A 113,047-nucleotide genomic window follows, 5' to 3' on the forward strand; every position below is an offset into this window, starting at 1 on the left:
AAGCGGTTCCTCAGCAGTTCCACTTCACACCCGGAGGCCTTCACCTGTCTTCACCGCAAGCCATCACGTCCGGAACAACGTCCCTGGACATCACAGCTAGGCGCTGTCCTGCAAGTTCGTTCGGTGACAGGCGCGGGCGAGAGACCCGGAGGCGGTGCCGCCGCGATGACCTCATACCGGGCGTATTCGGGCGTTGCGGCGGTGCCGCCTCCGGGTCCCTCGGCCGCTACTGTCGCCCAACGAGACTTGCAGGACAGCGCCTAGTGCGCGTGCTGGTGCTCTTCCACGTGACCTGCGTCATGCACGTGCGCGTGTGAGTGCGTCTCGCCGTCGTGCGTATGGGTGTGCTCGTGCTCGACGTGGTCGTGCGCGTGATCCCCGTGGGGATGCGTATGAGTCGTTTCACCGTGGCTGTGCTCGTGGGAGTGCACTCCGTTGGTCATGCCGCTGATGCTGGCACGTCCGTGACCTGCGTGCAGTCGTGCAAGGTATTGCCTATTGCAAGTTCTTTGCTGTTAGCTGCACCCGGCAACACGGACCTCCTGGGAGGAAATGGATGCGCCGGACGGTTTCCGCGCTGGTGGCTGCGGCACTGGTGGCCTCGTGCTCCTCACCCGACGGCGCGACGACGGCGTCGGCGACGTCCATCGTCATCGGCGCGGGCAGTGAGCCGGAGAACCTCAACCCCGTGCTCGGCTACGCGCCCGACGGCGCCGCGAAGATTTTCGACGGACTGGTGGCGCGCGACGCCTCGCTGGCCCTGAAGCCGGCGCTGGCCTCGGAGCTGCCGACCGCGTCGGCGGACGGACTGACGTGGACCGCCAAGCTGCGCAAGGACGTCACGTTCTCCGACGGCACTCCCCTGACCGCCGACGACGTCGTCTTCACCTACAGGTCCGTGCTGGACAAGAAGGTGAACTCCACGATCGCCTCCCGGTTCGACGCGCTGACCGGCGTCGTGGCGAAGGACCCGGCCACGGTGGAGTTCACGCTCTCCTACGCCTACGCGCCTTTCGCACAGCAGCTCGCGCTCGGGATCGTGCCCGCCGCGAAGCTCGAGGGCTCGGACATCAACAGCGCGGCGTTCAACACCGCCCCGGTCGGCACGGGCCCGTACACGGTCGAGTCGTGGCGCAAGGGCGACCGGATGGTGTTGAAGGCCAACGAGAAGTACTGGGGCGGCGCGCCCGCGGTGAAGTCCGTGACCGTGGTCTTCGTGCCCGACGACAACGCCCGCGCGACCCGCATGGCCGCCGGCGAGTTCGACGGCACGGTGCTGCCGCCCAAGCTCGCCCGGACCTACCGCGACAAGTCCGGCTACAAGATCGTGCAGAACCCGTCGGCCGACTACCGCGGTCTCGGCATCCCGTCCGAGCTGCCGCTCACGTCGACTCCACAGGTGCGGCGCGCGATCAACCTCGGCATCAACCGCCAGGCCATGATCGACGCCGTGCTGGCCGGGTCCGGCAAGCCCGCGTCGACGCCCATCTCGCCGCACCTCGAGGACTGGTACGACGACAGCGCCTCGTTCGGCTACGACGTCGCCGAGGCGGAGAAGCTCCTCGACGAGGCAGGCTGGCGCAGGGGCGCGGACGGCAAGCGCGCCAAGGACGGTCAGCCCGCGAAGCTGCCGGTGCTCTACCCCGCGCCCGACGTGCTGCGCAAGGAGCTCGCCCTCGCCACCGCCTCGGACATCGCGAAGCTCGGCATCGACGCGCCCGTCGAGGCGACGACGTTCGAGGTCATGCTGCAGCGCCGCGAGGAAGCGGCCTCGATGTGGGGCGGCGGCGATCCATATGACCCGGACACGGCCGCGTACACGTTGCTGCACAGCAAGTACGCGGGCCAAGACGGGTACGTCAACATGACGCTCTACAGGAACTCCACCGTGGACACCGCGCTCGACACCGCCCGCCGCAGCCTCGACCCGGCCGCGCGCAAGAAGGCCTACGACGAGTTCCAGACGGCGTACGTGGCCGACCCGGGCTGGGCGTTCCTGGTGTTCCTCGACCACACCTACGTCGTGCGCGACAAGTGGAACGGCCAGGAGACCCAGGTCGAGCCGCACGACCACGGCCTCGTGCACGCGGTGTGGTGGAACCTCGAACGCTGGACCCCGAAGTCGTGACGCGGACCCGCGCCCGCGGCACGGCCCGGTCGATCGGCCTGTTCGCCCTGCGGCGCCTGGCCTTCGCGGTCCCGGTGCTGCTCGTCGTGAGCTTCGCCCTGTTCGTGCTCGCGAAGGCGAGCCCGTTCGACCCGGTCGAGCGCTACTTCGGCGTCCGGATCATCGGCGCCTCACCGGAACGCGTGGCGCAGCTCCGCGCGAACTGGGGCGTCGACGAACCCGTCGTCTCGCAGTACTGGGCGTGGCTGCGGCACGCGGTGGCGGGCGACCTCGGCGACTCGCTGTCGTTGCAGCAACCCGTGTCGGCCGTGATCGGCGACCGTCTCGGGTGGACGGTGCTGCTGGTGTCGGTCGGTTTCACGCTGGCGCTGGTGCTCGGGCTGCTGCTCGGCACGCTCGCGGCGTGGCGGCAGGGATCGTGGCTCGACCGCTCGATCACCGGCAGCTGCTACGCGCTGGAGGCCGCGCCGGTGTTCTGGCTCGGCCTCGCGGTGCTCTACGTGTTCGCGCTGCAGCTGCAATGGCTTCCCGGCGGCGGTGTGACCACGGGCTCCGAACCCGTGTCGGTGGGCGGGGTCGCGGTCCACATGGTGCTGCCGGTGGCGGTGCTGGCGATCTCGCAGGCGCCGTGGTTCGTGCTGTTCGTGCGGCAGAACCTGCTGGAGTCGTTCACGCAGGACCACGTGATCGGCGCGCGGGCCCGCGGGCTGCCGGACCACCTGGTGGTGTCGGGGCACGCGCTGCGCACCTCGCTGCTGCCGTTCCTGACCCTGCTCGGCGCCCGGTTGCCCGAGCTGATCACGGGGGCGTTGCTGGTGGAGACGGTGTTCTCGTGGCCGGGCATCGCGCGGGCGACGGTGGAGGCGGCGCTGAACGTCGACTTCGCGTTGCTCGGCGCGCTGACCGTGATGGCGACGGCAGTGGTGTTGCTCGGCAACCTGCTGGCCGACGTCCTGTACGCGCTCGCCGACCCGAGGGTGGCGCTCGATGGCTGACCTGCTCTGGCGTCCTGCCCCGCGCAGCCGCCTCACCGCCGCGTCGCCGCCGCGCTCGCCGAAGTGGCGGCTGCTGCCGTCCGCGGTCGTCCTGGGCCTGGTCGCGGTCACCGTGCTGGTCGTGCCGCTGGTCGTGGAGCTCAACGAGCAGTACGTCGACCTCGCGATCGCCAACCAGCCGCCGTCCGCCGCGCACCTGTTCGGCACCGACGAACTGGGCCGCGACGTGCTGCTGCGCTGCGTCTACGCGCTCAGGGTGTCGCTGACCGTCGGCGTGGTCGCCGCCGTGATCTCGGCGATCGCCGGCACCGCGGTGGGCGCGCTGGCCGGGTCGATCGGCGGCTGGTTCGACCGGATCGTGATGCGCGTGGTCGACGCGATCGCGTCGGTCCCGCACCTGTTGCTGGGCATCGTGATCGTCGCGATCCTGCGGCCCAGCCTGAGCGCCGTGATCATCTCGATCGCCCTGACGCACTGGCTCACCGCCGCCCGGATCGTGCGCTCGGAGGTGCTGTCGCTGCGGACCAGGCCGTTCATCGACGCGGCCATCGTCGGCGGAGCGTCGCGACTGCAGGTGATGACGCGGCACCTGCTGCCGAACGTCGCCCCGCAGGTCCTGCTCGCGACCACCCTGATGGTGCCCCACGCGGTGTGGCACGAGACGGCGTTGTCGTTCCTGGGCCTCGGACTGCCGCCGCACGCCGCCAGCATCGGCAACATGATCAACGACGCCCAGCGCTCGTTGCTGGTCGGCGGCTGGTGGATGTCGCTGGCACCCGGCCTGCTGCTGATCATCACGACGCTGGCGGTGTCCGGCATCAGCGGTGTGTGGCGGGACCGGCTCAACCCCAAGCGGCGCACGGAGCTGACGTGGTGAACCTGGAGATCGACCGGGTCTCGGTGCGGTTCGCGCTCAAGGGCGCGACGGTCGAGGCCGTGAACGACGTGTCCCTGACGCTGCGGCCCGGCGAGTGCGTGGCGCTGGTCGGCGAGAGCGGCTGCGGCAAGACCGTGCTGGCGTCGGCGTTGCTCGGGTTCCTGCCGGGCAACGCGGAGACGAGCGGCAGCGCCCGGCTCGGCGACGTGGACCTGCTCGCCGCGAGCGACCACGAGCTGGCGACCACCATCCGCGGCCGCAGGATCGGCCTCATCCCGCAGAGCCCGGCGAGCCACCTCACGCCCGTGCGCACCGCCCGTTCCCAGCTGGAGGAGGCCGCGCGCGTCCTCGGCGGCGACGCGGCGAAGGCCGCCGAACGGGCCGGGCTGCTGCCCGAGCACCTCGACCGCTACCCGCACGAGCTGTCCGGCGGCATGGCCCAGCGCGTCGCGAACGCCCTGGCGCTCGTCGGCGACCCGTCGTTGCTGATCGCCGACGAACCGACCACCGGCCTCGACCGCGACCTCGTGGACGGGCTGCTGGACGAGTTCCGCAGGCTGGTCGACGACGGCCACGCGGTCCTGCTGATCACGCACGACCTCGCGGCGGCGCACAAGGTCGCCGACCGGATCGCGGTGATGTACGCGGGCCGGATCGTCGAGGTCGGCCCGGCGCACGAGGTGCTCGACCGCGCGCGGCACCCGTACAGCCGGGGCCTCGCCAACGCGCTGCCGGAACGGGACTTCCTCCCGATCCCCGGCCAGCCTCCCCTGCTCACCGACCTGCCCGCGGGCTGCGCGTTCGCCCCGCGCTGCGAGCAGGCCACCGAGATCTGCGAGGACCGCCCCGTGCTGACCGACGACCCGCACGCCGTCGCGTGCCACCGCCCGTGCTGACCGCGCGGGGCGTCACCGCCGGCTACTCCGCCCCGGTGATCACCGACGTCAGCCTCACCGTCCACCCCGGACGGACCGTCGGCCTCGCCGGGCCCAGCGGGTCCGGGAAGTCCACTTTGGCCCGCGTGCTCGCGTTGCTGCACAAGCCGTTCGCGGGCACCGTGGAGATCGACGGCGAGACGGTCACCGGGTTCCGGTTCCGGGCCCGTCAGCGCACGAAGATCGGCGTGCTGTTCCAGCAGCCCAGGTTGTCGGTGGACCCGCGGTTCACCCTCCGCCAGGCGATCGCCGAACCGGGCGCCGACCGCGTCGACGAGCTCGCCGAGAAGGTGATGCTCACCGACGACCTGCTGGGCCGGCGGCCGCACGAGGTCAGCGACGGCCAGCTGCAACGCGCCTGCCTCGCCCGCGCGCTGGCGCTGAACCCGCGCTACCTGATCTGCGACGAGATGACGACGATGCTGGACGCCTCCACGACGGCGGCGCTGGTCGGCGTGATCCGGGCCTACCAGGAGACCTCCGGCGCGGGCGTGCTCGCGATCTCGCACGACGCCACGCTGCTCACGAGGTGGGCAGACGAGACCGTCAGGCTTTCAGCACCGCTTCCACGATGACGTTGTTCCGGTAGCTGCCCGCGACCCGGTCGAAGTCTCCGCCGCACGTCACGAGCCGCAGCTCGGACAGCGGCGTCGGCCCGTAGACCAGGGCCGTCGGGAACGCGGACTTCTCCATCGTCTGGGTGCTGTTCACGACGAACGTGAGCCTGCTGCCGTCGTCGCGCTCCACGAGCACCTCGGCGCCGGGCCGCAGCTCGGGCAGGCGGTAGAACACGCCGGGCCCGGTCTTCGAGTCGACGTGCCCCGCGATCACGGCCGGACCGGCGTCCCCCGGCGCGACGCCCTTGGCGAACCACCCGGCCTTGTCCGAGCGCGTCGGCGGCTCCAGCGTCCCGGCGGAGTCGACCTCCAACGCCTCGAGCGCGGTGTCGACGCCGATCGACGGGATCTGCACCGTGACCGGTCCCGGCACCTCGTCCGACCCCGGGCCCTTCACGACGTAGATCAGCGTGACCAGCACCGCCGCTCCCATCAGGAGCTTGCCCTTGGCCATCAGCCGAACCGGAACAACCGGCCGCGCACCGAGTACATCGCGACGCCGACGACGAGCGCGATCACCAGCGCGGTGAGCCAGTCCCAGCCTCCCGCCATGCCGCCGAACCCGGTCTCCTGACCGCCGCTCGGCACGACCTCGGAGCCCTTGGCGTCGGTCCGCAGCTCGATGCGCCGCGCGTTGACCAGCAACGAGTAGACGGCGCCGGGTTCGAGCGTCGCCTCCAGCGTCGTCGAGTCCTTCTCGCGCGGCAGCACCTTCAGCGCGTCCGATCCGGGCGCCACCAGGACGTACCCGGTCGTCGAGTTCGCCTGCACGCCGCGGTGCACGACCTCGGCGCCGCGCTGCAGGTCCATCTCGGCGTCGCCCGCGTTGATCACCCGCAGCCGCGCCTGGCCGTTCGCCGGCTGGCTGACGTCGTCCTCCAGCACCTTCATCGAGGACGCGACGTCGAGGACCGTGTAGGCCTGCCCGGCCCCGGCCCGCACCGTCACCGATCGCAGCAGCGGGCTCCCCGGCTCGGCCATGCGGAACTCGACGACGTGCTCGCCCGGCTCGACGCGGCGGTAGTCCCAGAGCTGGGCGTAGTCGAGGGTGCCGAGCTTGGTCCCGTCGAGCACCGCGTCGACGCGCGCCTGATCCTTCGAGAAGTGCCCGAGGCGCAGGTACGTGCCTGTCGCGGCGTGCACGGGCGTGGCGGAGAGCAGCAACAACAGCACTACGGCGAGCACTCGCACGCGATCCCCTCCCCTCGCCGGACACATCACTGATGAAACGATAACGCGACTGATCAGCGTGCAGTGAGGTTCGTTCGTCCTCCGGGATGCGTCACGGTGGCCCTGGAGGCGTCCATGGCGAGCCTGGCCGCCACCATTGGGCCATGAGGGCGAACGCCGGACCGGCCACGAGCGCGTCACCGCCGCCGGTCGTGTCGGCCACCTCGACGTCGCCGAGCGACAGCACCAGCTCTCCTCCGTCCCGGACGAACACGTCGTTCACGTCGCTGGACTACCCGGTGGCGGCCCGATCAACTCCGCGAGAACCGGTCCGTGACGTCGAGGCCGTCCGGCAGCACCGCGAACAGGTCGACGGGCGTCCGCTGCGACACCATCTCGCCGCGGTGCAGGCGCTTGAGCCGGTCGCGGGCCACGACGACCTGCGGGCTCGGCGCGGAGAGCACGAGGACCGGCACCGCGCCCTGCGTGACGTGCGCGCCGACCCTGTCCTCGGTGCCGCGCCCGAACTTGAGCACCTTCCCGTACCGCACGAGGTAGAGCAGGTTCTCCTCACCGCGCACGCGCTTGAGCTCGTGCACCTCTCCCGTCTCGTCGTCGCGGCCCCAGGTGCCGTGCGACTTGGTGAGCCAGCGGTACCCGGTCCACGGCAGCCCGTGCACGTCGGTCGCGAGCACGGTCCAGCCGGGCCGGAAGTACTTGGCCAGCCGCACCTTCACGGTCGTCGCGGCGAGGAACTCCGAGTTCTCCCGCCAGGTGCCGTCGAGCTCCAGCCGGTGCGCGATCCGCTGCACGGCCGGGTCCGGCACGGACCTGTCGTCCAGGCACACCAGGCACCTCGTGCGAAAGCCGGTGCCGCACGAGCGCGCGGCACCGCACCAGCCGCACTGCTGGATCTGCACGGGCGCGCCCGCGGGCCTGTCGTGCACCAGTTTCATCTGGTCCGCGACGACCTGCAGGCACGGCGCGCACAAGGCACACCACGCGACCTCGGTGACGTCCTTGCGCGGCAACCGGGTCATGCAGTTGATGCACTGCTTCACTTTTCGCCCTCCCCTTGCGGGAAAGCCTATTCCAGCGCCCTTCGCAGGCGCGAGGAGACAAGAGCGTGACGAGGGTCCGTGACCGGGAGCAGCAGGTGCAGGCGTTCGAGCACCTCGGCGTCCTCCCCGCTGTCCGCGAACGACAGCAGCGCGTCGAGATCTCCCCGCTCCAGCACGCCTTTGCGCACCGCGGCGGCGAGGTCGACCCTCTCGTCGCGGACCACGGGCGCGTCCGAACGGGGTAGCAGGTCACCGCTGTAGTGCCGGGTCGCCCCGACCGCGTCGCCGGACCGCAGAGCCGTCCGCACGTCCAGGAAGTCGCCGCGCACCACGGCATCGAGCCGGTACGGCCTCGTCAACAGGACACCACCGAGCTGCGCACGCAGCCTGTGCAGCTCCGCGCGGACCGTGGTCGGGTTCCCACGTTCACCATAGAGCAACAACGCGAGCTGTTCCGCCGTCAGTCCCTTGGGGTGCAGGGCGAGCGCCGTCAGGACCTCCGCGTTGCGCAGCGTCAGCGTCAGCGGCCGTCCGTCGAGGTCTGCGTGCGGCCCGCCGAGGAAGTTCAGCGACAGCACGTGCCGGCGCGGCGCGAACTGGCGCAGGTGGTGCGTGGCGAGCCGGGCGGCCGCGGACACGAGCTGCGCGACGGCCGGGTGCATGGTCTTGAGCGGTCCGCTGACGTCGACGACCCCCAGCAACACTCCCGTGTGGGGGTCGTGGATCGGGCTCGCCGCGCACGTCCAGCCGTGGTAGGTGCGCACGAGGTGTTCGCGCGAATGGACGGTGACGGGCCGGCCGGTCGCCAGCGCGGTACCCATCGCGTTCGTGCCGATGACGTCCTCGCTCCAGCGCGACCCTTCGGTGAGGTGGACGCGCTCCGCCCGGTGCCGGGTCTGGTTGTCGCCCTCGCACCAGAGGATGTGGCCGCGGGTGTCGGTGACGATCATGATCGTGTCGTCCATCGACAACGTGTCCGTGAGCAGCGGGACCGCGGCGGCCAGGGGGTGCGCGCCGCGCAGGTCAGCGACCTCGTCGCGCGCGTAGACCACCGGGGCCTCGTGCCGGTCCGGGTCGATGTGCGCGGCAAGGGAGCGCCGCCACGACTCGAAGATCACCGGACGCGCGGCACCCAGCTCGACTGGGTCCATTGGTCCAGGATGCAGGTCGGAATACCGCAGCGGCAAGCCCGCGGTTGCTCCGATCGGATGCAACGTCCGTGAAACGTCGCCGGTTCTACGTTCGCCGCCTGTTCGCAACGACGCGGGAGGCAGGGTCCATGGCGAGGTACGCGGCTCCAGGACAACCGGACAGCGTGGTCACTTTTCGCGACCGGTACGACCACTTCATCGGAGGCGAGTACGTGCCGCCCGCCAAGGGCCAGTACTTCGCCAACCCCACCCCGGTGACCGGGGAGGACTTCACCGAGATCGCCCGCGGCACCGCCGAGGACGTCGAACGCGCGCTGGACGCGGCCCACGGCGCCGCCCTCGCGTGGGGCAAGACGTCGGTCGCGGAGCGCGCCAACATCCTGAACAAGATCGCCGACCGCATCGAGGCGAACCTCGAGATGCTCGCGGTCGCGGAGACGTGGGACAACGGCAAGGCGGTCCGCGAGACCCTGGCCGCCGACCTGCCGCTCGCGGTCGACCACTTCCGGTACTTCGCGGGCGCGATCCGCGCCCAGGAGGGCGGCATCTCGCAGATCGACGAGGACCTCGTCGCCTACCACCTGCACGAGCCGCTCGGCGTCGTCGCGCAGATCATCCCGTGGAACTTCCCGATCCTGATGGCGGTCTGGAAGCTCGCGCCCGCCCTGGCCGCGGGCAACGCGGTCGTGCTCAAGCCCGCCGAGCAGACGCCGGCGTCGATCCACGTCCTGAACGAGCTGATCTCGGACCTGCTCCCGCCAGGCGTGCTGAACATCGTCAACGGGTTCGGCGTCGAGGCGGGCAAGCCGCTCGCGTCCTCGCGGCGCGTCGCGAAGGTGGCGTTCACCGGCGAGACGACCACCGGCCGGTTGATCATGCAGTACGCCAGCGAGAACATCATCCCCGTCACGCTGGAGCTCGGCGGCAAGTCGCCGAACGTGTTCTTCAACGACGTGGCCTCGCAGCGGGACGCCTTCTACGACAAGGCACTCGAGGGCTTCACGATGTTCGCGCTGAACCAGGGCGAGGTCTGCACCTGCCCGTCGCGCGCGTTGATCCAGAGCGACATCTACGACGGCTTCCTCGGCGACGCCGTGGAGCGGACCCGCGCGATCAAGCAGGGCCACCCGCTCGACACCGAGACCATGATCGGCGCGCAGGCGTCCAACGACCAGCTCGAGAAGATCCTGTCGTACATCGACATCGGCAAGCAGGAGGGCGCGAGGATCCTGACCGGCGGCGAGCGCGCGGACCTCGGCGGCGAGCTGTCCGGCGGCTACTACGTGACGCCGACGATCTTCGAGGGCGACAACAAGATGCGGATCTTCCAGGAGGAGATCTTCGGGCCGGTCGTCTCCGTCGCCCGGTTCTCCGACTACGACGACGCCATGAAGACCGCCAACGACACCCTGTACGGCCTCGGCGCGGGCGTGTGGTCGCGCGACGGTTCCGTCGCCTACCGCGCCGGCCGCGACATCCAGGCGGGCCGCGTGTGGGTGAACAACTACCACGCCTACCCGGCGCACGCGGCGTTCGGCGGCTACAAGCAGTCCGGCATCGGCCGCGAGAACCACCGCATGATGCTCGACCACTACCAGCAGACCAAGAACCTGCTCGTCAGCTACTCCCAGAACGCCCAGGGCTTCTTCTGATGCCCCGCGTCGCACTGACCCCTGAGGCCGCGGACGTGCTCCGCGGCCTCAGGGCCGACCACGGCGACCTGATGTTCCACCAGTCCGGCGGCTGCTGCGACGGCTCGGCCCCGATGTGCTACCTCGCCGGGGAGTTCCGCACCGGCGCGTCCGACGTGCACCTCGGTGATCTCGAGGTCGACGAGTTCGTCATTCCCGTGTGGATGTCCGCGGCCCAGTTCGAGTACTGGAGCCACACCCACCTCACGATCGACGTGGTACCCGGCCGTGGGAGCGGTTTCTCGCTGGAGGCACCGCTGGGAATACGTTTTCTGGTGCGCTCTCGACTGCTGACGGACGAGGAGCTCTAGCATCTGCGCATGACCGTCCAATGCGGATGCTGCGGAGCCGAGATCACCTCTACGGACCGCATCGACTACAGGTTGAACCGTCCGGAGCAACTGCTCGGGGTGCCCGGCGAGCAACTCGGCGCGCCCACGGGCGGGTTGCTCGTCGGACCGGGCGGTGACTCCTACATCCGTTGCCTGCTCCCGGTTCGGCTGACCGGCGGAACCGAGATCGTGTTCGGCGCGTGGACGCAGATCAGCAAGGTGGACGCGATGTACGCCCACGCCGTGTGGGACAACGACAGCGAGTACGCGAACCTGCGGATCGCGGGCACGTTCGCGAACGCGATCAAGCCCTGGGACGTACTCGGAGTGGCTGTCGAGGCCGCCGTGCTCAACACCGACGAGCTGCCCTACTTCACCTCGCACCCGTTGCTCGAACGGGAGTGGGACCGCGACGAGGTGCTGTGCCGCATCCGGCACCCGTTGCCCATCCCCGTGCGCGAGACCCTCGGCGAGGTCTGGAGCATCGAGCGCACCGAGGGCATGCGCTGCGCCGTCGACGGCCGCACCGTCCGGTTCACGAGCCCGGACCGCCGGGTCGCGCTGGACGTCTACGCCGACCTCACCGGCGGCAGCGTGAGCGACTTCCTGGGCGCCGTCCTCGACGGCTACCCCGCGAGCGCCGAACACTCCGTCTCGCACGAGGGCCCGGAGCTGCGTCACGCGTTCTGGCTCAGCGAGGTGATCGACGGCCACGAGGAACAGGTGTTCCACGCGCACGTCGTCCGCCCCGGCACGATGATCTCCGTGCGCTGCGTGTACCGCTATCCCGTGGACAGGGCGTGGGCGCAGCACGTGCTCAACAGCATCCGGTACGTCGGGTGACGGCCTGCGAGTGCTGCGGCGCCGAGATCGACGACGCGGGCGCGATCGACCTGGACCTCGGCCCGCCTCCCGGCGTGCGGAACCCGTCCTTCGCGGCCGGTGGCAACGTGCTGCTGACCGAGGACGCCGCGTACGTCCGGTGCGTGCTGCCCGTCGACCTGACCGGTGACCTGGAGCTGTGGTTCGGCGCCTGGATGCGGGTCTCCCCCGAGGCCGCCCGGCACGCCGCCGACGTGTGGGACGAACCCGGCTACGCCTCGCTGTCGTTCACCGGCACGTTCTCCCACGACATCAAGCCGTGGGACGGCCTGCGCGGCGCGGAGGTCGCCGCCGAGGTCCGCGAGCCCGACGGCCTGCCCGAGTACGTGAAGCACCCGCTGCTCGGCACCACCTGGGACCGCGACGAGGTGCTCAGCGGGTACCTGGTCGAGCTGCCGGTCCCGATCCAGCAGAAGCTGCCCGGCCGGTGGAGCATCGAGCGCACCGCGGGCCTCACCCCGCACGTGCTGGAGGAGGGTCTGCGGTTCGCCGGGCCAGGCCGCGCGGTGTTCGTCGACGTCCGCCGCGCCCAGGGCACCCCGGCGGAGCGGTTCCTCGAACTGGCGCTGGAGGGTGCCCCGGAGGTGCCGCCGGAGCAGAAGTTCCTCGTGCGGGACGGCGTCGAGCTGCGGCACGCCCTGTGGCTCACCGCCGCGTCGGGCCAGCACGAGTTCCACGGGCACGTGGCGCGGTTCGGCGAGATGCTCGTCGTGACGTGCGTGCACGACGACCCGGCCGACCACGCGTGGGCGAGGCACGTGCTCAACAGCGCCCGGTTCCGCCGCGTGACGCGCTCGTAACGTCAGGTAAATCCCAAGTTTGTGCGAGTGAACTGGACCACTAATCGAGCCGGGCTGACGATTCCCGCCATGAACGTCCTGCTGGCATTCGCACTCACCGCGAGTCTCACGTCGCCGGTGCACCTGCCTCCGACAGCGCCGTGCCCGGAGAACGTCCCCGCCGGCACCACCTGCTACGAGGGCCGGGACCCCAACGGCGCGTACTACACGATCGCCGTGCCGAAGAAGTGGAACAAGACGCTCGTCGTGCACTCGCACGGTGGTCCCGACCTCGGAGAGCCCACGCCGGAGCGCACGCGGGACGACCTGAACCGCTGGTCCGTCATGGTCAAGGAGGGCTACGCGTGGGCGGGCACCTCGTACCGGCGCGGCGGCTACGGCACGCGGATGGCAGCCGAGGACACCGACAACCTGCGCAGGATGGTCGTCGGCATGCTCAAGCCCTCGAAGGTCTACCTCCACGGCCAGTCGTGGGGCGGCAACGTCGCGGCGAAGACCATCGAGCTGTACAAGGGTTATGACGCCGCGCTCTTGACGAGTGGCGTGATGGCAGGAGGTTCGCGCGGCTACGACTACCGCGTCGACCTGCGCGTGGTCTACCAGTACTACTGCGGCAACCACCCGCGCCCGTCCGAGGTGCAGTACCCGCTGTGGCAGGGGCTGCGTCCCGGCTCGACGATGACGACCGCCGGCCTGCGGAGCCGGATCGAGGAATGCCTCGGCGTGGCGGGAAGTCGCACACCCGAGCAGCAGCAGAAGCTCACGGACATCCTCACCGTCACGAAGATTCCCGAGGAGACCCTGAACTCGCACCTGAACTTCGCGACGTTCACGTTCCGCGACATCGTGCACAACCGCCTGGGCGACCGGAACCCGTGGAGCAACAAGGGTGTGGTCTACAAGGGCTCGCACGATGACAAGGCCCTGAACGCCGGCGTCGAACGCTTCGCCGCCGACCCGGCCGCCCGCGCCGAGCTGGCCTACGACAGCGACCTCACCGGCAAGATCGAGATCCCGGTCCTGTCGGTCCACGCGATCGGCGACCCGACCGCGTTCGTCGAGCACGAGTCGGCCTACCGCACCGTCGTGACGAAGGCCGGCCGCTGGTACAACCTGGTGCAGACCTTCACGACCGAGGCCACGCACAGCGCGTTCAGCGACTCGGAGTACGCCGCGGCCATGCAGTCCCTGGCGGCCTGGGAGAAGTTCGGCGTCCGGTCGAACCCGTTCCTGATCTCCTACGCCTGCCCCGGCCACGACAGGAAGTACGGCACCGGCTGCTTCTACAACCCCTGGTACCAGCCGAAGTCCTACGAGTCCCGGGTCGCACCCCGCGAGTGACCCGCAGGGAAACGGCCGCGCGCACCGCCTCCACAACGCTGCGCGCGGCCGGGCCTTGACCTCCACCAAGATGGAGGTACGACGATCTTCGCCATGAGCGATCTTTCCGACATCGAGAACCTCGTCGCCACCGTCCAGCACTCGCAGCAGAACGAGCTCGCCGAGGAGTTCATCGGCCTCTTCCGCTCCGACGCCATCTGGACCACGGCCCACGGCAAGCGCCTCACCGGCCGGGACGAGATCGCCTCCTTCACCCGCCAGGTCCTGCCCGGCGCGACGAAGGAGGCGACCGCCACGTACGAGGTGGCGCACGTCCTGTTCATCCGCCCGGACGTGGCCGCCGTCAAGATCCGCCAGCGCCCGGTCCGCCCGGACGGCACGGTGATCACCGACCAGAACGAGGGCTCACCGCTCTACATCCTGTCCAAAGAGGACGGCCGCTGGCGCATCGCCGCCGGCCAGAACACCATCGTCCTCTAGCGCCCCTGCAACGACTTCACCTTGTCGCCGAAGGTCCAGCCCTTCGAGCCGTCCCAGTTGATGGACCAGGTCATGAGCCCCTTGAGCTGGCCGCCGAAGCTGTTCCAGGCCTGCCCCACCAGCGTGGGGTTCATGTACCCTCCACCGGCCCCCGGCTGCGCGGGCAACCCGGGAACCTGCTTGTCGTAGGGCACCTTGATCGTGGTGCCCTGCACGACCAGCCCCTTGTTCAGGCACTGCGTCTGCGCCACGAACCCCTGCACCGTCCCGGCCGAGTAGCTGTCACCGGCACACCCGTACATGGACCCGTTGTAGTACTGCATGTTCAGCCACCACAGACGCCCGTTGTCCGCGTACTTCTTGATGATCGGCAGATAAGCACCCCAGATCGACCCGTACACGACACTGCCACCGGTCACGTACGCGGTCTCCGGCGCCATGGTGAGCCCGAACCCGGCCGGCATGGCCGCCAGCACCCCGTCGATGATGCGGATGAGGTTCGCCTGCGACGCCGACAACTGGTTGATGTTGCCGCTACCCACCAGCCCGGTCTCGATGTCGATGTCGATCCCGTCGAAGTTGTACTTCTTGAGAATCGGCACCACCGTGGCCACGAACCGGTTCGCCACCGCGGCCGAACTCAGGTCGATGCCCGCCGCGGCACCCCCGATCGACAGCAGAATCGTGGCGCCGTCCGCCTTCGCCGCACACATCTCGGCGGGCGTGGCGACCTTGACCCCGGCATCCATGCCGTCCTCCCACAGCACGGTGCCGTCGGACCGGATGACGGGGAACGCCGCGTTGATGACGTTGTAGCCGTGCTGCTTGATGCGGGCATCGGTGATCGGGGTCCAGCCGAACGGCGGGTGCACCCCGTTGGACGCGCCGTCCCAGTTCTCCCAGTACCCGTGCAGGACCTTGCCGGCGGGACGGGGCTTGAGCGCGCACGTGTCGGCGGCCTGGGCGGTGGACGGGACGAGCAGGGTGCTCATGAGCAGCAGCAGGGCTGTCAGTGCCCTCGGGAACGAGCGGGCAGACATTCGCTCACCTTTCGCATACAGGCGGCGACCCACTGTCATTGAAGCACGAAATGGTCCAGACCTCTAGCGGGACGGTGGGCGAGGCAGGCCGGGGCTGGCGACACGGGACAGGCGCGACCAGGCGGGCCTGGGTGGGGCGGGCCTGGATGGGGCGAGCCTGCGCGGAGCGAGCCCGCATGGAGCGAGCCTGGGTGCGACGGAGCGAGTGCGGCGGGACAGGCGCGCCAGGACAGGCGCGGCGAAGCCGAGCCGGGCGAAGCCGAGCCGGGCCAGGCCGAGCGGAGCCGTGTCGGGCCGAGCGGAGCCAGCCTGCGGCGGGCATGCGGGGCGGCCGCTGGAACACGACTGTCAGCGTGTGACGCGACCGCTCCGCTGGAACAGGAACCAGCCGCCTCAACTCCACCCGCGCGGTGCCAACCGGATAGCCAGCAACGCTTGGTGGCCACGTACGAGGCCTGGCGTGGCGATGCGGAGCGAGCCGTCCGAACCTGCTGCCTGCACGTGAACCGGTAGACCCCTCGAACGGCGATTGGGGCTTTACCTCGAGGGGCGGGATGCCACCCTCGCGGGCACGGCCGGGCGCTTTTCAGCCCGGCCTTTTCCGGCCGTCCAGCATCCCGCCAGAGGCTCGAGGTCAAGCCCCAATCGCAGCCCTTGATTCGTCGAGACCTGCGGGACCACCCTCGCAAGGCGACCGACCCAACCGAACGCGACCAACCCCGCTGGAACAGAAATCATCGCGCTCAACCGGACCACAGCCTCTGGAGCGGGTGTCAGGCCGCCTTGAGAGACCACAAGGTCTCCTCGGACACCTTCCACAGCTGAGCCGCCGCCTCCGGGTCCTGGGCATAGGCGGCCACGCCGCGAAGGTGCGACTCACCGGCCACCGGTGCGGCCTCGGCGCAGTCCTCGAAGTACCGCCCCGAGATCCCGTCCAGCAGCGGAGAGGTGGCGACCACCAGGGTGGTGGCGGCGCCCTGTTCGGGCGTCTTCACACGGCGGGTGGCCGCGGCGCCGCTTTGGCGGATGCGCTCCTGCAGCTCCTCCGTCGTCAGGTGGCGTTGGAGGTTGGTGGCGATACTGCCCGGCATCAGGGCGTTCATCGTGATGCCCTCGGACGCCCAGCGGACGCCGGCCTCGACGCCGAAGAGGACGTTCGCCGTCTTCGACTGGCCGTAGGCCTGCCAGCGGTCGTACTCGCGGTGGGCGTAGTGGATGTCGTCGAAGACGACGTCGCTCATCAGGTGGGCCGAGGAGCTGACGTTCACCACTCGGGCGCCTTCGGCTCGCAGGGAGTTGAAGAGGCCCAGCGTCAACGAGAAGTGGCCGAAGTGGTTCGTGGCGAACTGGAGCTCCCAGCCCTCCGGCGTGCGGGTCAGCGGGGGCGCCATCACGCCCGCGTTGTTGACCAGGAGGTGCAGCGGGCCGTCCCAGGTGCGGGCGAAGGCCTTGACCGACGCCGGCGAGGCCAGGTCGAGGCGGGCCACCGAGATGGTCCTGTTGCCGGTGGACCTCGTCAGCGAACTCGCCACCCGCTGGGCCGCGTCGAGGTCCCGGGCCGCGATCGTCACCTCGGCGCCCGCGGTGGCGAGGGCGCGGACCGTCTCCACGCCGATGCCCGAGGCGCCGCCCGTGACGACGGCGCGGCGGCCGGTGAGGTCCACGCCTTCGACGACCTCCAGGGCCGTCGTGTCGAAGCCGAATCCTGTGGTGATCATGCCTGCACCTTCAACGTTTCCTCGGAGACCTTCCACAGCTGCGCTGCGGCTTCTGGATCGGCGGCGTAGGCCGCCAGGCCGTTGCTCATGCCCTCGGCGTGCGGGAGGGCCTCGTCGCAGTCTTCGAAGTAGAGGCCCGAGCGGCCCTCCACCAGCGGGGACACGGCGAGCACCAGCGTGGTGGCCGCACCCTGCTCCGGCGTCTTGAGCCGCAACGGGTTCGAGCCGCCGCGCAGCCGCCTGCGCTGTTCCAGCTCCTCCGGCGTGATGTAACGCTGCAGCGCCGTGAGGATGCCGCCCGGCATCAGCGCGTTCATCGTGATGCCCTCGGACGCCCAGCGGGCACCGGCCTCGACGCCGAAGAGGACGTTCGCCGTCTTGGACTGGCCGTACGCCTGCCAGCGGTCGTACTCGCGGCGCTCGTAGTGGATGTCGTCGAACACCACGGGGCTCGAGAGGTGGCCCGCGGAGCTGACGTTCACGACGCGGGCGCCCTCGGCGCGCAGCGCGCCGTACAGGCCCAGCGTCAGCGTGAAGTGGCCGAAGTGGTTCGTGGCGAACTGGAGCTCCCAGCCCTCCGGCGTGCGCGTCAGCGGGGGCGCCATGACGCCCGCGTTGTTGACCAGCAGGTGCAGCGGCCCGTCCCACGACGCGGCGAAGGCCTTCACCGACTCCTGCGACGTCAGCTCCAGCGGAGCAACGGAGACCGCGGCGTTGCCCGTGGTGGCGGTGACGTCGGCGGCCACCTTGCGGCCCGCCTCGACATCACGCGCCGCGATGGTGACCTCGGCTCCCGCGGCGGCCAGCGCCCGCACGGTCTCGACGCCGATGCCCGACGCCCCACCGGTGACCACGGCGCGACGGCCGGACAGGTCGACGCCCTCGACGACCTCGAGAGCCGTGCTCTCGAACCCGAACGGGGTGGTGATGCGCTCACTCATCAGATTTCCCCAACCTGTGTCGTACACTGAAACGGAGGTGCCTCCGTTTCGAGTTCCACACTAAGCGGAGGGTCCTCCGTTTAGCAAGTGACGTCCCCCATAGGAGTGGTGCAGTGCGCGCAGACGCGGTCCGGAACCGAGGGCTGCTGATCGAGGTGGCGCTCGACGCGTTCACCCACGAGAAGGACGTGACGCTCGGCGCCATCGCCAAGAAGGCGGGCGTCGGCATCGGCACGCTCTACCGCCACTTCCCCACCCGCGAGGCGCTGATCGAGGCGGTCTACCGCACCGAGCTGGAGAAGCTCTGCGACGCGGCGCCCGAGCTGCTGGAGACCCACGAGCCCGAAGCGGCACTACGCGAGTGGATGGACCGCTTCATCGCCTACGCCGCGACGAAACGCGACCTCAAGGAAGCGCTGCAGGCCGTGATCGCGCTGGGCATCAACCCGTTCGAGCACAGCCGCGCGAAGATGACCGAGGCCGTCCAGTCCCTGCTCACCCCGCTCGGCGCGACGACCGAGCCCATGGACCTGATGGCACTGCTGATCGGCGTCGCCCAGAACGGCGACCCGGATCAGGCGCGCAGGATGCTGGACCTGATCATGAACGGGGTTCTCCACGACGCTGCTGCTCGAAGCGCTCCACCAGCATCGGCGCCTCGTTGAGCAGGAACGTGTAGAAGTCGCGCATGTACTCCAGCCGGTCGTGCGCGTGGCCGGGCCCGACCGCGTCGACACCCTTCTCCACGGCGCGCAGCACCTCGTCGACCACGGAGTGCTGCCGCGAGTAGAGCGTCGTCCAGGCGTTGTCGCGCATCCGGAAGTGCTCACGCCGGCTGCCCGCGACGTGGATGCGCTCGATCAGGCCCATCTGCGCGACCATCTTGACCGCGCCGGACACCGATCCCGCGCTCACGCCGAGCTCCTCGGCCAGGTCCCCCGCGGTCAGCGTCTCCTTCTCGGAGAACAGGAACGCCGCCAGGGTCCGCGCACCCATACGCTGCATCCCGGCGCCGACCAGCGAGAGCGCCAGCTGCTCGGCGGCCTGCCTGCGCTCTGTCTCGCCCGTCACAGCCACCCTGTCTTCAGAAATTTCTGAACGTTCGCTAGCCTCAATCCTAGGGGAAGGGGCTGGTCATGGCCACCGCGTTCACGAGCACGACAGGCACCGCACTCGTCGTCGGCGCCGGGATCTCCGGCCTCGCCACCGCGCTCAGGCTCGCCCGCAGCCGGTGGGACGTGGTCGTGCTCGACCACGGCGTCCCCCGCGAACCCGTCCCGATCACCGGCCCGGACCGCCACGCCGCCAAACGCCTCGCCGCGCTGCCCCACGACCTGCACTACACCACCCGCCACAGCAAGGTCACGGCGCTGCACCCGGACCGCTTCGGCGTCACGGTCGAGTTCAACGACCACGAAGACGAGTGGTTCGACATCGTCGTGTGCGCCCACCCGTGCTGCGAGGCCGAGCGATTACCGGGTCTGTGCCTGGAAACCTGGTCCCGCGACCACGTCGCCCTGCTGTACCGCGCGGTCCGCGACACCGGCCTGCCGCTGTGCGCCGCCGAGCTGCTCGCCGACGCGTTCGACATCCACCGCGACGACTACGCGGCATTCGCCTGGTGGGAAACCACTCTGAAGCCACACGCAATTAGGCGGGCCTTTACCCGCGTTCGGTAAGTGTGCGGGCCATGACCACGTTACGGAGACGCACCTTCATCGTGGGCGGCCTCGCGGGAGCGAGCGCCGGGGTCCTGCTTCCCGCACTGGCCAACGCCATCGGCTACCCGTTCACCCTGGGAGTCGCGTCCGGCGAACCGGCGGCCGACGGGTTCGTGATCTGGACCCGCCTCGCCCCCAGCCCGCTGAACGCCGACGGACTCGGCGGGATGCCCAACACCAACACCGCCGTCGACTGGCAGGTCGCCACCGACGAGCACTTCACCGCCATCGCCCGCACCGGCACGTTCACCACCACCCAGGCGGGCGGTCACGCCGTCCACGTGACCCTCACCGGCCTGGAGCCGGGCCGCGAGTACTGGTACCGCTTCCGCACCGGCGGCCACCTCTCCCCCGTCGGCCGCGCGCTGACGGCACCGGCGGTGGGCACCCAGCCCGCGCTGACCATGCTCTTCGCCTCGTGCTCGCACTACGAGGAGGGCTACTTCACGGCCTACCGCCGGATGGCCGAGGAACACCCCGACCTGATCCTGCACCTCGGCGACTACATCTACGAAGGCGCCGCCACCACGACGAAGGTCCGCAAGTTCGCGCCCGCGAGCGAGATCAGCACGCTCGCGAACTACCGCGTCCGCCACGCCCAGTACAAGACCGATCCGGACCTGCAGGCCGCGCACGCCGCCGCGCCGTGGCTGGTCGTCTGGGACGACCACGAGGTCGAGAACAACTACGCCAACCTGGTCCGCAACGACAGCAGCCCGGCCGGTGACTTCGCGGCACGCCGCACGGCCGCCTACAAGGCCTACTACGAGCACATGCCGCTCCGCAGCGCCCAGGCACCGTCAGGCGCGAACATGCTGCTGCACCGCAGGGTCCGCTGGGGCAGCCTCGCCACGTTCCACATGCTCGACACCCGCCAGTACCGCAACGACCAGGCGTGCGGCGACGGCACGAAGGTCTGCCCGGCCGCCGACGACCCGGCCCGCACGCTCACCGGCACGTCGCAGGAGACGTGGCTGATCGACGGCCTGCGCCAGAAGCTCGGCACGTGGGACTTCCTGGGCCAGCAGGTGTTCTTCGCCCAGCGCCTCGCCGCCGCCGACGGCTCCAAGAGCATGGACGCGTGGGACGGCTACACCGCCAACCGCACGCGTCTGCAGAACGCGTGGGACACCAACGGCAACAAGGGAACCGTGGTGCTCACCGGCGACGTGCACCGCAGCTGGGGCGCGAACCTCATGCAGAACTACGGGACCCAGAACCGCATCATCGGCACCGAGCTCGTCACCACCTCCGTCACGTCCGGCGGTGACGGCAACGCGGCCGACAACAGTCTCAACCCGACGCTGAACCCGCACGTGAAGTACTTCAAGAACCTGCGCGGCTACGTCAAGACCCAGACCACCTCAGCCGAGATGCGCGTCGACTTCCGCGCCGTCGACAAGGTCACCGTCCGCGACTACCCGGTCAAGACCGTCGGCAGCTACGTCGTCGAGTCGGACAACCCAGGATTGCAGGCACCGTGAAGACACTGCTGATCGCGAGCCTCCTGCTGGCACCCGCCCCGATGACGTGGTCCACGGTCAACACCGACTCGACCGGCGACCAGGACAACGCGTCCGTCTCGTCCTCCCGCAACGGGTACACGGCCGTCGTGTGGGAGGACGACCGCGACACCACGGCCCCCGAGGACCCGGTCCACTCCGACGTCTGGATCCGCCTCTACAAGGAGGGGGCGGCGGTCTACGAGAAGAAGCTCTCCACCGGCGGCACCGGCACCTGGCGCCATTGGCAGCCGGACGTGTCGGTGCGCGAGGACGGCAGCGCGGTCGTCGTCTGGTCGGAGGACCCGGACGGCAACGGCTACTACAACATCGCGGTCCGTTCCGTGAGCGCGAGCGGGACGGTGTCGGGGTCGGGAACGGCCAACGCCAGCGCCGACGGCCAGCAGTACTTCCCCAGCGTCGCAGCGGATCCCGACTCCGGCGGCTTCGCGGTGACGTGGGAGGACAAGCAGGGCACCGCCGCTCCCACCACGCGCGTCAGCATGTTCGCGTCGATCAGCTCCAAGTCCTACGAGGCCCAGGTCAACAACGCCGGCGGCACCCACGCCAAGCCGCAGGTCGCGATGGGCGCGGCGGGCAACGCGATCGTCGTCTGGGAGGCGGACGCGAACGTCGCCCGCAAGATCGTCACCCCGTCCGGGGGCGTGAAGCAGGCGCAGACCACGACGGGGCAGGGCAAACGCCCCGCCGTGGCGGCCAACTTCAACGGCGACTTCGCCGTCGCCTGGGAGCAGTCAGGGGTCCGCGTCCAGTCCTTCACCGCGGCCGGGGTCTCCCGCGGCGCGGTCGCGCAGACCACCGGCGCCGACCCGCAGATCGGCCTCGACGACCAGCTCCGCGTCGCGGTGACCACGGCGGAGGCGCAGGACGTCCACACGAGCGTCTACAACGCCGACGGCACCACCACAGGCCGCCCCGAACGGCAGCTCACGGTCTCGAACGCCACGGGCAGGCAGGACGAGCCCGCCGTCGGCGTCGACCCGTGGGGCCGCGTCACCGTCGTCTACACCGACGACAACGACGGCAACTCCTACGACCAGGTCTACCTGGGCACCGGCCTGACCACCCAGCAGTGGTGACCAGTGGCGTGGCCCGGAACGCTGCCGTGCGAATTCGCGGTCGGACGGGTGCGTCGTGGTGCCGCCCCCACGTCCTCGTACTGGTTGTACGGGGCGTGGGGCGGTGCCGCGAGGCGGCCTGCTGAACGTGAATTCGCGTGCTGGCGGGCCGGGCCACGCCACTAGCGCTGATCGAGCGGCCGGCGTCGCTGGTGGAGATCCAGCAGCGCCGCCGGCTTCCAGCCACCGGACACGTCGTAGGTGTCCACGCCGGGCGGCACGATCTCGTCGATCCGGTCCAGCACGTCGTCGGTCAGCACCAGCGAGGCGCCCTCCAGCAACGACTCCAGCTGCTCCATCGTGCGCGGCCCGGTGATCGCCGACGTCACCCCCGGATGCGACGTCACGAACGCGATCGCCAGCGCCGGCAACGACACCCCCATCTCGTCGGCGAGCTTCGCGAACTGCTCCACCGCCTCGAACTTGGCCGCGTTGCCCGGCAGCGACTCGTCGAACCGCTCCGGGCTCAGCGTCGCCCGGAACGCCTCGGCCGACGCGCCCCGCCGGTGCCTGCCCGACAGGAACCCGCTGGCCAGCGGACTCCAGACCAGCACGCCCATCCCGAGGCGCTGGGCGGTCGGCAGCACCGAGCGTTCGACCCCGCGCGCCAGCATCGAGTACGGCGGCTGCTCGGTCCGGAACCGCATCAACCCCCGGTTCAGCGCCACGTGGTGCGCCTCGACGATCTCCTCGGCCGGGAACGTCGAGCACCCGAACGCCCGGATCTTCCCCTCCCGCACCAGGTCCGTCAGCACGGACAGCGTCTCCTCGACGTCGGTCCGGTAGTCCGGCCGGTGCACCTGGTAGACGTCGATCCAGTCGGTGCCGAGCCGCCGCAGGCTCGCCTCGACGGCCCGCACGACGTACCGGCGCGAGTTGCCGCTGTGGTTGCGGCCCTCCCCCAGCGGGAAGTGGAACTTCGTGGCCAGGACGACGTCGTCGCGGCGGTCCTTCAGAGCCTTCCCGACGATCTCCTCGGAGTCGCCGGCCGAGTACATGTCGGCGGTGTCGACGAAGTTGATCCCCGCGTCGAGGGCGCGGTGGATGATCCGCACACCCTCCTCGTGGTCGTTGTTGGCGACCGAGCCGAACATCATGGCGCCGAGGCAGTGGTGGCTGACCTCGATGCCGGTTCCCCCGAGAACGCGATAGCGCATGTTCATGCGGGGAACCTACGAAGTAGAGCCGACTCTAGGTCAAGCCTATGCTCGGGCACATGGGGCTGAGCATCGGACAGGTGGCCGAACGCACCGGGCTGAGCGTGCACGCGCTGCGGTTCTACGAGAAGGAGGGCATCCTCGCGCACCAGGTCCACAGAGGACCGGGAGGACGCCGGGTGTACACGCAGCAGGACGTCGACTGGCTGCGCATGTGCATCATGCTGCGCATGTCCGGGATGCCGGTGCCGGAGATCCGCCGCTACACCGACCTGGTCCGCCAGGGCGACGGCAACGAGCTGCAGCGCCTCGACATCCTCAAGGAGCACCAGGAACGCGTCCAGCAGCAGATGGTGCGGCTGCAGGAGTGCATGGACCTGATCACGTACAAGGTCGGCAAGTACGAGGACTACGTCAATTCGATCGCCGCCAGGGCGGTCGGCCAATAGTCTCGGGCCCATGCCCGTCGTGCTCTCGCTGAACGTCGCCCACAGGACGATGCCGGTCGACTACGCCCGCGCGGGCGCCACCGGCATCGACAAACGCCCGGTCGACGGGCCGTTGCGGCTCAGCGCTCCGGGCGCCAAGGGCTCGGCGGGCAGCGGCGTCGCCGGGGACACGATCGGCGACTGGACCGTGCACGGCGGCGACTACCAGGCCGTGTCCGGCTACGCGCGCGAGGACCTCGACTGGTGGCAGTCCGAGCTGGGCGCCGGCCTCGGCAACGGCCAGTTCGGCGAGAACCTGACCACGCAGGGCATCGACCACACGACCGCGCTGGTCGGCGAGCACTGGCGGATCGGCACGGCACTGCTGGAGATCACCGGGCCGCGCATCCCGTGCCGCACGTTCGCCGAGTTCCTCGGGCAACGCGGCTGGGTCAAGCGGTTCACTCAGCAGGCCCGGCCCGGCGCGTACTTCCGCGTGCTGGAAGAGGGTCTCGTCGCACCGGGCGACGAGATCACCGTCGTGCACCGGCCCGGCCACGACGTCACGGTCGAGCTGTTCTTCCGCGCCGTCACCACGGAGCCCGCGCTCCTGCCCCGGCTGCTCGCGGCCGGCGACTCGGTGCCGCCGGAGGTCGTCGAGCTGGTGCACCGGCGCTCAGCGGTGGAGCTGGACTCCTAGGCGGGGGGAGGGAAGTTCCTGACCCAGCGCTTCTGCCACGGCGTCTCGACGGCACGCCGGTGGTAGTTCGCGCGCGTCCACGCCACGGCCTCGCCGGCAGGAACGCCGGCGAGCACGGCGAGGCACGAGATCACCGTGCCGGTGCGCCCGATGCCCCCGCTGCACGCCACCTCGACCTGCTCGCCCGACAACGCCCGCGCGTGCAGGGAGCGGATCAGCCTGATGGCGGCGTCGTGGTCGCGCGGCAGGCGGAAGTCCGGCCAGTCGATCCAGTCGTGCGGCCACGGCACGTCGACCGGCTTGGGCTGCAGGTACACGCCGTACTGCGGATGCGGCTCCACGATCGTGCCGTCACGCAGGCCACGCCCCGTGATCACGGCACCATCGGGTAGTTCGATCGTCTTCAAGAACGTTCCCCCACGTCGTACTCGCCTCGAACACCCGATCCTAGGCGAACAGCAGCACGACCAGCGGCGGGATCCCTTCCGCCGCAACGCCTCCCCACGCCTGGTTGCGCGGACGGCTCAGCGCGAGCTGGTCGGCCACGGCCAGCACGAGGCTGCCCGCCAGCATGAACCACGACACGTAGAAGACCAGCGTGCGCCCGACCAGCTCCTGCCCGCCGTGCAGCGCGACCAGCCCGGCGACCAGGCCGCACGCCAGGAACAGGTTGTAGAACCCCACGCCGAACGCCCACAGCCGGATCGCCGGCACGTCCCGCGCGGGCTGCCCGAACATCGACTGGTGGACGCGCCCGATCAGGAACGCCTCGCACACCCACACCACCACGTGCACCAGTGCCGCGATCGCGGCCGCGACCTGGGCGACGACGCTCACTGAGTCACCCCGTGACGCGCCAACGCCTCCAAGCCGTTCGCGGACAGGTCGAGGAAGAACGCGCCCATGACCTCCCCGACGGCGAACGCCAGGAACTGCACGGACGGCGTGTGCACGGTGAACGTGTGGGATGCGTTGGGCGGGATCGTGACGGCGTCACCCGGTGACAGGTCGAACAGCTCGCCGTCGAGGAACACCGCCATGCGCCCGTGCAGCACGTAGTACGCCTTCGGCCACGGCGTCCGATGCGGCGGCGCCGCCTCCCCGCGGGGCGCGTCGACCTCGAACACCTCGTAGGCGCCTCCGGTGTCCTTCCCCGAGATCCGGACGGTGATGGTCGCGTCGGGCACGGTGATCTCGGCGCCCTCGCCGGCGGTGGTCAGCACGCCCCGAAGCCTCCGCGCACCGGACGACCTGCCGTATCCCGGAAAACTGGGATCCCGCGGCGCCGCGGGCGGGCGCATACTGCCAACCATGTGGGAGGGTCGGGCGCTCGGCGTGCGACGCGACGTCACCGCATTGGCGAGCGCGGGGCTCGACGTCGCGCAGCTGCACGCGGCGGCCATCGCCCTGGTCGCCCGGGTCGTGCCGTGCGAGCTCGCCTGCTGGGCGTCGATGGACCCGGACTCCGGCGTGATCAGCACCATGACCAGCGGCGCCAACCGCATCCCGCACCAGTACGAGCCGGTGCTCGCGACCTGCGAGTACACCCCCGGCGAACCGCACACGTTCGTGTCCCTGGCGCAGCGCGGCGACACGGTGGCGAGGCTCGAGGACGAGCGGTCGACCCGGCTCAACGAGGTCTGGCGGCCGCTCGGTCTCAGCCACGAGCTGCGGTCGTTGTTCCGCGCCGACAACACGTGCTGGGGTGGCGCGGGAATGGTGCGCACGAGCGACTTCAGCGACCGCGAGCTGGAGTTCATGACCTCGGTGGCGCCCGCGCTGGGTGCCGCCACCAGGGTCGCCGCGCGCACCGCGGCCCGCCGGACCGGCACTCCGGCCGTCGTCGTGGTCGCCGGCGACGGCACCGTCCGGGCCTCGACCGCGGCGAGCGCGCGGTGGCGCGACGAACTGGAGGACGTCGCGCCCGGCCGGTTCGCGGTGATGCTGCGGGCCGCGGCGGCGGGAGCGCGTTCGGGCACGTTCAGGGCGAGGGTCCGCGACGCGCACGGCGGCTGGATCCTGCTCGAGGCCAGCGCGCTCGTGAGCGACGGGGACGACAGCGGGGAGACCGCCGTGACGATCAGCCGGGCGTCGGCCGCGGACCTGCTCGGGCTGCTGGTCAGGGCCTACGGCGTGACCGGCCGCGAGGAGGACGTCTGCCACGAGGTGCTCGCCGGGCAGCCGACGTCGGAGATCGCGGCACGGCTCGCCATCTCGCCGTACACCGTGCAGGACCACCTCAAGTCGCTGTTCGCGAAGTTCGGGGTGCGCAGCCGGGCGGAGCTCGTCGCGAAGCTGTCGTGAAGCTGTCGAGATCAGGCCCGAACACAGGACTCTTGGCGGGTTCGCCGGGAGGAACGCTCTGCCAGCATGGCCGCCATGTACTCCGACCGCGCCCTGGTCATCGGCGCCGGCTTCGCGGGGTTGCTGGCGGCGCGGGTGCTGGCCGAGTCGTACGGCGACGTCGTGCTCGTCGACCGGGACACCGCCGGCCACCGCGCGCGCCTGTCCCGGACCCACCACCCGCACGCGCTGCAGGCACGCGGGGCCGAGGCGCTCGAAGCGCTGTTCCCGCGGCTCGGCGCGGAGCTGGAGGACGCGGGAGCGGTCCGCGCGGACCTCGGCAGCGACTTCCTGAGCCGCGTCCCGGCAGGCTGGGCACCGCGCGACCACCTCGGCCTGAGCGTGCTCTCGGTGACGCGGCCGACGCTCGACCGGATCCTGCGCCGCCGGGTGCTGCGGCTCGCGAACGTGTCCCTTGTGGACGGTGTGACGATCGACGGCCTGCTGCACGACCGCGGCACGGTCACCGGTGTGCACGGACGGCGCGGCGACAGGCCGTTCACCGACTACGCGGACCTGATCGTCGACGCCTCGGGCCGTGACAGCCCCCTCGTGTCGTGGCTCGCGGAGATCGGCGTGCACTGCCCCGCGCCGATGATCGTCAACGGCCACCTCACCTGCACCTCGCGCCTCTACGAGGTGAGCCAGGATCTGAAACCGGACTGGAAGACCGCCTGCGAGACCACCCACTCGCCCGGCACGAGGCGCGGCGGCATGGTGTCCTCAGTGGACGGTCATCGGTGGTTCGTGACGCTGTTCGGAGCGGACGGCGACGCGGCCCCGGCCGACGACGACGGTTTCCTCGACTACGCGACGAGCCTGCACTGCCAGGACATCGCGGAGGTCGTCAAGACCGCCACCCCGGCGTCCGACCTGCACCGCGCGGGCAACCTGCGCAGCCGCTGGAACCGCTTCCACCAGGTCGGGAACTGGCCGCGCGGCCTGCTCGCCCTCGGCGACTCGGTGGTCTCGCTCAACCCCGTCCACGGCCACGGCCTGACCGTCGCCGCCCTGAGCTGCACGGCCCTGCGGGCACTCCTGCAGGAACACGACCTCTCCACCGAACCGCTGGTCTTCCAGCGCGCCGTCGCCAGGACCGCGAAGATCCCGTGGACGTCCGTGACGACCGCAGATCTCGGCTGGGGCACGAGGAAACTCCCGCTGAGGACCCGCCTGCGACGGTGGTACTCCGGCCGCGTGCTCGGGGCGATCCCCGGCAACAGGCAGGTCTACCGCGCGTTCGTCCGCGTCTCGCACCTGCTCGACCACCCGGCGACCCTGCTCCGGCCGGCGGTGCTGCTCCGCGTGCTGCGGGGCAACTCCCTCAGCGGACGGCGCCCTCCGGCCACAGCACCGTGACCGGCACGCCCCGCGACCGCGCGTAGGCCACCACGTCGGCCGTCCCGCCAGGACCACGCCCCGGCAACCCGTCCCACACGGCGAGCAGCGCGTCGGCCTCGTCGACCATGCGCTTACCGGCCTCCATGTAGGCGTGCGGGTCCGGCGTGACGTACTCGAGCTGCACGACCTTGCCCGCCCTCGCGAGCAACGAGTCGTAGACGGGCTTGTAGGCATCGGGCAGCGTCTCGCGGTACCTCGACGCGGGCAGCACGGCGACGAGAGCATCGCCCGCGTCCAGCACGGCTTGGGCGAACACGGCGTCCGCCCCGTCCGCGAGGCACGACACCCCTGCCGCGGACCCGTTCTCCGCGACGGCGGCGCGGATCATCCGGTCGATCTCGGCTTCCAGGTCGGCGGAGAGTCCACGATGTCCGGTGATGGCGAGCCGCGTCGTCATGCCGGGAGGATATGCGGACCGCGGGCCAGGCCGGCAGGCGCGCCGGCCGGGATCGCCCGCGTCACTTCCCGCCGCGGGCGGCCTGGTTCTGCTCGGCGATGGCCAGATAGTGGGTGTTGGTCATGACGCCCAGGATGTTGCCGAACGGGTCGACCACCGACGCCGTCACGAACCCCTCGCCGCGCACCCGCGGTTCGTCGTGGGTCTTGGCGCCCAGCTCCAGCAGCCTCGCCAGCGTCGCGTCGAGGTCGTCCACGGCCCAGTAGAGGATCTGGCCCGACGGTCCGCCGGACGGCGTGACCTCGAACCGGCGGTGCACGATGCCGAGCTCGGCCTGGTAGTCGCCGAGGCGGAACTCGACGTAAGCGAGCATCCCGTCCGGGGTGCTCCGCTCGAAGTACGCGTCGACGCCGAGGAACGACGCGTACCAGTCGCGGGCCTCGGTCAGGTCGTCGGCGTAGTAGGACACGGTCGACATGCCTCGCAACACAACTGCCTCCGGAAAAGTTCTGGTCGATGTGTTTTCAGCTTCGGCCGTAAAGTGCTCATCCAGTGAGCACTTTTAGAGGAAATCTGGAGACATGCGCGCAGACCGTCTCGTCGCCACGTTGCTCCTCATGCAGGCCCGCGGCCGGGTGACCGCCGCCGAACTGGCCGAGGAGCTCGAAGTCTCCAACGCCACGGCCCGGCGCGACCTCGAAGCGCTGTCCGCGGCGGGGGTACCCGTGTACCCCCAACCGGGGAGAGGCGGAGGCTGGTCACTCGTGGGCGGCGCCCGCACGGACCTGAGCGGGCTGACCTCGGCGGAGGCACAGGCGCTGTTCCTGATCGCCGGACCGGCCGCGTCCGTCGCGCCGCAGGTCAAGTCGGCGCTGCGGAAGCTGGTGCGCGCGCTGCCGCAGACGTTCCGCGCCGAGGCCGAGGCCGCCGCGGACGCGACGATCATCGACACGGCGGCGTGGGGCGAGGACACCAAGGACCGGCCGGTCATCGCCACCACGCTGCAGCAGGCCGTCGTCAAACAGGTGCGGGTGCGGCTGACCTACCAGAAACGGGGCGAGGCGCCGAAAGGACGCGAGGTCGACCCGTGGGGACTCGTCGACAAGGACGGCGTCTGGTACTTCATCGCCGGCACCAGCGAGGGGCAGCGCACGTTCCGGCTCGATCGGATCCTGGGTGTCTCCCTCACCGGCACCCCGGCGAGCCGGCCCGCGAACTTCGAGCTCGCCGGCGCCTGGGACGAGGTCGTGACGGCCGTGGAGGCGAAGCGTTCGACCACGTCGGCGACCGTGCTCGTGCCCACGCGGTTCCTGGGCGTCTTCCAGCATCAGCACGGCCGCCACTGCACCGTCGTCGGAGAACAGGGCGAGCACACGAGGGTCGAGCTGACGGCGCCGCGGCCGCTCGACATCGCCCGCAACGTCGCCGGGTGGGGCGGTCTGGTCACGGTCGAGTCGCCGGAGGTGGAGGAGCACCTGGCACGCATCGGCGCGGAGCTCGTCAGCCGATACCCGCGTGCTGCTCCAGCCGAGCCAGCCGAGTCATGATCATCTCCAGCACCTTCGCCGGGTCCGGGGCGGCTTTCTGCTGCTTCTGGAGGTGGATGATGCCCGCGAGCGCCGTCTGGACCGCCCGGCGCGTGCCCTTGATCTCCGCGCCCAGCTCGCGCAGCTCCTCACCGCCGGGACCGTTCGGCTCGGCGATGATCCCGAGCAGCAGGTGTTCGCAGCCGACGTAGTTGTGGCCGAGCGCGATCGACTCGGTGACCGCGAGCTCCAGCGCGGCGGCGCCGTCGTCCGCGAATCCGGGTTTCTTCCCGATGTCCGCGGGAATGAAAGAAGGAAGGCCTTCCGGGGTGATGTCGATCGCGCGCAGCACGTCCAGCGCGAGGTTCCCGCCCTCGCGGACGATGCCGTTCAGGAGGTGGGACGTGCCGATCTTCGTGCCCCCGGAGCACTCGGCGGCGATCTGGAGCGCCTTCCACGCGCGGTCGGTGAACTGCGGGAAGTTGTCACGCTCGAGGTCCTGGACGGTGAGCGCCCTGATCGCGATGATCCGTTTGACCGAACCTTCGAGAGCTCTCTGGCAGATCGCCGAGACGGGAATGTTCATGTCTTTCACGGATTCCGCCAGCTCGTCGGGCAGGTACACGTTGATTTTAGGCATAACCCCATTCATACCCCCATATGGGGTTATGGTCAACGACGACCGCGGCAACCGTCACACTTGTGAGTGATCAGAGGGGACGGGAGCACCCGCGTGGAGGAGACCAGCCGGCTCATCGGAAGCCGCTACCAGTTGAAGCAGAAGGTCGGCCAGGGCGCGATGGGAGTCGTCTGGCAGGCCTACGACGAGCAACTGCACCGCGTGGTCGCGGCGAAGGAGCTGCTCGGGCTCGACGGTCTCGACGACGCCAGAGTGGACCGCGCGAAGGCCAGGGCGATGCGCGAGGCCCGCCTCGCCGCCCGGCTCGAGCACCCGAACGCCATCCGCGTCTACGACGTCGTGGAGGAGGACGGGCGTCCCTGGCTGATCATGGAGTACCTCCCGTCCCGCAGCCTCGCCGCCGTGATCACCGAGCAGGGCACCCTGCCACCCCGCGAGGTGGCCCGCATCGGGTGCTACACCGCCGCCGCACTGGCCGCCGCGCACCGCCACGGCATCCAGCACCGCGACGTGAAGCCCGGCAACGTCCTGATCGGCGACCAGGAAGTCAAGATCACCGACTTCGGCATCTCCCGCGCCACCGGCGAGGACGCCACCGCCACCGCGACGGGCACCGTCGGTACCCCGGCGTTCTTCTCCCCCGAGGTCGCGCGCGGCGAGGACGCGGGCCTGCCGTCCGACGTCTTCTCGCTCGGAGCCACGCTCTACAACGCCGTCGAGGGCGGCCCGCCCTTCGGCACCGCGGACAACAACCTCGTGATGCTGCACCGCGTCGCGAGCGGCTCGATCATGCCCCCGGCCAACGCGGGCCCCCTGCTGTCCCCCGTGCTGTTCCGGCTGCTCGCGACCGACCCGCAGCGCCGCCCGAGCATGCAGGAGGCCGTGCACCTGCTGGCCGCCGTGGTGAACGAGACGCCGCAGGCGTCCCAGGCGACCGTCGTGATCCCGGCGACGGTCAAGCTCCCGGTGGAAGCGCAGCCGGAGGAGAAGGCGAGGCAGGAGGCGGCCGCCGCGGCCGCGGGGTTGGTCGCCGGTGCCGCGGCCGTGGAGGCGGCCGGGCTGACCGCGCCGCCCGCGAAGCCCGCCACGAAGCCCTACGTGACGCCGGAACCGCCCGCGGCGAATGAGGACAGCGCTGGGACGGCCGAGGGCTCCGCCGCCGAAGCCGGCGCGGGTTCGGCGGAAGCCGCCGCAGCGGGCAAGACTTCCGCGGAAGGCGTCGACGCTGACGCGAGCAAGGCTTCCGCGGAGGACGACGCGAACAAGGCGTCGGCGGAGAGCGCCGAGTCCGACGCAGGTCAGGGACCAGCGGCCGCTGGTGCTGCGGCAGGTGTCGCGGCCGCAGGAGCGGCGGCGAGTGCGGGGACCACGCCGGACGCCGAGTCTCCGGAAAGCTCGGGATCCGAAGCCGGACAGGGGTCTGCGGCGAGCGCTGGAACTCCGGCAGGCACCGGCGCCGCGGCCGCAGCGAGCGCCGCAGCCGCAGCGAAGAGCACGGCCGGGTCGCAACCAGCACAGCTGGCCACCCCGCCTGCCTCCCCGGCACGGCAGACCCTCTCGATGGCAGGCGCGGGCTCCGCGGCCTCCGTCGCGCCCGCGGCTGTCCCCCCTCCCGGCACCCCACCCGTACCCCCGGCGGAGTCCGGCGAGCGCCGGCGCAAGTTCCCGCTCGTCCCCATCGCGATCGTGCTGCTCGTGATCGCCGTCGGCGTCGGCTCGTTCCTGCTGTGGCCCAAGGGGGGCGGCGGCAACCAGAACGCCCAGACGCCCGGCACGAACAGCCAGCCCTCCAGCGGCGCGCCGAACCAGAGCGCCGGCCAGACGACGGACCAGTCCCAGCCCCAGCAGCCCGGGGCCAGCCAGACGCAGCCGCCCGCCACCAGCGGGAACACCCCTCCGGCGGGCACCCCGAGTGACACCCCGCAGCCTCCGGCGGGCCCGAAGAACGCGCAGGAGGCGATCACCGCCTACTACGCGCTGATCCCCGGTGACCTGCAGACGGGCTACGCCTCGCTCACCGACAGGTTCAAGGCCGTTCGCGCGCCCAGCTTCCAGGCCTACCAGACGTTCTGGGGCAAGTACTCAGCGGTGCAGCTGTCGAACTTCGTGCCGCAAGGCGACAACGTGGTGACCGTGACGGTGCAGTACGTGCAGGGCGGGGCCGTCACCGACACGGAAACGCACACGTACACGTTCGTGCAGCAGAACGGGAAGTGGTTGATCGACAACCAGGCATGATCGAGGGCATGACTCGACGCGCACTCGTCACCGGAGCATCCCGCGGCATCGGCGCCGCCGTCGCCCAGGCCCTCGCGCGGCAGGGCCACCAGGTCGCCGTCCACTACCGCTCCGGCGCGGACGAGGCTCGGGCGGTAGCCGCAAGCCTCCCCGGAGACGGTCACGTCACCGTTCAGGGCGATCTGGGCGCGGACCAGGCGGGGCAGGTCGTCGAGGAGACCGTCGAGAAGCTCGGCGGCCTCGACGTCCTCGTCAACAACGCCGGTCTCTACTTCCACCACCCCATCACCACGACGAGCTTCGAGGAGTGGCAGCAGGCCTGGCGCCGCACCGTCGAGCTCAACCTGTACGGGCCGGCCGATCTCGCGTGGCACGCGGTCCGGCACATGACCCGCGGCGGCCGCATCGTCAACGTCGGCTCGCGGGGTGCCTACCGGGGTGAGCCCGATGCCCCCGCGTACGGCGCGGCGAAGGCGGGGCTGCACGCGATGACCCAGTCGCTCGCCCAGTCGCTGGCGCCGCAGGGCATCGCGGTCGCGGGGGTGGCACCGGGGTTCGTGAGGACCGGCATGGTCACGGACCTCCTCGCGAGCGAGGAGGGCGAGCTGATCCGGGCGCAGAGCCCGTTCGGCCGGGTCGCCGAACCCGAGGAGGTCGCGGCGGCGGTCGCGTGGCTGACCACGGAGAACGCGCTCTGGGCGAGCGGCACCATCATCGACGTGAACGGTGCCTCGTATCTCCGGTGACGGGCTGGAACCGGTACCGGAACCAGTTCCGGTACCGAGTCGATCTACCCGCAACCGGTCTAGACCACTAACGTCGCGGTGGGCGCTCGACGAAGTGGAAGGCCTCCCCTGCAATGCGTTCATTCCGTTCACGCCTCGGTGCCGCCGGCCTAGCGCTGGCCGCCGCCGCGGCGACGATGACAGTCATGGCGCCTGCCGCGCAGGCCGCCTACCCCGCCGGGTTCAAGAGCGTCGGCTACATGCCGTCGTGGTCCGGCTCGGTCAGCTCGATCCAGTACAGCAAGCTCACGCACATCAACTACTCGTTCGTGCTGCCGAACTCCAACGGCACGCTCCAGGGCGTTCCCGATCCCGCCAAGCTGCAGCAGCTGGTGAGCCTCGGCCACCAGAACGGCGTCAAGGTCTCGATCGCGGTCGGCGGCTGGAACGACGGCAACGACGACAACTTCGAGATCCTCGCGGCCAGCGCGAACGGCCGCACGACGTTCGTCAACGCTCTGATCAACCTGGTCAACCAGTACAACCTCGACGGTGTCGACATGGACTGGGAGTACCCGGATCCGGGCGTCGAGGGTGACAACTACACGCTGCTGATGCGCCAGCTGGGCGACCAGCTGCACAGCCGCGGCAAGCTCCTCACCGCCGCGGTCGTGAGCGAGGGCGGCACGGCGAACGGCGTGCAGCCCGCGGTGTTCGGCATCGTCGACTGGCTGAACATCATGGCCTACGACGGTGGCAGCCCGCACGCGAACTACGACTGGTCGATCGCTTCCGTCAACTTCTGGAAGAACCGCGGACTGCCGGCGAGCAAGGCCGTCCTCGGTGTCCCGTTCTACAGCCGGCCGACCTACATCTCCTACCGCGACCTCGTCGCGCAGGACCCGGCCAACGCCAACCGCGACAGCTACAACGGCAACCAGTACAACGGCATCCCGACGATCAAGCGCAAGACGACGTGGGCGCTGTCGAACGCGGGCGGCATCATGAACTGGGAGCTCTCCCAGGACACGACCGGCAGCACCAGCCTGCTCAACGCCATCTGGGAGACCGCCGGCAACGGCAACCCCCAGCCTCCGACCGGCGGCACCATCACCGGTTTCGGCGGCAAGTGCGTGGACGTGGCCGCGGCGAACTCCGCCAACGGTGCCGCCGTCCAGCTCTACTCGTGCAACGGCACCAACGCCCAGCAGTGGACTCGCAACGGCACCTCGTTGCGCGCCTTGGGCAAGTGCCTCGACGCGTCCGGCACCGCCAACGGGGCCGTGACGCAGCTCTGGGACTGCACCGGCTCCGGCAACCAGCAGTGGACCGCCGAAGCCAACGGTCAGCTGCGCAACACGGCGTCAGGAAGGTGTCTCGACGCCACCGGCAACAGCTCCGCCGACGGCACCAGGCTTCAGCTCTGGGACTGCGCCGGCACCGCCAACCAGCGGTGGACCATCAACGCCTGAGTCTCCTGACCTCAGGAACTTCAGGCCGATGACGCAGGCGATGATCCCGGTGAGGAACACGATCTTCCACGCGGAGACCGTCTCCTCGCCGGTGATCATCGCCCACGTCACGGTCAGGGCGGCGCCGATGCCGACCCACACGGCGTACGCGGTGCCGACCGGAATCCGTTTCATGGCAATGGAAAGCCCCGCCATGCTCAGGGTCGTGGCCACCGCGAAGAGCACATAGGACTCCTGCGACAAGGCCGTCGCCCACACCGCTTCGAGCACCGCGCTCGCCAGCAACACGGCCCAGTACATCAGCTCACCACCTTCAGGCCCGCGACGCAGCCGATCAACGCGACGAGCAGCAACGCCCTGGCCACCCCGAGCTTCTCCTCACCGCGCAGCACCGCGACGAGCACCGTGAGCACGGCTCCCACGCCGACCCACACCGCGTACGCCGTGCCGACCGGGATGCCCCGCATCGCCCACGCGAGCCCCACGAGGCTCAGCGTCATCGTCACGGCCCACACCACCACCGGCCACGGCCGGCGGAAACCGCGGGACGCGGCCAGCGCCGTCGCCCACACCGCCTCCAGCACACCAGAGGCCACCAGCACCACCCAGTACATTGGTACGACCGTACCAGAAAAGCGCGAACCGGGCCGCTACGATCACGTGATGTGGCTCCCAGCCTGGAGAACCTCCTGGTCGTAGGCGTCGCGTCGAGCGCTCTGTTCGACCTGACGCAGTCCGACGCCGTCTTCTCGGCGGAGGGCGAACAGGCCTACCGCGCCTACCAGGAAGCGCACCTCGCCGAACCGTTCGCCGCGGGCGTCGCGTTCCCGTTCCTCCGCCGCCTGCTTCGGCTCAACGCGCTGGCACCGCTGGTCGAGGTGATCGTGCTGTCGCGCAACTCCCCCGACACCGGCCTGCGCATCCTGCGGTCGGCCGCCCACCACGGCCTCACGATCACCCGCGCGATCTTCACCGAGGGCCGCGCCCCGCACGAGTTCATGCCGGCGCTGAACATGTCACTGTTCCTGTCCGCCAACGAGAACGACGTCCGCAGGGCGACGAGGGCGGGCATGCCCGCGGGCCAGGTGCTCACGTCGTCGTTCCAGGACGACGACGATCCGGCGCTGCGGATCGCGTTCGACTTCGACGGCGTCCTCGCCGACGACGCGTCCGAGCGGATCTACCAGAGCGGCGGCCTCGACCAGTTCCAGCGGCACGAGGCCACGAACGTCGTCACGCCACTGGATCCCGGGCCGCTCAGGAACTTCCTCGCGGGCGTGAACCGGATCCAGCGCCAGGCCGAGGACCGCGTCCGCGTCTCGGTGGTGACGGCCCGTTCCGCCCCGGCCCACGAGCGCGCGATCAACAGCCTCAAGGCCTGGGGGCTCACGGTGAACGACGCGTTCTTCCTGGGAGGCCTGAAGAAGGCGCCGATCCTGGACGTGCTCAAGCCGCACATCTTCTTCGACGACCAGCGCGGGCACCTGATCCCGACGGTGCCGTGCGTGCACGTCCCGTTCGGGATCGCCAACGAGTGATCAGCCGAGCTGCCTGGCCGTGTCGGCGTGGAAGGCGACGAGCTCGGGCATCGGCACGGACCTGCGGCTGGTGCCCGCGACGTCCGACGATCCCTCGGCCGACCACAGCGGCGGGTACATCACGATCCCCTCCCGCAGGCCGAGCGCGGCGACCTCCGTCTGCCAGGACGGCCAGAACACCGTCGAGTAGTACTCCTCCAGCCCGCCGCCCAGCATCCACATCAACCAGTGGCTGTAGCCGCCGTCGAAGGTCTCCCACTCCAGGGTGTCCGGCGCGAAGTAGACGATCTGCCCCGGTTCACCGGGCCGGCCCGACCGCGCGGGGTCCATGCCGTTCAACACGAACTCGCCGCCCAGCACGTCGTGCGCGACGACCAGCCCGGCCGGTGGTGCCCACGAGGGATCGGCCTGGGCCGGAAACCCGTTCACCTCGGCCAGACCTGCCATCGAGCCTCCGGACCCGCCGCAGACCCGCAGCCACCCGTGGTGCAGCACCATCCCACCGCTGTTGAGCACGACCGCGCCCAGCAACGACCGCGCGGTCACCTGCAGCTGCGACAACGTCGCCCGGCACGTCTCCGGATCGGCCGGTAGCACAACGCATTCGGTCGGACCGGCGGCGATGGCCTCGAGCACGACCGGCCACCCCGGATCGTCCACATCGGTCAGTTCGGCGATGTCCCGCACGGTTCCCCCAGGAAAAAGGCCCGGCCACCCCAACGGGATGACCGGGCCTGATCCTAGACGCTACTTCGCGAGACCGTCCTCGATCGCCTTGATGATCGCCGGCCGCAGCTGCGAGGCCGAGATGATCGCGTCGACCGCCCCGACCTCCACCGCGCGCTGCACGCTGTGCACCCGGTCGAACTCGGCGGCCATCTCGTTCAGCTTCTCGGTCCGCACGCCCTGACGGGTCGTCGCGAGCTCGGCGGTCAGCGCCGAGCGCTCGGCACCCGAGGCCTCGGACACCGCGGACTCCAGCTTCTTCACGCGCGGGTCGTTGGCCGTGCGGCCGTCGACCTCACGGGCGAACACCACGGCCGCGGCGGGCGCGCCGCCGATGACCGAGGCGAACGAGCCCTCGACCGCGAGCACCGTCATGGACGGGTTCAGGGCCTTCGAGAAGACCACGAACGCGCCACCGTGGTACCGCGAGATCACGGTGAAGACGATCGGGCCGCGGAAGTTGACGATCGCGCGGCCGATCTCGGCGCCGTACTCGAGCTGCAGCTCCCGCATCGACTCCGGCGAGCCGTCGAAGCCGGACAGGTTCGCCAGCACCACCAGGGGCCTGTTGCCCGAGGCCGCGTTGATCGCGCGGGCCGCCTTCTTCGACGACTTCGGGAACAACGTGCCGGCGGTGTAGGTGTCCGGGCCGTCGGTGGGCGGGAAGCCGGTGCGGGACACACCGCGCGACTCGATGCCCAGCAGCGTCACCGGGATGCCGCCGAGGTGCACGTCCTGGACGACGGCGGTGTCGGCGTCGGCCATGCCGGCCCAGCGCTCCAGCACCTCGTGGTCCTGGTCGGACAGGGCGCGCATCACGGTGCGGATGTCGAACGGCTTCTTGCGGTCCGGGTTCGACTCGATCGAGAAGATCTCGCCGACGGTGGTGAACGGGCTGTCCCCCACCACGTGCGGGTACGACGAGACGTCGCGCGACGACGGGTCCGAAGTGGACACCCGGCGCGGCCCGGACTCGCCCGGCGCGATGTAGCTGTGCTCGTAGTGGCCCAGCAGCACGTCGAACGCCGAACGCAGGTTCGGGGCCCAGTACTGCGCCTGGCCGTTCGGGCCCATGACGCGGTCGTAGCCGCCGATGCCGTAGTTGTCCTCGGCCGAGACGCCACCGGAGAAGTCGAGCGCCTGCTTGCCGGTCAGCACCATCGCCGAGTCCGGCGTCATGACCAGGATGCCCTTGGTGTGCATGAGCATCGTGGCCTCGGCGTTCCAGTACGGCTGGGCGCCGACGTTGATGCCGTTGACGACGACGTTGATCTCGCCACCGTCCTGCGTGAACTCGACGATCCGCTTGAGAGCCGCGGCCACCCAGTCCATGTTCTCGACACCGGAGCTCATCGAGATCTTCGCGCCGGACGAGAGCGAGAACCACTCCAGCGGAACGGAGAGCTCCTCGGCCAGGTCGATGGCGTGGATCACCCGCGAGCACTCGGGCTCGGCCAGCGCGCCCAGCGACTTCGTCGGGTCGCCCAGCAGCACCACGCGCTTCATGCCCTCGGGGTACGCCGGGGTCGGCGTCGTCACGACACCGACGACGATGCCCGCCTTGTTGCCGCCGCGCGGGCGGTCGACCGGCACCAGCGCGCCGTCGACGAGGTCGTGCTCCACGAACGACCCGCCGTCGCCGACGAGCATCTCGACCAGCTCGTACGGGTAGATCGTGCCCCGCGACTGGGCGCGCAGGACGTTCTGGCGGTAGTCGTCCAGGGGCTGGATCGGGTCCGTCGGCGGCTGCACGAACGAGAACCGCACGCCGGAGCCCGCGTCGTTCGCGATCCGCACACCGATGTCGGAGATGTCACCGGAGACCGGGTCGCGACGGCGCGCCAGGAACAGGACCTCCTCCAGGTCGAGGCCTGCCGTGGTCGGCAGCACGCGCTGGCCGATCGCGTCCAGGTCCTTCGACCCGAGCTCGGTGGGCGGCCACGCGTAGAGCACGACGCGGTTGGTCGCGAGGCGCGTGCGGCCACCGGACTGCGCGCGGGCCCTGCGGATGCCGTCGAGGCACGTGGCGAGCACGTCCTCCGCGGCGGGCAGCGCCACGATCCGGCCCTCGTCGTCGCGCAACGGCGTCAGGTCGCGGACCTGGCCCAGCGCCACGAGACGCTCGTCGGACTTGTTCGCCTTGGCCACGGCGCGGAACAGGTACACGTCCTCGTCCACAGAGGGCAGACGCGTGAGGTCGAACTCGCGCAGCCGTTCCAGCTGCATGCGTTCGGCGATGCGCGGGTGCAGCCCGCGCACCAGCCTCTCCTCCGCGAACCCGTTGGACGACGGGCGGAACGTGAAGTGGTGGTGCATCGACTCGCCGCGGCGGCCCGCGACCGTGGTGGTGATGCGGGTGATCGTCGGCGGCAGCTGGTGCGCGGCCAGGGCGGCACCGAGACCGGCGGCCATCTCGTCCTGGTCGGACGGACCGTCGGGCCAGTTGACGTAGAGGTCGACGACGACGGCGCTTCCGTTGCCGTGCTTGACGACGTCACCGACGGCCTCGGTCAGCGACGGGAACTCCACCGCGGTCGAGATGAGCCTGGTCTGCTCCGGCTCGTTCTCGGCGATGAAGAACGCGCCGTCGATGCGCGGGCTCTCCAGCGCCTTCTTCGTGTAGTAGCGGCGGGCCAGCACCTCCAGCAACGGGGTGTTGTCCGCGCCGGGCTTGCCGATGCGCTGACCGAGCAGGCGCACCAGCGGTTCGGCCGACGCCACCATCGCGACGATCCGCTCCTCGCGGTCCGCCGCGTGGGGTTGCGCGTCGAGGTGGATGAGGTGCTTGCGGACCTCGCTGTGCACGCGGGCGCGGTTGCGGCGCACCAGCGGCTGGGCGAACCAGGTGAACACGACGCTGCGGGCGAGGTCGGCCACCGCCGGGTAGCGGACCTGCGTCGCGGCGATGATGTGCTCCAGCACCAGGCCGACCCGCACGCGCTCGGACTCGACCGGCGGCGCCTCCTCCACCCACCGGCGCAGCAGGGTCGTGGCGACGGCCGCGTCGAACACACCGCGGCGCAGTGCCACGAAGATGCGGAAGACGGCCTGCTCCAGCTCCGGCGTGCGGTCGAGCTCGGTGATGCCGTAGTGGCCGATCACGTTCTGCAGGCGGGCGCGGAAGCCCTCCGGCAACGCGGCGCGGTCGGCGTCCAGGGTCTTGAGGTAGGTGTGGAAGTGCTCGCGCGGAGAGTGGATGTGGTTCTCCGGCTTGGTCTCCTCACCGGCGGGACGGTTGCGCGAGAGGTCGCACAGGTCGGCGAAGATGCCGAGCAGCGTCGCCTCCTGGACCAGCGGCCGTTCCCGCAGGTCCTCCCGCGCGCCCATGTAGTCCGCGAGCACGCGCTCGGTGTCGGCGGCGGTCGTGTCGAAGCCCAGCAGCAGGTTGCGCAGGTCGTCGATGCCGCGGGCGGCGAGGTCCTCGGGCCGGACGTCCGTGCGCGGCGCGGGCAGCTCCAGCTCGACCGAGGAGTCGGACTTCGCCACCTCGGCGGCGCCGGCCTCGTCCTCGATCTCCTCCAGCTTCAGCAACGCGCCACCGGCGGGCACCTGGGTGCCGACGACGACGTTCAGCTCCTTCAGCCGGGCGCGGAACGGCGCGCGCAGCACCGTCTCCATCTTCATCGCTTCCAGCACGAGCACCGGTGCGCCGGCCTCGACCTCGGCACCGACCGCGAGCGGCGTGGCGACGACGAGCGCGGGCATCGGCGAGCGCAGGACACCGCCCTCGTCGCGCGTGACGCGGTGGGTGACGCCGTCGACCTCGACCTGGTGGACGACGCCGTGCGTGCCGGTGACGACGCGGAACCGGGAGCCGTTGACGGTGATCTGGCCGACGTGGTGGTCGAACCGCTCGACGTCGACGTCACCGGTCAGCACGGTCTCGGAGTCCGCGGCGGACACGCCGACGCGGTAGCTCGCGGCGCCGACGCGGGCGACGGTCACGACGTACGGCTGACCGCGCAGCACGAACTCCAGCTTGACCGCGCCCTCGTGGTTCGTGCGCGGCTGGCCGCCACGGGCGGACGCGAGCAGCTCGGTGCGGTTGATCTGCTCCTCGTCCTCGTACACCTCGATGCCGGCCGCGGCGAGCGCGATCGCGGAGTGGCGGTGCGAGATGAGGCCGCCGTCGGCGCGGACGCGGTCGATCCACGACGTGTCGGCGGAGCCGTCGATCACGGCGGGCTCGTCGAGCAGGTCGAGCACGAAGCTCTTGTTGGTCGTGCCGCCCTCGATGATGACCGTGGTCTCGGCCATCGCGCGGCGGAGCTTGCCGAGCGCCTCGTCGCGGTTGCGGCCGTACGCGATGATCTTCGCGATCATCGAGTCGAAGTCGGCGGGGATCTGCGAGCCCTCGGCCACACCGGTGTCGACGCGGATGCCGGGGCCGGCGGGCAGTTCCAGCCGAACGATCGTGCCGGGGCACGGCGCGAAGTCGCGGTCCGGGTCCTCGGCGTTCAGGCGGGCCTCGACGGCGTGGCCGAGCTCGACCGGCTTCTCGCCTTCGAGCCTGCCGCCACCGGCGACGTGCAGCTGCGCCTTGACCAGGTCGAAGCCGGTGGTGATCTCGGTGATCGGGTGCTCGACCTGCAGGCGGGTGTTCACCTCGAGGAACGCGAAGAGCTTCTCACCGGGGTGGTAGAGGAACTCGACGGTGCACGCGCCGCGGTAGCCCACCGCGTTCGCGAGCCGCTCGGCCGAGGACTTCAGCTCGTCGACCTGGTGCTGCTCCAGCACGCAGGACGCCGACTCCTCGATGATCTTCTGGTTGCGCCGCTGCACCGAGCAGTCGCGGACGCCGAGCGCCCACGCCGTGCCCTGGCCGTCGGCGATGACCTGCACCTCGACGTGCCGGGCGCCGGTGACGAGGCGCTCCAGGAACATCACGCCGGAGCCGAACGCGCGCGCGGCCTCCAGGCTGGTGCGCTCGAAGTTCTCCTCCATCTCGGCGGGAGAGGTGATCTTGCGGATGCCCCGGCCGCCACCACCGGCGGTCGCCTTGAGCATCAACGGGTAGGTGACCTCCTCGGCCACCTTCAAGGCGTGCTCGAGGTTCTCGACGGCGCCGCGCGACCACGGCGCGACGGGGACGCCGACCTCCTCGGCGATCAGCTTCGAGCCGATCTTGTCCCCGAGCTTGCGCATGGCCTCGGCGGACGGGCCGACGAACGTGACGCCGACCTTCTCGCACAGCTCGGCGAACTCGGGGATCTCGGCGACGAAGCCCCAGCCGACCCACGCGGCGTCGGCCTTCGTCTCGACGAGCGCCTTCTCCAGCACCCCGAGGTCGAGGTACGGCCGGTCAGCGGCCAGGCCGAGGTTGTAGGCCAGGTCTGCTTCGCGCACGAAGGGCGCCGACTTGTCGACGTCGGTGTACAGGGCGACGGTCTCGATCCGTTCCCCTGACTCGGCGGCGAGCTCACGGACGGCGTGGATCAGCCGCATTGCGGCTTCCCCGCGGTTGACGATCGCTACACGACTGAACAACGACTTCTCTCCTCGCGGACAGACAACCTCAGCGGCAGTCGCCGCCCAATCGATGTACACACTCTCGTCTACCAGCCGGTAACTGAACCGCTGGATCGGAACGAGTTGAGCAGCGTGCTTTGTATGAAACCAACAAGGCACCAGGTCCTCGGCACAGCTTCACTTGAGCCCGTGTCCCAACTCACGACCGGGCCCTCCCCCTGTCCGCGGCGAGGGAGGACCCGGAGGGTCAGGACTGCGGAACCCGGATGACGGACCCCGGGGTGATGACGTTTGGGTCCGTGATGACGTGCGGGTTCGCCCGCACCAGTCGCGTGTAGAGGTTGCCGGAACCGTAGAACTGGGTGGCGATCCCCCACAGCGTGTCACCGGGTTGGATCTCGTACTCCTGGTAAACGCGGTAGCCGGGCACGATCCGCGGCCCGTAGACGACAGGCACGATGACCTTGTCGAGTTCGGCACCGTCCTCGGGCGAGGTCCAGAACACCTCGACGAAGAGCCGGTCGAGCGCGAACGACGCAGCCGAGACGTCGACCCCGACCTGGAACTGGCCGTGGCCGCCGACCCCGTCCCCGGCCATGAACCCGCCGACGACTTCGTCGTGGCCCTCGTGGATCCGGTAGCCGAACTGCGCCTCGAACGCGCCGCCCGCGGTGCCAGCGATGCAGACGTGGCTCCCGACCAGGCCCTGCGGCCGGGGCTGCTGGATGTCGATGGACATGTGTTCCCCTTCCTCCACTGGTAGGTCGCGGGGAGGAAGGGGTGTGTTGCCGGGGGTCACCCCGGTGGCGCAACGGTGGTGGAGGTCGGAGTCGAACCGACTCTGCGCGAGGCTCCCGTTTTACAGACGGGCGGGGCTCCACAGCCCCTTCTCCACCCTGGTCCGGACACGAAGAAGCCGCCCTGACCCGTGTCGCACGGGCGGGCGGCTCTCGACGTCGGTGAGGCCTTACGGCATCACGACGGAGAGCCTGAGCTGAGCTGATAGCGGCGCATGCGGACCACCTTGCCGGAACCTGACCAGGCGTGCGAACCATTTACGCGGAAACGTGGTCGCGGGCGGAGGCGATGTCCAGGTGTGAAGGTCGTGGGGCGTGCTCGCGAGCTCGCCGCGGCACGGTCGTGGCTCGCGGCGGAAACCGGACGGCTGGTGCTCTGCGGCGGCGAACCGGGCATCGGCAAGACGCGGCTGGCCCAGGAGCTGGCCGGGCACGCGCTCGCGCTCGGCCGGCAGGTCGTGTGGGGGCACTGCGTCGAGACCGCCGGGGCACCCGCGTTCTGGCCGTGGCGGCAGGTGCTGAAGGCGACCGGTGCGGACCCCGATCTCGTGCTCGCCCACGACGCCGAGGTGCCGCAGGACAGGTTCCGGGTGTTCGACGCGATCGCCACGGCGCTGGACCGCGACGGCCTGGTGATCATCGTCGAGGACGTCCACTGGGCCGACGAGGCCTCGTTGCTCGTGCTCGCCCACCTCGCCACGCACCTGCGCAACGTGCTGCTGTTCGCGACCTTCCGCGACCCGTGCCCGGCGGTCGCGGACCTCATGCGCTCCGCCGACCGGATCGACCTGCACGGCCTGTCCGCGGGCGAGGTCGCCGAGCTCGTCGGCGCCGGGCACGCGGCCACGATCTCGGAGCTGACCAGCGGGAACCCGTTGTTCGTCACGGAGATCGCCCGCGCGATCGGCGACGGCACGTGGCGTGCCGACCAGCCACCTCGCAGCGTCCGCGACATCGTCACCGCCCGGCTCGACCGGCTGTCACCGCAGGCCCGCGAGCTCGTCAGGACGGCGGCGCTGATCGGCCGCGACTTCGACCTCGACCTGGCCGCGGCGGCCTCGGGGCTCCCGATCGGCGCGCTGGACGAGGCGACGACGCTGATCGACGCGACCGGGCACCGGTTCGTGCACGCGCTGACGCGGGACGCCGTCGAGGCCGCGCTCTCCCCGGCCGAGCGCCGCGCCCTGCACCGCAGGATCGCCGAAGCGATGGCGGGCAGCACGCGGTACGCGGACGTCGCCCGGCACTGGAACGCCTGCGGTGCCACCGAGGAGGCCCGCGCGTGGACGATCCGCGCGGCGCGGGACGCGGTCACCAGGCTCGCCTACGAGGAGGGCGTCCGTCTCTACCGCGTGGCGGCCGGCCTCGACGACACCCACGAGGTCCAGGTCGCCCTGGGCCGGGCCGCGTACTTCGCCGGGGACCTCGCGGGGTGCGTCCGGGCCGCCCAGCGCGCCGCCGAACTGGCGACGACCCCCGAGCAGATCGCGGAGGCCGCGCTGGTCCTCGAAGCCGCACCCGGCGCGGGCGTCAACGCGGTCGCGACCCCGTTGTGCGACAACGCGTTGCGCCAGGAGGTCAGCTCCGCCACGCGTGCCCGGCTGCTCGCCCAGCGCAGCCATCTCGCGTTCTACCAAGGTGAGCAGCACAGGCTCGACGAGCTCAGCCGGGAAGCCCTGCGGCTGGCCCGGGGTGACGACCGCGCGCTCGCGGAAGCGTTGCACGCCAGGCAGGAGGCGTGTCCCGGACCGTCCGGCCGGGCCGAACGCCTCGGCCTCGCCACCGAGATGATCGGCCTCGCCCACCGCACGCACAGCCCGCGCGGCGCGATGTGGGGTTCGCTGTGGCGCGTCCACGCGTTGGTCGAGAGCGGCGAACTCGCTGCCGCGCAAGAAGAACTACCGGCGCTCCGGCTCGCCTGCGAACGCGTCGGGGGTCAGGTCCCGTTGTGGCACCTCGATGTCGTGACGGCGTGCATCGCCCAGGCGCAGGGCAGGTTCGCCCAGGCCCAGGAGATCGGGCGGCGCGGCTACGACCGGATGCGGGTGATCGAGCGCGAACCGGCGTCCGGCGCCTACTTCGCCTTGCAGTGCGGGCTTTCCTGCCATCTCGGCCCGACCGAGGACGGCCTCGCGCTGGCCCGGCACTTCCACGACCCGCCGCCGCGGTTCCGGCTGATGTCGAAGCTCACGCGGGCGTTCCTGTTGCTGCGCGCGGGTCTGCGCGACGAGGCCCTCGAGTTCTACCGCCGCTGCGGCCCGGTCGAGCAGTGGGATCTGCCCGCGTTCTTCGTGCTGCCCGGCCTGGTCGATGCCGTCCTGGTGACGTCCGGGCTGGGCCTGACCCGCGACCTGGAGCTGATCCTGCCGCGGCTCGCGGAGTTCCGCGGCGAACACGCGGCCGGCAACGGCGTCGCCTACATGGGCCCGGTGACGCTCGCGCTCGGCCGCGGCCACCTGGCGCTGGGCGAGCACGACCAGGCCGTCGCCGACCTCACCGCCGCCGTCGACGAGGCCTCCCGGGCCGGTGCGCCCGCGTTCGCCGCCGAGGCCCGCTGGCACCTCGCGGCGGCGTTGCGCGCTCTGGGCCGCGACGCCGACGCCGTGCAACGGGCCGCCGACCGGGCGATCCGCGCGCTGGGCATGACGGGCTTCACCACGACCGAGCTGAGCAGCCGCGAGCACGAGGTCGCCACCCTCGTCACCGAGGGCATGACGAACCGGCAGATCGCGCGCCGGCTGGTGATCTCCGAGCGGACCGCCCAGAACCACGTCCAGCACATCCTGACCAAGCTCGGCTTCAGCACCCGCAGCCAGATCGCGGCGTGGATGAGTACCGCACCGAGTACTCCGGCGGATGGCTGACCAGCGCGAACTTCCTACGTTGGGAACCACACCGACCGAGGAGGACCCCATGTGGCTCACCATCGCGACCCCGCCGACCCGCTCCCTCGACCAGCTCGACCAGGTGATGGGCGCGGCCGACCCCGAGGGTCTGCGCGCCCGCTACGCCTGTCAGGCCGACGGTGAGTTCCGGATCATCGCCGTGTGGGAGTCGAAGGAGCACGCCGACCGCTTCTTCCGCGAGGTGCTCGGCCCGGTCCTGGCCCGCGTGCTCGGCCCCGAACCGGCCGGCGCGCCCGCGATGACCGGCATGGAGGTGCTGCGGGAGTTCGTCCCGGTCGGCTGAGCCCGGTCAGTTGAGAAGAGCGATCGACAGGTTCAGGGCCGCCGCGAAGCTCACCCAGCCCAGGTAGGGCACGAGGAGCAGACCGGCGGCCTTGTTGCGCCGGTAGAACGCCACGATCACCGCGACGATCGCGATCCACAGCACCACGATCTCGGCGAACGCCACCCAGAACCAGCCGAGCCCGAAGAACAACGGCGTCCAGGCCGCGTTCAGCACGAGCTGCGCACCGAACAGCGCCAGCTCACGCCTCGTCGCCCCAGCCCGCCACGCGAGCCACCCGGCGGCCGCGATCATCACGTACAGCGTCGTCCACACCGGACCGAACAGCCACGCGGGCGGCGCCCAGGAAGGCTGCTCCAGCGCCATGTACGTCGAGCCGGCGGACACGGAGAACAGCGACCCCACCACGGCGGTGACGAGCACGGCGCCCGCGAAGAGCCCGAGAGCGCGGACCGGGTGGCGTTCGGATACGAGCGTCATGCCTGGTTGGTACCCAGTCAGGAGCCGGGCAATGCACGCACGATCGTGAGCACCGCCGCACGGCTCGGCCGCACCCGTTCGGCGGCGTTGAGCAGGGTCAGCTCATCGACCAGCACGGCCTCGCGGATCTCGGCGAGGCGATCGGGCACCTCGGCCCGCAACGCCTCCACGAGCCGTGAGCGCAACGCCCGGCCCAGCGGGTCGTCCGAGGGCAGCTGCCGCCAGTGCGCGCGCAGGACCCGTTCCGCGACGGCCTCGCCACCGGCCGCCCACAGCAGGCGGATCATGCGGTCGGCAAGGCCCATGGGACAACGGTAATGCCCGGCCCGAAGCCCGGCTGATTACCTTCGACCACGAATCTTCCCGGATCCGGAAACGCCCGCGCGGCCCCTGCCGACAGGAGGTTCACCAACGGATCCCGGGAGGCGTGAGATGGCCTGGAACGGCAGACCCGCGAACTGCAGGAAGTGCCACGGCAGCACGATTCGCTGCGACACCTGCAAGGGCAACGGCAAGGTGCAGTGGACGTTCGGGGACTGCACCACGTGCGACGGCACCGGGCACGTGTGCCCGTCCGACGGCAAGTACTGGAGATGACGGCCGCCGCCTTCGGACCGTCCACGGGAGACGGTCCGAAGCGGCCGGTCGACTACTTCTTCTTGCCGCCCAGCAACGCCTTGACCTGGTTGCCGCGACGGCGCAGGCCCCACTTGGTCACGCGGATCAGGGCCTCGCGCACGATGTTGCCGCTCATCTTCGACTCGCCGAACTCGCGCTCGAGGAACGTGATCGGCACCTCGCGCACCCGGAAGCCCAGCTCGATCGTCCGCCACAGCAGGTCGATCTGGAAGCAGTACCCGGCGGACGCGACCGAGGCGAGGTTCAGCTTGCGCAGCGTGTCCGCGCGGAACGCCCGGTAGCCACCGGTCATGTCGCGGATGTTCGCGCCCAGCGCGAGCCGCGAGTACAGCGAGCCGCCCAGCGAGAGGAACTTGCGCTGCGCGGGCCAGTTCACGACCTCGCCGCCCGGCACCCAGCGCGAGCCCAGCACGAGGTCGGCCTTCGGCAGCGCGTCGAGCAGCCGGTGCAGCTGCTCCGGAGCGTGCGAGCCGTCGGCGTCCATCTCGCAGATGACGCCGTAGTTGCGGTCGAGCGCCCACTGGAAGCCCGCGACGTACGCGGCGCCCAGACCGGCCTTCTCGGTGCGGTGCATCACGTGGACCCGGTCGTCAGCGGCCGCCATCTCGTCGGCGAGCTGGCCGGTGCCATCGGGGCTGCCGTCGTCGACCACCAGCACGTGCACGTCGGGCAGTGCCGTGTGCAGCCTCTTGACGATCTTTCCGATGTTGTCCCGCTCGTTGTAGGTCGGGATCACCACCAGCACCTGCCCGAGTTCCTGGTCAGGCTGCTGCGCCATTCGAGTCCTTCCGTCGTCGGGTGAAGCCCAGCGCCAACGCCGCGAGGCCCGCAGCGGCAATCACCCACTCGGGCCAGGCTCCTAGCCAAGTCGCCAGCGTAGTCTGCGACCTCAGCGGCAGTGTCGCGACCAGGGCTCCCGGCTCGAAAAGGCCAGTCTTCTGAGTGACGGAACCATCGGGTTGAACGATCCCGCTGACCCCCGACGTGGCCGCCACGACCACGGCCCGGCCGTGCTCCACCGCACGCAGCCGGGACATGGAAAGCTGCTGGTAGGTCATCTCCGTGTACCCGAACGTGGCGTTGTTCGTCGGGATCGCGATGATCGTCGCGCCGGCCGTCACGGAGTCGCGGACGACTGAGTCGAACGCCACTTCGTAACATGTGTCAAGTGCGACCTTGGCGGGCCCCATGACGAAACCCTCGGGGTCCGTGCCGGGCTGAAAGACGCCCGCCCGGTCGACGGTCGAGGAGAAGAGCCGGAAGAACGACCGCATCGGCATCGTCTCGCCGAACGGCTGCAGCTTGCGCTTCGTGTAGGTGTCCGTGGCCCCCTTCTCGGGGTCCCAGAGCACCACCTGGTTGCGAGGCAGCCCGTCGGACCTGTCGACCACCACGGCGCCCACCGCGATCGGCGCCTTGATCGCCTTCGCCGCCGCGTCGATCACGGCGGCGGCGTCGGGGTTGCGGAACGGGTCGATGTCCGAGGAGTTCTCCGGCCAGATGACGACGTCGGGCTGCTTCTCCTTGCCCGCGGCGACGTCGGCGGCGAGCTGCGTGGTGCGTTTCGCGTGGTTGTCGAGCACGGCCCGGCGCTGCGAGTTGAAGTCGAGCCCGGCGCGCGGCACGTTGCCCTGGATCGCGGCGACGGTGACGGTCCCGGCGGAGGCGTCCACCCCCACGGGCACCACCAGCCCCACCCCCAGCGGCACGACGACCAGCGGCGCGGCGAGCTTCCAGTTCCGCGTGAGCCAGAAGAGCCCGAACCCGGTCAGCGCCACGGCGAACGTCACCAGCGGCGCCCCGCCGAGCGACGCGAGCGGCAGGAACCACCCCTCCGGCTGCCCGAACGCGATCTTGCCCCAGGTGAAGCCGCCGAACGGGACCACGCCGCGCAGCGCCTCGTCCGCCACCCACAGGCACGCGGCCCACAGCGGCCAGCCCGGCACGCGCGACACGAAGGCCATCGCGGTCGTGCCGATCGAGATCATCAGGGCGCACACCAGCGCGAGCGGCAGCCACGCGATCAGGCCGACGAACTCACCCGTCCACCGCAGCAGCGGCACCATGAACCCGAGCCCGAACAGCAGTCCGTACCCGAACCCGGCGCGCGCACGCCTCTCGTAGATCACCTGCGCGAGGAGCGCGAACCCGACCGGCGCCAGGAACCACAGCGGACGCGGCGGAAAGCTCAGGTAGATCAGCACACCGCCAACGACGGCGAGTGCCATGCGCGTGAGGACCGGAACGCTCACTCTCCGCCTGCGGGCGGGCGATTCCGGCGATTCCGGCGCGATGGGGGGTGCGACCACCCGATCAGCCTACGAGGCACGGACGTACACAGGACGTATGACCTATGTCGATCTCGTGTTGGAGAGGCTGCGGGCATTGGTCGAACGCACACCGCTGGGGGCGGATGCGCGACGCGCCCCCGACGAACGTCCTGTGCAACACGCTCATCACCCGCGGCAGCGGCGCCGCGACGGCGACGTGCGGGTGCGCGGTCCATTCGTGATGGAGGGCTCTGCCGATGACCGGGACCTGATCCGGGTGTGAGTCGACGAAAAGCATGTCGACTCACGCCCGAAGGGGCGAACCGCCATTGAGCGAAACGGCCGATGGATGGTTCAACACCCGCGACATGGGTTATTTCGACACCGATGGTTTTCTGCACCTCAACGACTGCGGCAAAGACGTCATCGTCACTGGTAGAACGTCCGACAACATCTATTCGCGGCTGCTCGACGACTTCTTGGTGACGCTTCCCTGCGTCCGGCGTGCAGCGGCCGTCGCCCAGCCCGACGAGGCGCTCGGCGAGGTCGTGCACGTTTTCCTGCTCACCGGGGGACCGGATGTCGATGTCGACAGGATTCGTGCTTCGATGGTGGCCGAACTGGGTGAGCTTTACCAGCCCAGCGGGGTGACGATTGTTCCCCGGTCGCCCCTGACGAAGGCGGGAAAGGCCGACTGGCACCGGCTCCGTTCCCCGTTTCGGTAAGGTTCGGCGTAAATATCAGGAGGTGACGGATGCCCCGTCCAAGCGTGGAAGCCGAACGCAAGGCGCAGATCCTCGCGTCCACCTGCAAGGTGATCGCGGCTGAGGGTTTCCGCCACCTCCGGGTGTCCGACGTGGCGAAGGACGCCGGCGTGTCCGGCGGGACGGTCCACTACTACTTCGAGACCAAGCGCGAGCTCACCGACGCGGCCTTCGAGCACTGCTTCGAGGTCTCGGTGACGCGCAGGCGCTGGATCCTCGAGTCCGACGAGCCGCCGCTCTCCCGCTTGCGCATGGTGGTCGAGTCGTACCTCCCCGAGGGCGCCGAGACCGTCGAGGCGTGGAAGGTCTGGGCGGAGCTCTGGGTGGAGGCCATCCGCAGCCCCGAGCTGCAGGAGCTCAACGAGCGCTTCTACGGCGAGTGGCGTGACATCGTGGCCAGCATCTTCCGCGACGGCCAGGCCTCCGGCGACATCCTCGCGCCCGGCGACCCGGTCGAGCTGGCGAACATGATGGTGAGCATGCTCGACGGCCTCGCGCTGCAGGTCCTCGCGGGTTCGAGGGCCATGACGGTCGACACGATGCGCACCACGTGCCTGCGGTTCGTCGACCAGCTCTCGACCGCGTCCGTCGGCTAGCACAACGTCTCGCAGGCCCGTCCTGTTGCAGTACGCGTCCCCGAATCCGGGTGACGTCGCTCATCGGGGTCAAATCAGGGTTCGCCCCCGATGCAACAAACGGCCGAAAACGGGCACCCTTGGTTCATGACCACGACAGTTGCTTTGAGCAGGCCCAGGACCAACCGGATGATCGCGGGTGTCTGCGCGGGGCTCGCCCAGCGCTGGGGGATGAAGGCGGGCACCGTGCGCCTTCTGTTCCTGCTGTCCTGCCTTCTGCCGGGACCTCAGTTCGTCGTCTACATCGTGCTCTGGGTGATGTTGCCCGACCGCGGCTACTGACCCCCTGCCGCGGTGGTGCCGCCCGCCTGCCTCGCAGGCGGGCAGTCCCGCGTCAGGAACCGAACAGCTCGCGGTAGCCGGGAATCGGGGTGCCGCCCGCCTTCTCGTACAGGAGCGCGTCGGCGAGACCGACGCGGGTGTCGTCGTCCAGACTCCTGTTCGAGGACCACATGATGGCGCGCAACTGCTGGTTCTCGATGATCCGGAGGTCCACACCGGACTTCAGCGGCTCACCGGTCCCCCGGCGCCACTCGGCGACCGCCGACCAGAACTTCTCGACCGCCTCCCACACGACGAGGCAGCGCGGCCCGAGCACCGCCAGGACCTCGTCTGCCGTGCGCAGCTGCTCCAGGCCGTGCGAGGTCAGGTTCTGCAGGTTCTCCACCAGCGCCACCACGAGCCCGTGGTTGGCCTCCTCGGCGGCGAGCTTCTCCGCGACCTTCCCGACCATCGGCAGCACGTCGTCCGGCAGCGCACTGTCCGCCGCCGCGCAGGCCGCCGCCTTCGCGACGCTCGACTCACCCTGGTCGTCGAGGTGCTTCCAGCTCAGCCCGGCCGACTCGGCCAGCCGCTGCGCCGCGGTCCTGCGTCCCCACATCGTGATTCTCCCCCACGTCGAAACTGCTCGGAGGGAGAATCTCCACCGCCTCAGCCGGCGTTACCGGTGACCAGCCGCAGGAACGCCTCCCACGCGGCCGGCTCGACCTGCACGTGGGAGAACGGCGCCTTGGAGTCCCGGATGCCGACGCCGCGTCCGACCTCGACGCAGTCCTGGCCGGTCGCGCTGTAGCTGCTCTTCCGCCACTCGGCCATCCGAGCCTCCTCAGGACACGATGCTGGTGATCAACTCCCTGGATTCTTCCCTACCCAGGGCGACGCGGTCCATCTGCTTCACCACATCCTGGTAGAGGCCGATCGATGCCTTGTCGTCGAGGAACAGTGCCGAGTTCAGGCCTCCGTCGAAGACGACCGGCTCGTACTTCTCGAACTTCAGGAGGGTGAAGTCGCCGGTGAGCGCGCGCCCCGCCGGCACGACCCGCAGCGTGATGTACGGCCGGATGAGCATGCGCAACAACTCGTGAAGCTGCTCCGCGAGCACGTCGGGACCGCCGACCGCTGAGTGCAGCACCGGTTCGTATACGTAGAAGACGAACTTCTTGTGCCCTGCCACGATTCCGGATCGCTCGATCCTGGCGGAGACCCATTCACCGATGGTCTCCTTCTTGACGAACGGCGAGTCTTCGGCCACGGCGCGGGCGTAGGCCTCGATCTGCAGGAGCCCCGGGATGAAGAGCGAGCTCCAGATCACGATCTCCTTGGCGAGCCGTTCGTGCTGGATCAGCGTCCGGACGTGGGGTGGCAGTACGGACTCGTAGAGCTGGAGCCAGCCCTTCTCCCTGGACTCCAGGAAAAGTCCCTTCAGGTACCGCAGGTCCTCCGGCTTCACACCGCACACGCCCAGCAGGTAGGTGAACTCCTCCAACGAGGTCCCACCCTTGCCGTTGACCAGATCCGACAACTTGGCGTGCTCCCAGCCGAGCCGTCGCGCCAGTTCGGCCTCCTTCAGACCTGTGCGGGTGATCTCGGCGCGGAGGTTGTCGCCGAACTCGCGACCCAGCACAGTGGACACTCTCTTGGGCATGGACGGAAAAGTAGACCCGCCGGTCCCTCCCGTTCCATCCTTTCGGACCCGAATTGACCTGAAAGATGCAGGCGTAGAAGAGTTCTACGGTTTTCAGCGGTTCTCGTCCACCGGTATCCCGGCCAGCTCCTCCGTGAGACTCGTGAACGACTCCGGCGACACCCGGAACCACCCGTCGAACGGCTGGGTCATCCCCACGCACAGCACGCACACGAACGCGAGCACGGCGGAGGTCAGGCTCATCTGCAGGATGTGCCGCTTGCGCGCCGTGAACCCGATCAGCATCGGGAACACGATCATCGCGACGGCACCCGCGATCGTCCCGATCAGCATGATCCTGCCGGTGTTGTCGAGACCGCCCGCCGAGTCGAGCCGGTCCCGCCGCAGGTCGGTGATCTCCCGCATCCGTTCCAGCGACCGTTCGCGCGCGCTCTTGACCTGGTCGGGCGACGAGGGCAGGGACAGGATCTCGGTGTGCAGCGCGTGCAGGGTCTCCGTCGTCGTGTCGTCGGACTCGCCGGCCGCGAGCTTCGGCCATTCCTTGTCCGCCACCAGTTTCGGGTACTCGGTGAGCAGCGAGCGGATGGCGTCGCGCTGGGGTTGCGGCATGACGGCGGTCTGCCAGTAGACGTCGGCGACGGAGGCGGCCTCGCGGCCCGCGTTGTCCTCGGCCGCACCGCCCTCCTCCCAGACGATCACCATGTAGAAGGCCAGCGCGACGATGAACAGGCCGCTGATCACCGCGCCGAGGAAGCCGCGCGAGTCGGCGTCCCTGTCGTCGGCCTGGTCGTGGGCGCGGGACCGCCCGAACAGCAGGAGGGCGACCGCCGTGACGACCACCGACGCGAGAACGATGACTACCCCGGTCCACATGGGTTCCATCTCCCCACAGCGATCACCGTTTGACCACCGACACCACGCTTCCCAGCGGTCTTCCCCGCCCATCAAGAGCAACGGGCGGCGCGTCGGGAGCACAGCTCGTCCACAACGGATCACGGCGGCGGAAGCCGTTGACACGAATGGGGAAACCGACCCCTCACCGTCCTCGACGGAGAGTGAGGACGTGGTGATCAACGGGCGGTGACAACCACCGGGAAGCATGCCAACCTGTGCGCCGACCCGACCGGAAGGCCTGGCATGCGTGTACCGATCCTCATCGCCGTCGTGCTGCTGGTTCCGCTGCTGACCCCGGGGCCGCCGGTCGCCGCGGCCGAGGTGTGGCACACCCAGTTCGACGAGGCGGTGTACGGGGACGTCACGGTCATCGGCGACTCCGTCCTGACCTGCCCGACACCCGAGCAGGCCGGGCCGCACCCCAAGCACCCCCCGCAGTCCTGTGTGGACGCCTTGGGCCGCAAAGGACACGGGCCGTCCGCGCTGAACAACAGCCACCGGATGTCGTGGACCGACGTCGACGACGATCCGGCGACGTTCAACTCCTCCCGCGCCCGGCTCACCATCCCGGCCGGCGCGACGGTCGCCTACGCCAAGCTCGGCTGGGCGGGCAGCGCGACCTGCCGCGACGGGGTGGCCCCACCCGGCACCCCACGAGACCCCGTCACCTTCAACGGCACCCGCGTCAGCCCCGGCCGGTTCGTCGCCGACACCCCCGACGAGCTGTCGCACACCGACAACGCCTTCTACAGCGCCGAGGCCGACGTCACCCGAGCGCTGACGAGCGGCACCGTCACGGTCGGCAACGTCTGGGCGCCGCAAGGGTTCGACTGCTTCGGCGGCTGGTCGCTGACGGTCGTGTGGAAGTTCCCGAACGCCACTCAGGCGGCTCCCGCGAAGCGCCACGTCGCGGTGCACGGCGGTCACGTCCGCCTCCCCACCAGGAAGCCGGTGCTGACGACACCGATCGCGCCGACGCACCCCACCGGCGGGGTCATCCGGGTGGGCATGACCGCCTACGAGGGCGACTGGGCCACGGACGGCGACCAGATGCTGGTCAACGGCACCCCGGTCGGCGGGCGCAACGCGTTCGTGTCGTCCGCGCAGGGTGCCGCGCATCCCAACAACATGAGCGTCGACGCGCGCACAGTGGACATCGGGGCGGACGCCCTCAAGCCCGGCACCAAGAGCGCCGAGCTGGCCTTCAAACGGGCCGACGACGCGTTCCTCGTCCAGAGCGTGACGTGGTCGTTCCCGCTGCCGGAGCTCACCCTCGCCGTGGATCCCGAGAAGCCCGCCGCGCACGCCAGGGGCAAGGTCTCCCAGACCGCGACGATCACCAACGCCGGGGACGCGCCGGCGGCGGGCGTGACGGTGTGCGGCCAGCAGGTCGGCACACTCGCCCCGCGGGCCACGGCGACGCGGACGTGCGAGTCCACCGCGGCCGACGACGACTACCCGACGACGGTCGCGGTGAGCGGCACGAGCCTCGCGGGCGACCCGCTCGCGGCACAGAGGGCGTCGACCGTCGACGTGCTGCACCCGGCGATGCGCGCGACCACCGCGGCCGAACCGATGACCGCGCTCCCAGGGCAGGCCGTGAAGTTCACGACGACCGTCACGAACACCGGCGACACCCCGCTCCACAGCCTCGCCGCCCGTGCGGGTGGGGGCTGTGACCCCCTGCGGGGTCAGCTCGACCCCGGCGCCTCGTCCACGGTGGACTGCACCGCGTCGGCGGGCGACGAGAGCGGAGCGCTGACCGCGACCGTCACGGCGGCGGACAAGATCGGCGGCAAGGTCGAGGCGTCGGCGTCCGTGCGGGTCCAGGTGGTCTACCCGCGGCTGTCGATCAGCGCGGCCTGGTCGAAGGACCGGGCGCGCGACGGCGAGGTCGTCACCGTCACGGTCACCGTCGGCAACCCGTCCGACCGGGCGATCTCCGCCGTCGAGGTCGGCGGTGAGCCCGCCGCGTGCCGCCGCTCGTTCCCGGTGCTGCAACCCCGTCAACGCGTCACCTACACCTGCCAGGTCACCGCCCCGATGAACTCCCGGCTGACGGTGTCCGGTTCCGGCGCGGGCGGTGCCGTCAGCGAGAGCGCGGTCGTCCGGATCGAGTCGGTGACCGCCCCGCCCCGGCTCGACCCCGAGCCGCCCGCACCCGAGGCACCGGCTCCTCCGCGCCCGGTCGCCCACGTCCAGCAGGTGTCGAAACCGGCGGTCGGCGGGGTGGCCGCGATCATCGGGATGATCGGCATGGTGGTCGTCGCCAGCGCGTTGTCCGGGCTGGGGCGCCGCTGAGAACCGGACGTGGGTTCACGGTGTGGCACCGGGCATGTCGCCGCGGAGCCGGATGGGGTAGAAGGGTCGTGTGGAGATCACCGCCTTCCTGGCCCGCAAGCTGACACGCCGGTTCCGGACGTACGACACCGACGGCGACGGGTTCATCGAGCGGGAGGACTTCACCCAGGCCGGCGAGCGCACGACCAAGGCGTTCGGGCTGGCCGCGGACGATCCCAAGGCCGTCCGGTTCCACGGGATGCTGGCCGGGCTGTGGGAGCACCTGGCGTCGGTCGCCGACCTGGACCGCGACGGGCGGATCAGCGTCGAGGAGTACCGGCGGGCGTTCGCGGACGGGCTGCTGGAGACGCCGGAGTCGTTCGACGAGGGCTATCTGCCGTTCCTCGACGCGGTGATGGCGATCGCGGACGAGGACGGCGACGGCAAGCTCACGGTCGAGGAGCACGTGCGGTGGACGGGCGCGTTGATGGGACTGTCCGAGAGCGACGCGCGCGGCATCCACGACCTGTTGTCCGACGAGGACGGACTGCTGTCCACACAGTCCCTGCTGGCGGCGATCCGGGAGTTCTACTTCTCCGAGGACCCCGCGAAGGCCGGCAACTGGCTGCTCGGGTCGTTGGACTGACGTGCTGCTGAAGACGCTGCAGGAGCACGCGGCACGGGCCCAGCCCGCAGCGCACGTCGAGGAGGCGGGCGGCTGGTGGCTGCGCCACTCCCCCGGCGACGCCTGGTGGGTGAGCGCCGTGCTGCCGCACGACCGCGAGGACCGGGTGTCGCGGGCGGAGGAGTTCTGCGCCGAACGCGGGTCCGGGGTGCGGTTCCAGATCACGCCGGGGGTCTGCGCGGCCGACCTCGACGACACGTTGGGCGACAGGGGTTACATGCGGGGTCATGACATGTCCCTGCAGATCGCGTCGACCGCCGAGGTGCTGCGCCAGTCCCACTCGGACGCGGGCGAGGTGGCGGCGCGGCCGACCGACGAGTGGCTCGCGGCCTGGCAGGCGGTGACCACGCGGGACGTCAGCGCCGAACGCGACCTGCTCAGCCGTGTCGAGCACCCGTCCGCCTACGCGTACGCCGAGGTCGACGGCCAGGTGGTGGCCGTGGGACGCGCGGTGGCCGACCAGGGGTGGGCCGGGGTGTTCGGGATGGCGACACTCCCGCACGCGCGCGGTCAGGGCGCCGCACGGTCCGTGCTCGCCGCGCTGGCCTCGTGGGCTGCCCTGCGCGAGGCGAACCACATGTACCTGCAGATGGAGAAGGCGAACTCCACGGCGTTCCGGCTGTACGAACGGACGGGGTTCCGCGAGGTGTGCACGTACCACTACCGAATTCGTGCGTAACCAATCAGGAATCAAGAAGGCAGAGCCGAGACCGTCGAGTTAGTTTGGCGCCATGACCAGGACAGCGGCGGCTCACGATGCCGACACCCACGATCTGATCCGCGTGCAGGGCGCGCGGGTCAACAACCTGCGCGACGTCGACGTGGAGATCCCGAAGCGCCGGCTGACGGTCTTCACCGGTGTCTCCGGGTCCGGCAAGAGCTCGCTGGTGTTCGGCACCATCGCCGCGGAGTCGCAGCGGCTGATCAACGAGACGTACAGCGCGTTCATCCAGGGCTTCATGCCGACGCTGCCCCGCCCCGAGGTGTACCTCCTCGAGGGGATCACCACGGCCATCCTGGTCGACCAGCAGCGGATGGGCGCCGACCCGCGCTCGACCGTCGGCACCGCGACCGACGTGAACGCGATGCTGCGCATCCTGTACAGCCGTCTCGGCGCGCCGCACATCGGTGGCCCGCAGGCGTTCTCGTTCAACGTCGCCTCGATCTCCGGCGCGGGCGCCGTGACGATCGAGAAGGGCGGCCAGAAGGTCAAGGAGCGCCGCGAGTTCTCCATCACGGGCGGCATGTGCCCGCGGTGTGAAGGCCGCGGGCAGATCTCCGACATCGACCTGACCGAGGTCTACGACGAGTCGAAGTCGATCGTCGAGGGCGCGATCAAGGTGCCCGGCTACAACGTCGACAACCAGTGGACCGTGCAGACGTTCACGCAGTCCGGGTTCATCGACCCGGAGAAGCCGATCCGCAAGTACACCAAGAAGGAACTGCACGACTTCCTGTACCGGGACCCGGTCAAGATCAAGGTCAACGGCATCAACCTGACCTACGAGGGCCTGATCCCGAAGCTGCAGAAGTCGATGCTGTCGAAGGACCGCGAGGCGCTGCAGCCGCACATCCGCGCGTTCGTGGACCGCGCGGCGACGTTCGGCACGTGCCCCGACTGCGGCGGCACCCGGCTGACCGAGGCGGCGCGGTCGTCCAAGATCAAGGGCGTCTCGATCGCGGACCTGTGCGACATGCAGATCACCGACCTGGCGGAGTGGATCCGCGGGGTGAAGGACAAGTCCGTCGCGCCGCTGGTGGACAAGCTCGCGCACACGCTGGACTCGTTCGTGGAGATCGGTCTCGGCTACCTGTCGCTGAACCGGCCCGCGGGCACGTTGTCCGGCGGTGAGGCGCAGCGCGTCAAGATGATCCGGCACCTCGGCTCCGCGCTGACCGACGTCACCTACGTCTTCGACGAGCCGACGATCGGCCTGCACCCGCACGACATCGAGCGCACGAACAACCTGCTGCTCCGCTTGCGGGACAAGGGGAACACCGTTCTCGTCGTGGAGCACAAGCCCGAGACGATCGCGATCGCGGACCACATCGTCGACCTCGGTCCCGGTGCGGGGCGCGGCGGCGGCACGATCTGCTTCGAGGGGTCGCTCGAAGGGTTGCGCAAGAGCGACACCGTCACCGGCCGCCACCTCGACGACCGCGCGTCGCTGAAGTCGTCGGTGCGGGAGAAGACCGGTGTGTTGGAGATCCGCGGGGCGTCCACGAACAACCTGCGCGACGTCGACGTCGACATCCCGCTCGGGGTGCTGACCGTCGTCACCGGTGTGGCGGGCTCGGGCAAGTCGTCGCTGATCCACCGGTCGCTGCCGAAGGGCTCGGGCGCGATCGTGGTCGACCAGACGCCGATCAAGGGGTCGCGCCGGTCCAACCCCGCGACCTACACCGGGCTGCTGGAGCCGATCCGCAAGGCGTTCGCCAAGGCCAACGGCGTGAAGCCCGCGCTGTTCAGCGCGAACTCCGAGGGCGCGTGCCCGAACTGCAACGGCGCCGGCGTCGTGTTCACCGACCTCGGCATCATGGCGACGATCGAGTCCCCGTGCGACGTCTGCGAGGGCAAGCGCTTCGACCAGGCCGTGCTGGAGTTCAAGTTCGGTGGCCGCGACATCTCCGAGGTGCTCGCGATGCCCGTCGCCGAGGCCGTGGAGTTCTTCGGTTCGGGTGACGCCCGCACGCCCGCCGCGCACGCGATCCTGGAGCGGCTGCGGGACGTCGGCCTCGGTTACCTGTCGCTGGGCCAGCCTTTGACGACCCTGTCCGGTGGCGAGCGGCAGCGCCTGAAGCTCGCCACGCACATGGCGGACAAAGGCGGCGTTTACGTCCTGGACGAGCCCACGACGGGCCTGCACCTCGCCGACGTCGAGCAGCTCCTCGGGCTGCTGGACCGCCTGGTCGAGTCGGGCAAGTCGGTGATCGTGATCGAGCACCACCAGGCCGTGATGGCGCACGCCGACTGGATCATCGACCTCGGCCCCGGCGCGGGCCACGACGGCGGCAAGATCGTCTTCGAGGGCACGCCCGCGGACCTCGTCGCGGACCGTTCGACGCTGACCGGCGAGCACCTCGCGGACTACGTGGGAGCCCCGGCACGTGCCAAGAAGCGCTCACGGGGTACACAAGGGGCATGAAGATCACGCCTTTCCTGGACCGCCGGCTCAGTCGCAGGTTCGAGACCTACGACAGCGACCAGGACGGGTACGTCGAACGCGCGGACTTCGACCTGGCTTCGGCCAGGTTGACCTCGGCGTTCGGGCTGAGCGAGGACGACCTGCGGGCGAAGCGGTTCCACGAGCAGCTGCTGAGCGTGTGGGGCCACCTCGCCGCGATGACCGACACGAACGACGACGAGCGGATCAGCATGTCCGAGTACAAGTCGGCGTTCGTGCGCGGCCTGCTGGGCCGGCCGGAGGCGTTCGACGACGTGTACGTGCCGTACCTCGACGCGCTGCTGGCCGTCGCCGACCACGACGGCGACGGCCGGCTCGGCATCGAGGAGCACGTGCTGTGGTCGCGTGCGCTGATGAACGTGTCCGAGGCCGACGCGCGGGCCGCGCACGCCCGGCTCGACCACGACGGGGACGGGTTGATCGGCACCGAGGACCTGCTGGCCGCGTTGCGGGCGTACTACTTCTCGGACGACCTCGACGGGCCGGGCGCCTGGCTGCTGGGCCCGCTCTAGCCCTGTTCGGCGACGCGCTGGATCGAGGCGGCCTCGGTCTCGACGTACCGCCTGGCCCGCGCCTTCGTCAGGAGCCAGCCGACGCCCGCGAGCGGCCCGGACACGCTCAGGGCGAGCGTGAGGCGGGTGCCGTTCTCGTGGGGCTCGACGACGTGCGACGCGACGCCGAGGACGCCGGGCGACCGGGACTCCCACGTGTACGAGGTGCCCTCGGTCAGTTCGGTGACCGTCCAGACGGCCTCGGGCAGCTTCGGTTGCCTGAGGCGAGCCCGGGAGCCGACGACGAACGGCCCGGTGTCGAGGAGTTCCACGGAGTCGACCGTCGGGATGCGTTCGGGCCAGCGCTCGACGTCGATCAGCACGGCCCAGACGCGTTCCGGCGGGGCCGCGATCGTGATGGTGTGCTCCAGGCCAGGCATGGGGCGAGTCTACGGTTGCGGGAACCGCTGCTCGATCTCCTTCACCGCGGCGGCCGCGAGTCTTCTCGCTGCTTCCCGCGGTGAGGGTTCGCCGATGATCTCGCCGACGAGCCGGCGCATGTTCGTGCCGATCTTCTCGAACGCCGACTCGGCCGTGGCGTCGATGTCGCCGAACAGGGTCCACCACCACCAGGAGTTCGTGGCGGAGTTGGCGACGACGTCCGGGATGACCAGCGCCTGGAGTTCGGCGTCCGCCGTGACCGGCATGTTGGCCGCCTCGACGACCAGCCTCGCCCTGACCCGGTGGGCGTTCCCGGCGTTGATCGCGTAGCTCGTGGCGGCGGGGACGAGGACGTCCGCCTCGACGTCGAGCCAGCTGTCGCCGTCGCGTTCCTGGTCCTGCGGGCGGAGCTTCGACCGGTCCATCGCACCGTGCTCGTCCCGGGACAGCAGAAGGGTCTCCACGTCGAGCCCGTCGGGGTTGGCCACGACGCCGTGGACGTCGGCGAGACCTACCACCGTGACCCCGGCTCGGGCGAGGTAGCGCGCGGTGGCGCCGCCCATCGAGCCGAAGCCCTGCACGAACGCGGTGGGGTTGCGCAGGTGGAGGTGGTCCACGGCGGCCAGCGCGGCCTGCGCGACGCCGTAGCCGCCGACCAGTTCGTCGAGGCCCACGCCGTCGACGGTGACCGCGAACGCGTCCGCGAGACGTTGCCGCGCCTTGCTCTCGTCGTCCAGCAGCGGGTAGACGGCCTGGATGGACGACTGGAGGCCGATCTTCTCGATGACCTCGTCGATGGTGGACTGCCGCAGCCCCAGGTCCTCCCCCATCGTCCAGAAGCGTTCGACGTAGGGCGACATGGCGCGCAGGTAGGCCGTGAGAACGTCCTTGGCGCGCGGGTCGTAGGGGTCGAAGTCGATGCCGCCCTTGGCACCCCCGAGGGGCACGTACCGTGCGGCGGGGTCGTAGTTGAGGGCTTCCTTGGCGGTCATCCCCTGGGCCAGCCCGCGCACCTCGTCGAGCGTGCAGCCGGCGCGCATGCGCAGACCCCCGCTGCTGACCCCGCGCACCAGCCGGTCGATGACGAGATAACCGCGTGCCTGCGTGGCCGGATCGGTCCACGTGACCTCGAGAAGACTCACCGGCGCCAGTGAACCACCGAAGGTTCCTCGACGTCACCTCGACATCTGCAGGAGGAACTCCGCGTTGCTCTGGGTCTTGCGCAGTCCGTCGACGAGCATGTCGACGTCCCGATCGGCCATGGCCCGGCGCAGCGCGTCCGTGATGGCCAGTTCCTGTTGCGAGACGAGCAGTTCCGCCTTGCGAGTGCTCGACTGCTGCAGGTCGATCGCGGGGTAGATCCGTTTCTGAGCGGCCTTGCGGTCGAGCTTCAGCTCGGCGTTGCCGGTGCTCTTGAGCTCCTCGAAGATGGCCGTGTCGGCCAGCGACCCGGTCTCCACGAGCGCGGTGGCGAAGATCGTGAGGCTACCGCCGTGCTCGATGTTCCTCGCCGCGCCGAGGAACTGCTTGGGCGGCGTCAACGCCCTGGCGTCGATGCCACCGCTGAGAATGCGCCCGCCGTTGGGCTGCGCGAGGTTGTAGGCCCGCCCGAGCCGCGTCAGCGAGTCGAGCAGGATCACCACGTCCTGCCCGTCCTCGACGAGCCGCTTGGCCCGTTCGACGGCGAGCTCGGCAACGCGGATGTGCTCGTTCGGGTGCTCGTCGAAGGTGGACGTGAACATCTCACCGGGAATGGTGGTGCGCATGTCCGTCACCTCCTCGGGCCGTTCGCCGACGAGCGCGACGATGAGGTGGGCCTCGGGGTGGTTCTTGGCGATCGCCTGCGCGATCTGTTGCAGGACAATGGTCTTGCCGGCCTTGGGCGGCGCCACGACCAGTGCCCGCTGCCCCTTGCCGACGGGCATGACCAGGTCTATCGCGCGACTCGTGAGCTCGTTCGGATCGTGCTCCAGCCGCAACCTCTCGTTGGGGTAGAGCGGAGTCAGGTCCTCGAACCGAGGCCGCTGGTGCGGAGCGTGGCCGTTGACGGTGTCGACGCTGACGAGCTTTTCGCCCTCGGCCTCACCGCTGATCTGGTCGCCGCGTCGCAGGTCGAACTGCCTGACGAGACTCTGCGGGACCTGCGGCCCGTCCACGAGAAACGCCTTGTTGTTACGTACGTCGAGTACACCGATGTGCATCGGGTCTGTCCTTTCAGGAGGGTTGTTTCAGATGCGCTTCATCGACTCCGCACGCACGACCTTGTGGCCGTGCCGTTCCGGAGGAGAGCGCTTTGTTCTGAGTCCGCCAGCGCGGAAACTGGGGGATTTGGGCTGCGGATCTTGGATGGTCCAGCAGCTGGTCGGAGCTTACGTGCGCTTGGTCGCGCACCGCCGGTTACAACGGACTGTAGCAGAGAACGCCGACAGCGCGCTTGTTATTCCGAGCACTTCTTCCACGAGAGCCGGAACGTGGTGCTCACACTCGAGTCGGTCGAGTCCATGGTCATGAAGCTGCCGGCCCCCTTGCCCGTGAGCTTGAGCTCCGTCTCCACCGTCAGCGGCTTGCGCTCCTTGCACGGCCCGTGCGCCACCCCGCTGGGCGTGTCGGTGACCTGCCAGTTGTCACTCATGGGAGCCTCGTACGCACGGCTGCTGTGCCGAGTGGGAAACCCAGGAAACCAGTAGTCGTTCCGCACCACGCCACGAGCCTTGTCGGTCAGATGCGCGAAGCCCCGATAGTCAACCGCCGCGACACCGTAGGTGTACCCGTCCGGATGGTTGATCCTCAGCGCGATCGTGCAACTCCGCTTGGCCTCATTCCCGTTGCCCTGCACGAGAAAGTCGCTGTAGGTGACCGTGAACGCCTCATCGTCCGCCGACATGGCGACGTTCGTGGTGCCGGCCGCACACCCCGACCCACCAACGCTCACCACGGTGATCGTGACCGGGCCCGGCGGCGGCACGAGCGAAGCCAGCAATGCCATCACAACCAGCATCCCGGCCTCCTCGCGTCACTGCTGGAGAACCTACCGAGGCCCGCAATCCCGCAATCGGACCAGCAGGGCCCGCGCACACCGCATCCGCACGACAGGGTCGGTCTCGCACATCCTCACTCCTGCAACGCGCCCTCACGGGTTCGATTCATCCTCGGGAGGGGATGATCAGCGCGTCCACCGCCAGCACCCCGTCCGGACCCACCCGCACCGGGTTGAGCTCGATCTCCGCCAGATCCGGCCGCGCCACCAACGTCGAGGACACCTGCGCGATCACCTCGGCCAGCGCGGCCACGTCGGGTGCCGGGGCGCCGCGCCAGCCCGCCAGGAGCGGCGCGGAGGTGAGGCGGGCGAGCATGTCCCGCGCGGCAGCGGGGGTCACGGGTGCCAGCTCCGTTGTGGTGTCCCTGAACAGCTCCGCGTGCACGCCGCCCAGGCCCACCAGCACCACCGGGCCGAACGAAGGGTCGCGTTTTGCGCCGATGACGAGTTCCACGGTGTGTTCGCGGGTGTCCATCTGTTCGAGGACGTACGTGCCGGGGCCCAGCCTTGCCTGCATCTCCTCGAACGCCGCGGCGGGGTCGGTGAGGTTGGTCTTCACGCCGCCGTGTTCGCTCTTGTGGGCCAGCCAGTCCGCCTTGAGCACCAGCGGACCTTCCAGGGCCGAGGCAGTGACCTCGGCGGTGGTGGTGACGGGGTGGGCGGAGGGGAAGTCGACGAAGTCCAGCAGTTCGCGGGCCGCCAGGTAGCCGGGGCGGAACGGGGTGGTGGTCGCGGCGCGTGGTAGGGCCTCCCCCTCGTTCCTGCCACGTCTGTTCGCGTTGCCCAGGGCGGCGATGGTGCGTTCGATCGTGTGTTGCACGAAGATGCCGCCCGATCTCAGCGTGCGGACGGCCGCGGAGTCCTCGCGCATGCTGTGCACCACTACGGGGACGCCGGTTTCTGTTGCCAGCGCGCAGATCTGTGATGCCACCGCCACCTCGGCCGACTCCAGGGAAGGGGTGTCCGGGCCGTAGCTGCCGAAGTAGCCGGACAGGACGACCGAGTCGACTTCGCCTCCTCGTGCGAGCACCTCGATCGCGCGGTAGTAGTTCATCAGGTCCCGCTCCCCCGCGCCGGCCAGGTCGATCGGGTTCCGGCGGGAGGCGCCCTGCGGGAGACCGTCCACAGAGGACAACGAAGGCACGGAAAGTCCCGCTGCAGAAGCAAGGTCAGCCGCTATCGCGCCCTGGCCGCCCGAGTCGGAGACAACCCCCACCCTGCCCCCGCTCGGCACCCCGGTGGTCAGCAGCGCCGCCAGGTCGACGAGGGCCGCGGGGGTTGTCACGCGGACGGCGCCCACGTGTCGGCAGGCCGCGTCCACCACGTCCAAAGAGGACGTCAGGGCGCCGGTGTGCGTCATGGCCGCTTCCTGGCCCGCGAGAGAAGACCCGACGGTCAGCAGCACCACGGGTTTGCCGGCCGCGCACAGCTCGGACATGGCCGCCACGATGCCGGGGCCGAAGCTCTCCAGGTAGACCCCCACCGCGGTGGTCAGGGAGTGGGACACCAGGTCCAGCAACGCTTCCGTCGCCGTCACGTCCGCCTGGTTGCCCACGGAGACGAAACGCGAGACGCCGATGCCCGACGACGCGGCCAGACCGGCGATCTCCAGGCCCACCTGGCCGCTCTGCGACACGACGCCCAGCGAGCCCGCCTGGAACCGGCCCCAGGCCAGGTGCAGGGACGTCGCCGCGTCGAAGACGCCCAGGCAGTTCGGGCCGAGCAGGCGGGCGCCGGCCTCGCGGATGCGGCGGATCACGCCGTCGTCGATGCCCGAGGTGATGCCCACGAAGCCTCGTACGCCCACCGCGAGCGCCTCGTCCACCACGGCCGGTACGTGGGCGGCAGGCACGGCCAGCACGACGAGCTCGGGGGCCTCGTCCAGTTCGGAGAGCGAGCGGACGGTGGGACGGCCCAGGACCGCGCCGCCGCCTCGGTTCACCAGGTGGACGGCACGGCGGTCGTGGCCCACCAGGGCGCCTCTGGCCAGCCAGTGGCCCCACTTGGACGGGTCGTCGCTGGCACCGACGACGGCTACGGACGCGGGGTCGGAGAAGATCATCTGGCACCGAGGCCGCGGGAGATGATCAGGCGCTGGATGTCCGAGGTGCCTTCCTCGATCTCCTCCAGTTTGGCGTCGCGCATCCACCGTTCCACGGGGTAGTCGCGGGAGTAGCCGTAGCCCCCCAACGTCTGGACTGCCGCGTGGGTGCACCACATGGCGTTCTCCGAGCCCACGAGCTTCGCCATCGCCGACTCCTGCGCCACGTCGTGTCCCTGGTCGTACAAGGTCGCGGCGCGCACGGTCAGCATGTGCGAGGTGTCGACGCGGGTGGCCATGTCGGCCAGCCGGAAGGCCACCGCCTGGTGGCGGATGATCGGCACCCCGAACTGCTCGCGCTCGGCGGCGTAGGCGGTGGCGAAGTCCAGCGCGGCGCGGGCGAGTCCCGTCGTGGCCGCTCCGATGAGGATGCGCGACGCGTCGAAAGTCCTCATCAGGCCGGCGAACCCCTGCCCCTCGTCGCCCAGCCGGTCCTCCACGGGCACGCGCACGTCGTCGAGGAACACCCCGGCGTTGACGATCGCGCGCTGGCCCATCTTCCGGATCGGCGGCCCCACCGTCAGTCCCGGCGCCGAACGCGGCACGACGAAGGCCGTGACACCGCGCGACCTCAGCGACGGGTCGACCGTCGCGAAGATCACGAACGTCGAGGCGTACGGGGCGTTGGAAATCCAGGTCTTCTGTCCTTTGAGGACGTACTCGTCACCTTCACGCCGCGCGGACGTCTGGATGCTCGCCGCGTCGGAGCCGCTGCCGGGCTCGGTCACGGCGACGGCGGTGAGCGGCGGCCGTTCGGTCCCCAGCGGACCGAGGAACCTCTCCTGCTGCTCCGGAGTGCCGAGGTTCTCGATCGGCGCGCTGAAGAAGCCGTTGGACGTCACCAGGTTGCCGATGCCGATGTCCCCGTGGCACAGCTCCTGCTGGATCAGCGCCTGGGTCACCAGGTCGGTGACACCACCGCCGCCGTACTTCTCGGGCAGCATGAACGAGGTCAGCCCGAGCGCGGACGCCTTGTCCCACACGTCGAGCGGCGACTCGACGTCCGCCTCGTCGACGGCACGCCCCCGCGGCCGGATCTCCCTGGCGGCGAACTCCCGCGCCAGGTCGACGAACTGCTCCTGCTCCGCCGTGAGCCGCAGCCCGTCCCGGACGGTCCGCCCCATCGCGCGCTCCCAAATTGACTGACGACTCAGTTATTCACGATCCACCGGGGAGCCTAACCGCGCGCAGGCTCGTCAGCGCGGTCGCGAATGGGTGACTACCAGGGCAAATGGGGAGCGGCCAGACGGGGTGGCCGACCTACCGTGAGTAGCGCGTGACCGTGAGCCGGACATGCCGCACCACCCCGGCCGGACCAGCGGCCGCACACACACGCGAGGTGCGCGGCCGGGCCGGGGCCGAGGTGGTGCCGGACGGGAACGAGGTCGAACGTGCGGCACACCTCCACGATGGAACGTGATCATGGAGGTGGCCATTGTGGAACGTCACTGTTCAAGAAAACCGTGCAACACCCAGGAGAGTGACTACGTCCGGAGTGCCGCGCGCACGATCTCCATGGCCTCGTGCGACGAGAGGCCCAGCTCCGCGGACATCGCCGCGTACTGGGCCGCCGCCGCACGCACCCGCTCGCGGTTGCTGTCGCCGTTCGCGCTGACCACGGTGCCGGCCCGGCCCCTGGTCTCCACGAGACCGGCTTCCTCCAGCTCACGGTAGGCGCGGGCCACCGTGTTCACCGCGAGACCCAGGTCCTTCGCCAGGGCGCGCACCGTTGGCAGCTTGGCGCCCACCGGCAGTTCTCGGTTCGAGATGGCGTGCGCGTAGTGCACGCGCACCTGCTCGTACGGAGGTGTCTCCCCCTGGTGGTCGATCTTCACCACGCCGCATCCTCCCCGCATGTAGCTACTTCTGTATTGACCAACGGAAGAAGGCGGAGAAGGTTGCGGTCGATTCACCTCAAATTGGTCTGATCCGCTCCCATCTGCAGATAGAGCTTGCGCCAGCCCTGGTCGGCCTCGGTGGCGGCTTTGCCGTCGCAGTAGGCCTTTGCGCCGTTCGACGTGTAGTAACGCAGAATCGACAACGAGACGACCGTGTCCCAGTTGCCCTCCTCGAAGTACTCCTCCCCCGGTGTCTGCTCCTGGTGTTTCATGCAGGAGATGTCGGACTGCTGTTCGTCGTCGAACTGCGCGGTGGCCGTCCCCCGGGTGGTGCACGCGGTCAGCGCGAGGGCCGCCAGCACGATCAGCTTCTTCACGGTCTTCCTCCTCGGACGAACTGGACTGACTTGGTCAACCGGCCAGCGCACGCGTGGCCAGACCGACACCGACGACCATCACCAGCGCCGCGGTGCCGATCGGCGAGAGGTCCGCGAGCCGGCGGAACCGGGCGAGGCGCGGCCCGAACCGGTCCCGCAGCGAGACGAGCAGCAGGCCCGCCGCGGTCAGCGTCGCCGCCATGCCCAGGCCGTACGCGAGCACCAGGACCACGCCGAACCACGTGCGGCCGAGCGCGATGGCACCCAGCAGCACGACGAGGGCGGAGGGGGACGGCACCAACCCTCCGGCCACCCCCATCCCGACGAGCCCCGCCCGGCGGTGCCCATGACCATGTCCGTGGTCGTGCCCATGACCATGTCCGTGGTCGTGCCGCGTACGACCACGGGAACGCACCGCCGAGCGGAGCAGCACTCCTCCGATCACCGCGACCAGCAGACCGCTCGCGATGCCGAGCCAGCGCAACACCGACTCGCCCGCGATCGCACTGGACGCGCTGAGCAGCAGCCCCAGCACCAAGACCCCCGCCGTGTGGGTGATGGTGACCGTGGCGCCCACGAGGAATGCGTCGCGGCGGGTTCCACGAGAACCCGCCAGGTAGGCGGCCATCACGGTCTTGCCGTGGCCGGGCAGCGCCGCGTGGGACGCGCCCAGCACCAGAGACAGCAGGACCGCTCCCACTCCGACCACCGGGGTGAGATCACCCACGAGTCCGACGGCCGCCTTGGTGGCTTCACCCAGGACCCCGGGCGGGGTCACGGCCGCCCCCTCACCCGGTCGTGCCAGGAACCGCACCGCCCGGACGTCCAGCGGCGACGACAGCAGGTCGTCCGGGTAGGTGCGCAGTTCGTCGCTCACGGACTCGGCAGGGGCGCCCGACACCGCGACGTCGACCCCGACGACGGTGATCTCGCGCCAGCCCGGCTTGTCCTCGAGGTAGGAGTCGCTGAACGTCACCTCGGTCTCGCCGCGCGACGGCAGCGGTGCGAAGTACTCGCAGGTCAGGCGCATCGTGGGCAGGCCGGCCTCACCCTGCGGGCGCACCACCTCGGCCTCGCGCACCTCGAACCGCAGCTCCTGCTCGTCGGCCATGGCGTTCAACGACTTCGCGCGCTCGGCACACCTCTTGCGGGGATCGACGAACTCGCGGTCCTGCAGCGTGGGGATCTCCGCACTGTCCACAACGGACCGCAGCTCGATCCGGTCCGCGAACACCCGCAGCCCGTCGTAGTGGTTCACGCTGAGGTTGCTCAACGGGTGCGCCCGCGCCACCCCGCCCATCAGCAGCATCCCGAACAGCACCAGCAGGAAGACCCTCATCGCAGACTCCCCAGGATCGCCTCGCGGTGCCGCAGCACCTCGGGGTCGCGCCAGCCCAGCGAGACCGCGCGGTCCGAGTACGGCAGCGCCTCCGCGGAACGCCTGTTGACGTGCAGGGCCCAGGCGAGCGCGTCGGCGGTGAAGACGCTCTGCCGCTTCGCCCACTCCTTCTCGGCGTACCGCAACGCCTCGGCCGGGTCGCCGTGGTCCGCCGCGATCAACGCCGCGGTGAGGTCGTCCCCGCCCAACGCGCGCAACTGCCGCAACGCGAGGTCGTACTGCGCGCGGGCCTCGGCGGGCCTGCCCGCCTTGTCCAGGGCCTTGCCGTACTTCACGAGGTGGTCGGGCGACGCCGTCCTCGACACCAGGTCGCGGTAGGTCTCCAGAGACCTCTCCCGCCCCGCCAGCTCGTCCAGGTGCAGGCGGCAGAACTCGGACTCGTCCGGCGAGGAGGCCGACTCCAGCGCCCGTTCCAACGCACCGCGCGCCTCGTCCAGGCGGCCGTGCAGCTCGAAGTGGTACGCGGCGCGGGTGAACGACGCCACGCCGGGCCGCAGGTCCAGCATGCGTTGCAGCGCAACGGAAGCACCGGCGTCATCACCGAGCTGCGTCAGCGCGTCGACCAGCACGCCCTGTGCGGCGGCGGAGTCCGGCAGAGCGGAGACCGCGCGCTGTCCCCAGTCGCGGGCGGCGGCGAAGTCGTGGCGGGCGTTCGAGAGCGCTCCACGTCCGATGAACGCCTCACCGTTGTTCTCCGGCTTGAGCTTCAACGACTCGGTGAGCGCCTTCTCGGCGCGCGGGTGGTGCTGGGGATCGAACGTGACGCGGGCGAGCTCCACGTACGTGGTTCCGAGCTGGGCCCAGGCAGCGGCGTCCTGGGGTGTCCGGCGGAGCTTGGCCTGCAACGACTCGGCGTTGCGCTGCAAGGAGGAGGTCTGCGTGGCGGCGGGCGTCGCCGCCTGCGGGGAGGCGCAGGCGGCGACAGCGAGAAGGGCAGCCAGCAGCGGAAGTACTTTCCACATCGGGAGGCACCTTCGGCTAGCGGGAGTTGACCGCGCGGTTGCTCGGCAGTCCTACGTACGGGAACCGGTCACCGAAGCGAACGTCGTTGCCGTTCACCCGGTCACCCTTGGCGAGCGCCGGCACGAGCTTGCCGGTCAGCGCCGCTCCGACCACAGCCTGGATCTCGATGTCCACGACGTCGTCGGAGAGCCTGCGCCCGTTCGGGAACCCCTGCGGGTCCCCGCCCAGCACCCCGAGCCTGTTCGGGTTGCGCGTCACCGGCGTGGACATGTTGAGCCGCAGCATCTCCGACGGCTGGAACCGCTTCGGGTCCACGTCCGCGTTGTTCAGCTGCGAGTTGAGGTCGACCTTGATCGGGCCGCCGGCCTTCGTCGTGATGCCGGTCAGGAAGATCTCGACGAGGTCGGCGCGGGGCGTCTTCGGCGCGGGGATGCCGTAGATCGCCTGGATCAGCCGCGCGAGCTCCGGGTCGTTCACCCGGTCCAGCAACGCCTGCACCCTCGCGTCACCGACGGGTTCGAGCCCGTTGAACGCGTCCTTGAGCGGCGCGGACGACACCACCTCGTTGACCAGCGGGTTGCCGAGCCTCGACACCTGCACGAAGCTGCCCTGCGGGGTTGCCCTGCCGGGGTCGAGCTTCAGCGTGCGGCGTTCGGTGTCGCTCCACACGCCGATCACCGGGTTGCGCTTCGGGTCGTTCTTGAAGGCGAGCATCGTCTTGGGCACCTGGATGGCGATGGTGTTGACGTTGTAGCCCATCAGGGTGTCCTGGTTGACCTCTTTCAGGTTCCCGCCGTACAGGAGGTCGAACACGCGCAGGTCGAGGAAGAACGAGTCCTCGGACGGTCCGATGTAGACCTGGCCGCCTCCGGGGATCTTCGCCGTGGCCTGGTCGCGGATCGCGCCGAAGTCCGGGAACGAGGCGGGGCCGGTGTTCGACGGCGCCGCACGGCCGTTGCGCACGAGCTGGGTCGTCCTGCCGGGTTCGATCAGCTCGAGGGTGTAGTTCTGGCGGAACAGCAGGTTGTCGTCGTTGATCGACGTGACCGGGCCGTTGTTGTAGAGGAAGGTGTTCGCCTTGCCCCGCCGGTCGTCCGTGCTGAAGGTGAACCGGAACGTCTTGTCCGGCACCGCGTCGCCGTCCGCGTCGATGTTGATGTCGTACCGCGCGTCGGTGGCCCAGGGGTAGTAGTTGGGGCCGCCGTTGGGTTCCTGCAACCCGAACCAGTTCGCCACGAGCGTGACGGTGTCGGGCCTGTCGGGGCTGGTGAACGCGTACACGTCGGTGTTGTCGACCGCGGGGTCCGCCGCGATCAGCGGGGCCTCGCGATGGCTGGACGCCTCCGCCGCCGGTATCGCCGCCGCCATCGCGACGACGGCCGCGGCGATCGCGCCGCGCCGTAATCGCTTCTTGTTGTCACTTGGCATTGTCCTGCTCCCTTCCCACGGCGGGGATTCGAAGCAGGACGCCAAGCGGTTCGAACTGAATTGTGGTGTTATTCCGCGGCTTTCGGAGCAACCACCGTGCCGCGGGCCTTCGTTACGACGATCGGCTCAGCGAGCAGATCGGCCGCCGATGGACCGCGTTCGGGCGCGGAACGACACACGACACGTGCCTCGAACTCGATCTCGCGCGACCGCTTTCCGATGCGCACCAGTGTCGCCGACGCCTCGATCACGTCGCCCGCCTGGATCGGCGCCACGAACTCGACGGAGCTGTACCCCGCGAACAGCCCCTCGTCGGAGTCCGTGTGGATGAGCAGCTCGGTGGCGACGTCGCCGAACATGCCGAGCCCGTAGGCCCCGTCGACCAGACTGCCTCCGTAGTGGGCGTGCGAGTGCGGCACGTAACGGCGGTGCGTCACGGAGAAACCTTCGACCAAAGCCCCGCTCACGCGGCGACCCCTCTCTTTGCCTGCATCGCGTGCACCAGATAGCTCGCGACCTCACCCGGCGTGGTACCCCGGGAGAAAACCCGATCAACCCCCAGTTCGCCCGCCATCAACGGGTCGAAGCGCGGACCGCCCGCCACCAGCAACGGCCGCCGGTCCCCCATCGCCTCGCGGAACGCCGCGGACATCTCCTGCGTGTTCAGGATGTGCGCGTCCCGCTGCGTGACGACCTGGGAGATCAGCACCGCGTCGGCCTTCTCGCTGCGGGCGGACCGGACGAGCTCCGGAACACTCACCTGCGCGCCGAGGTTCACGACCTTCAGCTCGCGGTAGTACTCCAGGCCCTTCTCGCCGGCGAAGCCCTTGATGTTGAGGATCGCGTCGATGCCGACCGTGTGCGCGTCCGTGCCGATGCACCCGCCGACCACGACCAGCTTGCGCCGCAACACCTTCTTCAGCACGCTGTTCACTTCGGACGGGGTCAGCAGCGGGTACTCGCGCTCGACGACCTTGACCTCGTCGAGGTCCACGAGGTGCTTCACCGAGCCGTAGACGACGAAGAACGTGAAGTCGTCGCCGATGGGGTTCGAGTGGACCACCATCGCGGGGTCCATGCCCATCTTGTTCGCGAGCTGCAACGCGGCGCCGTCCGCCTTGGGGCCGAACGGGATCGGCAGCGTGAACGACGTCTGGATCATGCCGTCGCCGGTCGTGTCGCCGTACGGCCGCACGTACCTCTTGGCGTCAGACATCGCTCGCCTCCAGCATCTCGCTCGCGGGGTTGAAGTACGCCTCGGCCTTCTCGACGACACCGTCCGCGCCCTTGCCCTTGTCCGCGGGGCGTTTCATCAGGCCGAACGTGCCGTCCGCGATGGCGTTGAGCAGGCCGTCGTCGACGATGCGCTCCAGCAGGTCGACGGCCTCGCCGAGGACCTGGTGCGCGCGCTTGACGATGAGGCCGTCCGGTGAGGGGCGGAAGTCCTCGGCGAGGCTGCCCGCCGCGTTCAGCACGTACCGGACGTTCTTCAGCGCCAGGTCGCGGTCGGAGAGGAACGGCGTCACGACGGCCTCGGTCATCATGCCGACGAGCAGGATGGACTGTCCTGTGAGGACACCCGCGAGGTTGAAGAACCCGTCCAGCAGATAGCCGTCGAACACGTCGCCGGTCATGTGCTTCGTCGGCGGCATCCACTTCAGCGGCGCGTCCGGGAAGAGCTCGCGGGCCAGCAACGCGTGCGCGAGCTCGAGCCGGAACGAGTCGGGCACCTTCGGGTTGATCTCGAAGGCGTGCCCGAGGCCCAGCAGGTGGTCGGGCAGGCCCGCCTCGTGGGCGAAGTGCTCGTTGAGCAACTGGCTGACGGTCACGGTGTGCGCGGCGTCGACGGCGTCCGCGGTGGTGAGGTAGTTGTCCTCGCCGGTGTTGATGATGATGCCGGCGCGGGCGTGGACCTGGCGGGAGAACCGCTGGTCGACGAACGTGCGGATCGGGTTGATGTCGCGGAAGAGGATCCCGTACATCGAGTCGTTCAGCATCATGTCGAGGCGCTGGAGACCTGCCAGCACAGCGATCTCCGGCATGCAGAGGCCGGACGCGTAGTTGGTCAGCCGCACGTACCGGCCGACCTCCTTCGACACGTCGTCCAGCGCCGCGCGCATGATCCGGAAGTTCTCCTGCGTGGCGTACGTGCCCGCGAACCCGTGGTGCGTGGCGCCTTCCGGCACGTAGTCCAGGAGACTCTGGCCGGTCGACCGGATCACCGCGATGATGTCGGCGCCCGCGCGGGCCGCGTTCTTCGCCTGGACGACGTCCTCGTCGATGTCGCCGGTCGCGACGATCAGGTAGATCCACGGGCGTTGCGCGGGATCACCGAGCTTCGTGACCAGCTTGTCGCGCTGGGCCTTGTTGCGGTCGACCGTCTTCAGTCCTTTCGCGACGGCGGAGGTGGAGGCTTTCCGCGCCGCGGTCAGGTCTTTGCCGGTCGGGATCCTGAACTGGACCTGGCCCGCGGCCGTGGCCTCGGCGAGTTCGGTGAGACTGCCGAGGTCGTGTTCCTTCAGCGCGTGGAACGCCGGCAGCACCACACCGTGCTCCAGCCCGCACTGCTCGCGAACCGTGTCGATCACGCGGTTGACCCACGGGACGTCACCGGCGCGGTGCGTGGAGTCCGCGCCGGTGATGCCGGCCAGGCGGAGTGTGGCGCGCTCGACGGCGACGGTGGTGTGCGCCTTCGCGAGGGACACCACCGGTTCGGCCGCCCGCGCAGCGAGTTTCCGCGCGGCGGCGACCACCAACGGGTCGAGGTCGAGCAACGCCATGTGTCACTTCCTTTCGTAAATCGTCCGGCCGTTCAGGACGGTGCGCACGCAGACCGGCGCGGGGCCGGTGAGGTCGGGAAGTCCGGGCACGCCGGAACGCGGGTCGGTCGACCACCGCTGGACCCGTGCGTCGCTGCCCGCGACGACCAGGTCACCGGTCTCCCACACCGCGTACGTCGCGGGGGCGCCGGGCTGCAGGGTGCCGGTCAGGCCGTCGTCGACGCCCGCCGCACGCCAGCCGCCGCGCGTGTGGGCGGTGAACGCGGCGCGAGGCGAGACGCCGTGGCCGTCGGTCCGGTGGTGGACGGCGGCCTTCACCGCGGCCCACGGGTCGATCGCGGTCACCGGGGTGTCCGAGCCGAACGCGAGCACCACGCCCGCCGCGGCGAGCCGGGAAAAGGGGTTCAGCCCCACACCGCGCTCGTCGCCGAGACGCTGGACGTACATACCAGTGGGTCCGCCCCACTCCGCGTCGAACAGCGGCTGGACGGAGGCGATGACACCCCACCCGGCCAGTTTCCCCGCCTGCTCCTCGGTCACCATCTCGACGTGTTCGAGGCGGTGGCGGGCGGACGCGAGCTCGGGCGTGCCGAGGATCTTCTCCGCGATCTCGAAGCCCTCGACGACGGCGGCCATCCCGGCGTCGCCGATGACGTGGAACCCCGCCTGGACCCCCAGCTCGGTGCACTTGACCAGGTGCTCGGCGATCTGACGGCCGTCGAGGTAGAGCGCCCCGGACGTGTCCGCGTCGGCGTACGGCTCGGTCAGCGCGGCCGTGCGCGAGCCGATCGCGCCGTCGACGAAGTGGTCGCCGGCGAGGCCGCGCACCGTGACCGAGGGCAGCTCGTGGGCACCCCAGTAGGCCACCACCTCGGGGCCTTCGGTGAGCGCGAGGAGCTCGCGCAGGTCGTCCTCTCCGGAGATGTCCGGGCCCGCGCACTCGTGCACGGACGCGATGCCCTTGGACGCCGCGTGACGCAAGAACGCTCGTTGCGCGGCCTCACGCTGTTCGGGCGTGATGGCGGCCTTGGCCGTGCCACGCACGAGGTGGTGCGCGGCACGGGAGAGAGGACCGTCCTCGGAGTAACCATCCGCCGTGCGGGCCTCATCGGTGATGAGGTCGGACGACACCAACGCCGAGTGGACGTCGATGCGCGACAGGTACACCGTCTTGCCCTGGGCGGCCTCGTCGATCTCGGCCCTCGTCGGCGGACGGTTCTCCTGCCAGCGCGTCTCGTCCCACCCATGCCCCCACACGAGGGGGCCCTCGGCGTCGCGAACCTGCCGCAGCACCTCGTCCGCCGAGGACGTCCGGGTCAGGTCGAGGCCGGTCAGGAGCAGGCCGGCGGACGTCGCGTGCACGTGCGCGTCGACGAACGCGGGCGCGACGAACGCCCCGCCGAGCTCGATGACCTCGGCGTCCGGGTGCAGCGCGTGCCCGACCGAGTCCTGTCCGATCCACACGACGACGCCGTCCGTGACGGCCATCGCCGTCGCATCCGGTGCGTAGATGCGGCCGCCGACCAAAAGTTGCGTACTCACGTCACGCAGTCTGCCGTTGCTCGAACAGGGCCCGCACACCCGCCCGGCTCCGGACCAGGTCCAACGCGAACTGGGCGTGACCAGGCACATAGCCGTTGCCGACGATCATCTCCACGTCCGCCGCGAGGCCCTCCGCACCGAGGGCGGCCGCGCTGAACGAGGTGGCCATCGAGAAGAAGATCACCGTGCCGCCGTCGGCCGTCGCGAGGATGGCGCCGTGCTCGCACCCCGGCACGTCCACACACACGACCGTGACGTCGACCTGCTTGCCGACCGCTTCGGCCACGGCGACCGGGTTGCGTGCGTCCGCGATCACGACCTCGTCCGCGAGGCCGGACTCACGCACCTGCGCGGCCTCACGTTCCGTCGGCACCAACGCGACGAGGCGCGACGCACCGGCCTGACGCGCGGCCGCGAGAGAGAGTGAGCCCGACTTGCCGCCACCGCCGAGCACCAGCACCGATCCACCGGGGTGCCTGCGCACCACACGGTCGGTCAGCGCCGGCGCACCGCACACGTCGAGCACGGACAGCGCCAGCTCGTTCGGCATGTCGTCCGGCAGCACGGCCGCGATCGAGCGCCCGAACAGCACCGCGGTCCCCCGGCACGGCACCTGCTCGTCCTCGCCGTCCCAGTCCTGCAGGCCGTCGTTGATCTTGAGCGGCGTCAGGGTGAGGCTGACGAGCGTCGCGATCCGGTCGCCCGCCTTCAGCCCGAGCGGCGACTCCGGCCCCACCTCGAGCACGGTGCCGAGCAGCATGCCGCCCGAGCCGGTGACGGGGTTCTGCATCTTGCCGCGCTCGCCGACGATGTCGAGCACGGCCTGCCGGACCGCGGCACCGCTGCCGTGCTGCTCCCTGAGCTGCCGGAACGACGCCGCGTCGAGGTTGAGCCGCTCGACCGCGACGATCACCTCGTCCGGGGCGGGCACGGGCTCCGCGTCAAGCCGCCAGGCCTGCTGCGGCAGGACGCCGGCGGGCTCGATGACGCGGTGCAGTCCGTACGCGCTCACGCGAAAATCCTTCGGTCGACGACGCTGTCTCGACAATATCTTCACGTGAGGCGTCAAGATTCCGCAAGCATCACTCCAGATTCACGCGGTACCAGCGGCAGTCGTACGGCGCGAGGTCGACCTTGGCGCCGATCTTCGCCGGCTTCAGGTCCGCGCCGGTGAGCACGTTCGTGAGCACTCCTTCCGCAGGTACCCGCACGGTGACCTCCTGGTCCGTGAGGTTGTGCACCGCGATCACCGCGCCGCCGTCGCAGTCGGCCCGATGGGCGAACACGGTCGGGTCGCCCACGTCGAGCACCTGGACCGTGCCCCAGGCCAGCTCCGGGCACTCGCGGTAGCACTCGACCATCCGCCGCATCCAGCTCAGCAGCGAGTCCGGGTCGTGGCGCTGCTCCCCCGCCGCGGCCCAGTCCATCGGTACCCGCACCGCGAGCCTGCCCTCCAGCGACAGGTCCTCCTCCAGGCCGATCTCCTCGCCGTAGAACAGCACCGGCGTGCCCGGCAGGGTGAACAGCAGGCTGTAGACCATCCGGATGCGGCGCTGGTCGCCGTCGAGCATGCCGGGCAGCCGCCGGCGCAGGCCGCGTCCGTAGAGCTGCATGTCCGGGTCGGGGCCGAAGGCGTCGAAGACCTCCTGCCGTTCGTCGAGCGGCAGCTTGTCCAGAGTCAGCTCGTCGTGGTTGCGCACGAACGTCGCCCAGTGGCCGTCACGCGGCGGGTCCGGCCGTTCCTGCAGGGCCTTGGTCAGGGGACCGCTCGACTTGCGGGCCAGAGCCAGGTACATGGCCTGCATGCCGACGAAGTCGAAGCACATGGTCAGCTCGTCGCCGACGCCCTGGCCGTAGAAGGCCATCGTGTCCTTGTACGGCAGGTTCACCTCGCCCAGCAGCACGGCCTCGCCGTTGCGGCGGTTGAGGAACGCCCTCAGGTCGGTGAGGTAGTCGTGCGGGTCGGGCAGCGAGACGGCGTCCGCGGGGTCGTTGCGCTCCAGCAGGAACGGGACGGCGTCGACGCGGAACCCGCTCAGGCCCAGTTCCATCCAGAAGCCCATGATGCGGGCGATCTCGTCACGCACCTCCGGGTTGGACACGTTGAGGTCGGGCTGGTGCTTGTAGAAGCGGTGCAGGTAGTACCTCCCGACCTCCTCCGAGTACTCCCAGAGGCTGTTCTCCTTGTCGGGGAACGTGATGCCCTGCGGCCCGTCCTCCTGGGGCTTGTCGGCCCAGACGTACCAGTCGCGCTTCTCCGGGTCGTGGAACCACGGGTGCTGGTCGGACGTGTGGTTGACGACGAGGTCCGCGATCACGCGCATGCCTCTGTCCCGTGCGGCGCGCACGAACTCCACGAAGTCGCCCAGCGAGCCCAGCCGTGGGTCGACACCGTAGAAGTCGGTGATGTCGTAGCCGTCGTCCTTTTCGGGGGTCGGGTAGAAGGGCATCAGCCACACACACGTGACGCCTAACGCGTGCAGGTGGTCGATGCGTTCGGTTGCGCCGCGGAACCCGTCGTCGGAGAAGGTCTCCACGTCGAGGCAGTACAGGACGGCGTTCTTCCACCAGACGTCGGACGTGCGGATCACGCGGTCACCTCCGGCAGCACGTGCTCGCCGAACGCGTCGACGAACGGGATCAGGTCCTGGCCCACGTGGTGCAGGTAGATCTCCTCGAATCCGAGCGAGGCGTACTCGTGCAGGCGTTCCGCGTACCACTTGAGGTCGGTGGACACGTCGACGACCTTGGCGACCTCGGCCGGTGTCACGTGCTCGGAGACGACGTCGAAGTGCTCGGCCAGCTCGAGGTCCCAGCACACGGGCGGGGGGAACACGTTGCTGCGCCACTGCTCGTGCGCGATGGCGATGGCCTCGTCCTCGTTCTCGGCCCAGCTCAGGTGCATCTGCAGGTGGAGCTTGCCCTTGCCGCCCGCGTCCCGGTACGCGCCCGCGACCTCGCGCAGGCGTTCCGGTGCCGCGTTGACGGTGATCAGCCCGTCGGCCCACTCGGCGCACCAGCGCGCGGTCTCGGGGCTCACCGCGGCGCCGATCAGCAGGGGCATCTCGTCGGGCAGCGTCCAGAGCTTGGCGCGGTCGACCGTGACCAGGCCGTCGTGGCTGACCTCCTCGCCGGAGAGCAGCGCGCGGATCACGTCGACGCACTCGCGCAGCCGGGCGGTGCGCACGTCCTTGCGCGGCCACCCGTCACCGGTGATGTGCTCGTTGCTGGCCTCGCCGGTGCCGAGCGCGGCCCAGAAGCGGCCGGGGTACATCGCGGCCAGCGTGCCGATCGCCTGGGCGGTGATCGTCGGGTGGTAGCGCTGGCCTGGCGCCGTGACGACGCCGAACGGGAGGTCCGTGGCCTGCAGCGCCGCTCCGAGCCAGGACCAGGCGTAGCCCGACTGCCCCTGGCGGGCGCTCCACGGGGAGAAGTGGTCCGAGCTCATCGCCGCGCCGAACCCGGCCTGCTCGGCCCTGCGCACGGCGGTCAGCAGGTCAGTGGGGTGTATCTGCTCGTGGGACGCGTGGATGCCATAGACCGTCATGGGACTTCAGGTACCCAGCGAAGAAGTTTCGGAAAAGCGTTGAACCGACTCCGAACAGCGTCCGTGTAGATGGCAGCACCCTCACCGCGGAGGAGGAACGGCGATGTTCAACGAGACACGGGTCGGCACTGCGACGGTCGTTGAGTTCGTTCGGCCCGACGGCTCACTCGAGCCGATGAGCGTCGACCTCCAATATCGTTCCGACGATCCGCATGCCGTGACCATGCGTTTCCAGGCGCGGGACCAGGAGTCCGTCTGGCTCGTCGGCCGCGAGCTGCTCGCGGACGGGCTGCTGTCGCCGACCGGGCTCGGGGACGTGCGGCTGCGGCCGGGTGACGGCGACGTGCTCGTGCTGGAGCTGTTCACCGAGGACTCGCACGCGGTGTTCCACCTCCCCGCGGCCGAGCTGGAGAAGTTCCTCGACTCGACCTACGCGGCGGTGCCCGCGGGACGTGAGGCCGTCGACTTCGACCTGCTGGTGAAGGACCTGCTCGGCTGACGTTCCTCGACGCCGTCCATCGTCTAGAGGCGCAGCCCCAGGACGAGCTTGTCCGCAGAGTCGACCACGCGGAAGCCGAGGTGCTCCCAGAAGCCGATCGCGTGTGTGTTGTGGTGCCGCACGTGCACATGAACGCCCTTCTCCAGACGTTCGAGCACGCCGCGCACGAGCGTGCCGCCGAACCCCTTGCCCTTCGCGCGGGGCAGCAGGTTCGCGTGCATGTGCGCCGGATAGTCCTTGGTGATCATCAGATCGGCGCGGACGGGCTGGTGGATCTGCTGCACGATCCGGTTCGGGCTCGCCGTCATCGGGTAGCGCACGCGCAGGTCAGGCCACCAGTCGCGGTCGCAGCGGTCGTCGAAGGCCTCCGTGTCGGACGCCGCGAGCGCGTACCCGCAGACCCCTTCGTCGTCCTCCGCGACCAGCACCAGGTCGGGCTCGAACGCCACGTACGGGCCGACGTGGGCGTGGCCCATCAGGCGCGGGTCGTCGAACAGGTGGCGCACGCCCTGGCCACCGTTGCCCGTGTCGAGGCAGATGTCGTACAGCGCGTCCAGGTCCGCGGGCCGATACGCGCGGATCACGTGAGCTCGCGCCGCTCCGTGATGACGACGGGGCCCGCGTCGACGTCGATGACCTCGCCCTCGACGACCTGTCCGGCGCCGAAGCGGCGTTCGTGCTCGAACTTGAGCGCCGCCGCCTCCGCCCTGCGCGCGATGCGGCGGCTCACGAGCCGGCGCGTCGGCGGGAAGAGCAGGAACAACGCGGCGACGTCGCTGATGAAGCCGGGCACCATGATCAACGCGCCGGCCGCCGCGATCAGCACGCCGTCCGCCATCTCCTGGTGGGGCTGCTGGCGCTGGAAGACCGACTCGCGGAACGCGGCCATCGTCTGCGCGCCCTGACGGCGCACCAGCGACAGTCCGACGAGGGTGCCGAGCAGGAGCAGCGCGATCATCCAGAGCCCGCCGATGGCGTTGCCGACGGCGACCATGACCGCGATCTCGGCGAACATCCCGAGCAGCAGCAGCGCGAAGAGGGGCATGCCTGCTCAACGCACGGCGAGCCGTCTTTGCTCCCGACCCGCCCTCCACCAGAGGTTGAGCTGAAATATTTACGGCGCGCTAGCGATATGACAGGATATCTTTACGCGACCTCGACGCTGAGGAGTACGGATGACCGCGCTGCACGACGCCCCCACGGCGCTGGAGCGGCTGGACCTCCAGCCGTACACGTACGTCCGGCGGGAGCTGGTCGAACCGGACTGGCGACGCTTCCCGGGCTGGTCGCACGTGACCGAGGCGCAGTGGCGGGACGCCCAGTGGCAGCGGGTGAACTGCGTGAAGAACGTGAAGCAGCTCCGCAAGGTCGCGGGCGACCTGCTGACCGACCGGTTCTACGACGACCTCGCCAAGGACATGGACGTCTTCGCGACGATGTCGATGCTGATCCCGCCGCAGATGTTCAACACGATGGCGGTCGACGCGGACCTCTCCCCCGACGCCTTCACCGAGGCGTTCCTGGCCGACCCGGTCCGCCGCTACATGCTGCCGGTGTCGTCCGACCGGGACCCGAACTGGCCGTCGCACCCGCACTCCCAGCGCGACTCGCTGCACGAGGCCGAGATGTGGGTCGTCGAGGGCCTGACGCACCGCTACCCCACCAAGGTCCTCGCCGAGATGGTGTCGACCTGCCCGCAGTACTGCGGCCACTGCACCCGCATGGACCTGGTCGGCAACTCGACGCCGCTGATCGACAAGCACAAGCTCTCGCTGAAGCCGGTCGACCGCCAGGACCAGATGATCGAGTACCTGAAGAAGACCCCGGGGGTGCGCGACGTGGTGGTCTCGGGCGGCGACGTGGCGAACGTGCCGTGGCCGCAGCTCGAGTCGTTCCTGATGCGCCTGCTGGACATCGAGACGGTCCGCGACGTCCGCCTGGCGACCAAGGCCCTGGCGGGGTTGCCGCAGCACTGGCTGCAGCCGCGCGTGGTCGAGGGCCTGGAGCGCGTGGCCCGCACTGCTTCACGGCGCGGCGTGAACCTCGCGATCCACACGCACGTGAACCACGCACAGTCCGTGACGCCTCTCGTGGCCGAGGCCGCCCGCACCGCCCTCGAGGTCGGTGTGCGGGACGTGCGCAACCAGGGCGTGCTGATGAAGGGCGTCAACGCGACGTCGGACGACCTGCTGGACCTTTGCTTCGCGCTGCAAGGGGAAGCGAACATCCTGCCGTACTACTTCTACATGTGCGACATGATCCCGAACGCCGAGCACTGGCGGGTGTCGGTGTGGGAGGCGCAGGAGCTGCAGCACGCGATCATGGGCTACTTGCCCGGCTACGCGACGCCGCGCATCGTCTGCGACGTGCCGTACGTGGGCAAGCGGTGGGTGCATCAGCTCGCTGAGTACGACCGTGAGCTCGGGATCTCGTACTGGACCAAGAACTACCGGACCGGGATCGAGCTCGAGGACCCGGAGGCGTTGAACCGCCGCTACCCGTACTACGACCCGATCTCGACGTTGGGCGAGGCCGGGCAGAAGTGGTGGTCCACCCAGGGCTGACCGGACCTCCGGGCGCGGTCCTCCCCGTAGGTCCGGGTACTGCCTGGCCTGTGCGGACCGCGCTCACAGGGGAGGATCGGGGGTGGAAGTCCCTCGACCGGGTGAAGGTGGCAGGCCGTGAGCGGTGACGACTGGGTGTTCGGCTTCGGGTCCCACTCGTGGGAGGACCTCGTCGGGAAGCTGTTCGGAGGCAACGACCAGCCCTCGTCCGCGACGAGGCGCACCGACCACTACGGGCGCGATCTCACCGCCGCGGCGCGGGACGGCCTGCTCGCCCCGGTGATCGGCCGGGAGGACGTCGTCGACGAGGTGCTCGAGGTGTTGTCTCGGCGCACCAAGAACAATCCCGTGCTGATCGGGGATCCGGGGGTGGGCAAGACCGCGATCGTCGAGGGCATCGCCGCCCGGATCGCCGGCGGCGACGTGCCCGCCTCGCTGCTCGGCAGGCGGCTGGTCTCACTCGACCTGGCGGGCATGGTGGCCGGGGCGAAGTACCGGGGCGAGTTCGAGGAACGGCTCGGGGGCGTGATCGAGGAGGTGGCCGCCTCGAACCGGATGGTGGTGCTGTTCATCGACGAGCTGCACACCGTCGTCGGCGCGGGCAGTGCCGAGGACGCGCCGATGGACGCCGCGAACATCCTCAAGCCCGTGCTCACCAGCGGACGGTTGCAGGTCATCGGGGCGACTACGGCCGAGGACTACCGCCGCCACATCGCGAAGGACGCCGCGTTCGAACGGCGGTTCCAGCCCGTCCTCGTCGCCGAACCCTCGCACGGCGAGACGATCACCATCCTCCGCGGCCTGCGCTCCCGGTACGAGGCGCACCACGGGGTGCGGATCACCGACGAGGCGATCGTGTCGGCCGTCGAGCTGTCGGCCCGCTACGTCACCGACAGGTTCCTGCCGGACAAGGCGGTCGACCTGGTGGACCGCGCGGGCGCACGCGTCCGGCTGCGGGAGAAGGCGCCGATGCCACCGGACCCGGCGGAGCTCGAGCAGCGGGTGAGCAGGCTGACGCGGGAACGGGACGGCGCCCAGGCCGAGGACGTGCCGTTCCTCGACGACGACCTCCGGCGCGCCGTCGCCGAGCTCGACGCCGCCCGCGCCGCGCTGGCCGCCGCGCCCGAGGTCGGGCCGAACGACGTCGCCGAGATCGTGTCGCGCAGCACGGGCATCCCGGTCGCCCAGCTCACCCAGGCCGAACGGCACCGGTTGCTGCACCTCGAGGAGCACCTGCACCAGCGGATCATCGGACAGGACGAGGCGGTCGAGGCGGTGGCCGACGCGGTTCGCCAGGGCCGGGCCGGCCTCAAGCACCCGAACCGGCCCATCGGCTCGTTCCTGTTCCTGGGCCCGACTGGGGTGGGCAAGACCGAGGTGGCGCGGGCACTGGCGGAGGCGCTCTTCGGTTCGCAGGACCGGCTGATCCGGTTCGACATGAGCGAGTTCGGGCAGCAGCACACCGTCTCCCGGCTGATCGGCGCGCCTCCGGGCTACGTCGGTTACGAGGACGCCGGTCAGCTCACCGGCGCGGTCCGGCGGGTGCCCTACTCGGTGCTGCTGCTGGACGAGATCGAGAAGGCGCACCCGGACGTCTTCAACACGCTGCTGCAGGTGCTCGACGCGGGCAGGCTCACCGACTCCCAGGGACGCACCGCCGACTTCGCCAACACCGTCATCATCATGACCAGCAACATCGGCGCCGACCAACTGCTCGCCGCCGCCACCTCGGGCGTCGAGGTGGACCAGCTGCGCGGACCGCTGATGGCCGCGGTGCGCCGTTCGTTCCGCCCGGAGTTCCTCAACCGCGTCGACGAGATCATCCTGTTCCGCGGCCTCGACCGCGGCCACCTGCGGCAGATCACCGCGCTGCTGCTCGACCCCACCCGCCAGCGGCTGCGCGAGCAGGACGTCACGCTCGAGGTCGACGACCAGGCCGTCGACTGGCTCGCGGCCCGCGGCCACGTGCCGGAGTACGGCGCCCGGCCGCTGCGCCGCACGATCGTCAAGGAGCTCGACCGCCGGCTGTCCCGCGCCCTGCTCGCGGGCGAGCTGCGCGGCGGGCAGCACGTCCTCGTGTCGGTCGCCGACGCGGAGCTGGCGCTGACCATCACCGATCCCCCGGCCTCCCGCCCCTGAGCCACCGGGTCCAGGCGCGGGACCGTCCCGGCGCGCGGACTTCGCCGACCGGGACCCGCACGGCCATCAGTTCGTCGACGACGCTCGCGACCTCCCGGCCGTCTCCCGGGTCGATGGCACCGGCGATCAGGATCTGAGAGGCCTTCCCCAGCAGGCAGCGCCGGTTGTGGTGATCGATCACGGTGCCGCCGGCGGCTCCGATGTGGCGCAGGCTGAGGCCCTGCGCCATCCCGGTCAGCATCATCGTCAGCTCGTCGACCGAGATGCCGGGGCGCAACGACACCCCGCGCGCCTCGAGGATCTCCGCGTACACCGAACGCCAGTAGCCGAACGAGTGCTCGTACACGCCGTCGAGCGCCTCGCTGATCTGCGTGTGGAAGTCGGTCAGGGCAGTCACCAGGTACTGGAACCGCGCCGAGGTCTCGTCGGCGTAGACGATCTTCATGTCGTGGTAGGCGACCTTGTCGACCGCGACGCTGAACGCCGCCGTCTCGCGCAGTTCAGCGCGCGTCGCCTCGTCGAGCATCCCGGCGGTCAGCGAGTACCGCTCCCGCAGGACGTACCGGACCAGGTCGCCCATGTAGAGCGCGAGCGTGGGCCACCGGTCCTTCATCGTGCCGACCGACGGCCTGGTGCCGGCCTTCTTCCAGTCGGGCGGCGTTCCGAACAGCGCGCGGGCGATGCGTCCGTCGCGCAGCGCCTCCTGGAAGACCAGCTCCGCCTCGGCCGCGATGTTCTTCTGCGTCAGCGTGTTCAGCGGACGGTGCAGGTGCTCCTCGCCCACGAAGCCCAGGAGTTCCTGCTCGGCCAGCCGCCGTCCGCCCTCGAGGCACGCCCGCACCACCGGGCTGTTGGCCAGTCTCCTGCCGGTGGGGAGCAACCGGCCGCTCTTCGTGCGCACATTGGTCGCCACGTCGTCCAACGGTCCGTCATACATGGTGACCGAGTATCCCGGTCCGTCTCCCGAATCCGCTCCTCCGCTCAGGAGGAACAGCGGGAACTACGCACGTCAGCCCGCATCCGGCTGCTCTGTGCTCACCGACCCGCAGAGAGGTGACCACGATGAGCAGCCACTCCCGAAAGCCCCGCCGACAGCCCCGCCGACAGCCGCCGCAGCGCCCGGCGGTGCGGCGGTTCCTCGTCGTGCTGCAGATCGGCATCGGCCTGGTGCAGCTCGTCCTCGCCCTGACCGAGAGCGTGGAGACGATCGTCAGGCTGGTGGGCGGCCTGGGGTGACAGCCGGCTCGGCCGGACCTGACCTGGGGATTGCTGACTTCCTGTGCGGTCGTGATGTGACGACGGGACACCCTGAGCGGCACTCCGGCGGCTGCTGCCGCCGACGAAGGGGGTCGAGTTGAAGCACCAACGCTCAACGAGAACCGTGACCGCACGAGTGATGACCGCACTCACGGGCATGGCGCTCACAGCAGGATTCCTGGCAGGGGGCGCGCATCCGCAAGCCCATGCCGGCGCGTTCGAGAGTGACGCCTCGGTGTGGCTCATGCAGCAGATGCGCGCGATGCAGCCGGGCACGCTGAACGGCGGCATCTACACGAACAAGAGCGGCTATCACAACACGCGGGCCGCCAACTCCTCCAGCAACTACTCGGTCGTCGACGCCGAGGACAAGGGTGGCCCCGCCAACCTGGCCGCGGCCTACGACTGGACTTTCGAGGACGCCCAGGGCGGCAGCTTCGGGACCATCGCGAGGTACTCCACCCGCTTGCTGGCATCAGGCAGGGACCCGAACGACCCGCGGTTGAACGGCTGGCGCGAGTTCTTCGGCCAGACGGACAACGACCGGGAGGTCGAGGGGTGGGACTTCCGCTACGACAGGGCGGCGTCGTCGGACGACACGCACCTCTGGCACATCCACCTCAGCGAGGACCGCGACAAGGTCACGAGCTACGACAACAAGGTCGCCCTGCTCAGCGTCCTCAAGGGCGAGACGGTCAACCAGTGGCGCAGCACCCAGCTGTTCACGACGACCAGCACCGGCGGTCTCGTCCACACCATGCGCGGACGTGACGGGTCGTGGACCGGGTTCGGGGACGTGAAGGCGGCGACCGGTTCCGCTGTCACGACGGTCGACACCGCGTCGGCGATGGTGGCCGGCGAGCAGCACGCTCTGGTGGCGGGCAACGACGGCGAGTTGTGGCACGCCATCAGGCGGGTCGACGGGCCGTGGACGCCGTTCGGCAACGTGGAGGACTTCGCCGGCGAGATCGGCACCATCAGCAGGGTTGCCGCGACCGAGATCGGTGGGTCGCTGCACGTTGTTGTTCTCTCTGGTGCGAACACGATCCATCACACCGTGCGTTCGCCGAACGGTTCCTGGACCGCGTTGCACAGCGTGGAACCGTTCGCCGGTGACCAGTCCGGCTACGTGGACGTGTCGGCGGCCGGGTTCCTCAACGGTGAGCTGCAGGTGGCCGTGTCGATGTCGACCGGAGGGCTGTTGCACACGTTGCGCCGCACGGACGGCGGCTGGAGTGCCTGGGGCGACGTGGAGGCGTTCGCCGGCAATCCGGGGGCGGCGCAGTCGGTGAGCGCCACCGAGGTCAACGGGGTCTTCCACCTCGTGGTCAACTACGGCTTCGCCGGGGTGCGGCACTCCACTCGTCTGCCCAACGGCAGCTGGACGCCGTTGCTGAAGATCGACGACTACACGGGCAACCCCACGGGCTTCGTCCTCGACGTCGCCACCACCGGGTTCACCAGCGGCGAGCTCCACGTCGTCGCGCTGGCGGCCGGCGGTTCGATCTGGCACGCCGCGCGCTACTCCGGTGGCGGGTGGTCGGCCTGGGGCGACGTGCGTGCCTACGCGGGCAATCCGGGGCTCGCCACGCGGGTCAGCCTCGCGGCCGGGTGGAGGTCCTGACCACACAGTCCTTTTGGGAGGATTCACATGTCTGTTCCCCGTTCACGGAAGTACAAGATCTTCGCGGCGAGCATCGGCCTGCTCCTGCCTCTCGCCGTCGTGCCGGCCGCACAGGCCGCCGGCAACTGCTGGCCCGGAGACGTCTGCCTGTTCGACGGCCGCGACTACACCAACCAGTTCTGGAAGGCGTCCGGGTGCGGCGACTGGGACCTGGGCACGATGACCCCGCCGCTGAAGAACCGGGCCAGCAGCGTGATCATCCAGACCCGCTCCACCGTCCAGATCATGCACCACTACAACGGGCGCTGGGAGAACCAGCTCAAGACCTCGGGCTCCAGCCTGGTCCAGGCGCCCCTCAACCCCGACAACGCGACGGATCGCGTCAAGATCTGTTGAGGAAAGGACTTCAGCGATGTCCATCCGACAACGAGTCATCACTCTGACACGACTGGCGGCGGTGACGACGGTGGCGCTGGCGGTGGCGAGCGTGGTGACCGCCGCGCCGGCGCAGGCGAAACCGTTGCGGGCCGAGTGTTCGCGCGTCACCAACGTCGGTCTCACCATCCGTGACGGCAACTTCATCAAGGGGTCGGGGAGCGCGACGCTCTGCGGGAGCGGCTATCTCGTCGTGGTGGTGCAACGACTGCGTGCGCTGGGCATCTGGGAGTCCGTGGGCACTCCCGGCACCAGCGAGTCGGGCGCGCCGGTGAGCGCCGTCCACAACTGCAGCGGCAAGGGCACGTACACCTACCGGACCGAGGCCTACCAGCGGGTGCCGCTGATCAACGGAAGCTTCACCAGCGACTACTTCAACCACTCCAACAAGATCCGGGTGACCTGCTGACGCGGCGCCGCTGATCGCTCCGGCCGCGGTACCTGTCGACCGACATCCGTTGTCCGCCGGCAGGTACCGCGGTCGTCCCTCGCGACGGGGAATTCACGCGAACCCACTCCGGCCCGGCTGAAACTCCGGCAAGGTGAACGCGCCCGTACAGCGCGGGCCGGGGGCGTGATGGGTGAGCTTCGGGTGTTGGGGGACGTCGGCGTCTGGACCGGGTCCCGGCGGGTCGAGGTGGGCCACGCCCGGCAGCAGTGCGTCCTCGCGGTGCTGGCGGTGGAGGCCAACCGGGTCATCACCGTCGACCAACTGCTGGAACGGGTGTGGGCGCAGGACCTTCCGCTGCGGAGCCGGCAGGTGCTGCAGAACTACCTGTCGCGGCTGCGGCAGGTGCTGTCGCCGGAGGGCATCGGGATCGAGCGCCGCTCCAACGGCTACGTGCTGCTCGCCGACCCGGGCCTCGTCGACCTCCAACGCTTCCGCCACCTGGTGACGCTCGCCCGTGACGCGGAGGACGAGCACGCGTTCGCGTTGTTCGGCCAGGCCCTGGGGTTGTGGCGGGGTGAGCCGTTCGCCGGCCTGGAGACCCCGTGGCTCGCCGCCGTGCGCACGAGCCTGCAGCAGGAACGGCTGGCCGCCCAGCTCGACCGCGCCGACGTGGCGTTGCGCTGCGGCAGGCACACGGAGGTGCTGACCGAGCTTTTCGAGCTGGCGGAACAAGATTCGTTGAACGAACGGGTCGCGGGTCTGCTCGTGCTGGCTCTGCACCACGCCGGACGCACCGCGGATGCGTTGGCGCACTTCCGGCACGTGCGCGAGGAACTGGTCGAGCAACTGGGCATCGAGCCCGGCGAAGCCCTGCGGAACGTCCACCAACGCATTCTCGACGCGGACACGGTTCTCCCACCGCACCCGGCCAAGGCGGAGCGACCCGTGCCGAGGCAGTTGCCCGCGCCACCGCGGTGGTTCACCGGCCGCGGCGCCGAACTGGCGCGCTTGGACCACGCGCTGTCCGCTGATCCGCACCGGCCGCTCACGGGGACGGTGGTCGTCTCGGCGATCGGCGGAACCGGCGGAATCGGCAAGACGTGCCTGGCGCTCACGTGGGCACACCGCCATCTCGACGAGTTCCCCGACGGGCAGCTGTTCGTCGACCTGCACGGTTTCAGCCCCGCGGAGGAACCGATGACACCCGCGGTCGCGGTGCGCGGGTTCCTCGGCGCGCTCGGGTGCGACGCCGGCCGGGTCCCGCCGGACCTCGATGCCCAGGCCGCGTTGTACCGGACCCTGCTGGCCGGCAAGCGGATGCTGGTGGTGCTGGACAACGCCGCCGCGTCCGAGCAGGTCGTCCCGCTGCTGCCGGGACACCCCTCGTGCACCGTGCTGATCACCGGCCGCACGATGCTCGCCTCGTTGATCGACCGGCACGGTGCCCGGCACCTGACGCTGGACGTGCTCAGTCGCACCGAGGCGCACGCCCTGCTGTCCGACCGCATCGGCGCCGCCCGTGCCGCCGCGGAACCCGAGGCCGTCGCCGAGCTGGTCGAGCTCTGCGGGGGCTACCCGCTCGCGTTGTCGATCACCGCCCGCAACGCCGGCACCCGGCCCGCCATCCCCCTGGCCGAGATCGCCGCCGAACTGCGCGAGCTCGGGCTGGACGTGCTCGACCACGACACCGATCCCGCCGCCAGCCTGCCCCAGGTCCTCTCGTCGTCCCTGCGTCACCTCACCGGCGACCAGCGCACCGCGTTCGCCCTGCTGGGCATCGCCCCCGGCCCCGACACGACCCTGCCCGCCGTCGCCGCTCTCACCGGCTCGTCCAAGGCCGACGCCCGCAGGACGCTGGCAACGCTGGAAGACGCGTCCCTGGTCGAACGGCGGCCGCACGGCCGGTATGCGATGCACGACCTGGTGCGCGCTTATGCCGCCGCCACGGCCGAAACCCTCGACGAACCGGTGCGGGACGCGGCGCTGCGGAGGGTGGTGGACTTCTACCTGCACACCGCGCTCGCCGCCGACCGGCTCCTCAACCCCTACCGTCCGCCGATCGAGCACGACGAGCCCGCCGACGGCGTCCGGCCCGACCCGGTGCCCGACAGCACGGCCGCGCTGGCCTGGCTGGACGACCACCACCCGCACCTGCTGGCGTCCCAGCAGTCGGTCGTCACTCGCCACGACCACCGGACGGTGTGGCACCTGGCGTGGGCGCTCACGATCTTCCACCAACGACGTGCGCGCCTGCACGACGACCTGGCCACGTGGCAAGCGGCGCTCGGCGCCGCCGGTCACCTGCCCGATCCCACGTTCCGCATCCACGCCCATCGGTTCCTGGGCTCGGTGCTCGCCGAACTGGGGCTCCACGAGCAGTCCCTCGCCCACCTGCACGAAGCTCTCGCCCTGGCGCAGGACCAGGACGACCACGTGCAGCTGGCACACACCCACCTGGCCCTCGCGACGGCCTGGCCACGGCCGGCGGAGGCCCTGGAACACGCTCGCCGCGCCCTGGAGTTCTTCCGCCTCCTCGGCCAACCGGTGTGGGAGGCCGAAGCGCTGAACCTGATGGGCTGGCACGCCGCGCATCTCGGTGACCACGCCCTGGCGCACGAGCACTGCGAGGCCGCGCTCGTCCTGCTCCGCCACCACCACGACCCGCACGGCGAGGCGGCCGTCCTCGACACCCTGGCCTACGCCGACCACTGCGCGGGCCACCAGCAGCAGGCGATCCGGCACTACGGACAGGCGCTCGCGCTCTACCGTTCCCTCGGCCACAGCTACGAGGTGGCCAACACGCTCGACAACCTGGGCCGTCCTCACGCCGCCCTGGGGCAGCACGACCAGGCGCGCGCGGCGTGGCGGGAGGCTCGGGAGCTCTACCTCGAACAGGGCCGCGACAGCGATGCCGGCCGCGTGCAACGGGAACTCGACGACCACGCCGACGAGCCGGTCAGGCGCGACCGACCGTGATCCGCAGCGCAGCGGTGGCGGCGCCCTGCGGTGTTTCGACGTCACCGGCCACTGTCTGTTGTGGACCTACGTCCAGCCGGCCAAGCGCCGGCGCACTTCTGTGGCCTCCGGCATGCAGAGGGCCTCGTAGATCGGGAGTGCGGCCGACCAGAGACGGTGTGCTTCCGCTGTGTCGCCGGTTCGCGCGCGGGCGGTCGCCAGGTCGTCCAGCGATCGGGCCTCCTGCTCGCGGTCCTCGATGGCTTTCGCGTGGGCCAAGGCTTGTTCATGGCACAGGAGCGCCTCGTCGAGACGGCCGATCGCGCCCAGTGCGCGGCCACGTCCGTTGAGCGCCAGGCACTCCAGCAGGCGGTCGCCCAGTTTCCCGGCCAGTGCCTCGGCTTGGCGGTGCAGGTCGGCCGCCTTGCGATGCCTGCCCATGCGTTCGTAGGTGGTGCCCAGGTTGACGAGGACCTCCGTCTCGCCGACCGGGTCGTCGATCTCGCGGAACACGGTGATCGCCGTCCGATGGTGTTCGAGCGCTTCGGTGTGGCGGTCCCATCGGGAGAGGATCCGGCCCAGTTCCGTGCGTGCCACCGACTCGCCCGCGCGGTCGCCGATGTCCTGCAGGATCTGGAGTGCTTGCCGGTGGTGGTCGTGCGCTTCCTTCAGGTGCCCGCAGGTCTGCAGGGCTCCGCCCAGGTCGTTGAGGATTCGTCCCTGACCGACGCGCCGGCCGGTCTCCGCGTAGATCGCGGCGGCCTTCCGGTAACACGTCAACGCTTCCTCGTGCCTGCCCAGGCTGCGCTGCACCTGCCCGATGCTGGCCAGCTCGGCCGCTTCCTGGCCGCGGTCGTTCGCCTGCCTGCTCAACGTCAGCGCCAGGCCGTAGGTGGCCAGCGCGTCGTGGTAGCGGCGCGACCGGCTCTCGTTGTTCCCCAACACGTGCAGCGTCCTGACTTCTCCCGCCACGTCGCCGAGCCGCCGGAACAGCCGCAGCGCCTGGCGGTAGCGTTCGTCGGCCTCGCGGTAGGAGCCGGAACGGGTGTGGGAACGCCCCAGGTCCAGCAGCGCCCTCGCCTTGCCGGTCAGGTCGCCCAGGGTCTCGGCGGCGGAGAGGGCGTGCCGGTGCACGGAGAACGCGTCGGCGTTGTGATAGCCGACGGTCAGGTGCTCGTCGATCGCCCGCGCGAGCCTGACGGCGTACCCGGCGAGGTCGCCCTCCGCGGCGCGGGTGATCGCCACGAGGGTGAGACGTTCGGTGTCGAGCCAGGTCTTCGCGGCGACCGGGGTCATGGACGCGCCGTCACGCCCGCTTTCCCCGCGACGCCAGCGCTTCGTCTCCGGGTACACGACGTCCATCGCGTCCAGCGCGCCCGTCAGGTAGTGCTCGTAGAGGTTCCTCAGCGCGGCCTGGCGGTGGAGCTCCACGAGCTGGGCTTCCGCACGCTCGCGGGCGAAGACGCGCAGGAGGTCGTGCATCGCCCAGCGGCCCTCGGACGCTCTCTCGACGAGGTGGGCGCGGTGCAGCACGTGGAGCAGCACCCGGCCCTCGCGAACGTCCACTTCGGCCAGTGCGGAGGCCGCACCGGTGTCGATGTCACGGCCAGGATGCAGTCCCAGCAACCAGAACAGGCGCTTCGCCCCCGTCGGCAGGTACCGTTCCGACCACGAGAACACGCTCCGCACGGCGGTGTCGGCGTCTGCTCCAGCCTCCAGCAGGTCCAGTCTGCGGCGTTCGTCGGCCAGGTCCTCGAGCCCCACGCGCCCGCGCCGGGTGACGAGCTCCGCCGCGATGCGCAACGCCAGCGGGAGACGGGCGCACCGCGAGGCGAGGTCCTCCAGCTCCGGCCGGGTCGCCGCCAGGTCGCGGATGAGCAACCCGAGCAGTTCGACCGCCTCGCCGGGATCGAGCACGTCCAGGCCGACCCTGGCGGCACCTTCACGTGCGACCAGGCCGACGAGGTCGTCCCGGCTGGTGATCACGACGGTGCTGCCCGGCGAGGAAGGCAGCAACGGGCGGACGTGCGACGCGTCGCGCGCGTTGTCCAGCACCACCAGGATCCGCTTGCCCGCGGACAGGCTCCGGTACAGCGCCCCCTGTGCTTGCGGGGAGACGGGCACCCGGTCGGCGGAGACACCGAGGGCGGTGAGGAAGCCGTGCAGCGCGTCCTCCGGCAGCAGCTCTCCGGCGGGGTCGAACCCCCGCAGGTCGACGTAGAGCTGCCCGTCGGGGAACCGGGCGGCGACCTGGTGCGCCCACCTGACCGCCAGGGCCGTCTTGCCGACGCCCGCCGTGCCGCACAGCGCGATCACGACGTTCGTGCCCTGCTCCGCGACGGCGTCGAGGGCGGCCAGCTCGGTGTGCCTGCCGGTGAACCCCGGTACGACGGGCGGCAGCTGCGCCGGACGCGGACCCGAGGGCGTTCCGGAGCGACGCGACGGGGCCTGGAGCCGGGGATCGTGCGCGAGGATCCCCTCCTGGATGTCCGTCAACGCCGGTGACGGCTCCACACCGGCGTGTTCGACGAGCCGGTACCGCGCTCGCCGGAACGCCTCCAAGGCGTCCGTCTGGCGGCCCGCGCGGTACAGGGCCGTCATCAGCTGACCCCACAACCGCTCGTGGCCGGGATGTTCCGCCGTGAGGCCGGCCAGCTCGGTGACGAGCTCCCCTCCTGCCCCAGCGGCCAGGTCGGCGTCGACGCGGTCCTGCACGACGTCGAGGCGCACGCCGGCGAGCCTGGTCCGTTCCGCCTCCAGAGCGGCGATCTCGTCGAACTCGCCGTAGGCGGTTCCCCGCCACAGCGCGAGCGCGGCGGTCAGCCGCTCGCGGGCGGCCGGGACCACACCGTCCGTCAGCGCGGCGCGGCCTTCGCGCGCGAGACGCTGGAACCGCACCGCGTCGACGATCTCGGGTTCGAGCAGCACGTACCCCGGCGCACAGGTGCGGATCAGCCCGGCCAGGTCTCCCACACTCCGGCGCAGCCGCGACACGTAGGTCCGCACCGTCCGTTCGGCGTCCGGCGGCGGCACGGGTCCCCACAGCTCCCGCACGAAGGCCGTCACGCTCACCGGACGGCCGGCGTGCGCCGCGAGCAACGCCAGCATCGCCCGCAGCCGCGGCCCTCCTGGGTCGAGGAGGCTGCCGCCGACGTCGACCTCGAGCGGGCCGAGAACCCGCAGGCCGACGTGGCCAGGCACCTGCTCACCCGCCATCCGGCCTCCGCCCAGTTCCTGTTCCGCCGCAATGAGAGAGCGCTTACCCGTCGTCGGGATACCTCATCGCGTGGAACGAGGAGTGGCGGAAGCCCCGCCCCGGCACGACACCGGGGCAGGGCGGTTCGCGGTCAGACCGGGAAGACGCCGAAGGCCTGGGCGGACGTGCCGTTGCATCTCCAGATGTGCATCGCGAGGCCCTCGGCGCCACTGCTCTCGGGCACGTCGAGGCAGTGGGTGGACGTGCCCGCGACACGCGACTTGAGGGTCACGAAGTCCGGCAGGTTCCGGCCCGCCTGGAACTTCTCGTTGCTGATGCTGGAGCAGGGCCACTGCACGACCGGCGTGCCGTCGTTGTTGCGCCCGAAGACGTCCATGCACTTCAGCGTCACCGCGTTGCGGATCCGGAAGACGTGGTCGCCGAGGTCGATGAAGTCCCACCGCTGGAACGCGTTGCCATCGCACGTGACCTGCACGATGGGGACGCCGTCGAGCGACGACCCTCCCTCTGGGGCCAGGCACTTGCCGCTGGACGTGTTCCGGACGGTGACGTCGAAGTGGTCGTCGGCGAACGCCGGGGCGGCCAGGACGGCCGAGCCCGCCATGACCGACGCGAACGCGACAGCCGTCGTGAAGATCCTCTTGTTCATCGGGGTACCTCCGTCTACGAGCAACGATGGGGCGTCGCTCACGATGGCAAGGCCCGTCGACAATCCGTCGACAGCGACGACCTGACATTGTCGACGCCGGGAGCTGTCGCCACGCCGGGGTGCGCTGCTTGGGTGCGGGCATGAGCATCGGAGTCACGCTGAACGCCGAGTCCACGGCCGCGAACCAGGTGGACGCGATCGTCGCTCTGGCGCGGTCGGCGGCCACGGCCGGGGTGAGGTCGGTCTGGCTAGGGCAGCGGCTCGACTACGACGCCGCGGCGCTCGCCACCGTCGTCGGACGGGAGGTGCCCGGGGTGCACGTCGGCACGTCGGCGATCCCCGTGTTCGGACGCCACCCGGTGCTCGTCTCCTCGCTGGCGCAGACCGCGCAGGCCGCCACGCACGGGCGGTTCCAGCTCGGGCTCGGGCTCGGCGCGAAGGCCGTCGTCGAGCCGGCGTTCGGGGTGCCGCACGAACGACCCGTCGCGCTGTTGCGGGAGTTCCTGTCGGCGCTGCGGCCGCTGCTGCACGACGGGGTGGCGGACTTCCACGGCGAACGGATCACCGCGGCCCCCACCCGACCGGTGCGCGTCGCCGGGGCCGATCCCGCGGTGCCCGTGCTCGTGGCCGCCATGGGGCCCAGAGCCCTGGAGGTCGCCGGCGAACTGGCCGACGGCACGTTGCCCTACCTGGCAACGCCTCGGGTGCTCGGTGAGCACGTCGTACCGGCCATCACGAAGGCGGCCGAGCAGGCGGGCCGTCCCGCCCCGCGCATCGTCGCGCTGATCACCGCTACGGTCACCTCCGACGTCGACGGCGTGCGCGAGAAGGCGGCGCGTGCGCTGGCGTTCTACGACGAGGTGCCGTCGTACCAACGGGTACTGGGGCTCGGGGGCGTGGCGCACGCGCACGAGATCGCCGTGATCGGCGACGAGAAGCAGCTCGACGCCGCCGTGCGCCGCCATCTCGACGCCGGGGCCACCGAGGTGGTGCTCAACCACACCAACCTCGGCGGCCCCGCCGACCAGCAACGCACCTTCGAGGCCGCGGGAGGCCTCTAGACCCGCGACGGGCGCGTGGCCGAGGGCCCCGGAAACGGCACCGCCGCAACGCCCGAACACGCCGGTACGAGGGTCATCGCGGCAGCACCGGCTCCGGCACTCTCACCTGACGAACTCGCAGGACAGCGCCTAGACCCGCGACGGGCGCGTGGCCCGGTGCTCCGCGATGCTCAGCGCCCGCAGCAACGCCGCGGCCTTCACCCTGGTCTCCTCGATCTCGGCGTCCGGGTCGGACTGCGCGACGATCGCGCCGCCCACCCCGAGCCGTGCCTCACCGCCGGCGACCACGATCGTCCGGATGACGATGCTCAGGTCGACGGTGCCGGTGAGCGAGAAGTAGCCGAGCGCGCCGGAGTAGAGGCCGCGCGGGCCGTCCTCCAGCTCGTCGAGGATCTCCATCGTGCGCTTCTTCGGCGCCCCGGTCATCGAACCGCCGGGGAACGCCGCCCGGACGCACTCCACCGCCGAGATCTCCGGCCTCAGCCGCGCACGCACGGCGCTCACCAGCTGGTGGACCGACGCGTGCGACTCGACGGCGAACAGCTCCGGCACGCGCACCGAGCCGAGCTCCGCCACCGAGCCGAGGTCGTTGCGGAGCAGGTCGACGATCATCAGGTTCTCCGCGCGGTCCTTCTCGCTCGACACGAGGTCCGCGACGAGCGCGGTGTCGGAGCGGGCGTCGGTGCCCCGCGGCCGCGTTCCCTTGATCGGCCTCGCCTCGACCTCGCCGGTGCCGTCGACGCGCAGGAAGCGTTCCGGGGACGAGCTGAGCACCGCGAACCCCGGGAAGCGCAGGAAGGCGGCGAACGGCGCCGGGTTGACCCTGCGCAGCACGCGGTAGAGGTCCCACGGCTCGGACTGCACCATCGCCGAGATCTGCGTGGTCAGGCAGATCTCGTAGCTCTCCCCCGCCCTGATCTGGTCCTGGCAGCGGTCGATCAGCGCCCGGTACTCGTCCGGCCCGTGCCGGTGCAGCGCGGCGACAGGGTCCACTTCGGACGGTTCCGGGAGCTCGAACGGCTCGGGTACCGCCGAGGCCAGCTCGGTCCGCGCGTGCGCGAGCCACCTGCGCGCGGCCGTCTCGGTGCCGGGGTGCGCGGGGTCGCTCAGCGCCAGCAGCCACGTCCGGCCGGTCTCGTGGTCGAGCACCACGGCGCGGTCGCAGAAGACGAGGCTGCAGTCGGGCAGGTCGGACCGGTGCGCGGCCGATCCGCCGGTGTCGGCCTTGAGCTCGTAGCCGAGACAGCCGACGTAGCCGAGCTCGAACCCCGACGGCAGGCCGGACGGTTCGACCCGGCGCCGTGCCAGCTCCCGTTCCAGGTAGGCGAACAACGAGCCCGCGAACCGCTCTCGCTCCACGCCGTCCACAGTGGACACCCGAACGTGGCCGTCCGCGACGTCGTAGGACACCAGCTCGCCGAGCGGCCCGGAGGGCGCGCCCAGCACCGAGAACCGGGCCTGCTCGGTCCGCACGCCGCTGTCGAGCCAGAACGACGCCGGCTCGGCGGCGAACAGGCGGCCGAACGCGGTCTCGGCGTCGACCGGCCCCCCGATCGGCTCCACCTGCACGCGGTATCGGCCGGTCTCCGGCGCACGGCGCCCCCTGCGAGCGGGCACGAGCGGCGCGGCCGTGGTCCCGGTGTGCCGGTCGGCGAGCGCGCGGAAGTTGGCGATCAGCTCACGGCCGTGCTCGCTGACGATGGACTCCGGGTGGAACTGCACGCCCCAGTGCGGCCGTTCCCGGTGCCGCACGGCCATCACCACACCGTCCTCGGTGGTGGCCGTGACCTCCAGCGACTCGGGCACGTCGCGGGCGACCAGCGAGTGGTAGCGGGTTGCCAGGAACGGCGACGGCAGCCCGGCGAAGAGGTCGCGGCCGTCGTGCCGGATCGGGCTGACACCGCCGTGCACGGGTCCGGCGCCGCGCACCACCCGTGCCCCCTCGGCGAGGCACAGCCCCTGGAACCCCAGGCAGATCCCCAGCAGCGGCGTGTCGGTCCACTCCAGCGCCAGCGCGCTGATCCCGAAGTCGCGGCGCACGTCCGGCCGCCCGGGACCCGGCGAGATCACGATCCGCCCGACGTCGGCCGGGGTGAGCTCCCGCCAGGCGCCGAGGTCGTCGTTGCGCAGCACCAGCGGCGCGCACCCGTCCACCTCGGCGAGGAGGTGGACGACGTTGTGGGTGAAGGAGTCGTAGTTGTCGATCAGGACCGTCCGCGTCACGCCCGCCGCCCGCACGGTGCGATCTCCAGCAGCACGTGCTCGACGTCGAACTCGCCCTCGCGGATGAACGTCGACCGCACGGCCCGCAGCCCCTGCCCGGCCTCGCCCGCGAAACGCAGCAGAGCGGGCAGGTCGCCGCGGCCGCTGAAGTGCAGCAGAACAGAGCCGCCGTCGGTCACCCACTTTCCCGCTTCGGCGAGAAACCGACGATGTGTCGCATATCCCGGATCGACATAGGCGCGGTCGTGGGCGTTCGTGAACTGGAATTCTTCCGGTGCCCGTACATAGGGCGTGCTCCAGAAGACGGTGTCGAATTGCTCGCCCGGATCCAGGCCCGCGAACAAATCGGATTCCACCACTTCCACCCGGTCGGCGACCCCGTGTCGCTCCGCGTTCATCCTCGTGTTGCGCACGGCCTGCGGATTGACGTCGGTCGCGACCACCCTCGTCGCCCCCGCCAGCGCCGCCGTGACCGCGATGACGCCGCTACCAGCACCGATCTCCAGGAACGAACCGGGCGGAGCCACCCGATCCGGCCCGATCAGGCCCAGGAACCCCATGGCCGCGCCGGTCGACGGCGAGTACTGCGGCGCGAACACCTCCGGCAACAGGTCCCACTCCTCACCCTGGAACGAGAACACCGAAGGCCGGTCGAGCCTGGTGCGCGCCAGCCGGCTGCGCTCCAGTGAACGTTCGTAGTTCTGCACCTCGCGCAATTCGTCCCCCAGATCGTTCGATATGCGTCACCCATCCTTCCAGGGAGAAATCGCGCCTCAACATGACTTAAGTCACAAGCACGACAAAACAGACTTATCTTCGATGCTTTTCCACGTCACCCGGCAACGGGCTCCTGCGTGCGTGCGAGCAGGCTGGTCAGCCATTCCTCGACGATGCGCACGCCGTTCTGGGTCAGCACGGACTCGGCGTGGAACTGCGCCGAGGTGAAGTGCGGGCCGTGCAGCGCGTGCACCTCGCCGGTGGCCGCGTCCCGGCTGATGGCGACTCGTCCCACGTCGTGGACGTCCACCGCGTCGGCGCCCGCCCTGGCCGCGAACGCGTTGTAGAACCCGACCCGTTCCGGCCGTCCGAACAGGTCGATCTCCCGCTGCACGCCCTGGTTGGGTTGCTCGCGGCGGACGACCTCGAACCCGAGCCGCCGGCTGAGCACCTGATGGCTCAGGCACACCGCGAGGAACGGCCGCCGCCGCGCCAGCAACACCTCCACCGCCACCCGCAGGTGCGCGATCTTCGGGTGGTCGGCGGCGCGCGGGTCGCCGGGCCCCGGTCCCAGCACCACCAGCTCGTGGTCGTCGAGGTCGTAGGGCTCGTCGAACCGGCTCACGGTCACCTCCAGGCCGAGTGCCCGCAGCTGGTGCCCGATCATCGACGTGAACGTGTCCTCGGCGTCGACGATCAGCACACGACGGCCCGCGAGGACGGCCGGAGCGGTGGTCTCGCGCTCTCCCGCCGCACCGAGCCAGAAGCCGGAGATGGTGTCGTTGCGGCGATCGAGGGCGGCCCGCACGCTGGGATGCGCGCCGAGCCGGACCCGCGTGCCGCCGACTCCCAGCGCTGCCAGCAACGTCGAGGCCTTCGCCCTGGTCTCCGCGACCTCCGACACCGGGTCCGAGTGCCGCACCAGCGTGGCACCGACACCGATCCGCACCTGCCCGGACGCGCTGATGTCCGCGGTGCGGATGACGATCGCGGAGTCCATCACGCGCCCGCCCGAGCCGTCCCGGCCGATCAGCGCGGCGATCCCGCTGTAGTAGCCACGCCCTCGCCGTTCGTGCCGGCCGAGCACCGCGCACGCGTTCTCCAGCGGACTGCCGGTGACCGTCGGCGCGAACATGGTCTGGTGCAGGATCTCCCGCGGGTCGCGTGTGGTGCGTCCCTCGATGAGGTACTCGGTGTGCGCGAGCCTGGTCATCTCCTTGAGGTACGGACCGACGACGTACCCGCCGTCGTCGCAGATCCGCGCCATCATCTTCAGTTCCTCGTCGACGACCATGTAGAGCTCGTCGGTCTCCTTGCGGTCCGCGAGGAACTCCAGCACGCCCGGCAGGTTCGGCCCGGCGGACGGGTACCGGTACGTGCCGCTGATCGGGTTCATCACCGCGGTGCGGCCGTTGAAGCTGATGTGGCGCTCCGGGGTGGCGCCGACGAACGTCCGGTCGCCGGTGTGCACCAGGTACGTCCAGTAGGCCCCCGACTCGCCCTCCAGCAGCCGCCGGAAGAACGACAGCGCGCTGGCCGCCGAGTAGTCCGTGATCTCGCCGACGAACGAGCGCATGATGACGAAGTTCGCGCCCTCCCCCGTGCCGATCTCGTCGGCGACGACCCGGCGCACGGTCTCCGCGTAGGTCTCGTCGTCGACGTCGAACCCGCTGTCCCCCATGATGATCCGCTGGTCCGGCAGACGCGGCAGCGCCTCGCCGACCGGCACCTCGTCCTGCTCGGTGACGCTGATCGCGAGCAACGGCGACCCGTCGTCGGCGCAGGCGTACCCCCGTTCGGCGATCTGCCGGAACGGGATCATCACGAACACGTCGTGCCGGTCGCGTCCGCCGTCGCCGGGCAGCGGCACCTCGGCGATGGTGTCCGGAGTGGACAGATCACCCGCGAGCACCTCCAGGCCGCCGGGCCCGTCCGGCCGGTGCAGCAACGCGAACGCGGGCACCCGCCCGGCCAGCACGCGATCGAGCAACGGGCTCACGCGAGCACCTCCTTCGCGGTGACCACGGCCGCGCAGCGTTCGGCGGCGTAGGTGAGCGCCAGCTGGTGGTAGGCCTCCGAGAAGTCCGCGACGGCGTCCGCGACCAGGAACGTCTCGATGTCGTTGGTGAACGCGTCGACGGCCGTCATGAGCACGCCGATGTGCGCGTACACCCCGCACACCACCAGCTGGTCACGTCCGGCGGCCTTCATGTCGGCGAGCAGGCTCGACCGGAAGAACGCGCTGTAGCGCCACTTCGTCAGCACCCAGTCCTGTTCGGACGGTGCGAGCGGCTCGACGATCTCGCGGTCCTCCTGGCTCACCTTCATGCCGGGGCCCCAGAAGCTCTTCAGCAGTCCGCGTTCCTCGTCGGTCATCCCGCCCGGCTGCGCGGTGTAGGCCACCGGGACGCCGAGCGCGACGGCGCGTTCCCGCAGCAGCGCGGTGTTCGCCACGAGGTCGGCGCGCAGCTGGGACGGCAGCGGCTCGAGGAAGTAGCGCTGCATGTCGTGCAGCAGCAGGACGGCGCGGTCCGGGTCGAGCCGCCACGGCACGGTCCTGGCCGGGAGGTCGCCCGCGGTCGGCATCGGATAGGGCGTGATGGTGGGAATGCCGGTCATCACCGGCTCCTTTCGTCAGGACGCTGGGACGGAAGGTCAGGCACCGAGCGAGGCGCCGCCGTCGACGGTCAGGTCGTGCAGGGTGATCTGCCGGGCCTGCTCGGACAGCAGGAACCGCACGGCCGCGGCGACGTCCTCGGGCGCGGCGATGCGGCCGAGCGGGATGCCGACCCGGAACGCGTCCGGGCGGCCGTCGATCGTGCCGCGCGGGCCCGTCTCGTCGTGCCACATCGAGCTGAGCATCGGGGTGTGGGTGGAACCGGGGGCCACGACGTTGCACCGGATCCCGTCGCGGGCGACCTCGAGGCCGAGCGACTTCGTGAACATCGTGACGGCCGCCTTCGACGCGGCGTAGGCGGCCATCCCGGCCCGGGGCGTCGCGGCCGCGTTGGAGGCGACCGTGACGAGCGCGCCCCGCCGGCGCGGCCTCATCGACCGCACAGCCGCGCGGGACATCAGGAACGCCCCGGTGACGTTGACCTGGAAGGTGGCCAGCCAGTCGGCGAGGGTGAAGTCGTCGACACCGCCCAGCCGCAGCACCCCGGCCGCGTTGACGAGGTGCTCCACCGGGCCGAGCTCGGCCTCGCATCGCGCGAACAGCGCGTCCACGGCGGACTCGTCGGTGATGTCCGCCGGGAAGGCCCGCACCGGCAACGACTCCGCGGTCAGCTTCTCCACGACCTCGGCCAGCCGGTCCGCGTCCTTGTCGACGGCGGCGACCACCTCCCCCTCCTCGGCGAGCATCCGCACGATCGCCGCGCCGATCCCGCCGGCCGCTCCGGTCACCACGGCCACGTCACCCTGGGGCATGTCCGGCTCCTCGGTTTCTTCCGCTGTGGTCAGGAGTTCCAGCTCGACACGACGGCGACCGCCTGCGCCGGGTTCAGCCGCGGGTCGCAGAAGCTGCGGTAGCGCGCACCGACACCCGCGACGTCGGAGCTGTCCGAGGCGCACTCGGTGACGTCGTCCGGGGTGGTCTCGAGGTGCAGCCCGCCCGCGTGCGCGCCGGCCGCGACCAGCACCCGCCGGAAGCCGCGCACCTCGCGCGCCATCGTCTCGACGTACCGGGTCTTGAGGCCGTCCGGCGTCGTGACCGTGTTGCCGTGCATGGGATCGCAGAGCCAGACGACGGGGTGACCGGCGCTCTGGACCGCCGCGACCAGCGCGGGCAACCGTTCCTCCACGACGCCCGCGCCCATGCGCACGATGAGCGTCAGCCGGCCGGGGTCGCGGTCGGGGTCGAGCCGCTCGCACAGCGCCACCAGGTCGTCCGGCGTCATGCCGGGGCCCACCTTGCAGGCGACCGGGTTGGCCACCGAGGCGAGCAGTTCGACGTGCGCACCGTCGAGCTGACGGGTGCGCTCGCCGATCCACGGCCAGTGCGTGGACGCGAGCACCAGGCGCTCGTCCTCCGTGCGCAGCAACGGGATCTCGTAGTCGAGCAGGAGCGCCTCGTGGCTCGTCCAGATCTGCGACCCGGCCGACGGCGCCGACCGGTCACGCCAGCCGAGGTGCCGGATCACCTCGTTCGCCGCGCGGTAACCGACCAGCAGCCGGAACGGGTCGGGCACGCGGTGCGCGGCCGTCGGTTCGGGACTGTTGACCAGGTGCCCGCGGTAGACCGGCAGCTCGACACCGCCGACGACCTCGGTCGGCCTCGAACGCGGCTTCACGAACTGGCCGGCGATCCGGCCCGCCCGCAGCACCGGCCGGCCGGCGATCATCTGCAACGTGCCCGCGAGCGCGTCGAGCAGCCCGGTCTTGCGGGCGACGTCGGCGGCCGAGCACTCCGCCGGGTTCTCCGCGCAGTCACCGGCCTGGACGACCAGCGCCGCGCCCTCGGCGACCCGGCCGAGCAGCTGGCGCAGGTCGGCGATGTCCGCCGCCCTCACCAGTGCGGGCCGGGCGGCGAGCTGGGCTCTGATCTCCCCGACCTGTGCGGGGTCCGCCCACTCCGGTTGCTGCAGGGCGACTCGTGGGCGGGTGGGGAGCAGGGCGTTGTTCACGAACGTTCTCCCGTCCTGGGTGGATCCGCGGATGGCATCGGCCGACACCGGCACCAATGCGAGAAGGGCCCGGCACACACCGCGTCGTGTGAATGGTTCCGGTCCGAAATGGATTCTTCCCAGGCACTGCTGACGGCGCCACGCACCGGCGCATAATTCGTCAGGTACGCATTCCTGAACCCGGCGGTCCCCATTCCAGAGGGACGGCGGAGCAGTCCGCGACGGGCGCTCGCGGGCGGCAAAGTACACTACACGGGGCAGTGCAATCAAGCTGGTGGACACGCCCCGTTCATCGTGGACGCGGTGCTCTGACCACAGCTGGAAGCACCTCAGGACCGCCGGATGGTGGCCAGGCCCCACCGGACCGGCAGGCCTCTTGTGACCGCGGTCCCGCCGAACGGACGCGCCTGGTGCCCCTACCCCCTGCGGCACCACCGGACGTTGGGGTATCCACACCTCGACAAACGAAACCGCTGCCGCGCAAGGTGGAGGCACGGCCGGAAAACCCGCGCCGATCCATTTTCCTGCCCATTAAGGAATGCGCGATGTTGTCCATGGGGGACCAACAGGTCGTGCCCGGTACACCCGCTGCCGTGCTCGACGAAGTCAGCTCGACGGTTTTCGCCTCACTTCCGCGCCGCGACCAGCGGCGGCGCGGCCACGACTACCTGCGCGGCCTGCTGGGAGCCACCGGACGCAAGTCCGTCAGGAACATCGCGATGCTCATCGGCGACGAGGCCGCGGAGCAGAGCCTGCACCACTTCATCAGCAGCTCCACCTGGGACTGGGAACCGGTCCGCCAGGCCCTCGCCGGTTATCTCGTGCAGGTGGCGAAGCCCCGGGCCTGGGTGGTGCGGCCGATCACGATCCCGAAGGCCGGCGAGCACTCGGTCGGTGTGAGCAGGAAGTTCTGCGCCACCAGGGGACAGACGCTCAACGCCCAGCACGCGGTCGGCGTCTGGATCGCCGGCGAGGAGTTCACGGGCCCGGTCAACTGGCGGCTGCACCTGCCGGACGCGTGGCTCGCCGACCACGGCCGCCGCAGCCAGGCTGCCATCCCCGACGGCGCCGACGCGGAGACGTTGAGCGGCTGTGCGCTGGCCGCGTTCCTCGACACCGCCGAGTGGCGCGACATGCCGCGGTTGCCGGTGCTGCTCGACGGCCGCAACCACGACCTCACCTCGACCGTGCGGGCGCTGGCGGGCACGCCGTTCCTGATCCGCGTGGCACCGGGCTTCGCGCTGACCACGGCGGACCCCGCGCTGCCCGGCCACAGCACGGAACCCCTTCCCTGCCACCAGGTCATGCGCGCCGCGCGGAACCTGCGCCGGCAGGTCGCGGTGCCCGGCAGGGGGTCGTGCTTCGCGGCGACCCTCCAGGTGCGGCTGCCGGACCTGCCGGGACAGCGGTTCTCGGTGCTGGGGATCGACGACCCGGGCCGTGCGGGAACCGACGACCTGTGGCTCACCAACCTGACCGGCGCGAGGCTCCCGGAGCTGGTGCACCTCACCGGGTTGCTGCGCCAGGTCGACCACGACTCCGCCGGCACGGCCGAGAAGGTCGGCATCCGCGACTACACCGGGCGGTCGTTCACCGGCTGGCACCGGCACGTGACGCTCGCGTCGGCCGCGCACGCGGTGGCGTCGCTGCGGCGGCTGGGCAGGCGGAACCTCACCGGGGTGCTCGGCCACCGCTGACGAACGTCAGCGCCGCCGCTCGGTGACGATCCGCTGGATCCGGACCAGCCGCAGGGCGAGGTGGACGTTCAGCGCCTTCTCCGGCTCCTGCCACGCGGGGCCGAGCAGCTCTCCGATCCGCTCCAGCCGCCGTGCCACGGTGTTGGGGTGCACGTGCAGCCGCTCGGCCGCGCGGGTGGGGCTGGAGCCGGTCGCGAAGTACGCGTCGAGCGTCCGGAGCAGTTCGGACGCCCGGTCGCGGTCGTGCTCGATCACCGGGCCGAGCGTCGAGGTGACGAAGCCGTCCATGTCCTGGTCGTCGGACAGCAGCACGCCGAGGAAACCGAGCTCGGCCGGGGACGACGCGCCACCGGTGAGGCCGAGCGCGACCATCGCGTCGAGGCAGCGGCGGGCCTCCTGGTAGACGCCGGGCATCGCGTCCGCGCCGTCGGCGGGTCCCGCGGCGCTGATCGTGACCGGCGTCTTCATCAGGGAGGCGACCTCCTCCGCGGCGTCGCCGGCCGCGGCGGACGGGTCGTCGCCCGGTACCAGCAGCACCACGAGGCCGTCGCGCACGGTCGTGAGCCCGCCCTGGCGTTGCGCGTAGGAGGACGCCCACACCATCAGCTTGCCGGACACCTTGGTCTCCGGGCGGGCGACGACGACCACGTGCGGGCGGGACAGGTCGAAGCCGAGCTGGACCGCGCGCTGTCCCAGCCTCTTCAGCGAGCGCTGGCGGCCGCTGACGAGGTCGTCGAGCAGCTCGTCCGTGCCGGGGACGTCGTGCGTGGAGGCGTTGCGCGCCGGGCGGAGCACCAGTGCGGCGGCCTCGGCGACCACGCTGACGAGCTGCCGTTCGTGGGAGTTCGGCGGCTTCTCCGGCCAGTGCAGGATGATCCCGAGGTGGTCCGCTCCCGCCTGCACGGGCGCCACCCACGGTCCGCTCTCCAGTTGCACGGGCCCGCCCTCGGTGTGCGCGGTCATCATCGCGCGCATCAGCTGGGTCTCGTCGCAGTCCGGCACCGGGCCGACCGCGGCGAGCACCACCGCTCCCGGCGCGCGGACGTGCAGGTGACCGGGCAGCCGCGTCGACGCCTCGTCGAGCAGCACCTGCAGGTCTCCCGAGCGCAGGACCAGCTCGATCTGCCGCTGCCGGAACTCGGCGATCTCCCTTGCCTCGCTGAGTGTTCGCTTCACGGCAGCGGTGCCCGCGGTCAGCTCCGCCTGCCGGGCGAGCGCCAGGTCGAGGCGCCGCACGTTCTCGATCGCCGCGCCGGCGAGCACCCCGAGCGAGCCGAGCAACGAGCGTTCGTCGGCGCTGAACGGCCGCACCTTGCGCTCGGCCACGTAGAGCGTGCCGAACACGCCGGTCTCGTGGCTCAGCGGCACCGCCATCATGGCGTTGAGGCCCTCGGCCCGCACGACCTCGTCGATCTGCTCGTCGTGCCGGATCTGGTCGTCGCGCAGGTAGTCCCGCGTCCAGAACGGCGCGCGGTCGGTGACCACCAGGTTGCCCAGTCCCCCGGTACGCGGCAGCCGCAGCCCGACACTCAGCGTCGACGTGTGGCCGTCCGCGGCGCGGATCACCGCGTGGCCGTCCTCCGAGTCGTCCTCGAGGAGGCTGACGTAGGACATGTCGACCCCGAGCAACAACCGCGCGCGGCGGGTGAGGGTCTGCAGCAACGTGTCGAGGTCCCCCGCCGTGGCGAACTCCCTGGCGGCGTCGAGCACCGCGGAGAGTCCCGACTCACGGCCCCTGCGCCGCTGGCTCTTTTCCTGGATTCGCAACGCCGTGCGCGCCGCGGAATCCAGGTTTTCGAGCCTGCGGCCCCCCGCACCGTTCCTGCGCGCGTCCTGGACGACCTTTTCGATGTCCTCGAAAGGTGCTTCGTCGGCCAGTAACTCCAAAATGGACAGAATTTCCCCGTCGGCGAATTCGCCGCTTTCCGACACGCAGCCCCCCAAGTCGCACCGGCGTGCCCAGTTCCCCGGTCCTGCGGGAAGCTACCCAGCCGCTCAGGAAACAGTCAAACACCTATCGGCAGGATCTGGTGAGGTATTGACGCAGAGTGCCGATCGCACGTGTGGGGGCGGGGAAACGGGTGCGGCCGATCAGCCTGATGGCGTCCTGCCGACGAGTCCCGGTGCGGCACCGAGATAGGCCGCGGGATCCGTCAGCCCGGCGAGGTCCTGCTCGGTGCACCGCTGCCGCACGTCGTCGTCCGCGGCGAGCACGGCCCCGACCGGCAGCCCGGTGCTCGCGGCCCGCAGGCACGCCTTCGTCACCAAGGTCTTCGCCTCCGCCTTGCCGAACAACGGCGACAGGCGCGCGACGATCCGTTCGGTGACGATCTGCCCGTCGGTGAGCCCGAGGTTGGCCAGCATGCGGCCGGGGTGGACCTCCAGGCCGGTGGCGAGTTCCACGGCCGTGCTCGCCGCCCCGCCGACGAGGCGCAGGCACTCGCGCAGCAGCAGCCACTCGGTGTGCCACACGCCCGCCGACCGTTCGTCCTCGGTGACCAGGCACTGGGTGAGCGCGCCGGCGAGGGCGGGCACCTGGGCCGACGCGGCGCGGATCATGGTGCTCAGCACGGGGTTGCGCTTCTGCGGCATCGCCGAGGACGCGCCCCTGCCGCTCACCGACGGTTCGCTCACCTCGCCGACCTCGGTGCGGGCCAGGCTCTGCACGTCGACGGCGAACCGTCCCAGCGCGCCGGCCGCGAACCCGAGTGCCGCGGCCAGGTCCGCGATCGGGGTCCTGATGGAGTGCCACGGCAACCGCGGCACGGCCAGTCCGGTCTCGTCGGCGAACGTCTCGGTCAGCTCGGCCGCGTACGCGTCGGGATCGCTGATGTGCCCATCGATCCCCGCGTACTCCAGGTAGCCCGCGAGGGTGCCCGCCGCGCCGCCGAGCGAGACCGGCAGCCCGTGCGCGAGGACGTCCGACAGCCGCCGGTGCGCGTCGCCGATCACCTGCCGCCACCCGGCGGCCTTCAGCCCGAACGTCGTGGGCACCGCGTGCAGTCCCAGGGTCCGGCCCGCCATCGGGGTGGCTCGGTGCTCGGCGGCGAGCCGGTCCAGCGCGTCCGTCACGTCGTCGAGATCGGCGAGCGTCAGCAGCAGCGCGCGGGCCGCCACGAGCATCGCGCCCGTGTCGAACACGTCCTGGCTGGTCGAGCCGCGGTGCACGTAGTCGGCCGCGGCCGGGTCGTGCGCGGCGACCTCTCGGGTGAGCGCCCCGACGAGCGCGACGACCGGGTTGGCCGTCTCGCGGGAGGCCAGGGCGATGGCGCGCACGTCGAACCGGCTCGCGTCGACGACCTTCGTGATGAGCGCGGCGGCGTCCGGCGGCACCGTTCCGCACCGGGCCTGGGCGCGGACCAGCGCGGCCTCGGCGTCGAGGACCGCCCGCAGCCAGGCCTCGTCGCTGACCGCCGCCTCCACCGGTGTGCCCGCGCGCACCGGCGACAGCAGTCCCGTGTCGGCGCCGGTCACACGATCACCCCCGGCAGCTCGAGCTCGGCGGGAGCGGTCCGCACCTCGGCCGGCACCCGCGTGAGCCGCGGCAGCGACAGCACCGCGCGGGCGATCGCGTCGGAGTCCCCGAGGGTCACGGAGTCGACGCCGGGACGGATGCCCGCCGCCGTCACCCAGTGCACCGCTTCGGTCGGCACGCCGAACGCGAACCGCCGCGGGTGGCTGCGGCCGCGGGCGTCGAGCAGGGGGTACGGCCGCGGGCCGACCGCGAGGCCACCGGTCTCGTAGACCGTCCCCATGTCCCCGGCGATGCGGTACGGACCGGCCTGTTCGGTCGCGAGCAGGTGCCGCAGCAACGGGTCCTCGGTGCGCCGCACGTCCGGTTCCGGCAGGCGGGCCTCGATCAGCGTCCGCGTCCGCACCGGCGGTCCGGGCACGACCGTCGACTCCGCCACGAACGCGGGGCTCGCCGCGTCGAAGCGGATCTGGGTGCCCGGCCCGGTGAGCACGAGCAGTCCCGCGTCCAGCAGCGCGATCATCTCCTCGATCCGCGAGGCGGGCGGGCCGATCGAGAGGAACGCGTTGAGCGGCGTGTACCAGCCCTCCACGTCGTCGCGGTAGGAGTTGCCGTCGATGCCGCCGTGGTCGACGGCCAGGCGGATCTCGTTGCGCAGGTCCCGCAGCACGTCGAGCGCGGCCTTGAGCGGGCCGTCGACGTTGCCCGCCTTCGCCTCGGCGACGTCGCGGACCAGGTACTCGCGCAGCCACACCTGGTACTGGGCGCGGTCGGCGAACTCCTCGTGCGCCATGGGCGAGGTGAGCCGGTCCCACTCCCAGCGCTCGGCCGGCCCGATCCCCGCGTCGCGCAGCAGTGCGGAGTGGTCGCCGTCCGGGCCGAGCGCGAGGTACGACTCGACGAACGCGGCCGGGTCCTCGCCGCGCGCGCTCAGCACGGCGGCGTAGTAGACGCTCTCGACTTCCAGGCGCACCAACGGCCACAGGTGCTCGGTGAACCGGACGCGTTCGCCGCCGGTCTCCCCCGAGCGGGCCCGCAGCTCCTGGATGTGGTCGGCGGTGAGCAGCCTCGGGAAGTACCGGCCGTGCGCGCCCTTCTGGTTCTCGCCGCGCGCGTGGTACGGGACACCACGGCGGGAGCTCGCGTACATCACAGGTTCGCGGCCGCTGGGCACGTACTGCAGCGTTCCGTCGGCGGACCGGGTGAACTGCCCACCGCGGCCGCGCGTGAACAGCGCCATGTAGTCGAAGAAGTTGAGGCCCAGGCCGCGCAGCAGCACCCGTTCGCCCGGCTCGATCACGTCGAGGTCGGCGTCCGCGGGGTTGGTCGGCGTGATGTAGGTGAGGTAGTGGATGCGGGCGAGGGCGGCGGTGCGTTCCTGGCGCGGGCTGAGCCTCGCCGAGACGTGGCCCTGGGCCAGCACCACCGCGTCGAGCTCGTTGAGGCGGGTGCCGTCGGCGAGCCGCACTCCCTGGGGCCCACCGGGAACGCCGTGGGTGTCGGACATGACCACGGCCTGCGACCGGTGGATGGTGATCTTCACGTGGTCGGGTGCGCCCGCGACGACGCGGCGGAAGCAGTCGTGGAGGTACTGCCCGTAGAACGCGCGGCTCGGGTAGCTGTCCGGCCCCAGCAGGCGGGCCTCCTCGACGATCCACTCGTCGTGGTCGCCCTCGCCGAGCAGGGCCACCTCGCGCGCCCACTCGTAGAGGCTCGGTCCCGGCACCACCGGGCCCGCGATGGTCGCGCTGGCGTCGGTGAACACCGTCACCTGGGACGCGACCGTGTTCATCAGCAGGTGCCGCGACTGGTCGACCCGCCACACCCGGCCCGCGCCCGGTGCCGCCGGGTCGACGACGTGCACGAGCACGAACGCGCCGGAAGGCTCATACCTCTCGTTGGCACAAATGCGTTCCAGCACCGAAAGACCGCGTGGCCCGGCGCCGACAACACAGATCTCCACGCACCTCTTCATCCGAGTTCTCCTCGTCGACCGGGAATTGACCACCAATCTGGGCGGGGTCGCGAGAACCGGTCAACGAGAGGACGCCGGGTATGTCAGGTCGCCCACGGGCCGGGCGACCTGACGGATTCCGTTGTGGAACAGTGCTCGCCGCGATCGGGGAGGTCATGGTGAAACCATGCGAGCCGCGTTCATCGAAGAGCTGGGATCCCCGGAGGCGATTCGGTTCGGTGAATTCCCCGAACCCGTGCCGGGACCGGCCGACGTTCTCGTCGAGGTCATCGCGACCACCGTGAACCCGGTCGACACGTTCGTCCGCTCCGGGGTGTTCCGCACGCCGGTCCCGTTGCCCCTGGTGGTCGGCCGGGACCTCGTCGGCACGGTGCTGCGGACCGGTGCGGGCGTGCGCGGTTTCGAGCCCGGGCAACGGGTCTGGTGCAACAGTCTCGGTCACGGCGGCCGGCAGGGCGCGGCGGCCGAGCTGGCCGTGGTGCCCGCCGACCGGCTCTACCCGCTGCCGCCCGGAGTGGAACCCGAGCGGGCGGTCACGGTCCTGCACCCGGCCGCCACCGCCCACCTGGCGCTGTTCACG

Annotated in this window: 107 protein-coding genes, 1 tRNA gene and 1 pseudogene (1 of these 109 cut by a window edge); 47 read left to right on the forward strand and 62 right to left on the reverse strand. The window is 70.5% G+C overall.

The window, feature by feature from the left end; genetic code table 11:
• Positions 1–556 precede the first annotated feature (556 nt).
• From ACWF7A_RS21300 to ACWF7A_RS21320, 5 genes are read left to right on the forward strand one after another with little or no spacing between them, the layout of a single operon-like run.
• Positions 557–2,128 (forward strand): ABC transporter substrate-binding protein, encoded by a 1,572-nt coding sequence (locus ACWF7A_RS21300; protein WP_452252198.1) that lies wholly within the window; start codon positions 557–559, stop codon positions 2,126–2,128.
• The gene (locus ACWF7A_RS21305) at positions 2,125–3,123 is read left to right on the forward strand and encodes an ABC transporter permease (protein WP_452252199.1); all 999 of its coding nucleotides are present in this window, start codon (positions 2,125–2,127) and stop codon (positions 3,121–3,123) included. The genes ACWF7A_RS21300 and ACWF7A_RS21305 overlap by 4 nt, the downstream gene beginning before the upstream one ends.
• Positions 3,116–4,000, forward strand: coding sequence for an ABC transporter permease (locus tag ACWF7A_RS21310; RefSeq protein ID WP_452252200.1), 885 nt, complete (start codon positions 3,116–3,118; stop codon positions 3,998–4,000). The genes ACWF7A_RS21305 and ACWF7A_RS21310 overlap by 8 nt, the downstream gene beginning before the upstream one ends.
• Entirely contained in the window at positions 3,994–4,896 is a 903-nt protein-coding gene (locus tag ACWF7A_RS21315) for an ABC transporter ATP-binding protein (RefSeq protein ID WP_452252201.1), read from the forward strand. The genes ACWF7A_RS21310 and ACWF7A_RS21315 overlap by 7 nt, the downstream gene beginning before the upstream one ends.
• Positions 4,890–5,510 carry an ABC transporter ATP-binding protein gene (locus tag ACWF7A_RS21320; protein ID WP_452252202.1) on the forward strand — a complete coding sequence of 207 codons (621 nt, stop codon included), beginning with the start codon at positions 4,890–4,892 and terminating at the stop codon, positions 5,508–5,510. The genes ACWF7A_RS21315 and ACWF7A_RS21320 overlap by 7 nt, the downstream gene beginning before the upstream one ends.
• Here the strand turns inward: ACWF7A_RS21320 and ACWF7A_RS21325 are convergent.
• The 5 genes from ACWF7A_RS21325 to ACWF7A_RS21345 form a co-directional block, all read right to left on the reverse strand.
• Complete coding sequence (locus ACWF7A_RS21325) at positions 5,482–6,006, reverse strand: class F sortase (protein ID WP_452252203.1); 525 nt, start codon at positions 6,004–6,006, stop codon at positions 5,482–5,484. The genes ACWF7A_RS21320 and ACWF7A_RS21325 overlap by 29 nt on opposite strands.
• Entirely contained in the window at positions 6,006–6,743 is a 738-nt protein-coding gene (locus tag ACWF7A_RS21330; protein ID WP_452252204.1) for a DUF4397 domain-containing protein, read from the reverse strand. Before ACWF7A_RS21330 ends, ACWF7A_RS21325 begins: the two co-directional genes overlap by 1 nt.
• A 91-nt stretch (positions 6,744–6,834) precedes the next feature.
• On the reverse strand, positions 6,835–7,005 hold the full coding sequence (locus ACWF7A_RS21335; protein WP_452252205.1) for a hypothetical protein: 171 nt from the start codon (positions 7,003–7,005) through the stop codon (positions 6,835–6,837).
• Positions 7,006–7,033: 28 nt separating this feature from the next.
• Positions 7,034–7,783, reverse strand: coding sequence for a hypothetical protein (locus ACWF7A_RS21340; RefSeq protein WP_452252206.1), 750 nt, complete (start codon positions 7,781–7,783; stop codon positions 7,034–7,036).
• A 26-nt stretch (positions 7,784–7,809) separates the two neighbouring features.
• A complete protein-coding gene (locus ACWF7A_RS21345; protein WP_452252207.1) occupies positions 7,810–8,934 on the reverse strand; it encodes a GAF domain-containing protein in 1,125 nt (374 codons plus the stop codon).
• 128 nt (positions 8,935–9,062) lie between these two features.
• On the opposite strand from ACWF7A_RS21345, the gene adh reads away from it, so the two are divergent.
• From adh to ACWF7A_RS21375, 6 genes are all read left to right on the forward strand, one after another.
• Positions 9,063–10,586, forward strand: a complete 1,524-nt coding sequence (gene adh, locus ACWF7A_RS21350; RefSeq protein WP_452252208.1) for an aldehyde dehydrogenase — start codon at positions 9,063–9,065, stop codon at positions 10,584–10,586.
• Positions 10,586–10,936: a DUF779 domain-containing protein gene (locus ACWF7A_RS21355; RefSeq protein WP_452252209.1), complete on the forward strand. Its 351-nt coding sequence runs from the start codon at positions 10,586–10,588 to the stop codon at positions 10,934–10,936. Before adh ends, ACWF7A_RS21355 begins: the two co-directional genes overlap by 1 nt.
• Before the next feature lie 9 nt (positions 10,937–10,945).
• On the forward strand, positions 10,946–11,800 hold the full coding sequence (locus tag ACWF7A_RS21360) for a hypothetical protein (protein ID WP_452252210.1): 855 nt from the start codon (positions 10,946–10,948) through the stop codon (positions 11,798–11,800).
• Positions 11,797–12,639 (forward strand): hypothetical protein, encoded by an 843-nt coding sequence (locus ACWF7A_RS21365; RefSeq protein ID WP_452252211.1) that lies wholly within the window; start codon positions 11,797–11,799, stop codon positions 12,637–12,639. The genes ACWF7A_RS21360 and ACWF7A_RS21365 overlap by 4 nt, the downstream gene beginning before the upstream one ends.
• Before the next feature lie 69 nt (positions 12,640–12,708).
• Positions 12,709–13,980 carry a hypothetical protein gene (locus tag ACWF7A_RS21370; RefSeq protein WP_452252212.1) on the forward strand — a complete coding sequence of 424 codons (1,272 nt, stop codon included), beginning with the start codon at positions 12,709–12,711 and terminating at the stop codon, positions 13,978–13,980.
• 93 nt (positions 13,981–14,073) lie between these two features.
• Entirely contained in the window at positions 14,074–14,460 is a 387-nt protein-coding gene (locus ACWF7A_RS21375) for an SgcJ/EcaC family oxidoreductase (protein WP_452252213.1), read from the forward strand.
• Here ACWF7A_RS21375 and ACWF7A_RS21380 read toward each other — a convergent pair.
• The 3 genes from ACWF7A_RS21380 to ACWF7A_RS21390 form a co-directional block, all read right to left on the reverse strand.
• Entirely contained in the window at positions 14,457–15,500 is a 1,044-nt protein-coding gene (locus tag ACWF7A_RS21380; RefSeq protein ID WP_452252214.1) for a chitinase, read from the reverse strand. The genes ACWF7A_RS21375 and ACWF7A_RS21380 overlap by 4 nt on opposite strands.
• Positions 15,501–16,273: 773 nt before the next feature.
• Positions 16,274–17,218 carry an SDR family NAD(P)-dependent oxidoreductase gene (locus tag ACWF7A_RS21385; protein ID WP_452252215.1) on the reverse strand — a complete coding sequence of 315 codons (945 nt, stop codon included), beginning with the start codon at positions 17,216–17,218 and terminating at the stop codon, positions 16,274–16,276.
• On the reverse strand, positions 17,215–18,159 hold the full coding sequence (locus ACWF7A_RS21390) for an SDR family NAD(P)-dependent oxidoreductase (protein ID WP_452252216.1): 945 nt from the start codon (positions 18,157–18,159) through the stop codon (positions 17,215–17,217). The genes ACWF7A_RS21385 and ACWF7A_RS21390 overlap by 4 nt, the downstream gene beginning before the upstream one ends.
• Before the next feature lie 113 nt (positions 18,160–18,272).
• Between ACWF7A_RS21390 and ACWF7A_RS21395 the strand changes: the two genes are divergently transcribed.
• The gene (locus tag ACWF7A_RS21395; RefSeq protein ID WP_452252217.1) at positions 18,273–18,824 is read left to right on the forward strand and encodes a TetR/AcrR family transcriptional regulator; all 552 of its coding nucleotides are present in this window, start codon (positions 18,273–18,275) and stop codon (positions 18,822–18,824) included.
• Here ACWF7A_RS21395 and ACWF7A_RS21400 read toward each other — a convergent pair.
• A complete protein-coding gene (locus tag ACWF7A_RS21400) occupies positions 18,760–19,230 on the reverse strand; it encodes a GbsR/MarR family transcriptional regulator (protein WP_452252218.1) in 471 nt (156 codons plus the stop codon). The two genes, ACWF7A_RS21395 and ACWF7A_RS21400, sit on opposite strands and share 65 nt — an antisense overlap.
• A gap of 65 nt (positions 19,231–19,295) precedes the next feature.
• Between ACWF7A_RS21400 and ACWF7A_RS21405 the strand changes: the two genes are divergently transcribed.
• From ACWF7A_RS21405 to ACWF7A_RS21415, 3 genes are read left to right on the forward strand one after another with little or no spacing between them, the layout of a single operon-like run.
• On the forward strand, positions 19,296–19,838 hold the full coding sequence (locus ACWF7A_RS21405) for an FAD-dependent oxidoreductase (RefSeq protein ID WP_452252219.1): 543 nt from the start codon (positions 19,296–19,298) through the stop codon (positions 19,836–19,838).
• Positions 19,839–19,849: 11 nt separating this feature from the next.
• Positions 19,850–21,364: an alkaline phosphatase D family protein gene (locus ACWF7A_RS21410; protein ID WP_452252220.1), complete on the forward strand. Its 1,515-nt coding sequence runs from the start codon at positions 19,850–19,852 to the stop codon at positions 21,362–21,364.
• Positions 21,361–22,482 (forward strand): hypothetical protein, encoded by a 1,122-nt coding sequence (locus ACWF7A_RS21415; RefSeq protein WP_452252221.1) that lies wholly within the window; start codon positions 21,361–21,363, stop codon positions 22,480–22,482. Before ACWF7A_RS21410 ends, ACWF7A_RS21415 begins: the two co-directional genes overlap by 4 nt.
• 161 nt (positions 22,483–22,643) lie before the next feature.
• Here ACWF7A_RS21415 and ACWF7A_RS21420 read toward each other — a convergent pair whose 3' ends face one another.
• Entirely contained in the window at positions 22,644–23,678 is a 1,035-nt protein-coding gene (locus ACWF7A_RS21420) for an aldo/keto reductase (RefSeq protein ID WP_452252478.1), read from the reverse strand.
• A gap of 59 nt (positions 23,679–23,737) precedes the next feature.
• On the opposite strand from ACWF7A_RS21420, the gene ACWF7A_RS21425 reads away from it, so the two are divergent.
• Together ACWF7A_RS21425 and ACWF7A_RS21430 are read left to right on the forward strand one after the other, a co-directional pair.
• Positions 23,738–24,127 carry a MerR family transcriptional regulator gene (locus tag ACWF7A_RS21425; protein WP_452252222.1) on the forward strand — a complete coding sequence of 130 codons (390 nt, stop codon included), beginning with the start codon at positions 23,738–23,740 and terminating at the stop codon, positions 24,125–24,127.
• Between the two features lie 10 nt (positions 24,128–24,137).
• Positions 24,138–24,806 (forward strand): MOSC domain-containing protein, encoded by a 669-nt coding sequence (locus ACWF7A_RS21430; protein WP_452252223.1) that lies wholly within the window; start codon positions 24,138–24,140, stop codon positions 24,804–24,806.
• Here ACWF7A_RS21430 and ACWF7A_RS21435 read toward each other — a convergent pair.
• Genes ACWF7A_RS21435 through ACWF7A_RS21445 form a run of 3 tightly spaced genes read right to left on the reverse strand, consistent with a single transcriptional unit; the run spans position 24,803 to position 26,029 of the window.
• Positions 24,803–25,213: a protein-tyrosine phosphatase family protein gene (locus ACWF7A_RS21435; RefSeq protein ID WP_452252224.1), complete on the reverse strand. Its 411-nt coding sequence runs from the start codon at positions 25,211–25,213 to the stop codon at positions 24,803–24,805. The two genes, ACWF7A_RS21430 and ACWF7A_RS21435, sit on opposite strands and share 4 nt — an antisense overlap.
• A gap of 40 nt (positions 25,214–25,253) precedes the next feature.
• Entirely contained in the window at positions 25,254–25,643 is a 390-nt protein-coding gene (locus ACWF7A_RS21440; protein WP_452252225.1) for a DUF1304 family protein, read from the reverse strand.
• Positions 25,640–26,029, reverse strand: a complete 390-nt coding sequence (locus ACWF7A_RS21445; RefSeq protein WP_452252226.1) for a cupin domain-containing protein — start codon at positions 26,027–26,029, stop codon at positions 25,640–25,642. The genes ACWF7A_RS21440 and ACWF7A_RS21445 overlap by 4 nt, the downstream gene beginning before the upstream one ends.
• A gap of 88 nt (positions 26,030–26,117) precedes the next feature.
• Here ACWF7A_RS21445 and ACWF7A_RS21450 point away from each other — a divergent pair, with 88 nt between their 5' ends.
• Together ACWF7A_RS21450 and ACWF7A_RS21455 are read left to right on the forward strand one after the other, a co-directional pair.
• Positions 26,118–27,110 (forward strand): helix-turn-helix transcriptional regulator, encoded by a 993-nt coding sequence (locus ACWF7A_RS21450; protein ID WP_452252227.1) that lies wholly within the window; start codon positions 26,118–26,120, stop codon positions 27,108–27,110.
• 75 nt (positions 27,111–27,185) lie between these two features.
• Positions 27,186–28,508, forward strand: a complete 1,323-nt coding sequence (locus ACWF7A_RS21455) for an FAD-dependent oxidoreductase (protein WP_452252228.1) — start codon at positions 27,186–27,188, stop codon at positions 28,506–28,508.
• Here ACWF7A_RS21455 and ACWF7A_RS21460 read toward each other — a convergent pair.
• Together ACWF7A_RS21460 and ACWF7A_RS21465 are read right to left on the reverse strand one after the other, a co-directional pair.
• On the reverse strand, positions 28,474–28,947 hold the full coding sequence (locus ACWF7A_RS21460) for a hypothetical protein (protein WP_452252229.1): 474 nt from the start codon (positions 28,945–28,947) through the stop codon (positions 28,474–28,476). The genes ACWF7A_RS21455 and ACWF7A_RS21460 overlap by 35 nt on opposite strands.
• A 61-nt stretch (positions 28,948–29,008) precedes the next feature.
• The gene (locus ACWF7A_RS21465; RefSeq protein ID WP_452252230.1) at positions 29,009–29,425 is read right to left on the reverse strand and encodes a VOC family protein; all 417 of its coding nucleotides are present in this window, start codon (positions 29,423–29,425) and stop codon (positions 29,009–29,011) included.
• A 103-nt stretch (positions 29,426–29,528) separates the two neighbouring features.
• Between ACWF7A_RS21465 and ACWF7A_RS21470 the strand changes: the two genes are divergently transcribed.
• Positions 29,529–30,494 (forward strand): helix-turn-helix transcriptional regulator, encoded by a 966-nt coding sequence (locus ACWF7A_RS21470; protein WP_452252231.1) that lies wholly within the window; start codon positions 29,529–29,531, stop codon positions 30,492–30,494.
• On the opposite strand, the gene ACWF7A_RS21475 is transcribed toward ACWF7A_RS21470, so the two are convergent.
• Positions 30,448–31,113: a Clp protease N-terminal domain-containing protein gene (locus ACWF7A_RS21475; protein ID WP_452252232.1), complete on the reverse strand. Its 666-nt coding sequence runs from the start codon at positions 31,111–31,113 to the stop codon at positions 30,448–30,450. The two genes, ACWF7A_RS21470 and ACWF7A_RS21475, sit on opposite strands and share 47 nt — an antisense overlap.
• A gap of 93 nt (positions 31,114–31,206) precedes the next feature.
• On the opposite strand from ACWF7A_RS21475, the gene ACWF7A_RS21480 reads away from it, so the two are divergent.
• The 3 genes from ACWF7A_RS21480 to ACWF7A_RS21490 all read left to right on the forward strand — a co-directional run bounded on the left by ACWF7A_RS21480 (position 31,207) and on the right by ACWF7A_RS21490 (position 35,548).
• Complete coding sequence (locus tag ACWF7A_RS21480) at positions 31,207–33,351, forward strand: protein kinase domain-containing protein (RefSeq protein WP_452252233.1); 2,145 nt, start codon at positions 31,207–31,209, stop codon at positions 33,349–33,351.
• A gap of 8 nt (positions 33,352–33,359) precedes the next feature.
• Positions 33,360–34,097, forward strand: a complete 738-nt coding sequence (locus ACWF7A_RS21485; protein ID WP_452252234.1) for an SDR family NAD(P)-dependent oxidoreductase — start codon at positions 33,360–33,362, stop codon at positions 34,095–34,097.
• Between the two features lie 185 nt (positions 34,098–34,282).
• Positions 34,283–35,548, forward strand: a complete 1,266-nt coding sequence (locus tag ACWF7A_RS21490) for a glycosyl hydrolase family 18 protein (RefSeq protein ID WP_452252235.1) — start codon at positions 34,283–34,285, stop codon at positions 35,546–35,548.
• Here ACWF7A_RS21490 and ACWF7A_RS21495 read toward each other — a convergent pair.
• Entirely contained in the window at positions 35,441–35,848 is a 408-nt protein-coding gene (locus ACWF7A_RS21495; protein WP_452252236.1) for a DMT family transporter, read from the reverse strand. The two genes, ACWF7A_RS21490 and ACWF7A_RS21495, sit on opposite strands and share 108 nt — an antisense overlap.
• On the reverse strand, positions 35,848–36,162 hold the full coding sequence (locus ACWF7A_RS21500) for a DMT family transporter (RefSeq protein ID WP_452252237.1): 315 nt from the start codon (positions 36,160–36,162) through the stop codon (positions 35,848–35,850). The genes ACWF7A_RS21495 and ACWF7A_RS21500 overlap by 1 nt, the downstream gene beginning before the upstream one ends.
• Positions 36,163–36,213: 51 nt before the next feature.
• On the opposite strand from ACWF7A_RS21500, the gene ACWF7A_RS21505 reads away from it, so the two are divergent.
• Entirely contained in the window at positions 36,214–37,086 is an 873-nt protein-coding gene (locus ACWF7A_RS21505; protein ID WP_452252238.1) for a 5'-nucleotidase, read from the forward strand.
• Here ACWF7A_RS21505 and ACWF7A_RS21510 read toward each other — a convergent pair whose 3' ends face one another.
• The 4 genes from ACWF7A_RS21510 to ACWF7A_RS21525 all read right to left on the reverse strand — a co-directional run bounded on the left by ACWF7A_RS21510 (position 37,087) and on the right by ACWF7A_RS21525 (position 44,177).
• Positions 37,087–37,773 (reverse strand): DUF2625 family protein, encoded by a 687-nt coding sequence (locus ACWF7A_RS21510; RefSeq protein ID WP_452252239.1) that lies wholly within the window; start codon positions 37,771–37,773, stop codon positions 37,087–37,089.
• A 60-nt stretch (positions 37,774–37,833) separates the two neighbouring features.
• Positions 37,834–43,299: an ATP-binding protein gene (locus ACWF7A_RS21515; RefSeq protein ID WP_452252240.1), complete on the reverse strand. Its 5,466-nt coding sequence runs from the start codon at positions 43,297–43,299 to the stop codon at positions 37,834–37,836.
• Positions 43,300–43,528: 229 nt separating this feature from the next.
• Complete coding sequence (locus tag ACWF7A_RS21520; RefSeq protein WP_452252241.1) at positions 43,529–44,020, reverse strand: Gmad2 immunoglobulin-like domain-containing protein; 492 nt, start codon at positions 44,018–44,020, stop codon at positions 43,529–43,531.
• A gap of 76 nt (positions 44,021–44,096) precedes the next feature.
• A tRNA-Tyr gene (locus ACWF7A_RS21525) sits at positions 44,097–44,177 on the reverse strand.
• A gap of 209 nt (positions 44,178–44,386) precedes the next feature.
• Here ACWF7A_RS21525 and ACWF7A_RS21530 point away from each other — a divergent pair.
• Together ACWF7A_RS21530 and ACWF7A_RS21535 are read left to right on the forward strand one after the other, a co-directional pair.
• Entirely contained in the window at positions 44,387–46,942 is a 2,556-nt protein-coding gene (locus ACWF7A_RS21530) for an ATP-binding protein (protein ID WP_452252242.1), read from the forward strand.
• Between the two features lie 49 nt (positions 46,943–46,991).
• On the forward strand, positions 46,992–47,267 hold the full coding sequence (locus tag ACWF7A_RS21535) for a hypothetical protein (RefSeq protein WP_452252243.1): 276 nt from the start codon (positions 46,992–46,994) through the stop codon (positions 47,265–47,267).
• Between the two features lie 6 nt (positions 47,268–47,273).
• On the opposite strand, the gene ACWF7A_RS21540 is transcribed toward ACWF7A_RS21535, so the two are convergent.
• Both ACWF7A_RS21540 and ACWF7A_RS21545 read right to left on the reverse strand, forming a co-directional pair.
• Complete coding sequence (locus ACWF7A_RS21540; protein ID WP_452252244.1) at positions 47,274–47,747, reverse strand: TspO/MBR family protein; 474 nt, start codon at positions 47,745–47,747, stop codon at positions 47,274–47,276.
• A 17-nt stretch (positions 47,748–47,764) separates the two neighbouring features.
• A complete protein-coding gene (locus ACWF7A_RS21545) occupies positions 47,765–48,052 on the reverse strand; it encodes a hypothetical protein (RefSeq protein ID WP_452252245.1) in 288 nt (95 codons plus the stop codon).
• Between the two features lie 127 nt (positions 48,053–48,179).
• Here ACWF7A_RS21545 and ACWF7A_RS21550 point away from each other — a divergent pair, with 127 nt between their 5' ends.
• Positions 48,180–48,344 carry a hypothetical protein gene (locus tag ACWF7A_RS21550; RefSeq protein ID WP_355299429.1) on the forward strand — a complete coding sequence of 55 codons (165 nt, stop codon included), beginning with the start codon at positions 48,180–48,182 and terminating at the stop codon, positions 48,342–48,344.
• Positions 48,345–48,396: 52 nt separating this feature from the next.
• Here ACWF7A_RS21550 and ACWF7A_RS21555 read toward each other — a convergent pair whose 3' ends face one another.
• Positions 48,397–49,164 carry a polyprenol monophosphomannose synthase gene (locus ACWF7A_RS21555; protein WP_452252246.1) on the reverse strand — a complete coding sequence of 256 codons (768 nt, stop codon included), beginning with the start codon at positions 49,162–49,164 and terminating at the stop codon, positions 48,397–48,399.
• Positions 49,148–50,638: an apolipoprotein N-acyltransferase gene (gene lnt / locus ACWF7A_RS21560; RefSeq protein ID WP_452252247.1), complete on the reverse strand. Its 1,491-nt coding sequence runs from the start codon at positions 50,636–50,638 to the stop codon at positions 49,148–49,150. Before lnt ends, ACWF7A_RS21555 begins: the two co-directional genes overlap by 17 nt.
• 94 nt (positions 50,639–50,732) lie before the next feature.
• Here lnt and ACWF7A_RS21565 point away from each other — a divergent pair, with 94 nt between their 5' ends.
• The 4 genes from ACWF7A_RS21565 (at position 50,733) to ACWF7A_RS21580 (ending at position 52,337) form a co-directional block, all read left to right on the forward strand.
• Positions 50,733–50,939 (forward strand): hypothetical protein, encoded by a 207-nt coding sequence (locus ACWF7A_RS21565; protein WP_452252248.1) that lies wholly within the window; start codon positions 50,733–50,735, stop codon positions 50,937–50,939.
• 46 nt (positions 50,940–50,985) lie between these two features.
• On the forward strand, positions 50,986–51,381 hold the full coding sequence (locus ACWF7A_RS21570) for an AMP-binding enzyme (RefSeq protein ID WP_452252249.1): 396 nt from the start codon (positions 50,986–50,988) through the stop codon (positions 51,379–51,381).
• A gap of 29 nt (positions 51,382–51,410) precedes the next feature.
• Positions 51,411–52,016, forward strand: coding sequence for a TetR/AcrR family transcriptional regulator (locus ACWF7A_RS21575; protein ID WP_452252250.1), 606 nt, complete (start codon positions 51,411–51,413; stop codon positions 52,014–52,016).
• Positions 52,017–52,142: 126 nt separating this feature from the next.
• Positions 52,143–52,337: a PspC domain-containing protein gene (locus ACWF7A_RS21580; RefSeq protein ID WP_452252251.1), complete on the forward strand. Its 195-nt coding sequence runs from the start codon at positions 52,143–52,145 to the stop codon at positions 52,335–52,337.
• Between the two features lie 52 nt (positions 52,338–52,389).
• Here the strand turns inward: ACWF7A_RS21580 and ACWF7A_RS21585 are convergent, their stop codons facing one another.
• From ACWF7A_RS21585 to ACWF7A_RS21600, 4 genes are all read right to left on the reverse strand, one after another.
• Complete coding sequence (locus tag ACWF7A_RS21585; RefSeq protein ID WP_452252252.1) at positions 52,390–52,935, reverse strand: hypothetical protein; 546 nt, start codon at positions 52,933–52,935, stop codon at positions 52,390–52,392.
• A 50-nt stretch (positions 52,936–52,985) separates the two neighbouring features.
• Positions 52,986–53,150, reverse strand: coding sequence for a DUF397 domain-containing protein (locus ACWF7A_RS21590; RefSeq protein WP_452252253.1), 165 nt, complete (start codon positions 53,148–53,150; stop codon positions 52,986–52,988).
• Positions 53,151–53,160: 10 nt separating this feature from the next.
• Positions 53,161–53,979 carry a helix-turn-helix domain-containing protein gene (locus ACWF7A_RS21595; RefSeq protein WP_452252254.1) on the reverse strand — a complete coding sequence of 273 codons (819 nt, stop codon included), beginning with the start codon at positions 53,977–53,979 and terminating at the stop codon, positions 53,161–53,163.
• A 93-nt stretch (positions 53,980–54,072) separates the two neighbouring features.
• Positions 54,073–54,852, reverse strand: coding sequence for a bestrophin-like domain (locus ACWF7A_RS21600; RefSeq protein WP_452252255.1), 780 nt, complete (start codon positions 54,850–54,852; stop codon positions 54,073–54,075).
• A gap of 264 nt (positions 54,853–55,116) precedes the next feature.
• On the opposite strand from ACWF7A_RS21600, the gene ACWF7A_RS21605 reads away from it, so the two are divergent.
• The 5 genes from ACWF7A_RS21605 to ACWF7A_RS21625 all read left to right on the forward strand — a co-directional run bounded on the left by ACWF7A_RS21605 (position 55,117) and on the right by ACWF7A_RS21625 (position 61,535).
• Positions 55,117–57,174 (forward strand): hypothetical protein, encoded by a 2,058-nt coding sequence (locus tag ACWF7A_RS21605; protein ID WP_452252256.1) that lies wholly within the window; start codon positions 55,117–55,119, stop codon positions 57,172–57,174.
• Positions 57,175–57,244: 70 nt separating this feature from the next.
• Positions 57,245–57,799, forward strand: a complete 555-nt coding sequence (locus tag ACWF7A_RS21610; RefSeq protein WP_452252257.1) for an EF-hand domain-containing protein — start codon at positions 57,245–57,247, stop codon at positions 57,797–57,799.
• Between the two features lies 1 nt (position 57,800).
• Positions 57,801–58,517 (forward strand): GNAT family N-acetyltransferase, encoded by a 717-nt coding sequence (locus ACWF7A_RS21615; RefSeq protein WP_452252258.1) that lies wholly within the window; start codon positions 57,801–57,803, stop codon positions 58,515–58,517.
• A gap of 52 nt (positions 58,518–58,569) precedes the next feature.
• On the forward strand, positions 58,570–60,984 hold the full coding sequence (locus tag ACWF7A_RS21620; RefSeq protein ID WP_452252259.1) for an ATP-binding cassette domain-containing protein: 2,415 nt from the start codon (positions 58,570–58,572) through the stop codon (positions 60,982–60,984).
• A complete protein-coding gene (locus ACWF7A_RS21625; protein ID WP_452252260.1) occupies positions 60,981–61,535 on the forward strand; it encodes an EF-hand domain-containing protein in 555 nt (184 codons plus the stop codon). The genes ACWF7A_RS21620 and ACWF7A_RS21625 overlap by 4 nt, the downstream gene beginning before the upstream one ends.
• Here the strand turns inward: ACWF7A_RS21625 and ACWF7A_RS21630 are convergent.
• From ACWF7A_RS21630 to ACWF7A_RS21715, 18 genes and pseudogenes are all read right to left on the reverse strand, one after another.
• Positions 61,532–61,954: an SRPBCC family protein gene (locus ACWF7A_RS21630; RefSeq protein ID WP_452252261.1), complete on the reverse strand. Its 423-nt coding sequence runs from the start codon at positions 61,952–61,954 to the stop codon at positions 61,532–61,534. The two genes, ACWF7A_RS21625 and ACWF7A_RS21630, sit on opposite strands and share 4 nt — an antisense overlap.
• Positions 61,955–61,963: 9 nt before the next feature.
• Entirely contained in the window at positions 61,964–63,097 is a 1,134-nt protein-coding gene (locus ACWF7A_RS21635; RefSeq protein WP_452252262.1) for a Glu/Leu/Phe/Val dehydrogenase dimerization domain-containing protein, read from the reverse strand.
• Between the two features lie 33 nt (positions 63,098–63,130).
• A pseudogene (gene rho / locus ACWF7A_RS21640) lies at positions 63,131–64,147 on the reverse strand (transcription termination factor Rho); the annotation flags it as partial.
• A gap of 245 nt (positions 64,148–64,392) precedes the next feature.
• Positions 64,393–64,953: a DUF4360 domain-containing protein gene (locus tag ACWF7A_RS21645; protein ID WP_452252263.1), complete on the reverse strand. Its 561-nt coding sequence runs from the start codon at positions 64,951–64,953 to the stop codon at positions 64,393–64,395.
• Between the two features lie 145 nt (positions 64,954–65,098).
• The gene (locus ACWF7A_RS21650) at positions 65,099–67,054 is read right to left on the reverse strand and encodes an acetate--CoA ligase family protein (RefSeq protein WP_452252264.1); all 1,956 of its coding nucleotides are present in this window, start codon (positions 67,052–67,054) and stop codon (positions 65,099–65,101) included.
• A complete protein-coding gene (locus ACWF7A_RS21655) occupies positions 67,051–68,217 on the reverse strand; it encodes an acyl-CoA dehydrogenase family protein (RefSeq protein WP_452252265.1) in 1,167 nt (388 codons plus the stop codon). The genes ACWF7A_RS21650 and ACWF7A_RS21655 overlap by 4 nt, the downstream gene beginning before the upstream one ends.
• Before the next feature lie 360 nt (positions 68,218–68,577).
• Entirely contained in the window at positions 68,578–68,931 is a 354-nt protein-coding gene (locus ACWF7A_RS21660) for a GntR family transcriptional regulator (RefSeq protein WP_452252266.1), read from the reverse strand.
• 71 nt (positions 68,932–69,002) lie between these two features.
• A complete protein-coding gene (locus ACWF7A_RS21665) occupies positions 69,003–69,308 on the reverse strand; it encodes a hypothetical protein (RefSeq protein WP_452252267.1) in 306 nt (101 codons plus the stop codon).
• Between the two features lie 34 nt (positions 69,309–69,342).
• Entirely contained in the window at positions 69,343–70,647 is a 1,305-nt protein-coding gene (locus tag ACWF7A_RS21670) for a nickel/cobalt transporter (RefSeq protein ID WP_452252268.1), read from the reverse strand.
• Positions 70,644–71,669 carry a tetratricopeptide repeat protein gene (locus ACWF7A_RS21675; RefSeq protein WP_452252269.1) on the reverse strand — a complete coding sequence of 342 codons (1,026 nt, stop codon included), beginning with the start codon at positions 71,667–71,669 and terminating at the stop codon, positions 70,644–70,646. The genes ACWF7A_RS21670 and ACWF7A_RS21675 overlap by 4 nt, the downstream gene beginning before the upstream one ends.
• Before the next feature lie 16 nt (positions 71,670–71,685).
• Positions 71,686–73,098 carry a DUF4331 domain-containing protein gene (locus ACWF7A_RS21680; RefSeq protein ID WP_452252270.1) on the reverse strand — a complete coding sequence of 471 codons (1,413 nt, stop codon included), beginning with the start codon at positions 73,096–73,098 and terminating at the stop codon, positions 71,686–71,688.
• Between the two features lie 68 nt (positions 73,099–73,166).
• Positions 73,167–73,535: a 3-aminobutyryl-CoA ammonia lyase gene (kal, locus tag ACWF7A_RS21685; RefSeq protein WP_452252271.1), complete on the reverse strand. Its 369-nt coding sequence runs from the start codon at positions 73,533–73,535 to the stop codon at positions 73,167–73,169.
• Positions 73,536–73,561: 26 nt separating this feature from the next.
• Positions 73,562–74,314 (reverse strand): lysine 5,6-aminomutase subunit beta, encoded by a 753-nt coding sequence (kamE, locus tag ACWF7A_RS21690; RefSeq protein WP_452252272.1) that lies wholly within the window; start codon positions 74,312–74,314, stop codon positions 73,562–73,564.
• On the reverse strand, positions 74,307–75,878 hold the full coding sequence (gene kamD / locus ACWF7A_RS21695; protein ID WP_452252273.1) for a lysine 5,6-aminomutase subunit alpha: 1,572 nt from the start codon (positions 75,876–75,878) through the stop codon (positions 74,307–74,309). Before kamD ends, kamE begins: the two co-directional genes overlap by 8 nt.
• Positions 75,879–75,881: 3 nt before the next feature.
• Positions 75,882–77,429, reverse strand: coding sequence for an amidohydrolase (locus ACWF7A_RS21700; protein ID WP_452252479.1), 1,548 nt, complete (start codon positions 77,427–77,429; stop codon positions 75,882–75,884).
• On the reverse strand, positions 77,422–78,432 hold the full coding sequence (kdd, locus tag ACWF7A_RS21705; RefSeq protein WP_452252274.1) for an L-erythro-3,5-diaminohexanoate dehydrogenase: 1,011 nt from the start codon (positions 78,430–78,432) through the stop codon (positions 77,422–77,424). The genes ACWF7A_RS21700 and kdd overlap by 8 nt, the downstream gene beginning before the upstream one ends.
• Positions 78,433–78,502: 70 nt before the next feature.
• Entirely contained in the window at positions 78,503–80,011 is a 1,509-nt protein-coding gene (locus tag ACWF7A_RS21710) for an alpha-amylase family protein (RefSeq protein ID WP_452252275.1), read from the reverse strand.
• Entirely contained in the window at positions 80,008–80,967 is a 960-nt protein-coding gene (locus tag ACWF7A_RS21715) for a TIGR03885 family FMN-dependent LLM class oxidoreductase (protein ID WP_452252276.1), read from the reverse strand. The genes ACWF7A_RS21710 and ACWF7A_RS21715 overlap by 4 nt, the downstream gene beginning before the upstream one ends.
• A gap of 175 nt (positions 80,968–81,142) precedes the next feature.
• Here ACWF7A_RS21715 and ACWF7A_RS21720 point away from each other — a divergent pair, with 175 nt between their 5' ends.
• Positions 81,143–81,466 (forward strand): SsgA family sporulation/cell division regulator, encoded by a 324-nt coding sequence (locus ACWF7A_RS21720; RefSeq protein WP_452252277.1) that lies wholly within the window; start codon positions 81,143–81,145, stop codon positions 81,464–81,466.
• Between the two features lie 23 nt (positions 81,467–81,489).
• On the opposite strand, the gene ACWF7A_RS21725 is transcribed toward ACWF7A_RS21720, so the two are convergent.
• A complete protein-coding gene (locus ACWF7A_RS21725) occupies positions 81,490–82,050 on the reverse strand; it encodes an N-acetyltransferase family protein (protein ID WP_452252278.1) in 561 nt (186 codons plus the stop codon).
• Positions 82,047–82,511, reverse strand: a complete 465-nt coding sequence (locus ACWF7A_RS21730; RefSeq protein ID WP_452252279.1) for an FxsA family protein — start codon at positions 82,509–82,511, stop codon at positions 82,047–82,049. Before ACWF7A_RS21730 ends, ACWF7A_RS21725 begins: the two co-directional genes overlap by 4 nt.
• 130 nt (positions 82,512–82,641) lie before the next feature.
• On the opposite strand from ACWF7A_RS21730, the gene ACWF7A_RS21735 reads away from it, so the two are divergent.
• Together ACWF7A_RS21735 and ACWF7A_RS21740 are read left to right on the forward strand one after the other, a co-directional pair.
• Positions 82,642–84,030: a KamA family radical SAM protein gene (locus tag ACWF7A_RS21735; protein WP_452252280.1), complete on the forward strand. Its 1,389-nt coding sequence runs from the start codon at positions 82,642–82,644 to the stop codon at positions 84,028–84,030.
• Between the two features lie 117 nt (positions 84,031–84,147).
• A complete protein-coding gene (locus tag ACWF7A_RS21740) occupies positions 84,148–86,169 on the forward strand; it encodes an ATP-dependent Clp protease ATP-binding subunit (protein WP_452252281.1) in 2,022 nt (673 codons plus the stop codon).
• Here the strand turns inward: ACWF7A_RS21740 and ACWF7A_RS21745 are convergent.
• Positions 86,141–87,106 (reverse strand): hypothetical protein, encoded by a 966-nt coding sequence (locus ACWF7A_RS21745; RefSeq protein WP_452252282.1) that lies wholly within the window; start codon positions 87,104–87,106, stop codon positions 86,141–86,143. The genes ACWF7A_RS21740 and ACWF7A_RS21745 overlap by 29 nt on opposite strands.
• 125 nt (positions 87,107–87,231) lie before the next feature.
• Between ACWF7A_RS21745 and ACWF7A_RS21750 the strand changes: the two genes are divergently transcribed.
• The 5 genes from ACWF7A_RS21750 (at position 87,232) to ACWF7A_RS21770 (ending at position 92,852) form a co-directional block, all read left to right on the forward strand.
• Positions 87,232–87,405 carry a hypothetical protein gene (locus ACWF7A_RS21750; RefSeq protein ID WP_452252283.1) on the forward strand — a complete coding sequence of 58 codons (174 nt, stop codon included), beginning with the start codon at positions 87,232–87,234 and terminating at the stop codon, positions 87,403–87,405.
• 145 nt (positions 87,406–87,550) lie between these two features.
• Positions 87,551–89,050, forward strand: coding sequence for a hypothetical protein (locus ACWF7A_RS21755; protein ID WP_452252284.1), 1,500 nt, complete (start codon positions 87,551–87,553; stop codon positions 89,048–89,050).
• A gap of 27 nt (positions 89,051–89,077) precedes the next feature.
• Complete coding sequence (locus tag ACWF7A_RS21760) at positions 89,078–89,446, forward strand: peptidase inhibitor family I36 protein (RefSeq protein WP_452252285.1); 369 nt, start codon at positions 89,078–89,080, stop codon at positions 89,444–89,446.
• 16 nt (positions 89,447–89,462) lie between these two features.
• Positions 89,463–89,894, forward strand: a complete 432-nt coding sequence (locus tag ACWF7A_RS21765) for a hypothetical protein (protein ID WP_452252286.1) — start codon at positions 89,463–89,465, stop codon at positions 89,892–89,894.
• A gap of 168 nt (positions 89,895–90,062) precedes the next feature.
• A complete protein-coding gene (locus ACWF7A_RS21770) occupies positions 90,063–92,852 on the forward strand; it encodes a BTAD domain-containing putative transcriptional regulator (protein WP_452252287.1) in 2,790 nt (929 codons plus the stop codon).
• A 66-nt stretch (positions 92,853–92,918) separates the two neighbouring features.
• Here ACWF7A_RS21770 and ACWF7A_RS21775 read toward each other — a convergent pair whose 3' ends face one another.
• Together ACWF7A_RS21775 and ACWF7A_RS21780 are read right to left on the reverse strand one after the other, a co-directional pair.
• Positions 92,919–96,047, reverse strand: a complete 3,129-nt coding sequence (locus tag ACWF7A_RS21775) for a tetratricopeptide repeat protein (protein WP_452252288.1) — start codon at positions 96,045–96,047, stop codon at positions 92,919–92,921.
• 131 nt (positions 96,048–96,178) lie between these two features.
• A complete protein-coding gene (locus ACWF7A_RS21780; RefSeq protein WP_452252289.1) occupies positions 96,179–96,697 on the reverse strand; it encodes an RICIN domain-containing protein in 519 nt (172 codons plus the stop codon).
• A 140-nt stretch (positions 96,698–96,837) separates the two neighbouring features.
• On the opposite strand from ACWF7A_RS21780, the gene ACWF7A_RS21785 reads away from it, so the two are divergent.
• Entirely contained in the window at positions 96,838–97,758 is a 921-nt protein-coding gene (locus ACWF7A_RS21785) for a TIGR03564 family F420-dependent LLM class oxidoreductase (protein ID WP_452252290.1), read from the forward strand.
• Between the two features lie 129 nt (positions 97,759–97,887).
• On the opposite strand, the gene pabB is transcribed toward ACWF7A_RS21785, so the two are convergent.
• The 6 genes from pabB to ACWF7A_RS21815 form a co-directional block, all read right to left on the reverse strand.
• Positions 97,888–99,981 (reverse strand): aminodeoxychorismate synthase component I, encoded by a 2,094-nt coding sequence (pabB, locus tag ACWF7A_RS21790; protein WP_452252291.1) that lies wholly within the window; start codon positions 99,979–99,981, stop codon positions 97,888–97,890.
• The gene (locus ACWF7A_RS21795) at positions 99,978–100,688 is read right to left on the reverse strand and encodes a 50S ribosomal protein L11 methyltransferase (RefSeq protein WP_452252480.1); all 711 of its coding nucleotides are present in this window, start codon (positions 100,686–100,688) and stop codon (positions 99,978–99,980) included. Before ACWF7A_RS21795 ends, pabB begins: the two co-directional genes overlap by 4 nt.
• Positions 100,689–100,813: 125 nt before the next feature.
• The gene (locus ACWF7A_RS21800) at positions 100,814–102,697 is read right to left on the reverse strand and encodes an anthranilate synthase family protein (protein WP_452252292.1); all 1,884 of its coding nucleotides are present in this window, start codon (positions 102,695–102,697) and stop codon (positions 100,814–100,816) included.
• Positions 102,694–103,317 (reverse strand): isochorismatase family protein, encoded by a 624-nt coding sequence (locus ACWF7A_RS21805; protein ID WP_452252293.1) that lies wholly within the window; start codon positions 103,315–103,317, stop codon positions 102,694–102,696. Before ACWF7A_RS21805 ends, ACWF7A_RS21800 begins: the two co-directional genes overlap by 4 nt.
• A 36-nt stretch (positions 103,318–103,353) precedes the next feature.
• A complete protein-coding gene (locus ACWF7A_RS21810; protein WP_452252294.1) occupies positions 103,354–104,127 on the reverse strand; it encodes a 2,3-dihydro-2,3-dihydroxybenzoate dehydrogenase in 774 nt (257 codons plus the stop codon).
• Between the two features lie 29 nt (positions 104,128–104,156).
• A complete protein-coding gene (locus tag ACWF7A_RS21815; RefSeq protein ID WP_452252295.1) occupies positions 104,157–105,323 on the reverse strand; it encodes a 3-deoxy-7-phosphoheptulonate synthase in 1,167 nt (388 codons plus the stop codon).
• Between the two features lie 554 nt (positions 105,324–105,877).
• On the opposite strand from ACWF7A_RS21815, the gene ACWF7A_RS21820 reads away from it, so the two are divergent.
• Positions 105,878–107,020, forward strand: a complete 1,143-nt coding sequence (locus ACWF7A_RS21820) for an IS701 family transposase (protein ID WP_452252296.1) — start codon at positions 105,878–105,880, stop codon at positions 107,018–107,020.
• 6 nt (positions 107,021–107,026) lie between these two features.
• Here ACWF7A_RS21820 and ACWF7A_RS21825 read toward each other — a convergent pair whose 3' ends face one another.
• The 3 genes from ACWF7A_RS21825 to ACWF7A_RS21835 all read right to left on the reverse strand — a co-directional run bounded on the left by ACWF7A_RS21825 (position 107,027) and on the right by ACWF7A_RS21835 (position 112,467).
• Positions 107,027–108,907: a helix-turn-helix domain-containing protein gene (locus ACWF7A_RS21825; RefSeq protein WP_452252297.1), complete on the reverse strand. Its 1,881-nt coding sequence runs from the start codon at positions 108,905–108,907 to the stop codon at positions 107,027–107,029.
• 204 nt (positions 108,908–109,111) lie between these two features.
• Positions 109,112–110,494, reverse strand: coding sequence for a class-II fumarase/aspartase family protein (locus tag ACWF7A_RS21830; RefSeq protein WP_452252298.1), 1,383 nt, complete (start codon positions 110,492–110,494; stop codon positions 109,112–109,114).
• Complete coding sequence (locus tag ACWF7A_RS21835) at positions 110,491–112,467, reverse strand: FAD/NAD(P)-binding protein (protein ID WP_452252299.1); 1,977 nt, start codon at positions 112,465–112,467, stop codon at positions 110,491–110,493. The genes ACWF7A_RS21830 and ACWF7A_RS21835 overlap by 4 nt, the downstream gene beginning before the upstream one ends.
• 166 nt (positions 112,468–112,633) lie before the next feature.
• Between ACWF7A_RS21835 and ACWF7A_RS21840 the strand changes: the two genes are divergently transcribed.
• A protein-coding gene (locus tag ACWF7A_RS21840) for an NADPH:quinone reductase (RefSeq protein WP_452252300.1) crosses the window boundary here: on the forward strand, positions 112,634–113,047 show its beginning. 561 nt of this gene lie beyond the right edge of the window; 414 of the gene's 975 nt are visible here — the first part of the coding sequence; its start codon is at positions 112,634–112,636; the stop codon falls past the right edge of the window.

It is taken from the genome of Lentzea sp. NPDC055074 (assembly GCF_053608005.1).

Bases quoted from the DNA above. Each gene is read 5' to 3' on its own strand.
- ACWF7A_RS21630 (WP_452252261.1), bottom strand. From the start codon at position 61,954: ATGCCTGGCCTGGAGCACACCATCACGATCGCGGCCCCGCCGGAACGC.
- ACWF7A_RS21495 (WP_452252236.1), bottom strand. From the start codon at position 35,848: ATGTACTGGGCCGTGTTGCTGGCGAGCGCGGTGCTCGAAGCGGTGTGG.
- ACWF7A_RS21645 (WP_452252263.1), bottom strand. From the start codon at position 64,953: ATGCTGGTTGTGATGGCATTGCTGGCTTCGCTCGTGCCGCCGCCGGGC.
- ACWF7A_RS21585 (WP_452252252.1), bottom strand. From the start codon at position 52,935: ATGTGGGGACGCAGGACCGCGGCGCAGCGGCTGGCCGAGTCGGCCGGG.
- ACWF7A_RS21300 (WP_452252198.1), top strand. From the start codon at position 557: ATGCGCCGGACGGTTTCCGCGCTGGTGGCTGCGGCACTGGTGGCCTCG.
- ACWF7A_RS21675 (WP_452252269.1), bottom strand. From the start codon at position 71,669: ATGTGGAAAGTACTTCCGCTGCTGGCTGCCCTTCTCGCTGTCGCCGCC.
- adh (WP_452252208.1), top strand. From the start codon at position 9,063: ATGGCGAGGTACGCGGCTCCAGGACAACCGGACAGCGTGGTCACTTTT.
- ACWF7A_RS21535 (WP_452252243.1), top strand. From the start codon at position 46,992: ATGTGGCTCACCATCGCGACCCCGCCGACCCGCTCCCTCGACCAGCTC.
- ACWF7A_RS21385 (WP_452252215.1), bottom strand. From the start codon at position 17,218: ATGATCACCACAGGATTCGGCTTCGACACGACGGCCCTGGAGGTCGTC.
- ACWF7A_RS21345 (WP_452252207.1), bottom strand. From the start codon at position 8,934: ATGGACCCAGTCGAGCTGGGTGCCGCGCGTCCGGTGATCTTCGAGTCG.
- ACWF7A_RS21580 (WP_452252251.1), top strand. From the start codon at position 52,143: ATGACCACGACAGTTGCTTTGAGCAGGCCCAGGACCAACCGGATGATC.
- ACWF7A_RS21575 (WP_452252250.1), top strand. From the start codon at position 51,411: ATGCCCCGTCCAAGCGTGGAAGCCGAACGCAAGGCGCAGATCCTCGCG.
- ACWF7A_RS21360 (WP_452252210.1), top strand. From the start codon at position 10,946: ATGACCGTCCAATGCGGATGCTGCGGAGCCGAGATCACCTCTACGGAC.
- ACWF7A_RS21820 (WP_452252296.1), top strand. From the start codon at position 105,878: ATGGGGGACCAACAGGTCGTGCCCGGTACACCCGCTGCCGTGCTCGAC.
- ACWF7A_RS21655 (WP_452252265.1), bottom strand. From the start codon at position 68,217: ATGGGGCGGACCGTCCGGGACGGGCTGCGGCTCACGGCGGAGCAGGAG.
- ACWF7A_RS21620 (WP_452252259.1), top strand. From the start codon at position 58,570: ATGACCAGGACAGCGGCGGCTCACGATGCCGACACCCACGATCTGATC.
- ACWF7A_RS21460 (WP_452252229.1), bottom strand. From the start codon at position 28,947: ATGACGACGCGGCTCGCCATCACCGGACATCGTGGACTCTCCGCCGAC.
- ACWF7A_RS21410 (WP_452252220.1), top strand. From the start codon at position 19,850: ATGACCACGTTACGGAGACGCACCTTCATCGTGGGCGGCCTCGCGGGA.
- ACWF7A_RS21810 (WP_452252294.1), bottom strand. From the start codon at position 104,127: ATGCCCCAGGGTGACGTGGCCGTGGTGACCGGAGCGGCCGGCGGGATC.
- ACWF7A_RS21565 (WP_452252248.1), top strand. From the start codon at position 50,733: ATGACCTATGTCGATCTCGTGTTGGAGAGGCTGCGGGCATTGGTCGAA.
- ACWF7A_RS21520 (WP_452252241.1), bottom strand. From the start codon at position 44,020: ATGTCCATCGACATCCAGCAGCCCCGGCCGCAGGGCCTGGTCGGGAGC.
- ACWF7A_RS21545 (WP_452252245.1), bottom strand. From the start codon at position 48,052: ATGGGCCTTGCCGACCGCATGATCCGCCTGCTGTGGGCGGCCGGTGGC.
- ACWF7A_RS21605 (WP_452252256.1), top strand. From the start codon at position 55,117: ATGCGTGTACCGATCCTCATCGCCGTCGTGCTGCTGGTTCCGCTGCTG.
- ACWF7A_RS21750 (WP_452252283.1), top strand. From the start codon at position 87,232: ATGAGCAGCCACTCCCGAAAGCCCCGCCGACAGCCCCGCCGACAGCCG.
- kamD (WP_452252273.1), bottom strand. From the start codon at position 75,878: ATGGCGTTGCTCGACCTCGACCCGTTGGTGGTCGCCGCCGCGCGGAAA.
- ACWF7A_RS21835 (WP_452252299.1), bottom strand. From the start codon at position 112,467: ATGAAGAGGTGCGTGGAGATCTGTGTTGTCGGCGCCGGGCCACGCGGT.
- ACWF7A_RS21595 (WP_452252254.1), bottom strand. From the start codon at position 53,979: ATGCCCAAGAGAGTGTCCACTGTGCTGGGTCGCGAGTTCGGCGACAAC.
- ACWF7A_RS21775 (WP_452252288.1), bottom strand. From the start codon at position 96,047: ATGGCGGGTGAGCAGGTGCCTGGCCACGTCGGCCTGCGGGTTCTCGGC.
- ACWF7A_RS21600 (WP_452252255.1), bottom strand. From the start codon at position 54,852: ATGTGGACCGGGGTAGTCATCGTTCTCGCGTCGGTGGTCGTCACGGCG.
- ACWF7A_RS21500 (WP_452252237.1), bottom strand. From the start codon at position 36,162: ATGTACTGGGTGGTGCTGGTGGCCTCTGGTGTGCTGGAGGCGGTGTGG.
- ACWF7A_RS21785 (WP_452252290.1), top strand. From the start codon at position 96,838: ATGAGCATCGGAGTCACGCTGAACGCCGAGTCCACGGCCGCGAACCAG.
- ACWF7A_RS21715 (WP_452252276.1), bottom strand. From the start codon at position 80,967: ATGACGGTCTATGGCATCCACGCGTCCCACGAGCAGATACACCCCACT.
- kamE (WP_452252272.1), bottom strand. From the start codon at position 74,314: ATGTCTGACGCCAAGAGGTACGTGCGGCCGTACGGCGACACGACCGGC.
- ACWF7A_RS21425 (WP_452252222.1), top strand. From the start codon at position 23,738: ATGGGGCTGAGCATCGGACAGGTGGCCGAACGCACCGGGCTGAGCGTG.
- ACWF7A_RS21475 (WP_452252232.1), bottom strand. From the start codon at position 31,113: ATGCCTAAAATCAACGTGTACCTGCCCGACGAGCTGGCGGAATCCGTG.
- ACWF7A_RS21390 (WP_452252216.1), bottom strand. From the start codon at position 18,159: ATGAGTGAGCGCATCACCACCCCGTTCGGGTTCGAGAGCACGGCTCTC.
- ACWF7A_RS21590 (WP_452252253.1), bottom strand. From the start codon at position 53,150: ATGGCCGAGTGGCGGAAGAGCAGCTACAGCGCGACCGGCCAGGACTGC.
- ACWF7A_RS21735 (WP_452252280.1), top strand. From the start codon at position 82,642: ATGACCGCGCTGCACGACGCCCCCACGGCGCTGGAGCGGCTGGACCTC.
- ACWF7A_RS21550 (WP_355299429.1), top strand. From the start codon at position 48,180: ATGGCCTGGAACGGCAGACCCGCGAACTGCAGGAAGTGCCACGGCAGC.
- ACWF7A_RS21355 (WP_452252209.1), top strand. From the start codon at position 10,586: ATGCCCCGCGTCGCACTGACCCCTGAGGCCGCGGACGTGCTCCGCGGC.
- ACWF7A_RS21650 (WP_452252264.1), bottom strand. From the start codon at position 67,054: ATGATCTTCTCCGACCCCGCGTCCGTAGCCGTCGTCGGTGCCAGCGAC.
- ACWF7A_RS21370 (WP_452252212.1), top strand. From the start codon at position 12,709: ATGAACGTCCTGCTGGCATTCGCACTCACCGCGAGTCTCACGTCGCCG.
- ACWF7A_RS21730 (WP_452252279.1), bottom strand. From the start codon at position 82,511: ATGCCCCTCTTCGCGCTGCTGCTGCTCGGGATGTTCGCCGAGATCGCG.
- ACWF7A_RS21405 (WP_452252219.1), top strand. From the start codon at position 19,296: ATGGCCACCGCGTTCACGAGCACGACAGGCACCGCACTCGTCGTCGGC.
- ACWF7A_RS21465 (WP_452252230.1), bottom strand. From the start codon at position 29,425: ATGTCGACCGTGTCCTACTACGCCGACGACCTGACCGAGGCCCGCGAC.
- ACWF7A_RS21420 (WP_452252478.1), bottom strand. From the start codon at position 23,678: ATGCGCTATCGCGTTCTCGGGGGAACCGGCATCGAGGTCAGCCACCAC.
- ACWF7A_RS21780 (WP_452252289.1), bottom strand. From the start codon at position 96,697: ATGAACAAGAGGATCTTCACGACGGCTGTCGCGTTCGCGTCGGTCATG.
- ACWF7A_RS21470 (WP_452252231.1), top strand. From the start codon at position 29,529: ATGCGCGCAGACCGTCTCGTCGCCACGTTGCTCCTCATGCAGGCCCGC.
- ACWF7A_RS21485 (WP_452252234.1), top strand. From the start codon at position 33,360: ATGACTCGACGCGCACTCGTCACCGGAGCATCCCGCGGCATCGGCGCC.
- ACWF7A_RS21765 (WP_452252286.1), top strand. From the start codon at position 89,463: ATGTCCATCCGACAACGAGTCATCACTCTGACACGACTGGCGGCGGTG.
- ACWF7A_RS21670 (WP_452252268.1), bottom strand. From the start codon at position 70,647: ATGAGGGTCTTCCTGCTGGTGCTGTTCGGGATGCTGCTGATGGGCGGG.
- ACWF7A_RS21310 (WP_452252200.1), top strand. From the start codon at position 3,116: ATGGCTGACCTGCTCTGGCGTCCTGCCCCGCGCAGCCGCCTCACCGCC.
- ACWF7A_RS21720 (WP_452252277.1), top strand. From the start codon at position 81,143: ATGAGCGTCGACCTCCAATATCGTTCCGACGATCCGCATGCCGTGACC.
- ACWF7A_RS21805 (WP_452252293.1), bottom strand. From the start codon at position 103,317: ATGACCGGCATTCCCACCATCACGCCCTATCCGATGCCGACCGCGGGC.
- ACWF7A_RS21325 (WP_452252203.1), bottom strand. From the start codon at position 6,006: ATGGCCAAGGGCAAGCTCCTGATGGGAGCGGCGGTGCTGGTCACGCTG.
- ACWF7A_RS21625 (WP_452252260.1), top strand. From the start codon at position 60,981: ATGAAGATCACGCCTTTCCTGGACCGCCGGCTCAGTCGCAGGTTCGAG.
- ACWF7A_RS21555 (WP_452252246.1), bottom strand. From the start codon at position 49,164: ATGGCGCAGCAGCCTGACCAGGAACTCGGGCAGGTGCTGGTGGTGATC.
- ACWF7A_RS21455 (WP_452252228.1), top strand. From the start codon at position 27,186: ATGTACTCCGACCGCGCCCTGGTCATCGGCGCCGGCTTCGCGGGGTTG.
- ACWF7A_RS21680 (WP_452252270.1), bottom strand. From the start codon at position 73,098: ATGCCAAGTGACAACAAGAAGCGATTACGGCGCGGCGCGATCGCCGCG.
- ACWF7A_RS21430 (WP_452252223.1), top strand. From the start codon at position 24,138: ATGCCCGTCGTGCTCTCGCTGAACGTCGCCCACAGGACGATGCCGGTC.
- ACWF7A_RS21380 (WP_452252214.1), bottom strand. From the start codon at position 15,500: ATGTCTGCCCGCTCGTTCCCGAGGGCACTGACAGCCCTGCTGCTGCTC.
- ACWF7A_RS21540 (WP_452252244.1), bottom strand. From the start codon at position 47,747: ATGACGCTCGTATCCGAACGCCACCCGGTCCGCGCTCTCGGGCTCTTC.
- ACWF7A_RS21760 (WP_452252285.1), top strand. From the start codon at position 89,078: ATGTCTGTTCCCCGTTCACGGAAGTACAAGATCTTCGCGGCGAGCATC.
- ACWF7A_RS21375 (WP_452252213.1), top strand. From the start codon at position 14,074: ATGAGCGATCTTTCCGACATCGAGAACCTCGTCGCCACCGTCCAGCAC.
- ACWF7A_RS21490 (WP_452252235.1), top strand. From the start codon at position 34,283: ATGGCGCCTGCCGCGCAGGCCGCCTACCCCGCCGGGTTCAAGAGCGTC.
- ACWF7A_RS21770 (WP_452252287.1), top strand. From the start codon at position 90,063: ATGGGTGAGCTTCGGGTGTTGGGGGACGTCGGCGTCTGGACCGGGTCC.
- ACWF7A_RS21450 (WP_452252227.1), top strand. From the start codon at position 26,118: ATGTGGGAGGGTCGGGCGCTCGGCGTGCGACGCGACGTCACCGCATTG.
- ACWF7A_RS21745 (WP_452252282.1), bottom strand. From the start codon at position 87,106: ATGTATGACGGACCGTTGGACGACGTGGCGACCAATGTGCGCACGAAG.